This window comes from Streptomyces sp. NPDC058470, assembly GCF_042721055.1.
Classification (GTDB): Bacteria; Actinomycetota; Actinomycetes; order Streptomycetales; family Streptomycetaceae; genus Streptomyces.
On sequence record NZ_JBHXMF010000019.1, the window covers coordinates 1 to 83,023 of the forward strand.

The window sequence follows — 83,023 nt, forward strand, 5'->3', positions numbered from 1 at the left end:
TTCCGGGACCGGTCCCGGAAGGCGCCGCGCCAGCGTTGGCCCCGCAGCCGGTGCGGGACCGGTGCGGGGCCGGTCATCGGCCCGATGTGAACGGGCCTGGGCGGGCCCTGTCCGGCGGATCAAGTCCTGGGGCGCCCTTGGGTAGCCCAGGACCCCCCTGGATCTGTCCTAGTCCGCGCTCTCCAGCGTCTTCGACATGTTGACGAACCCCTTGCGTGCCGCCGCCAGTCGGCCCTTGCGTACGACCTGGAAGGTGACGTCGGCGTTGACGAGGCGGGGGAAGTCGACGGCCGCGATCATGTCCTCGAAGCGCCAGCTGAGGGTCGGGGTGAGCCCGCCGGTGGTCACCTTGAGGCCGTCGTCGAGGGCCCGCCGGACCGCGAGCGAGGACACCTCGCCGTCGCCGAGCGACTCGACGGCCTTCCTCAGCACCGTGTACGCGATCCAGGTGGTCTGCACTCCCGCGTCCGCGGGGTCGACCCGGTTGTCCCCGAAGGCGTACTTGGTGATCACCTTGCGCATCGCGTCCCAGTTCGGGTCGCTCGCGGGCGGGTACCAGCCGGTGACGGACGCGCCTTCGTACGGGCTCGACGCGCCGCCGGTGGAGTTGATGACCGACTGGTCGACGCTGCCGAGGACCGTGCCCACGCCCACCTTCGGGTAGTCCTCGCGGTCGCGCCGGAAGGAGTCCATGAAGGTGTCCGTACGGTCGCCGAGCGCGGGCACCACGCACCCGTTCCTGAGCGGGTCGGAGGTCGCGGTCTCCAGAGCCGTCCGCGTCTGCCGCGAGTACTCGGTCGCGTCGTCGGCGGCCCGCTGGTCGACGGCGGACACGTGGCCCGCCGCCTTCAGACCTGAGTCGAGCAGCACCGGAAGCTCGTCGCCCGCGATGGTGTCCGGACGTATGAGCGAGACCGGGCCACAGGCCTTGCCCAACTGCTCACCGAGGCCTGCCAGCAGCGCGGGCTCCCCGCCGTTGACGGGATAGGACAGCGGACTGGTGAACTCGTCGTCGGTGACGCCGTAGCCGCCGATGTACGGGATGCCCGCGCCCTCCAGCGGGGCGAGGAAGGAGCGGCCGTGCTGGCTGTAGGAGCCGACGACGGCGACGACGTTCTCCTTGACGGCGCGTCGGGCGCAGCCGGCGGCGTCCACGCTGTCGTTGTGGTCGTTGCAGGTCAGGATGGTGAGCTTGTGGCCGTTGATGCCGCCCTGGCTGTTGACCCAGCGGGCGTAGGTCTTGGCCATGGCGGGCATCCCGGGCTTGTTGGTCGCGGCGGTGTCCTCGGGCGCCCACGTCATGACGGTGATGGAGCCATCCCCGGAGCCTCCTATGGCGCCAGGGATGACCCCCCACACGACGGCGATCGACGCACACGCCGCCAGCGCGCCCGCGGACAGCAACGTGGCCTTGAGGGGCCGGGGGAGGACGGGGGAGGAGGTGCGCGTGCGTCGCCTGCCGGTCATGGACATGCACGATTCCGTCACACCAATAACCCGGGAGTGACCGGTGGTCGACACGAGGTGACTCAGAGGTGAATTACGGGGGCGGATGATCTGTTTTTCGCAGGGAACGTACGATCGGTGACCGTGCAAGGTTCGGAGAACTCTTCCCGTCGCGGCCGTCGCTCATCCACCATGGGCGACATGCCACTGAACGACATGCCGTGGTGGCGCTGGCGCAGCAATGTGCGCTCCGCGCTGCACATGCTTTCCGACACCGACTTCCAGCGAGGCGTCTGGCTCGCGGGCGTCGAAGGGTACGGCGACGTCACCGACGCCGTGTACCGCCTGGTCGAGGACACCTGGCTGGACAACTGGTCCGCCGAGAAATACGTCGGCACGATCTTCCGGGACTCCCAGGAGGCCGCGCTCGTCGACACCGCCGTGCTCCGCGTCCTGCGGATCATGCACCAGGTGGGACCCGACGCCCTCGTCGCCGCGTACCTCGAGCACCCGGGCTGGCCGGACGCGGTGCGCGCGGCGCGTGATGCGCACGTGCGCCTCGCGGTGAGCGACGGCGAGGACCCCGACATTCCACCGCGCACGCTCGAGGTGCTGAAGATCCTGACGCGGTCGGCGTAGGCCTGCCCGGTCCTGCGGTTGCATCGCCCTGCGGTCGCATCGGCCCTTCGGCCGTCGTCCGATCTTCGCGGTCGTCCGGCCCCGGCCCCCTGCCCCGGTCCGCCTGGCGGGACGACCGACCGTCCGAGGTGGCCGGTATGGGACGCTGTCCGGCATGAATGAGCCGTCCGTCCGCGGGGCAGCACCCGCCGCCGAGCAGTACGTCCTGACCCTCTCCTGCCCCGACAAGCAGGGAATCGTGCACGCCGTGTCGAGCTACCTCTTCATGACCGGCTGCAACATCGAGGACAGTCAGCAGTTCGGCGATCACGACACGGGACTGTTCTTCATGCGCGTCCACTTCTCGGCGGAGTCGCCGGTGACCGTGGAGAAGCTGCGCGCGAGCTTCGCGGCGATCGGCGACGCCTTCCACATGGAGTGGCAGATCCACCGGGCCGAGGACAAGATGCGGGTCGTGCTGATGGTCAGCAAGTTCGGGCACTGTCTGAACGACCTGCTCTTCCGGGCGCAGACCGGCGCGCTGCCCGTCGAGATCGCGGCCGTGGTCTCCAACCACACGGACTTCGCCGAGCTCGTGGGGTCGTACGACATTCCCTTCCACCACATCGCGGTGACGAAGGACACGAAGGCGGAGGCCGAGGCGCAGGTCCTGGAGCTGGTCCGGGCCGAGAACGTCGAACTCGTCGTCCTCGCCCGCTACATGCAGGTGCTCTCGGACGACCTGTGCAAGCAGCTCAGCGGGCGGATCATCAACATCCACCACTCCTTCCTGCCGAGCTTCAAGGGCGCGAAACCGTACCACCAGGCGCACGCCCGGGGTGTGAAGCTCATCGGTGCCACCGCGCACTACGTGACGGCCGACCTCGACGAGGGGCCGATCATCGAGCAGGAGGTCGAGCGCGTCGGCCATGGCGTGACACCGGACCAACTCGTCGCCATCGGACGCGATGTCGAATGCCAGGCGCTGGCGCGGGCGGTGAAGTGGCATGCGGAGCGCCGCATCCTGCTGAACGGGCGCCGCACGGTGGTGTTCGGGTAGGGGAGGGTCTTTCAGCCCGTCCGGCGTTTGAGGACGAGCGCGTTCGGCGCGATACGGGGGTCTGGGGGCGGAGCCCCCCAGGTACGGGACGGTAGGGGGGAGGGGGCGAGAACCCTCACGCTCACCCGGCCGCACCTACATCCGGCTCAACGACGCCGCCGCGAACAGCACATCCCTGATCGCCTCCCGGTCCCCGTCCTGCCCCGCAGCGGCCTCCTCCGGCGACACATGCCCCGCCGCCAGCCGGCAGAACTCCACACCGTCCAGCGCGACATGGGCGACCTCGCGCTCGGCGGACGCAACCGCGCCGGGAGAGTCGAGCGGGATGAGCCACTCGCCGCCACCGGAGCCCTCGATCTCCAGACGCAGGCTGCGCCCGGGCGCGCCCGCCGCGACGAGGTGGCGGGGCGCCGCCGCGGAGAGCCCCGCCCGGCGCCGCTCGGCCAGTGAGGCGGGCAGCATGCGGGCCGCCAGGTCGATCATGCCGTGCAGATGGCGCGGGGCCGGGGGGTCGTACGGATAGTCCACCGCCTCCGCGATGTCCCCCGCGTGCACCCAGCACTCGAAGGCCCGGTCCAGCATCGAGTCGCGCAACGGCAGCTCGAAGGCGCCGTACGGCACGGGCAGGCGCCCGGAGCCCCCGCCCGCGAAGGACACCGTACGGACGAGGTGGTGACTCTGCTCCCGCCAGGGCCCCCGCATGGAACGGGTGGGCGGGAAGTGCGAGGCACCCCAGTACGCCTCGGTGCGGGCCGCCGGGGTCGCCTCCTGCGGGGACTTGCCGAGCGGGTCCTCCAGGCCGAGCGCGACGGCGACAAGGCCGTCGACGGTGATCAGATGGGCGATGACCCCGGCGACGGTCGTACGACGGCTGGCGGGCTCGTCGCCCTCGAACCAGCGCAGCCGCACGGGCGCGTGCCACTCGGCGTCGGCTATGTCCTGGAGCAGCGCGTCGAGCCGCGCGGTCTCCGCGTCGTACGGAGCCGCCCAGTCGGGCACCGGAATCCGCGGCGGGCGTCGGCCGAGGCAGCCCTCCAGGACGCGGGTGCGCAGCGCAGGGTCGAGGTCGAGGCTCTCGGGCGGGTGCAACAGGCCGACGGCCTCGCGCAGTCGCAGCGCCTCGTCCGCGCAGGAGCCGCAGTCCCCGAGGTGCTCCTCGACGGCGGCCGTCTCCTGCGCCGAGCACGCGGCGAGCGCCCATGCGCCGAGCAGCGACTTCAGCACCCGGTGGTCAAGGACGAGGGGCGCGGGCGCGGGTGCGGGTACCGGCGTGGGCAGCGGCAGGCCGGTGTCCTCGACGGAGGAACGCGGCAGCGGTATGCGCGGTGGCCCTCCGGGCACGTCGTCCTGAGCGCCCTCCGGCCGGTCGGGACCTTGCGGGCCACCAGGGCCCACCGGACCGCGGAGGTCGCCTTGTCGGCCCGGCTCCCCGGGGCCGGAGGGACCGACGGCGCCACCCTCGACGCCCCTCTCCTCCGGCTTCTCGTCCCTGTCCCTGTCGCTGTCCCTGTTGTCCCTGTCCCGGTTCTGCTCGTCGAACGCCTCGAACCGGTCCGCCGCTCCGCTCACCGGGCACCCCCGTACTCGGGCGGTGCCCCGGAAGGGCCGCCGGTGTCGTGGGCGGTGGACAGGAGCTGGAGGCCGAGGCGGAGCCGGCGGCGGGCCTCGTCCTCGGTGACGCCGAGATCGGCGGCGGCCTGGCGGTAGTCACGGCGCTGGAAGTAGGCGAGCTCCAGGGCGGCCCGCAGCGGGGCGGGCATGGACGTGACGATGTAGTCGGCGCGGGCGGCCACGGAGGCGCTGCGCACCTTGCGCTCCAGCTCCTCGGTGGTGCCCCGGCCGCCTCGGGCGAGCGCGGCACTCTCCCTGGCGCGCAGCCGCTGGACCGCGAGGCGGTGGGTCAGTGTGGCGACCCAGGAACGCAGAGGACCCTGCTTGGGGTCGTATGCGTCGGGGTTCTCCCAGACGTGTGTGAACACCTCGCGCGTGATGCCGTCGGCGGCCCGCTCGTCCCCGAGCACGCGGTGGGCGAGGCCGTGCACCAGTGACGCGAAGCGGTCGTAGAGCTCACCGAGCGCGGCCGCCTCTCCGCGTGCGAGCCGCTGTTGCATCTTGCGGTCCCAGCGGGGCGGTGTGTCCTTCGTCGTCATGCGGCCCCTCACCCTGGTCGTGCCCGGCGCCTGTCCCTGTGTCCACCCTGTCTGCCCGCGTGCCTGTGCTGTGTCCAGCCTGCGCACACTCACTGTCTCGAATGTAGTCGGCACGTCGGACAGCGCACGCCCCTTTGCGGCAATGTGCGCCCCTGGGCGGTCCATGAATGGTAGGCGCCTGCCCTGGACTGCACACATTGGAACGAACGTGACCGAAATAGCTCGCTTATCGAGTGCTTTCTACCGTAGATCGACGCTTCTTCGAGCCCGGACCCGTGTTTCATGGAACGACGGCCGGGCAGTCGCGCTGAAAGGAAGCGTAGGAATCGCTTCCGTTTCCGGAGCGCGAAGCGTGCGGGCTGTGCGAGGTGTGCGGGGTGTGCGGGACGTACGAAGCGAGCGAGAGGCGTGGCGGTGACGGTGACGCTCAACGTGACTGACGGCGAAGAGGGCGAGTGGGCCGTGCTCCGGGCGTCCGGCGAGATGGACCTCGTGACGTCACCGGTGCTGCGTCAGCGGGTGCACGACGCGGTGGCCGACGGCCGTCGCAGTGTTGTCCTCGACCTTTCCGGAGTCCTCTTCTGCGACTCCAGCGGCGTCGGCGTCCTGATCGCCGCTCGCCGTCTCATCCGGTCCTGCCAGGGCCGCCTGCGCCTGATTCTGCCCGCCCAGGGGGCTGTTGACGGCTCCCACGTCAACCGGGTCCTCGCGGCCCTCGGTGTCCGCCGCCTCTTCGACGTGTATCCGGACGTCGCCGCGGCTGTCGGCGAGGAGTCGACCCCCCTGTCGGCGTGAGGTGACGCACCTGTCGGCGTGACCTGTTGTGACGCGCTCATGACCTGCCGTGAAGTGATCACGTGGTGTGAAGTCGCTTTCACTCGGCGGGAGCGCTCCGCCACACCGTTGTCCCGGAATTCTCGCAGTCTTGGTACAAGCGTCGTTTTCCCGCTCCCAGGGTGCCTCTGACGTCGTACGCTCCGTCTCAGATGCACCCTCACGTGACGTAAGGCGGCCCGAACGACATGGCCAACAGCGAGTACGAACGCAGGATCGCTGCCCGGTTCTCCGGCTTCGACCAGGACGGCAACGGCTACATCGACAGGGAGGACTTCAACGTAGCGACCAAGGCGGTCCTCGCCGAGTTCGGTACGGCGGCCCGGTCGGACAAGGGCCAGGCCCTGTACGTGGGCGCCGAGGCCTTCTGGCAGGGCATGGCAGGGATAGCGGACCGGGACGGCGACCAGCGGATCACCCGCCAGGAGTTCGTGACCGGCGCGGTCAAGCGGCTGCGCGACAACCCCGATCGCTTCGCCGAGATCGCCCGCCCCTTCCTGCACGCGGCCCTCGCCGTCGCGGACGCCGACGATGACGGCGCGGCCACCGTCGACGACACCGCGCGCGTGCTCAAGGCACTGGGCGTCCCCGAGGAGATCGCCGCCGCCGCGGCCGGCACCCTCGACACGGACGCCGACGGCCGGATCGGCGAGGTGGAGGTCGTGACCGCCTTCGCCCGCTACTTCACGGTGCCTGAGTGAATCCGTGCTTCACGGTGCCTGAGTGACCTCGTGCTTCACGGTGCCTGAGTGATTCCCTGTGAATAGCGCTCCCTGAGCTTGTACTTGAGCACTTTCCGCAAGGTCTCGTTGCGCGGAAGGGCGTCCACCACCTCCAGTTGCTCCGGCAGCTTGTGCACGGACAGCCCTTCCGTGCGCAGGTAGGACGTGATCCCGGTGAGGGTCAACTCGTCCGTCCGGGTCAACTCGTCCGCCCCCGGCGGCTGTTCGGCCATCTCGATGACGGCGCAGACCCGTTCCCCGCGTTCGGCGTCCGGCAGTCCGATCACGGCGGCGTCCCCGACGGCCGGATGCCGGTGCAGCAGATCCTCGATCTCCTTCGCGGAGATGTTCTCGCCCTTGCGGATGATGACGTCCTTCAGGCGCCCGGTGAGCACCAGGTGCCCGCTTCCGGTCAGATGCCCGACGTCGCCGGTGATCAGGAACCCGTCCGCATCGAAGGCCTCCGCCGTCTGCGTGGGGTCCAGATACCCCTGGCAGACGGCCTCCCCGCGCAGCCGCACCTCGCCGTCCACGATCCGTATCTCCATGCCCTGGGGCGGCCGTCCCTCCGTCGTCGCCAGGTTCTCCACCGAGTCGTCGGGCGACCCCATGGTGATCATCGGGACCTCGGTCATCCCGTACCCGTGGGTGAGCTGGACCTTCATCTCGCGTACGACGGTGTGGTAGACCTCGGGCGGCTTCGGCGCCCCTCCGCCCGCCAGGAGCCGCAGAGTGGGGATGAGCGGTTCCTCCGGCTGCTTGCGCTGTTCGGTGAGGAACATCGAGTAGAAGGCGGTCGATCCGCCGGCCACCGTCACGCCGTGCCTGCGGTAGTCCTCCAGGGCGGCGGGCAGCGCGAACTGCTCGAACAGCACGGCCGGGAAGCCGTACAGCAGCAGCATCACCGTGTAGTCGGGCCCGGCGATGTGCGCGTACGGGAAGGCCATCGAGCCGACGTCGTCGGCGGACAGGTGCAGGGCGTGTGCCAGGCAGGAGCCGCCCGCGATCAGTGAACGGTCGGTGTGCAGCACGCCTTTGGGGTCGGAGGTCGTGCCCGAGGTCCAGTAGATCCAGCGGACCGAGGTGCCGTCCGAGGGCGGGGCGGGGAGTACGGAGGGATCGCCGTCCGGCAGCCGGTCGTACGCCTCGAAGACGCCCTTCGCGCCGAGCCGCCGCGCCATCGCCGTGTGGTCGAAGCCGCGCCACTCGCCCGGTACGGCGAAGAACTCGGCCCTGGACTCCCGCAGTGCGAAGCCGACTTCGCGGTCCCGGTAGAACGGGATCACCGGGGACTGCACGGCGCCGAGCCGGGCCAGCGCGAAGGACAGCAGGGCGGTCTCGATCCGCGTGGGCAGCTGCCAGGCGACCACCGTGCCGGGGCGTACGCCCCTGTCGTACAGGCCCGCCGCCACCCGCTCGGCACGGTCGCGCAACTCGCCGAAGCTCAGGGCCCGGTCGCCCTGGAGGAGGACCGGCCGGTGGGGGGTGAGGTCGGCTCGGCGGGCGACCAGTTCCCAGAGGGTGCGGGAGGAACCCAGGGCGTGTGCGGTGTCGTTCACTTCGGCCCCCAGTCGATAGCTGACGGTCAGTCAGATAGCGTGCAGAGCGTATGACCCGCCGCCTTGTCGGTCCATAGGTGCGGAGCTAGCCTGCTGTCTGACGGTCCATCAGATCACCATCGGAGTGGGCAGGCATCGGAGTGGGCGGGTAATGGATCTCACGTACACGGACGAGGAGGACGACTTCCGCGCGCGGCTGCGCGAGTGGCTCGCCAAGGAGCTTCCCTCGCTGCCTCCGAAGCCGTCCCCCGACGACTGGCCGGGACGGCGCGCGTACGACCTCGGCTGGCAGCGGACGCTCTACGACGCCGGGTACGCGGGGCTGCACTGGCCCGCCGACGCGGGCGGGCGCGGGGCCACCCCGACGCAGCACCTCATCTACCTGGAGGAGACCGAAAAGGCGGGCGCACCCTACGTAGGGGCCAATTTCGTCGGGCTCCTGCACGCGGGTCCCACGATCGCGGCGGAAGGAACCCCCGAACAGCGGGCGCGCTGGTTGCCGCCCGTGCTGCGCGGTGAGGAGGTCTGGTGCCAGGGGTTCAGCGAGCCGGACGCCGGTTCGGACCTCGCGGCGCTGCGCACGCGCGCGTGGCGGGACGGCGACGACTACGTGGTGAGCGGTTCCAAGATCTGGACCTCCCATGCGGAGGTCGCCGACTGGTGCGAGCTGCTGGTCAGGACCGACCCGTCGGCGCCCAAGCACCGGGGGATCTCGTGGCTCGCGATGCCCATGGACGCGCCGGGGATCACGGTGCGCCCGCTGCGTACGCTCGCGGGCTCGACCGAGTTCGCCGAGGTCTTCCTCGACGACGTGCGGGTGCCGGTGGCGAACCGGGTCGGCGCGGAGAACGACGGCTGGCGCGTGACCATGGTGACGCTGTCGTACGAACGCGGCACCGCCTTCGTCGGCGAGGTCGTCGCCTGCCGCCGGGTGCTCGGCGAACTCGCCCGCGAGGCACACCGGAACGGCCGCTGGGACGACGACGTGCTGCGCCGCCGCCTCGGGCGGCTGAACGCCGAGTTCCGCGCGCTGTGGCGGCTCACGCAGTGGAACGTCGGCGAGTCGCAGCGAACCGGGGGAGTGCCCGGCGTCGGCGGGTCCGTCTTCAAGCTGCGGTACTCACACGCGCGGCAGGAGTTGTACGACGCCGCCGCCGAGGTGCTCGGACCCGAGTCGCTCGACCTCCGCCGCGAATGGACCCTCGACCGGCTCTCCTCCCTGTCGTACACCATCGCGGCCGGCACCTCGCAGATCCAGTCGAACATCGTGGCCGAGCGCATCCTGGGCCTTCCGAAGGGACGGTGACGTCGACCCGTGGACTTTCAACTCAGCGATGATCAACTGGCGTTGAAGGCGGGCGTACGCGAGCTGCTGACCGCGCGCTTCGGCCGCGAGGGCCTGCGGGCCGCCGTCGACGACGGGCCGGCGCTCGACCGTGCCCTGTGGCGCGAGCTCGGCGAGGCGGGTTTCTTCGCGCTGCGGCTGCCGGAGGCGGCCGGCGGCGTCGGACTGGGCCTCCCGGAGGCCGTGTTGGCCTTCGAGGAGGCCGGGCGGGTCCTGCTGCCCGGACCGCTGGTGGCCACCCATCTCGCGGCGGGCACGGTGGACGGGGCGGCCACCGGGGAGACCGTGGTGGCCGCCGTCGACGGGCAGCTGGTGGAGTGGCTGACGGAGGCCGATGTCGTACGAGGGGACGCGGCCGGCGCGGAGCCGCTGAGGTCGGTGGACCCGCTGACACCGCTGCACCGGGTGCCCGCGTCCGAGGGGGCCGACCCGGCCGACGTACTCCAAACCTCGCTCCTCACGTCCCTCCTCACCGCCGCCGAACAGCTCGGTACCGCCGCCCGTGTCGGTGAACTGGCGGTGCAACACGCCCGGACGCGTGAGCAGTTCGGGCAGCCGATCGGGGCCTTCCAGGCGGTGAAGCATCTGTGCGCACGGATGCTGGTGCGGGTGGAAGTGGCGCGCGCCGCCGTCTACGCGGCCGCCGTGACCGCCGACCCGCTGGATGTCGCGGCGGCGCGGCTGCTCGCCGACGAGGCCGCCGTGCGCGGCGCCCGGGACTGCCTACAGGTGCACGGCGGCATGGGCTTCACCTGGGAGGCAGACATTCATCTGTATCTGAAGAGGGCGTGGGTGCGGACACAACGTGCGGGTGGCGGTACGCAGAGTGAGGATGCGTTGGCGGGCGATCTGCTGGCCGGAACGGTCCGGTAGGGCCCTGCGCAGGAACGGTTCGGGAAGCGCCGGAAACGGGTGTCAAGGATCGTGGCATTTCGGAATCACGGAGCGTTGATATCGGGTTGTGTCCTAGGCGTGACTTGTCACGGCCTGGAGTCGGCGCCACGCTCCGGTACCTTGTGTGGGATGCGAGTGGTTCTGAGCTTGAGCCATGCCGGTGTTGCCCACGAGGCGGCTCCGGACCCGGCGATGCACGCCGCTCGCAGGGCAGGGCGAATCCTCGCGCCTGCCTGTTCGACTCCCCGTGGCGAGCGTCGCACAGTATCCCGCACGCGTACTCCTTCGCGCTGGAATATGCCCGAAGCGCTTGTTGGGGTGACTGTACGTCAACCATGCTGTCTCGCAAGGGAATCACGTTCCGTGATCCTTGTTCTGGTCATGCAGAAAATGGCTACGATCGTGGCCCTTGTGAGGCGCGAGGCGATGTGTCCGCCGGTTCGGATGGTGTGAGCGGTGCAGGTGCTTCAAGTGCAGTTGGAGATTCGGCCCGACCCCGCAGAGGTGGGGCGAGCCCGGAGGTGGGCGCGTTCGCGGCTTGCCGGATCCGGGATAGAGGCTGATGAGCCGCTCGCCGAGACGCTGATCCTGCTCGTCTCCGAACTCGTGACCAACGCCGTGGTGCACACGGGCTGCTCCGCCGTGCTGCGGCTGTCCCTGCCGGACGGGGCGGAGGTCACCACCGTCCGCCTGGAGGTGGCCGACTCCAGCACCCGGCCCCCGATCCCCCGGCATGCCGACGGCGAGGAGACCAACGGCCGCGGCCTGGAGCTCGTCGACGGCCTCGCGGACCGCTGGGGCTGGTGCCCCGAGGGCGCCGGCAAGCGCATCTGGGTCGAGGTGGACCGCTGTACGTCGGCTGAGGCGGCGGGGGCCACGTATCCGGGCTACGAGGACTTCGTGTACGAGGCGGTCTAGGGCGCCTGTCTGACAATTCCCGTCTGCCCCGCGACGCCATGCACGCACTCTCGCCGCACCGGGCGCAGATCCAAGTACGTCCAGTACGAGGCTCTACGCCCGGCACGCCGAGAGCACGCACCTGACGCCGCGAGGCCGCCCTCCGGGCGACGACGGGAATTGTCAGACAGGCCCTCGGGCGCAGGAGGCCGGGCCCCTCGGTGTGGGTTCGCGCGGGTATGCACAGGCGCTTTTTCCGTGGCATATGTGCATGGATGCTGCCGTCGTGGCTTCGGGGGTGGCCGAATGCGCCGGGCCGTGCTTCTGTGCGCGCCTTAATGAATAGGGCATAAGTGATAAATCACCGAACGGGTGTTGACGTGACGTGTCCGTTTGATCACGCTTGTTGTCAGCGACTCGCCGCGAGGGGACGGTAAGGGTTCCGGTGACGGGAGCCCTCGCCGAGTGCGGGTCGTGACTCGGCGCCAGCTCCTGCGGGGCAGCGGGAGCAGGGCGGGTGCGCCGGAGCCGGATGGCGGTGCGCGGTGCCGCGCTCGGGGCGAGCAGGAGCGCGCCGCCAGCCGGCGCTCGGGTGCGGTGCCGATGCGCTGCCATGGGCGCCGGCTACAGCACCGCCACGGGTGCCACCGGCGTCCCCGTGCCGCCGACGAACGGCTCGGGCATCGCGGACAGCAGGAACGCGTACCGCCCCTCTTCTCCACAGGCTGTGGACAACTCTTCGAGATTCCAGTTCTGGCCCTGCAGCATCCCCATCTCGACCAGGTCGAGCGCGTGCACGGGCAGCCACAGGTTCTCGATCTCGGGCGGGAAGATCTCGAAGGTGAGGGTGTCGTTGGCGACGGCGGCGACATCGCGCGTGTGGAACCACTCCGGGGTGCGGACGGAGAGACCGGGCGAGGGGTACCCGTAACCCTGCTTGTCGCCCGCGAGATACACCTGGACCTGGCCCGTCCGTACGAGGACGATGTCGCCCGCCCGTACCCGCGTACCCGCCAACTCCTCGGCCGCTTCCAGGTCTTCGGGTGTCACGGCATGGCCGCCGTCGAGCCGGCCCTGGCCCCGCGCACGCGCGACGTCGAGCAGTACACCCCGGGAGACGATGTGCCGCGGTTTGTCGATCCCACTGAACTCGGCGCCGCCGTGCGGGGTGATCGTGCCGGCCGGGCGGCCGTTGTAGAGCTTCCCGGAGTGCGAGACGTGGGTGAGGGCGTCCCAGTGGGTCGCCGCCTGGAGGCCCATCGTCACGACGTCGTCGCTGCACGCGACGGTGCCGGGGCCGAAGAGTTCCTGGTTGATCTGCACCATGACGTGCAGGGGGTTGACCCGACCGGGGATCAGGCCGGTCTGCACGCCGTCCTGCTGGAGGGGGAGCGCGAGGGGAACGCGCCGGCCGGTGCGGACGGTGGCGGCGGCCTCGCGTACGACCTCGTCGGTGATCAGATTGAGGGTCCCGATCTCGTCGTCGGCGCCCCAACGCCCCCAATTGTTGACGCGTTTGGCGATGTCATGGAACTCCGGGTGAAGCGTCGGCGGTGACATGAGTCCTCCCGGGGGCTTGTCTCCAGGTATCTGACGGGTCGTAGAATCCAGTTGAATCTAACGGACCGTCAGAAACCGCGGGAAGGGGCCGGGTGTGGGGAACTTCCTGGCAGGCAAGGTCATCGCCGTCACGGGGGCCGGGCGGGGCATCGGACGCGCGGTCGCGCTGGCCGCGGCGGCCGAGGGCTCGCGGGTCGTCGTCAACGACTACGGGGTGTCCGTAGAGGGGGGCCGGCCGACGAGTTCGATCGCCGAAGCCGTGGTCAAGGAGATCGAAGCGGCGGGCGGGGACGCGGTCGCGGTGGCCGACGACATCTCGACGATGACGGGCGGCAGGCGGGTCGTCGACGCGGCGCTGACGTCGTACGGACGGCTCGACGGTGTCGTGTGCGTCGCCGGGATCCTCCGCGAGCGGATGCTCTTCAACATGTCCGAGGAGGAGTGGGACCCGGTCATCGCGACCCATCTGAAGGGCACGTTCACGGTCTTCCGGGCCGCGTCGGCGGTGATGCGCAAACAGGGTTCGGGGACGCTGATCGGTTTCACCAGCGGCAACCACCAGGGGTCCGTCTCCCAGGCCAACTACAGCGCCGCCAAGGGCGGGATCATCTCCCTGGTCCGCAGCGCGGCGCTGGGGCTGTACAAGTACGGGGTGACGGCGAACGCGGTCGCGCCCGTCGCGCGTACCCGCATGTCGGCCGGCGTCCCCATGGAGCTGACCGAGATCGGCGAGCCGGAGGACGTGGCCGCGCTGGTGGTGTACCTGCTCTCCGAGCGGGCGCGCGAGGCACGCATCACCGGGCAGGTCTACACGGTCGCCGGGCCCAAGATCGCGGTGTGGGCGCAGCCCCGGGAGCTACGGGCGGCGTACGCGGAAGGCTCCTGGACTCCCGAGCGGATCGCGGAGCTGCTGCCGGGGACGGTGGGAGTGGATCCGATGCCGCTGCTGGAGCGGGTGGAGGCGATGGCCCGGGCTGCGGCGGAGAAGGGGCGGCCGAACCGGTGAGGGTGCCATCCGAGGTCAGGGGATTGCCTTGTGAGTCGGGCGGGAGGGGCGCGCGTGGAGTTCGGATTCGGGGCTGAGGACGAGGTCTTTCGTGGTGAGGCGCGGGGCTGGCTGGAGGCGCACATCGGTGGCGACCCGGCCCGCTCCGGCTGGGAGCGGGAACTTGGCCGGGACGGCTGGATCGGGCTCGGCTGGAGCGAGGGCGGGTACGGCAACCGGCGCGCGAGTCTCACCCAACAGGTCGTCTGGGCCGAGGAGTACGCCCGCGCCAAGGCGCCGCCCCGGTCGGGCCACATCGGCGAGAACCTGCTGGCGCCGACCCTCATCGCCCATGGCACGGACGAGCAGAAGGCCCGCTTCCTGCCGCCCGTCGCCCGCGGCGAGGAACTCTGGTGCCAGGGTTACAGCGAGCCCGGCGCGGGTTCGGACCTGGCGGGGATACGGACAACTGCCGTATGGGACACGGGGGGTGGCCGCGGCAAGAGGGATGGGCCCGGTGGGTCGTACCGCCTAACGGGTCAGAAGATCTGGACGTCCCTCGCCCACGAGGCGGACTGGTGTTTCGTCCTGGCTCGTACGCGGCCGGAGTCGACGCGTCACCACGGTCTGACCTTCCTCCTCGTGCCGATGGACCAGCCGGGCCGGATCGAGGTCCGCCCGATCCGGCAACTGACCGGTACCAGCGAGTTCAACGAGGTCTTCTTCGACGGAGCCGTCGCGCGGGCCGAGCATGTCGTGGGCGGTGAGGGCAACGGCTGGCGCGTGGCGATGAGCCTGCTCGGTTACGAGCGCGGTGTCTCCATGCTGGCCCAACAGATCGGTTTTGCCGAGGAGTTGGGGCGGGTGGTGGAGGCGGCGGTGGCGAACGGCACGGCCGCCGATCCGGTCGTACGCGATCTCCTCGTACGCCAGTGGGCGGAGCTGCGGACGATGCGGTGGAACGCGCTGCGGACGCTGGGGGGTTCGGGTGACGGGCAGGGCGCGGCGGGTGCCCCCAGCGTGGCCAAGCTGCTGTGGGGGCGGTGGCATCAGCGGCTCGGTGAGCTGGCGGTACGGGTGCGGGGTGCCGGAGCCGCGGTGGGTCCCGCGGACTGGTCGACGGCGTCGCCGTACGAACTGGACGCGTTCCAGCACCTGTTCCTGTTCAGCCGGGCCGACACGATCTACGGCGGCTCCGACGAGATCCAGCGCACGATCATCGCCGAGCGGGTGCTCGGACTGCCGAAGGAACCCAGGGGACAGGGAGGTTGAGCGATGCGGGGCGATACGCGGGGCGCGATGCGGGGCGTGATCTTCGACGGTAAGCAGACCGAGGTCGTGGACGATCTGGAGATTCGGGATCCAGGACCCGGTGAGGTGCTGGTCGCGATCTCCGCGGCCGGGCTGTGCCACAGCGACCTGTCCGTGGTGGACGGGACCATACCGTTCCCCGTTCCTGTGGTGCTGGGGCATGAGGGTGCGGGGATTGTGGCGGCGGTTGGTGTGGGAGTCACCCATGTCCAGCCCGGTGACCATGTGTCGCTGTCCACGCTCGCCAACTGCGGGACCTGCGCCGAGTGCGACCGGGGCAGACCGACGATGTGCCGCAAGGCGATCGGGAGGCCGCAGCAGCCGTTCACCCGGCGCGGCCGGCCCCTCTACCAGTTCGCGGCCAACTCGGCCTTCGCGGAACGGACGTTGGTGAAGGCGGTCCAGGCGGTCCGTATCCCCGACGAGATCCCCCTGCAGTCCGCCGCCCTCATCGGGTGCGGGGTCCTCACGGGGGTGGGCGCCGTGCTCAACCGCGCACGGGTGGACCGGGGCGACACCGTCCTGGTGATCGGCGCGGGCGGCATCGGACTCAACGTCATCCAGGGCGCGCGGATCGCGGGCGCCCTGAAGATCGTCGCGGTCGATTCCAATCCGGCGAAGGAAGCCCTGGCCCGCCAGTTCGGCGCGACCCACTTCCTGACCTCGACAGACGGCGTCAAGGACATCCTCCCCACCGGCGCGAACCACGCCTTCGAGTGCGTCGGCCGCGTCGAACTCATCCGCCACGCCATCGACCTACTGGACCGCCACGGCCAGGCGGTACTCCTCGGCGTCCCCCCTTCCGCCGCCGAGGCCTCCTTCCTCGTCTCCTCCATGTACCTCGACAAGTCCATCCTCGGCTGCCGCTACGGGTCTTCACGCCCACAACGCGACATCGCCCTGTACGCGAACCTCTACCGCGAGGGCCGCCTCCTCCTGGACGAGCTGGTGACGGCGACGTATCCGGTGGAGGACTTCGAGAAGGCGGCGGAGGACGCGCGCGGGGGGCGGGTGGCGCGGGCGGTACTGACGTTCTAGATGCTCAACCTCTGTTGTACAGAAGGTCGTTGTCGACGGCCGGTATGCCGGAGGCGATTGCGGACTGGAAGGTGCGCCGGTATGCGGTGGGGGTGACGCCGAGCGCTGCCTGTAGGTGCTGGCGCATCGACTGGGCCGTGCCGAAGCCGGCTTCGCGGGCCACCTGGTCGACGGACAGGGCGCTGGACTCCAGCAACTGGCGGGCCCGTTCGACGCGTTGCTGGGTGAGCCACTGGCCGGGGCTGACGCCGACCTCCTCGCGGAAGCGGCGGGTGAAGGTCCGTACGGACATCGACTCCTGCTCGGCCATGTCGCGCAGTTGGATCGGCTCGTCCAGGCGGCCGATGGCCCAGGCGCGGGCCGCCGTCGTGGTGGCCGCCTGCGCCTCCGGTACCGGGCGCTGGATGTACTGCGCCTGGCCGCCGTCGCGGTGCGGCGGTACGACGGTGCGGCGGGCCACGTCGTTGGCGACGGCGGTGCCGTGGTCGCGGCGTACGAGATGGAGGCACAGGTCGATGCCGGCCGCGACACCGGCGGAGGTGAGGACATCCCCGTCGTCGACGAAGAGCACGTCGGCGTCGACCCTGACCTTCGGGAAGAGCTCCTGGAAGTGCTCCGCGTGCATCCAGTGCGTGGTGGCCGGGCGGCCGTCGAGATAGCCCGCCGCGGCGAGCACGTATCCGCCCGTGCAGATGGAGACGAGGCGGGTACCGGGGCGGATGTGGGCGAGGGCGGCGGCCAGTTCGGGGGTGAGCACGCCCTCGTCGTGGACGGGGCCCAGCTCGTACGAGGCGGGGATGACGACCGTGTCGGCGGTGGCCAGCGCCTCGGGGCCCTTTCCGACCAGGACGGCGAAGTCGGCGTCGGTCTCGACGGGGCCCGGCGGGCGGATCGAGCAGGTGAGGATCTCGTACAGGTGGCGGCCGTCCGCGTCGCGCGCCTTGCCGAAGATGCGTTGCGGGATGCCGAGTTCAAAGGGCAGTAGGCCGTCGAGGGCGAGGACGACCACGCGGTGCCGGGTGGGTGCCTGCTGCCGGGACGTCTCGTACAGGGGTGTCTGCCGGTCTGCCATGGCTCGATCCTAGCGAATGCTGTCCTTCGGGCCACTCGTTCGCGGAGATCGCAGGCCCGAAGCTCTATGACGTGACCCAGACGACCGACTCCACCGACGCCGACCCGGCGGATGCCATCCACTCCACCGACGCCGCCGACTCGATGTCCTCGACGGATCCGACGGACTCGACGACGGACTCGATGGACGCGACCGACGGGGGCGACGTGACCGACGCCGCCGACTCGACCCACTCCGCTGACGCCACAGACTCCGCTGGCACCACCGAGACTGCTGACGCCATCGAGATCGGTGACCAGGCTCGTACCGCCAAGCAAGTTCGTACCGCCAAGGAAGCTCGTACCAGCAAACAGCACCGCATCCACCGTGCGTGGTTCGTCGCTGCCGTCACCTTCGTGACGATCATCGGCGCGGCGGCCTTCCGCTCGTTGCCGGGGCTGCTGATCGATCCACTGCACGAGGACTTCGAATGGTCGCGCGGCACGATCGGCGCGGCGGTGTCGATCAACCTCGCGCTGTACGGGCTGACGGCGCCGTTCGCCGCCGCGCTGATGGACCGCTTCGGGATACGGCGGGTGGTCGCGGTCGCCCTGACCGTCATCGCGCTCGGCTCGGGGCTGACGGTGTGGATGACGGCGGTCTGGCAGTTGCTGCTGTGCTGGGGACTGCTGGTGGGGCTCGGGTCCGGCTCGATGGCGCTCGCCTTCGCGGCGACGGTCACGAACCGCTGGTTCACGGAGAAGCGCGGCCTGGTGACGGGCATCCTCACGGCGGCCTCGGCCTCCGGCCAGTTGATCTTTCTGCCGCTGCTGTCGTGGATCGTGACGCATCACAACTGGCGGCCCGCGGCCGTGACGGTGTCCCTCGCGGCTCTCGCGGTGGTCCCCTTCGTCTGGCTGCTGCTGCGGGACCACCCGGCGGACGTGGGTCAGAAGCCCTACGGGGCAACGGAGTTCGTGGAGAAGCCCGCCCCCGTGCCGGGCGCCGCCCGCCGCGCGGTGACCGTCCTCCTCTCCGCCGTCCGCACCGGACCCTTCTGGCTGCTCGCCGGTACCTTCGCGATCTGCGGTGCCTCGACGAACGGCCTGATCCAGACGCACTTCGTACCCGCCGCCCACGACCACGGCATGCCGATCACCGCGGCGGCCTCGCTCCTCGCCGTCATCGGCGTCTTCGACGTCATCGGAACGGTGGCCTCCGGCTGGTTCGCCGACCGCTACGACCCGCGCCGCCTGCTGGCGGTCTACTACGCGCTGCGCGGCGTCTCGCTCCTCTTCCTGCCGATACTGCTGTACCCGACCGTGCACCCGCCGATGATCTTCTTCATCGTCTTCTACGGCCTCGACTGGGTCGCCACGGTCCCGCCCACTCTGGCCCTGTGCCGGGAGCAGTACGGCGAGGACAGCGCCATCGTCTTCGGCTGGGTCCTCGCCTCGCACCAGATCGGCGCCGCCCTCGTCGCCTTCCTCGGCGGCGTCGCGCGGGACGTGTTCGGCGAGTACGACGTGGTCTGGTACGCGTCGGGAGCACTGTGCGCGGTGGCGGCGCTGATGGCGCTGGTCATCCGGCGCCGGCCCGTGCGTGCGACGCCCCTGCTGGCGGCCTGACGGCGCCCGGTGCCTTCGGACGTGACGCCCTCAGACGAACCGCCCCTTGTGGAACAACAGCGGTGCCGCCTCGTCGTTGCCCGTGCCCAGCGCCTCCACCCGCCCCACCACGATCAGGTGGTCCCCACCCGTGTGCACCGCGTGGATCGTGCAGTCGATCCAGGCGGTGGCGTCCACGAGGCGGGGCGAGCCGGTGACAGGCGCCGCGTCGAACGCGACCCCGGCGAACTTGTCCCCGCCGCGCACCGCGAACCCGCGGCACAACTCGCCCTGGTGCGACCCCAGTACGTTGACGCAGAAGACGCCGGCACGGGCGATCCGCGGCCAGGTCGACGACGTACGGCCGACCATGAAGCAGATCAGCGGAGGGTCGAGCGAGAGGGAGGAGAACGACTGGCAGGCGAAGCCGGCCGGGCCCCTTCCTGCACCACGGCTGTTGGAGTCCTCGGTCGCGGGCGCCGTGACGACGGTCACCCCGGTCGCGAAGTTCCCCAGTACGCGGCGGAATTCGGCCTGGTCGACCGGTGCCCGCTCGTCGTCCGCGACCGCCCGGAGCTCCGGGCGCGGCAGCGCTTCGACGGGCTCCGCGACCGTGGGCGCCCCGACCGACCTGAGGTATCGGACAGCGGTGGCCGCCATCCCTGCGTGTCCCATCACGCCCCCCATTGAAGCTGACGGATCGTCAGAAGTGAATGCCGTGAGCAATACCGTGAGCGGTACTGAGCAATGCCGTGAGCAATACCGTGAGCGGTACTGTGAGCAATGCGGTGAGCAATGCCGTGAGCCGTCTCGGTCAACGCCCCCGGTAGTGCGGTTCCCGCCGCTCCACGAAACTCGCGACCCCCTCGTTCGCATCCGCCGTCGTCATGTTGATCTCCTGCGCGGCGGCCTCGGCGGCGAAAGCCGTCCCGCGGTCGCTGTCCAGGGATGCGTTGACCAGCTGTTTGGTGAGGGCGAGCGCGCGGGTCGGGCCGGTGGCGAGGCGCTCGGACCACTCTCGGGCAGTCTTCTCCAACTCCTGCGCCCGTACGACCTTGTTGACCAGGCCGAGCCGCTCCGCGTCCGTGGCGGTGAGCGCGTCGCCGAAGAACATCAGCTCCTTGGCGCGCTGCGGACCGATCAGACGGGGCAGGAGATACGCACCACCGCCGTCCGGGACGAGGCCGCGCCGTACGAACACCTCGATGAACCGGGCCGAATCCGCGGCGAGTACGAGATCACACGCGAACGCCAGGTGCGCGCCGATCCCGGCCGCCGTGCCGTTCACCGCCGCGATCACCGGCTTCTCGCAGTCGAAAACGGCGGCGATGAGCCGCTGGGCGCCGAGGCGGATCGTACGGGCGATGTCGCCCGGCACCCGTTCCCCGGCCGGCGCGCCCCCGCGCAGGTCCGCGCCCGCGCAGAATCCGCGGCCCGTCCCCCTGATGACGACAGCCCGCACGTCCGGGTCGGCGGAGGCTTCCGCGAGCAGTGCGATCACCCGTTCCCGCTGGTCCCAGGTGAGAGCGTTCATCGCCTCGGGCCGGTTGAGGGTGATCCACGCGACGGCATTGTCAGTGGCGTGAAGTATCAATGAGTCGAGGGACTTTTCGGGAGATACATGGGGGGAGTCGGACATGGGGGTACTCCGTTTCGTACGAGGAGTGGTGGGCTTTTTCGTACGAGGAGCGGTGGGGTTGTCGCGAGGAACAGGGGGGTTGTCGAGGTTGTCGAAAGGGGCAGTGGGTTCTGTACGAGGAGCAGTGGACCTCCGGCGCGGGAGGTGCGGGTCGCGCAGGAGGCCCACGGGTCCTGTACGAGGAACAGTGGGCCTCCGGCGCGGCAGGCGCCGGTCGCGCGGCAGGCCCGGCAACTCAGCGGCACATCACCAGCGCGTCCAATGCCACCGCCCCCTGCCCCCGAGGCAGCACCATCAGCGGATTGATGTCCAGCTCCGCGATGTCGTCACCGAGTTCGAGTGCCATGCGCTGGACGCGGACGACGACCTCCACCAGCGCGTCGATGTCGACGGGCGGAGCCCCGCGGACCCCGTCGAGAAGCGCCCGCCCCCGCAGCTCGGCGAGCATGCTGCGGGCCTGGTCCTCGCCGAAGGGCGGCACGCGGACGGCCGCGTCGTGGAGCACCTCGACGAGGACGCCGCCGAGGCCGACGGTCACGGTCGGTCCGAAGAGCTCGTCGTGCGTGACACCGACGACCATCTCGACACCCCGTTCGACCATCTGGCACACGAGCACCCCGTCGAGCGAGATCCCCTCGTAGCGCGCGATGTCGGTCAGCTCGCGATAGGCGTCGCGGACCTGGCTGGCGGAGGTCAGGGGAAGCTTCACCAGGCCGAGTTCCGTCTTGTGGGCGATCTGCGCGCCGGAGGCCTTCATCACGAGGGGATAGCCGATCAGGCTCGCCGCCCGCACGGCCGCCGCCGCGCTGGTCACCAACTGCTCGCGGGGCACGCGGATGCCGTACGTGCGCAGCAAGCTCTTCGCCGCGTGCTCGCTCAGCTGCTGCCCGGGCCGCATCAGGGCCTGCGCCTTGCGGAAGGAGGGCGACGGCGTGCGGGGTGCTTCGTCGAAGGGGGAGCGGTAGGCGGCGGCGAAGCGGTGGTGGTCCAGATAGGCGCGTACGGCGGTGATGCAGTTGGCGAAGGTACGGAAGGTGGCGACCCGGGACGACCCGAGCAGCGTCTCGCGGTACGCGGCCTCCGTGCCGACCGGCGACCCCCACACCACGCACACCAGCTTGTCCGTCTGCTCCGCCGCGTCCACCAGATCCTGCGCCAGCCTGTCGCTCATCGGCGGGAAGGGCCCGGTGATGGGGCAGATCAGCACGCCGACGGAGGGGTCGGCGAGGATCGCGTCGATGATCTTGCGGCCGCGCCAGTCGCCCACCGGGTGGCCGCCGTTGTCGACGGGGTTGGCGACGTTCAGGTAGTCGGGTATCCACTCGTGCAGCTCGGCCTGCTTGTCGGGCGGCAGCGTGGGCAGGGACAGTCCGGCCTCGCTCGCCAGGTCCGCGAAGTGCGCGCCCGTGCCGCCCGAGATCGAATAGACGGCGACCCCGTCGGCCTGCGGGGCGCGGGCGCGGGCCAACAGGGCCGCGGTGTCCTGGAGTTCGTCGAGTCCGTCGACGCGGATCACGCCGTACTGCCGCATCGCCGCGTCCACCACCGTGTCGGCGCCGGTCAGCTTTCCGGTGTGTGAGGCGGCCGTGCGGGCGCCGGTCTCGGTGCGGCCGACCTTGACCGCGACGACGGGTACCCCGCGCCGGGCGGCGCGGTCGGCGGCGAGCAGAAAGGAGCGGCCGTCCTTGAGTCCCTCGACATAGCAGGCGATGGCACCGACCTCGGGCCGCTCGGAGAAGTAGGAGATGAAGTCGGCGGTCTCCAGGTCGGCTTCGTTGCCGGTGGGTGCCCAGTGGGAGAGCCGCACACCCAGTTCCTGCATCGCGAACACCGGCCGTCCCTGGTGCCCGGACTGCGTGATGAGCGCGATCGCGGGACCGTCGAGGTCGTCGCGGAACTTCTCGAAGGCGTTGAGGTTGGTGTTGGGCCCGAGCATCCGCAGCCCCGAGCCGGCGACGGCGGTGGCGAGCCGGGCCTGTGCGAGGGCTCCCTCGGCTCCGGTCTCGGCGAAACCGGAGGCGAAGGCCACCGCGAACTTCACCTTGGCCTCGGCCAGTTTCTCGATCACGGGAAGGGGGTCGCCGACCAGCAGCACGGCCAGGTCGACCTGTTCGGGCAGATCCGAGACGGAAGGGAAGCACGGTATGCCGAAGACGGAGTGACGGGTGGGGTGCACCGGGTGCAGCCGCGCGCCGACTCGCTCGGTCCAGGCGATCAGCTGTCGCGTGATGCCGGTGTTCGGCCGCCCCTCGGCGTCCGAGGCGCCGATCACGGCCACGGACTCGGGACGGAAGAAACGGTCCAGATCGGGTACGCCCGCGTACAGGGGCCGGCCGCTGACGTCCAGGTCGTGGACCTCGGCCGGCCGGCCGTGCACGACGGGTGAGGGTTGCTCGCCGCAGGCGATGACCCGGGCCCGGCGGGAGTCGGTGGTGAGGGTGCCGTGGGTTGATCCAAGCATCGGTCCGCCCGCTCCTGTGTGACAGCCAATTAACTGACGCATAGTCAGATTACTTAACTGACGCCGTGTCAGGAACCGTTGTGCACGCAAAGACACGCGGCGAGCACCAGGTTGGTACCCGCCGCGCGGCGGAGAGGAACCCCTGAGGGCTCGTACGGGAGGGGCCGGGCAGGGGCCGGGCAGGGACCGGGCAGGGACCGGATGGAGGGTAGTTAGGGACCGGGTACGGGGTGGCGGGGTCCGCGGTCAGCGTGTGGCCGAGGACGGTTTCCGCGTCGCGGAGTGGCGGGCGACCGCCTTTGCGATCTTCTCGGCGTCGAGGGCGAGTTCGCGGAACATGCCGGAGATGGGGTTGGTGAAGCCGCTGAAGTAGAGGCCGGGGGCGTTCCTCGGGGTGCGGGCGCCGTGCACGACCGGGCGGCCGCGCGTGTCCAGTACGTCGAGGTGGCCGACGAGACCCTCCAGGGCGCGGACGTAACCGGTCGCGGCGATCACGACGTCCGGGCCGATCCGGTTCCCGTCGGCGAGGGCGACCTTGCCGTCCTCGAAACCGTCCACCGCGGCCACGATCTCGACCCGGCCCTTGCGGACGGCGTCGATGAGACCCACGTCCTGGACGGGGATGGAGCCTTCGTTGACGCGTGAGTAGAGGCCGGTGTCGGGGCGGGGCAGTCCCTGGGCGGAGAGGTCGGGGACGCTCAGCCTGGCCATCGGCCCGGCGAGGCGGTCGACGAGGCCGACCGGCAGCCGCCGTACGACGATGCCCGTGAACTGGGCGGCCCACCCGGCCGTGGAGCGGCGCACGATGTGCGGGGCGGTCCGGACGGAGAGACGGACGCGCGAGGCGCCGCCCTCGATGAGGTCCACGGCGATCTCGGCGCCCGTGTTGCCGACGCCGACGACGAGGACGTCGCGGCCGGTGTAGGGGGCGGGGTTGCGGTAGTCGCCGGCGTGCAGGAGTTCGCCGGTGTAGCTGTCGCGGCCGGGCCAGTCGGGGATGTGGGGCGTGTGGTTGTAGCCGGTGGCGATGACCACCGCGCTGCCGGTCAACTCCCGCCCGCCGGTGGCGTGCAGCAGCCAGCCGTCGCCGCCCGGGGCGGGTTCGGCGCGCGAGACCTCGACGCCCGTCACGATCTCCAGCTGGTGGTGTTCGGCGTACTTCTCCAGGTAGCGCACCACGTTGTCTCGTGACACCCAGCGTCCGAAGGCGCGCGGCATGGGCAGACCCGGGAGCGACGACAGCCGCCGTGTGGTGTGCAGGTGCAGTCGGTCGTAGTGGCGCCGCCAGGACGCTCCGACGTGCTCGGACTTCTCCAGCACGACGGCACGTACGCCCTGCGCGCGCAGCGCGTGGGCCGCGGCGAGCCCGCCGGGGCCGCCGCCGATCACGTACACGGGGCGGTCTTCGTGGGACGGCACCGGGTGCGGCGTCGAGGAAGCAGAGGAGTCGGCCATGTCCGCGAGCGTAATCACGTAGTTACTTGTTAGGTCTCGGTCAAGCCCCGGAATCGGTTGCGAACTGATCACGACTGCAGGAGGGGTGGGTGGGGCTGGTGGCGTAGGTCACTTGGTTGTGCTGGGGGTGTGGAGGGGGTGGTTGTGCTGGGGTCGGCGAAGGGGCTGGTGCCGGGCTGCTCGGGGAGGCGCCGCGCCGGGCTGCTGGGGGGAGGGGTCGCGCCGGGGCTGTACGCCTCTTGCGTGTGCGGTCCCGTGCGGTGAAACTGACGTACCGTCAGAAACCGAGGGAGTGGGGTCGCCCATGGACACGATCTGGCTCAGCGGGGCGGAATGGCTGGCCGTGCTCCGTATCGGGCTCGGGCTGTGGTGGCTGGAGAGCTGGCGGCACAAGGACAAGAAGGCGTGGTTCGAGCGGGGGAGCGGGATCGCGTGGGCGGCGGACATCGCGGCGAAGCACCGGTGGAACGCGGTCCGGAGCGGCTTCGACACGGTCGTCGCGCCGCGCCCGCGGACGATGGCGTACGTGGTCGCGTACGCGGAACTCGCGCTGGGCCTCGGGCTGATCCTCGGCTTCCTGACGCCGATCGCCCTGGTCGGAGGCCTTCTCCTCAACCTCCTCTACCTCGTCCTCATGATCCACGACTGGGCCGAGCAGGGCCAGAACTCGATGATGGCGCTGATCTCGGTCGTCGGGCTGTTCGGAATGTCGTGGCAGACGTGGTCGCTGGACGAGGCGATCGGGCTGTTCTCCTGAGCGCCGGCCTCGTGAGTGAGGGGCGGTTCTCGTGAGTGGCGCGCGCTTCGATCTGCCCGAGGTGGATGCCTTCACCCGGCCGTACTGGGACGCGGCGGCGGAGGGGCGGCTGCTGGTGCGTCGCTGCGCGGGATGCGGACGGGCCCATCACTACCCCCGGGAGTTCTGCCCGCACTGCTGGAGCGAGGACGTGCGGTGGGAGCCGGCGAGCGGGCACGCCACGCTCTACACCTGGTCCGTCGTCCACCGCAACGACCTCCCGCCGTTCGGCGAGCGCGTCCCGTACGTCGCCGCCGTCGTCGACCTCGCGGAGGGGCCGCGGATGATGACCGAGGTCGTGGAGTGCGCGGAGGGGGCACTGCGGGTCGGGATGGGGTTGGGGGTGACATTCCGGGGGGTGGGGGACGTGTGGGTGCCGGTGTTCCGGCCCTGGGGGTGAGGCGTGCGGGCGTGCGGTCCTGGGGGTGAGGCGTGCGGGCGTGCGGTCCTGGGGGTGAGGCGTGCGGGCATACGGACATACGGGCGTGCGGGCGGCCGGGGTGTGCGAGGTGGGCCCCGGGTGGGAGTCGTACGCGCCGAGGAGTTTCAATGGGTGGATGGCCGACGTCCATGAGCAGTACGCCATCCAACCCTTCCCCGAGCGGCGCGGGCACGGTCTGCGGCTGCGCCCCTGGAACGCCGAGTCCGACGTCGATGTGTCGGCGTGGCTGCGCGGTCTTTCCGACCCGGAGTTCCAGCGCTGGAACACCCCGCTGAAGATCGTCCGGGACATCGACGGCGCGCGTGAGTCGCTCCGCTCGCGTGCCGAGGCCGCGGTGGACGCGAGCGGTGTCTCCTTCTGCGTCACGGAGGCGGACACCGGAACGGTGCTCGGTCACATCGGCGTCAACGAGATCGACCACGTCATACGCAGCGCCCGCGTCGGCTACTGGGTCCTCCCCGAGGCCCGCGGCCGCCAGATCGCCACCCGCGCCCTGCTCGTCGCCACCCGCTTCGCCTTCACCGACCTCGGCCTGCACCGCCTGGAACTGGGCCACGCCCTGGGTCACGAAGCGTCCTGCCACATCGCCGAACGCTGCGGATTCCCCTACGAGGGGACACTGCGGGGAGCGATGTTCGAGGCGGGGCGACACGACGCCTTCCGTGATGTGCATCTGCACGGGCGGGTCGCGACGGATCCGGAGCCCGCTGCTCCGCCGTCACCGCAGAGGTGAGTCGGGCCGTGCCTGCCTCCGGTGTTGGTGAGGTGCCGCTCTTCGCCGTCCTTGCCAATTCGGCCGGCAACAGCCTGTACCAGCGCATCGGTTACCGGCCGGTGGGCGACTTCGCGATGTACGACTTCACCGCGTCCGGCATCAGGGCCACAACAGTTCCTTGAGCCAGCCGGAGTCTGTGCGGCGGTAGTTGAGGCGTACGTGGCGTCTTTGGGCGTCGCCCTGGAAGAACTCTGCCTCGTTCGGGTGGAGGTGGTAGAGGGTCCAGGTGGGGACCGGGGTGGTGGGCTCGTGGTGGGCCTGTGACCAGGCTGCGTCGGATGCCTGCTCCAACTCCTTGTGTGAGGGCAGGACTTCGCTCTGGTGGCCGACGAGGGCGGCGGCTAGCGCGCCGGTGGAGCGGGCGTGCAGGTCCGCCTGGCTCGCCTCGGGTGGGGCGACGGTGACGGGGCCGCGGAGGCGGATCTGGCGGCCCTGCGCGGGCCAGTAGAAGCCGAGGGCGGCGTACGGGCGGGCGGCCAGTTGCCGGCCCTTGCGGCTTGTCGCGTGCGACGCGAAGGACCAGCCCTCCGCGTCCGCCCCGTGCAGCATCACCGTACGGACGTCCGGCAGCCCGTCTTCGTCCACCGTGGCGAGGGACATGGTGTGCGGCTCGGTCTGCCCCGCGGCCACCGCCTCCGCGAGCCACCGCCAGAACAGCGGCAGTGGCTCGGCGGGCGTCTCCCCCGGATCGAAGGAGGGCAGCTCGGTGTCCCAGACCCGTTGGGACCGGAGGAGATGGACGAACTCGGCGGACGGGTCGGCATGGTCGGCACTCATGCCCTGATTGTCACGTGAGATCCACGTACCCCGCTCACACCGAGCCGAGGTCGGACGAGACCCAGTGTTCGGGTTGCATGCGGACGATCACGTTGGCGCCGTGTTCCTTCCAGGCGAAGTCGACGTAGGCGTCGACCTTGTCCGCCGGGAGGTAGCGGGCCGAGATCTCATGGAGCTGTTCGCGGGTGGCGGGAGTGGTGTCGAGCACCGGCCCCTCGACCGACACGTACCGGATGGTGGGTTCGAGCCGGTCGACCAGCAGTGTGAACCGGCCCGCGGCCTTGATCAGCTCGTTCTTGCGGGAGGCGAGCCCAGTCATGATCCACACAACGCCGCCGGGCTCGTACTGGTACCAGATCGGCACCGTGAGCGGTGCCCTTCCCGCCCCCGCGTCGACTGCGATCGCGGCGACGTGCGGCTCGGCGAGAAAGGCTTCGCGCTCTTCGCGGGTCAGGGCCATGTCGGTCTCCTCCATGCTGCGGGCAGGCTGCGAACGGTGGATGTCTGCGTCAGCGTGCCCGGTACCGCTCCGTATTCCGGGGGACCGACACACCCGTGGGCACCCGGCCCGTGGTGGGGCTAGCCGTACCCCCGGTCGGGTAGTGCACCTCCTCGTGCTGAGGCGCCCGGGACGACATCGTTGAACCCAGTTGATCGCAGGGGTTCACGGCCCCTGATCCCAGAGGTTCACGGCCCCGCCCGGAAGGAAACCCCTCCCATGAATTCGCTGCTGTTGTCGAAGCCGGAGACGGCGTTCGCGGCGCGGGGTTCCGAGCCGACGGTGCCCGGCATGGACGGCGTACGCCGGATCCGGGTCACCCCGGTCACTCCGGTGCCTCTGGCCGCCCCGGTGACCCCGGCGACCCCCGGCCCGCTCGCCTCCTTCGCCCGGTTCGTGCTGTGCGGCGGCGGTGTCGGGCTGCTCTCCAGTGCAGCCGTGGCGCTGCTCGCCGGGGCACTGCCCTGGGTCGTGGCGAACGCGCTGGTCACCGTCGCCTCCACCCTCCTCTGCACGGAGTTGCACGCACGCTTCACCTTCGGGTCCGGGCGGCGTGCCGGATGGCGCCGGCACTGGCAGTCGGCGGGATCGGCCGTGGGGGCCTACGCGGTGACCTCCGCCGCGATGCTCGTACTGCACCTGATGCAGTCGTCGCCCGGCATGCTGACGGAGCAGATCGTCTACCTCAGCGCCTCCGGGCTCGCCGGAGTCGGACGTTTCCTGGTGCTGCGGCTGTTCGTCTTCGCCGCCGGTAGCGGTAGCGGTAGTGGTAGTGGTGAGAGTGGCCGGAACCGGATATCGGTGTCGGCGACGGTGTCGCGGTCGGTCCCGGCGCCGCGCAGGGCGACCGAGCAGCGGATCGGCGCCCGCCGGTCGGGGCCGAACCTGCTGTCCCTCTCGGCGAGTTGAGGCCGCGGGTCGGTCGCCGACTCACCCCCTCCCCAGCACCACCGTCCCCGAAGAGCAGAACCACCCGCCCGTCCCCGAGGCGACCGCCAGCTCCGGCAGGTGCCCGCCGGCCTTTCTCACCTGGCGTTCCCCGGCCTCGCCGCGCAACTGCCGTACGGCCTCCACCAGCAGGAACAGCCCCCGCATCCCGGGGTGTTGGGCCGACAGTCCACCGCCGTCCGTGTTGACGGGCAGTTCCCCGCCCACCAGCAGCCGGCCCTTCGCGGCGTCCACGAAGGAACCCCCCTCCCCCTTCGCGCAGAAGCCGAGGTCCTCCAGCGTCACGAGCGTCATGTAGGTGAAGGCGTCGTAGATCTCGGCCAGGTCGATCTCGTCCGGGCGGACCCCGGCGCGGGAGAAGGCGAGGCGACCGCTCACCGCCGCCGGGGAGACGGTGAAGTCCGCCCACTCGGACATGGTGGTGTGCGAGACGTGCTCGCCGGTGCCGAGGACCCAGACAGGAGCGGTACGGCAGTCCCGTACGTACTCCTCGGCCGCCAGCAGGACCGCCGCGCCGCCGTCGGAGCGGATGCAGCAGTGCAGCTTGGTGAAGGGGTCCGCGATCATCGGGCCCGACAGGACGTCGTCGACGGTGATCGGGTCGCGGAACATCGCCTCCGGGTTCGCCGCCGCGTTCGCGCGGGCCTGGACGGCGACCGAGGCGAGCTGTTCCAGGGTCGTGCCGTACTCGTGCATGTGGCGGCGGGCGGCCATCGCGTACTTGGCGATGAGGGTGTGGCCGTACGGGACCTCGAACTGGAGGGGGCCCCGGGCGCCGAAGGACAGGTTGCCGGTGCGGCGGCCCGCCTTGATGTCGGCGCGGGCGGTGGAACCGTAGACCAGCAGGACGGCGTTCGCGTGGCCGGCCGCGATCGCGTCGGCGGCGTGGGCCGCCATGACCTCCCAGGTGGAGCCGCCGACGGAGGTCGAGTCGACCCAACTGGGCCGCAGCCCCAGGTACTCGGCCACCTCGACGGGCGCCAGCGTGCCGAGGCCCGCCGACGCGAAACCGTCGACCACCTCACGTCCGAGCCCCGAGTCGGCCAGCGCGCGGCGGGCGGCCTGGGCGTGCAGGGCGTACGGGGTCGCCTCGTCGACGCGGCCGCAGTCGGAGAGGGATACGCCGACGACGGCGACCTTGCGCCTACCGGAAGCCCTGGCCTCGGGGGGAGTTCCTGGCGTCATGAATCTGACGGTACATCAGGTGGTGGTGGGTAGGGGAGGGTGTCACGGGCCTGTGCGCTCCGGCGTTGCGGGGGCGTGCGTTCATGTGGTGCAGGCCTGTGTGTTTCCACACCGCGGGCCTTGCGTTCCATGGTGCGTGGCCGTGCATGCGCGTGCTGCAGGCCTGTGTATTCACGTGGTGCAGGCCTGTGCATTCCTCTGGCGCAGGCCTAATATGACGGTCCGTCAGATCTGGGGAGGAGTCCGCCATGGACGCCCGTTTCACCGCCGAGCAGGAGGAGATCCGGCGCACGCTGAGGGAGTTGCTGGTCAAGCGGTGCGGGCCGGAGGAGGTGCGGGCCGCCGTGCGGAGCCCCGACGGATACGACCCCGCGCTCTGGGACGCGCTCGCGCAACAGCTCGGGCTGCCCGGTCTCGCCCTTCCCGAGGCGTACGGCGGCGTCGGCTGCTCCGTCACCGAACTCGCCCTCGCCTGCGAGGAGTCGGGTCGCGCGCTCGCCCCCTCCCCCCTCCTGTCCACGGCCGTCCTCGCGGCCCCGCTGATCCTGGCCCTGGGCACCGAGGCCCAACGCGCTGAACTGCTGCCGTGCCTTGCCTCCGGCGAGCTGACCGCCGCCCTCGCGGTGCCGGGCGCGCGGCTCGCGACCGTGCTCGGGCTGGTGGGTGACAACCGCGGGGACTGGGCGGGCGGCGGCCGCGCCGGTGGCATACAGGCTCGGCAGGCCGATGGTGTGTGGCGGCTCTATGGGCAGGCGGCACAGGTGCTCGACGGACATAGCGCGGGGCTGCTTGTGGTGGCTGCGCACACAGGGGGCTTCGTACGGGCCCGGACGCTGCTGTTCCTCGTACGGGCGGGGGAGACCCGAGTGGGGGACGGGGATGTCGACGGGCTCGTGCGGGTCCGGCAGACGTCCCTCGACGGGACGCGACCCCAGGCCCGGATCGAACTCCGGGATGTGGAAGCCGAGTTGCTCGGGGACGAGGGCGCAGATGTGACCGGAGCGCTCGCCGCTGTCGGGGACGTGGCCGCCGCCGTACTCGCCGCCGAGGCCGTGGGTGCCGCCGACCGGGCGCTGGAGCGGACGGTCGAGTACGTGCGGCAGCGGGAGCAGTTCGGGCGGGCGATCGGGTCGTTCCAGGCGGTGAAGCACCGGCTGGCGGATGTGTACGTGGGCGTGCAGGCGGCACGGTCGGCGGCGTATTACGCGGCTTGGGCGGTCGGTGCCGGTGCCGGTGCCGGTGCCGATGGAGAGCGGGTGGGCGGGCTGGCGCTCGCTCAGGCGCTGGAGGCGCTGCGGGTCGCCGCGTCCGAGGGGATCCAGCTGCACGGCGGTATCGGGTTCACCTGGGAGCACGAGGCCCATCTGTACTTCAAGCGGTCGGCCGGTGACGAGCTGCTCTTCGGGCCGGTGCATCGGCTACGGGGGTACGCCGCCGATATGGCGCACTTGTTCGATAGTGGGAGTGGTAGCAGTGGCAGTAATAGCAGCAGCAGCAGTAGCAGTCGTGGAGAGGTGGCTGTGTGATGCCCAAGGTGACGGCCAGGGCCGGCGGCCGGGTTCCGGGGGCCCGGCTGGTGCAGAAGGTCTCCTCGACCCGGACGTTCGCGCGGGTCGCCCCGCATGTCGTTCCCGCGCTGGACCGCGCGGTGCACCGGCTGACGCGCGGCAAGGTGCTGCTCAGTGCGCAGATGCTGCCGGGGGTCATCCTCACCGTGCGTGGCGCCAGGAGTGGGGTGGAGCGCCGTACGCCGTTGGCCTGTATGCCCGAGCCTGCGGCAGCAGGTGCCACAGGTGCCGCCGTTCCGGGGAGCTGGATCCTCATCGGCTCCAACTTCGGCCGCCCGGATCACCCTGCCTGGACCGCCAACCTCCTCGCGCATCCGGACGCCGGGATCAGCTGGAAGGGCGAGGACATCGCCGTAACCGCTCATCTCCTGGAAGGGGACGAGAGGGCCGCGGCCTGGAAAGCGGTGGTGGCGTTCTGGCCGCCGTACGTCACTTATCAGGAGCGGATCGACCGGGAGATCCGGTTGTTCCGGATCGCACGGCGCTGAGCCCGTCAGCCGCAGTGGTGGGCCCGGGCCGGCCCGGGCCTGTGCCGCGCGCACAGCGCAGCAGGCGGCAGTCCACATGGATGGATGGACTGCCGCCCGCATGACAGGAGTTGGACTACTGGACGGGAAGGGATAGCGACGGGACGAGAAGCGACCGGAAGGGTGGCTACTTCGTGGGCTTCTTCCCCGTCACGCCCAGGTGCACCAACAGCGCCAGATTAGGCTTGAGTTCAGCCTGCTTGACGCCCCACGACTGGAATCCCCTCTGGTGCGAGGCCACCGCCGCGAGCATGGCGACGAGGGAACCGGCCATCGCCGCCGGGTTCACGTCCTTGTCGACCTTGCCCTTGGACTGGAGCTCGGTGACCGTGTCCGTAAGGGAGTTGTTCACGGAGTTGAGGATCTTCATTCGGATCTTGTAGAACCGTTTGTCGCCCTCGGCGGCACCCAGATCGACGACCCTGAGGATCGCGTCGTTGCGCCGCCAGAACTCCAGGAATCCGTCGACGAGTTCCTGCGAGGTCTGCCAGCCGGCCTTGCCGACCCAGGAACGCCCGTCGAGCAGCTGGGTCAACCCGGCGCCCTCCGTGGCCATTTGCTCGGCGATCTCCAGGACGGCGCCTTCGACGTCCGGGAAGTACTGGTAGAAGGTCGCGGGTGAAGTGCCCGCCTTCCGGGCGACATCAATGACTTTGACGTCCCGGTAAGGGGAGGAGCTGAGCATCTCGCTGAGGCAGTCGAGCAGCTTCTGCCGGGTCGCCTGCCCACGCCGCCCGGCCACTCGGCCGTCGACGGTACGCACTTGTCCTGTCATGCCGTCAGCTTACCGAGGGGTGATCGGAGCGCGATTCGGCCGACTGCAAATGGGGTGCGGGTGCTCACCACAGGGGTGTGTGTGCCTGTTCACACAGGGTGTGGGTGCCTGTTCGCGCGGGGGTGCGGGTGCCCGTGCACAAAGGGATGCGCATGCTCTGCGGGATGCGTGAAGGCCCGTTAGCTTGGCCGCATGGCCGAATCCGCCCCTTTGCCCGCGGGCACCGCCGCCTTCCCTGAAGGCGTCCCCTGCTGGATCGACGTACAGCTCGCCGATGTCGCGGCGGGCAGGCGCTTCTACGGCGAGCTCTTCGGGTGGACCTTCGAGGAGGGGCACCACCCGGACGAACCCGGGGCTCCGGCACGAGGGGCTGTGCGGGCGCACCACCACGGCGAGCCCGTCGCCGCCCTCGTGCCCAAGCGGGACGGCCGGATGCCCACCGTATGGACGGTGTACTTCGCGACGCCGGACGTCACCGTGCTCGCCGACCGGATCGAGGCGGAGGGCGGCCGGCTGATCACCGCGCCGACGCCGGTGGGCGACTTCGGTACGCGGGCCCTCGCGGCCGACCCGGAGGGCGCCGTCTTCGGCCTCTGGCAGGCCGGCGCCCACCCCGGATTCGGCAGGCGCTACGAGCCGGGCACCTTCTGCTGGGCCGAGCTGTACGCCCGGGACATGGCGACGGTCGACCAGTTCTACGGCACCGTCTTCCTGGACGCCCTCTTCGGCCCCGACGCCTCCCCCGACTTCGGCCGGGCCCCCGTGTCCGACGTCTTCCCGTCCGAGATGCCGCCCCACTTCCTGGTGCACTTCGGCGTCGAGGACTGTGAGGCCGTGATCGGGACGGTGAACCGGCTCGGCGGACGCGTCCAGGCGGCCCCCTTCGACACGTCGTACGGGCGGGTGGCGGTGGTCACGGACAATCAGGGCGCGTCGTTCGCCGTGCTTCAGCGGTCTTAGCCGGTCTTGGCCGCAGGACCGCAGTGGTCTCAGCGGTAGGTGCCGCGGCAGAGTTGTAATAGACATGGCGTATCGGCCGTAAAAAACCTTGTCCGGCCCGTATACGGGGGTGGTGTCTCGGCCGCGCTCGAAAGTGCGGCCATTTTGCCCCAGGACACCCCGTTCCGCCCCCGGGTTCGCAACCATCGGCTCGGACAGGAAGAATCGGGGTGCGTGCCGCCATGGCGGTGCGGTGGTGAGACGCTGCACGGGGCCGCGTTCATACGTGGATGACGTGGCCCGTACGGGGAGGTGGCAGGCAAGTGGTGGATCAGCTGACGCAGCACGATCCGCGTCGGATCGGGCCGTTCGAGGTGCTGGGGCGGCTGGGTGCCGGCGGCATGGGGCTGGTCTATCTCGCGCGCTCGGCTTCCGGCCGGCGCGTGGCAATCAAGACGGTCAGGACGGAGCTCGCCGAGGACCAGTTGTTCCGGGTCCGTTTCTCGCGCGAGGTCGAGGCGGCCCGGGCTGTGTCCGGCTTCTACACGGCGGCCGTGGTCGACGCCGACGCGCGCGCGGCCGTGCCGTGGCTGGCCACCGCCTACGTGCCCGCGCCCTCGCTGGAAGAAATGGTGAATGAGTGCGGGCCGATGCCGGCCCAGGCGGTGCGCTGGCTGGCGGCCGGTGTCGCGGAGGCGCTGCAGTCCATCCACGGCGCGGGCCTCGTCCACCGCGACCTCAAGCCCTCGAACGTCCTCGTCGTCGAGGACGGCCCGCGAGTGATCGACTTCGGTATCGCCTCCGGTGTTTCGAACACCCGTCTGACCATGACGAACGTCGCTGTCGGCACGCCCGCGTACATGTCGCCCGAGCAGGCGAAGGACTCGCGCAGCGTGACCGGCGCGAGTGACGTCTTCTCGCTCGGCTCGATGCTCGTCTTCGCGGCCACCGGCCACGCCCCCTTCCATGGCGCGAACCCCGTCGAGACCGTCTTCATGCTGCTCAGGGAGGGCCCGGACCTCGAAGGCCTGCCCGAGGAACTGCGCCCCCTCATCGAGTCCTGTATGAAGATGGAGGCGGCCGGCCGCCCCAACCCCGCCGACCTCCAGGCCCAGCTGGCACCGCACCTCTACGGCTCCGGATCCGACGACAGCGGTACGGCGTCCGCGTGGCTGCCCGAGCGTGCGGTGACCCTGATCGAGCAGCGCCGAGGGGGCCGCCCGCCCGCGAAGCCCGCGCCGTCGGTGGGCCGCAGCGGCGGCGGGCGGGTACCGCCCCCGCCCGCGCACGCCCCCCTGCCCGTCGGGGCGCCCGACACGGGACCCGTGCGTCTCGCGGGCGGCCAGGTGCCCATCGGCCCAGGTCCGCGCGTCGCCGACGCCCGCGCCGCCGCCGTCAAGGCACCCCCTCCGGAGGCGGGCCTCGCCGCATCCTGGTCCCGGCCGCGCGCCGGCGTGAACGGCGCCGACCCCGCACCCGTCGCCGCGCCCCCCGCGCCGGACTCCCCGGCCGGCTGGCGGCCGTGGCGCTTCCGTATGTCCAACGACGTATGGGGTACGCCCGCGGTCGCCGACGACCTCGTCTACGTCACCTCCTTCGAGGTGCACGCCCTGGACGTCGCGACCGGCCGGCGCCGCTTCAAGACGCGCGACGTGGCCTGGTCCATGTCGGTGGCGGACGGTCGTATCCACGCCTCCGACGGCCCCACGCTCTTCGCGCTGGACGCCCGGGAGGGCGGCGACCTGTGGCGTCTGTCGACGGACGCCTGGGTGTACTCGCTCAAGGCCGACAGGGGCACCGTCGTCACCGGCACGCGCGGCGGCGGCGTACAGGCCTGGGAGGCGGCCAACGGCCACAAGCTGTGGCAGATCTCCGGCGCCCAGACCGACTTCGAGTCCCCGGAGGCCGGGCCCGCCGTCCACGACGGCACCGTGTACGTCTGGCAGGACGCCCGGCTCCGCGCCCTGGAGGCCCGTACCGGCGAGGAGCGCTGGTCCTACCCGATCGGTGACGCGGCCTCCTGCGGCGGAGTGCCGGTACGGATCGTGGCGGCGCCCGACGGGTACGTGTACGTCTCCGCCGGCACCCGCGTCCTTGCCGTCGACGCGGCGAAGGGCCACGTCCGCTGGCACTTCGAGGCCCCGGCGGTCTTCCTCTGCCCGCCGGCCTTCGTGCCGGGTCCCGCCGTCACCGGCGGCGGTGTCTACCTCGCCGACTACCTCGGCACCGTGTACGCCCTCGATGCCGCCGACGGCCGCGACCGCTGGCGCATCGCGACGGAGTCGCGTTCCTCGATCGAACCGGTCCTCGTCGCCGCCGGTCACGTCCACGTCGGAAGCGGCAAGGGCCTCTACACCCTCGACGCCGTCACCGGCACCCCCAAGTGGCGCTTCCAGGCGGGCGGCGACCTGGTCGGCGCCCCTGCCGTCGCCGAGGGCCGTATCCACTTCGGTTCCACCGACCATCTGCTGTACACCCTGAAGGCGGACGACGGTCGGCTGCGCTGGAAGCTCGCCACCGGGGGTGAGATCACCGGTGCCCCGGTGGTCAAGGACGGCGTCGTGTACGCCTGCAGCAAGGACCGGTGCGTGTACGCGCTGGACGCGGAGAAGGGGACGGGGACGGCTCGGACGGTGTGAGGGTTTTGTTCGCCCCGCCGCCTCTTCCCGTCCCATCCTTCCGGGGCTACGCCCCGTTTCAGCCTGTCCGGCGTTTGAGGACGAGGCCGTCCAGGCCGACAGCGGGGGTCTGGGGGCGGCAGCCCCCAGGTACGGGACGGGTAGGGGCGGAGGGGGCGAAAAACACCCCACCGCCGCCCCCTGACGTCAACGGGTCCTGAACGCCGAGCGCCGGGCGCTGAACAGGTCCGCCTGGCGCTCGCTCGGCAGGTTGCCGAGGGAGACGAGATGGGGCGCGTGGGCGAGTGCTTGCGTGCGCGCCGCCTCCTTCGCCGACCACAGCGCACGCACGGTCCCCTGGACGGCCTCGGCCGGATAAGACGCGATGACGGTGGCGCAGGCCACGGCCGCCGCCAACGCGCCGCCGGGCGCGGCGAGTTCGGACACCAGACCCACCTCATACGCCCGCCGTGCCGAAATCCGCTCGGCGTTCCCCATCAACGCCATCCGCGCCACCTCCCCGAACGGCATCCGCTGGGCCATGTAGATGGACTCGTAGGCGCTGACCATCCCGTACGTGGTGTGCGGATCGAAGAAGGTGGCCGTCTCGTCCGCGACGACGAACTCCGATTCCCCCAGCAGGTAGAAGGCACCCCCGCAGGCCATGCCGTTGACGGCCGCGATGACCGGCTTCCACAGGTCGTTCGCCTTCGGCCCGATGGAGAGGAGCGGATCGTCCACCATGTAGGGGGAGTTGGGCTGCGGAACGTCGATGCCCCGGTCGATCCCCGTACAGAAGGCCCGCTCGCCCGCCCCGGTGACGACGAGGGCCCGTACGGAGTCGTCGTACCGGAACTCCCGCCATGCCGAGGCCAGTTCCGCGGCCGTCTCGACATCGATGGCGTTGAGTTTCTCCGGCCGGTCGAGGGTGAGGACGGCGACCCCGGTGTCCTTGTCGGTGGTGACGCGCAAACCGCTGCTGCCGCTCATGACCGCTCCAGAACCCAGCGGGGCACGGACGTCCCGGCGGCATCGGAACCGGCCTCGGTGAAGACCACCTGTACCCGCGCGCCGATCCGAATCCGTTCCACCGCGACGGAGTTGAGCGGCGCACCCGGCCCGCTCACCAGATTCCCCACGAGCCGGATCCGCGGAGCCTCCGCGAGCTCGACGACGATCGCGTTGTACGGGGCCTGCGCGGCGTACGCAGGAAGGAGCGGTGGATGCGGGACGACGTACGACCAGACGCGCCCCCGGCCGCTCATCCTCCGCCACTCGCTCGCGAAGGAGTGGCAGTGGGGGCAGCAGGGGCGGGGCGGGAAGCGGAGTTCGCCGCAGTCGGCGCAGGCCTGGATCCGGAGTTCGCCGCGGGCGGCGTACTGCCAGAAGGGGGCGCCGTCGTCGTCGGGGACGGGGGAGAGCAGGGCGGCGTGGTCGTCGTCGCTCATGGTCAACTCCTCAGGAGGAGGGCGGAGGTCGGGACGCCTTCGCCGGCCGTGACCAGACAGGTGGCGGCGCCCGGCACCTGGGCGGTACTCGTGCCCCGCAACTGCTTCACCCCTTCGTTGATGAGGTTGAAGCCGTGCACATACGCCTCGGAGAGACCGCCACCCCCGGTGTTCAGAGGCAGCCGTCCGCCGATCTCCAGCGCACCGCCCTCTGTGAACCCCGCGCCCTCGCCCTTCGCGCAGAAGCCGTACCCCTCAAGGGAGAGCGGGATGAGGGGCGTGAACGCGTCGTAGATCTGCGCGACATCCACGTCATCCGGCGTGAAGTCGGCGTGTTTCCAGAGGTGTCGGGCGGCGGTCCAGGCGGGGCCGGTGAGCGGGTCGTCGTTCCAGTAGTTGACCATGCCGTGGTGCTGGGCGGGCAGGCCCTGGGCGGTGGAGTGGACGTACACGGGCCGACGTCGGCAGTCGCGCGCCCGCTCGGCCGATACGACCACGCACGCCAACGCGCCATCCGTCTCAAGGCAGTTGTCGAAGAGGCAGAGGGGCTCGCTGATCCAGCGGGAGGTCATGTACATCTCGCGGGTGAGCGGGCGGTCGTACATGATCGCGGCCGGGTTCTGGTTGGCGCGGTTGCGGCAGGCGAGGGCTACGTTGAAGAGGTGGTCGCGGGTCGCGCCGTACTCGTGCATGTAGCGGCGTGCCAGCATGCCGATCTCGTCGGCGGGTCTGAGCAGCCCGAAGGGGCGTGTCCACTGGGCGGGGATGGGGAGTTGGGCCGTGGTGTTCTTCCAGGGCCGGGGCCCGCTGCCCCGCTTCCGTGATCGCCAGGCCACGCCCACGGTCGCCTGCCCGGTGGCGATGGCGGCGGCGAGATGCGCGACGGTGGCGCACGAACCCCCGCCCCCGTACCCCACCTTGCTGAAGAAGGTGAGGTCACCGAAGCCGACGGCCTTCGCCACCTCCACCTCGTCGGTCTCCTCCATGGTGTAAGAGGCGAGTCCGTCGACCTCGGCGGGCTCGATCCCGGCGTCGTCGAGGGCGGCGAGGACCGCACGGCAGGCCAAGGCCTTCTCGGACTCGGGTAGTTGGCGGGCGAACGCGGTCTGCCCGATCCCGACGATGGCGGTGGCGTCCTTGATCCCCGGCATGGTCCTGGGAGTGGCCCTTTTCGCGGTCCTTGCCATGTGCGCGCACCTCCGCACGGAGTCCCGACTGCTGACAGGGCGTCAGGCTACAGCTAATCTGACGGTCAGTCAGCAGTTGCGTTTCGGGTGCAGGGAGGCGTGAGATGCGCGGAGACCTGGAGTGGGGCAGCATCCCGGGACTGGTCCGGTCGGCGGCGACCCGCTTCGCGGACCGGGAGGCGGTGGCCGACGGCCGTACGCGCATCTCGTACGAGGAGTTGGGCGCCCGCGTCGAACGCGCGGCGGCGGCCTGTCTCGCGAGCGGGGTCCGGCCGGGCGACCGGGTCGCCATCTGGGCCCCGAACACCCTCGACTGGATCGTCGCCGCGCTCGGCGCGGTGTCGGCGGGGGCCGTCCTGGTCCCGCTGAACACGCGCTTCAAGGGAACGGAGGCGGCGTACGTACTGGCCCGCAGCCGGGCCCGCCTGCTCTTCGTGACGGGCACGTTCCTGGGTACGTCGTACGTGGCGTCGCTGCGGCGGGCCGCGGGGGAGGGCGATGGCGCGGGCCCGCTCCCCGGCCTCCCGCACCTGGAACAGGTGGTCGTGCTCTCGGACGACGCCCCCGCCGACTTCCGTACCTGGAAGGACTTCCTGGCCTCCGGGGAGGGCGTGGGCGCGGCGGACGTACGCGAACGGGAGGCCGGCCTCTCCGGATCCTCGCCCTCCGACATCGTCTTCACCTCCGGCACGACGGGCCGCCCCAAGGGCGCCGTGATCACCCACGCGCAGACTCTGCGCGGCTACGCGATCTGGAGCGAACTCGCGGGCCTGCGCGAAGGTGACCGCTACCTCATCGTGAACCCCTTCTTCCACACCTTCGGCTACAAGGCCGGCATCGTGGCCTGCCTGATGCGCGGCGCGACGATGGTCCCGCAACCGGTGTTCAACGTGGACACGGTCCTCGCGAACGTGGCCTCGGAACGGATATCGGTCCTCCCGGGCCCACCGACTCTGCACCAGTCGCTGCTGGACCACCCGTCCCGGGACGCCCACGACCTCTCGGCGCTGCGTCTGGTCGTGACGGGCGCGGCGGTGGTTCCTCTGCGGCTCGTGGAACGGCTGCGGGCCGAGCTGAAGATCGACACGGTCCTGACGGCGTACGGGCTTTCGGAGGCGAGCGGAATCGTCACGATGTGCCGCCGTGGAGACGCCCCGCCCGTGATCGCCTCGACGTCCGGCCGGGCCATCCCGGACACGGAGGTACGGGTGGTGGGTCCGAAGGGGGAGCCCCTCGCGCCGGGCACCCCCGGCGAGGTCCTCGTCCGCGGCTTCACCGTCATGCAGGGCTACTTCGAGGACGCGGAGGCGACGGCCGCCGTTCTGGGAGCGGACGGCTGGCTGCGGACGGGCGATGTCGGGGTCCTCGATGTCTCCGGCAACCTCCGCATCACCGACCGTCTCAAGGACATGTTCATCGTGGGCGGCTTCAACGCCTACCCCGCCGAGATCGAACAGCTCCTCGGCCTCCACCCGGACGTCGCCGACGTCGCGGTGATCGGGGTCCCGGACGGGCGCCTTGGAGAGGTCGGCAAGGCATATGTCGTACGGCGTCCCGGGGCCGTGGTGACGGGGGACGACCTGATCGCCTGGTCCCGGCGCGAGATGGCGAACTACAAGGTGCCGCGGGGGGTGGAGTTCGTGGGGGAGCTGCCGCGGAACGCGAGTGGGAAGGTGGTGAAGGGGGAGTTGCGGGGGCGGTGAGGGGTCATGCGGGCCAGGGGGGTGACCTGGGGATGAGATTTTTCAGCATGCCTCGCAGGGTGTGGATCGCGTAATACGGTCGTGGTCATGGGCAGTCACAGGGAAATCCCGCTCCGGGATCTCAGTCGGCAGACCTCGCGGATCATGGCCAGGGTTGAGGTGGGGGAGACCGTCACCATCACCAAGGATGGCGTGCCGATTGGGGACATCGTTCCCCCCCCGGTGTGCGTGACGGGGTTCGTACGGGGCGGCCCGTGTACGCCTTCAGGACCGACCCGATGGGGCTGCTGGACATCCCCGACCTCGGTGGACCGGCTCTTGGTGACGACGCGATCAATGACACGTTGCGAGGGATGGGCGCAGGCGATGACTGAGCCCATGTCGATCAAGGGGATGCTATGTTTCCGTGCTTCGTGAGCCGCGGAACGTACGGATCTCGGGGAGCGTGCCGAGCTTGGTGAGGGCGGTGTGGATCTCCTCGATGATTTGGGCGGGGCGTCCGAAGACGTCCGCCGCGGTGTACCGGAGGAGGAGGCGGACCTCCGGGCACTGGAGGACCTGGTTGTAGCGGGTGATGTCCCGGTGGTGGGACGCGCGGGTGCCGTGGTAGGCGTAACCCTCGATCTCGACGGCCAGTCCCTCGGCCCGGAAGAGGAAGTCCAGGCGGCAACGGCGGCCGCCGGGCGTGAGGAGTTCGGCCTGGGACTCCGGACGGAGGCCCGCGTCGTGCATGCGCAGACGGGCGATTGTCTCCGCGGGTGAGCCGGCGAACGGGTCGGCGTGCTTCAGCCGGTGGCGGCCTCTGGCTGCCCCGAGCAGAGGAGCTTCCAACGCGGCTGCGATCGCGTCGCGAGTCGTGAGCGGTGCGCGGCGGATTCCGCCGACCCTGCGCCAGGTCAGGGCCGACTCCACGGCGACCAGCGCGTCGTCCCTGGGCCCGGCTCGCAGCAGATCCGCGAGTGTGCGGCTGACACCGGTGATCCGCAGGCCTCCCCGCTCGACCACATCACCCTGCGCGAGGGGTAGCCGGTATACACGCACCCCGTTGCCCTCCCGACGGACGGACAGAGTCGGGTCACAGAACTCCAGGGCCGTTTCTTGCGCCGTCTCCTGTGACGTCGCTCCCTGTGCCGTCGTCCCCTGTGCCGTCGTCCTCGGCACCGCTCCTCGCGCCGCTCCCTGGGGCAGATTCAGCACCTCGATCCGCCACAGTGCGGCCGCCGAACGATGGCTGATCACGAGCTGCGGTTTGTGCAGCTGCACGGCGCGGAGGCGGGTGGAAAGATCCACACTTCGCCCCGGCTCGACCCAGGCCCCGGCCCGAACCCGGGTCCATCCCTCCGCCCCAAGCTTCCGGAAGAGTGTCTGCCTGGGCCACCCACCCTCAAGAGCACGCGAAACAAGCAAAACCCCGTCATCAACCATTCCCCTCAACGCCACCCGCTCCACACCCCCACGTTCCCGCACAGCCCCCAACCTTCATTCGCCCTGTGGATAACTAAGGCCGGCCGGGGTGTTGAGGGGGATTGGCAGATGTGTACCAGGGGTGGGATGCGCCACCAGGCGTTTTCGTGACGGTAGGCGGGACGAATCTGCCAATCGCTACTCGTGGCTGATGGGTTGGTGTTTCAGGGTTGAGAGGAAAGAGGTCCAGGCTGTGGGGGGGAAGAGGAGTACGGGGCCGGTCTGGGACTTGGAGTCGCGGACCGGGATTACTCCGGGGACGCCGGGGGCTACCTCGACGCAGTTTCCGCCGTCGCCGTTGCTGACCCCCCAGCCTCACCGCCGCCGCCGACGACGTGGATCGCCGCGTGGACGAACTCCGCGCAGCCCTCGCCGTCCACGGCATCACGCTCCCCTCCCTGCGCGTGGATCTGCCGAGCTTCGCGGGCACGTATCCGCCTCCGGCGGGGCTGGTCGCACTCGGCAACTGCAACACCGCCACCGCGCGCAAGCTCACCGCCGTGCTCCGGAAGGCGGCCGGACAGTGAACGCGCCGCCGCACCTCGAGCTCGATCTGCTTGCCCTCCCCAAGGCGGTGCCGGACTTGCGACGTGCCGTGCGTCAGCACCTCGGCGCACCCTGCGCGGACGTTCAGATCTGTGCCACCGAACTGGTCGCCAACGTCATCCGGCACATCGGCGAGGGCACTCCCGTCCGCGTACGGGTGATCCGCGCGGACGGTGCCCGGATCCGGGTCGAGGTGACCGACCCCGATCCGCGCGCCCTGCCTGTCCTCCTGTGTGCCACGGGCGACGACGAGTCGGGGCGGGGGCTGGCCCTGCTCGATGCGCTGACGCTGCGGTGGGGCGTGGAGCGGGGGGCGGTTGGCAAGACGGTTTGGTGGGAGCTGGGGCAACCATGATGATTCGGGCGTGGGTGTCGATGAGGCAGCTGTAGCCCGGGCGCCTGCCGAGCATGCCGATGAGGGCCGAGCCTGGTGGGCTCGGCCCTCATCGGGGAGTGGCTGAGTTACGGGGAGTGCGAGTCCAGCGAGGCCAGGGGCTCGGACGGTTCCCGCCATGGATTGGCGTGGAGCGGGCACTCGACATGCCTCGGCCGCGGTGGCTCCCCCTCCGCGCCACCGCGGCCGATCCCCGTCGAGATGGAGGTCTTTACTTGTTGTCCAGGCCCAGGACGGGCGGCGCCGGGGCGTGGCTGTCCAACGTCGTGATGGTGGGCTTGGGCGGTGCCGGGGCGTGGCTGTCCAACGTGATGATGGCGTCCTCGCCGGGCACGGGCGCGTGGCTGTCGTCCGTGGTTTCGGTGGTATCCGTGCCGGGCGGGACCGGCGCGTGGCTGTCCAGGGTGGTGATGTCCTCGTTCTTCTTGTCATCGCTCATGGCTGAGAACTCCCATGGAATTGAAGGTCTGCGGTGAAGAACGCCCGTTCGGCAACTCCCCCGAGGGTTGCCGAACGGGCGTTCCAGGGCCGTTCACCCTATGTGTGAGGCCCACGCCGATCCGTCTGCCCCCCGACGCGACGGGTCGATGAACTGAGATTGGCAGCAGCCCATAAACGTTCGATGAACGCGCCACTCCGCGCGAGGTCAGGCCGCCGCGACGGGCGTGAGCAGGACGCGGAGCTCAGCAGCTTCGGGCGCCCCGGCCTGCTCGTGGATGGTGAGCGCCTCGTTCCAGCAGACGCGTGCGCGACCCGCCTGCCCCAGGCCTTCGAGAGACCTGCCGAGGAGAGTCAGCACATTCGCTCGCATCCAGTCACCACCGATGCAGCCGGTGCTGAGCGCCTGCTCGGCGTGCTGCGCCGCTTGGGCGGCCCTGCGGGAAGAGAGGTGTACCTGAGCGATACGGAAGTGCGTGGTCCCTTCCCACAGGCGTTGCCGGTTCTCGACGAATATCTTGAGCGCCTCCGTCAGCTGCTCCAACGCCTCGGGCCCACGTCCTGCGTGACCGAAGGCGATGCCCAGCGCGTACCTCGCGTTGGCAAGTCGGAGGGTGAGTCCCAACTCGTCGTAGATGGCGATGCCTTGTTGGACGAGCTCTATCCCCGCCGAGGTGCGGTCCATGGAGACGAGTACCCGTGAGAGGTTGCACAGGGCGCTTGCCTCGCCGGGACGGTTGTCGTCGGCGCGAAAGGCGTCGATCGCCCTGAGGAGGTGCGCTTCGCCGGCTGCGTGCTCGTTCTTGCAGATGGCGATGATGCCGAGCTCGTTGGGCGCGTTCCCGCTGGTCCACGGGTCGTTGGCCGTCCGGCCGAGTGTGGTGGCGCGATCGGCCTCCTCGGTGGCCTCATCGAAACGGCCTGCGGTGCTGAGTACCTGCGTGAGTGTGACGCGCGCACGGCCCGCCGCGTGAGCGTCGCCCAGGCTGTCCGCGGCGTCCCGCGCGGCTCTGGTCGCCGCTTCGTAGATCAGGGAGCTGGCGCCCGACTCCGCCAAGTCCTTCGAGACCAAAAGGAGATCGACCCCGCGCCGCAGTGTTCCCGGCCCGAGTGACTGCTGGGCACACGCCAGGATGCAGGCCGCCTCCGAGTGCAGCCAGTCCAGCGCGTTTCCGTCGTCGCTGAACTCCTGCCCCTTCTGACGGGTCATCTCAAGGTGGTCCACGGTCCGGTCGCCGGGGCGCTCGATCGCGTAGACCCGTGCCGCCGTGGCCAGGTAAAAGTCCAACAACCGAGACATAGCCGCATCCCGCTCGCCAGGCGGCTGCTCGTCCCGCTCCGCGCAAGAACGCGCATAGAGCCGTACCAGGTCGTGGTAGCGATACCGACCAGGCGCCGCCGACTCCAGCAGCGACGTGTCGACGAGGGACTCCAGGAGGTCCTCCGTGGCCTCGACCTGCAGGTCGAGTACCGCGGCTGCTGCCGCCAGCGACATGTCCGGCCCGTCCGCCAGCCCCAGCAACCGAAACGCGCGGGCCTGGGCCGGCTCCAACTGCCCATACCCCAGCTCGAACGTGGCCTTGACCGCGAGGTCGCCCGCCTGCAGTTCATCCAGCCGCCGCCGCTCGTCCCCGAGCTTCGCCGCCAGTACGGACACCGTCCACGTACGCCGAGCAGCCAGCCGAGACGCCGCGATCCGGATGGCCAGCGGCAGGAACCCGCAGGCCGCCACCACATCCAGCGCGGCCTCCCGCTCGGAGGCTACCCGCTCCCGCCCCACGATCTTCGTGAAGAGCTGGAGGGCCTCCTCGGGGGACATCACGTCAAGGTCGACCAGGTGCGCCCCGGCCAGGTCCACCATGCGCACGCGTGAGGTGACCAGGGCCGCGCACCCTTCCGTCCCCGGGAGCAGCGGGCGTACCTGCGCGGCATCCCGCGCGTTGTCCAGCAGGACCAGCACACGGCGGCCGTCGAGCACCGACCGGTAGAGCGCCGAGCGCTCCTCCAGCGAGTCGGGGATGGACGAGTCGGCCGTACCCAGGGCCCGCAGGAACGCGCCGAGTACCGTCTCCGGCTCGGCCGCCCGCGCCCCCGCCCCCTGTAGGTCCACGTACAACTGCCCGTCCGGGAAGGCGCCCCGCGACTGGTGGGCGACGTGCACGGCGAGTGTCGTCTTGCCCACGCCTCCGATGCCCGCAAGTGCGGAGACGGCCATGACGCGGCCCTCGCCCGCGTCGGAGGAGGCGGCGGCAAGGACGTCGCTCAGTTCCTGGACGAAGGAGACGCGGCCGGTGAAGTCCGTGACCGTGGCGGGGAGTTGGGCCGGGCGGACCGGTGCCGCCGCGGGCTCCGCCGCCGGAGCCGATGGTTCCGCGAGCGCCGGGTCTGCCTGGAGGATCCGGGCCTGGAGTTCCTTCAGGCCCGCTCGCGGGTCCACGCCCAGTTCGTCGGCCAGCAGGCGCCGGGTGTCCGCGTAGACGGCGAGGGCCTCGGCCTGGCGGCCGGAGCGGTACAGCGCGAGCATCAGCAGTTCGCGCAGCCGCTCGCGGAGCGGATGCGCCGCCGTGAGTGCGGTCAGCTCCGACACGGCCTCCGCGTGGCAGCCCTGCTCCAGGTCCATGTCCAGGCAGGATTCGAGGAGTTGAAGCCGGAACTCCTCCAGCCGTGCACGCTGCGTATCCGCGGAGGGGCCCGGCATGTTCGCCAGAGGCTCGCCCTCCCACAGGCTCAGCGCGCGCCTCAGTACGTCGCGGGCGTGGCAGAGGTCGCCGGTGCCGCGCGCCTTCTCGGCGTCGGCGGCGAGTTCCTGGGCGAGGTCGAGGTCGAGCGTTCCGTCGCCGCCGGACAGCCGGATCGCGTAACCGCCGGACTCGCTGACCAGGATCTCGGGGCCCAGCGTCTTCCTGAGCCGTGACGCGTACGTACGGACGGTGGCCAGTGCCTGGGCCGGGGGATCGTCACCCCACAGGGCGTCGATCAGCTCGGCGGCGGTGACCGTACGGCCTTCGCGGAGCAGCAGGACCGCCAGCAGGGCGCGTTGCTGCGGAGACCCCGCGGACAGGAGCTCCTCCCCGCGCCAGGCGCGCACCGGGCCGAGCACACAGAAGCGCAACGCCGCCGATTCCTCGCGACCCCGCTGCTTCGGTACTCGCGGCACACCGTCCATCGCTGTCCCCCTGCCCGACCGTTGGTACCAGGACGCCAGTTTGCCTTGTTCATGGCGGATGCGTCAGCAGTGGGAGACAGCGATCACAGGCCGCCGTGCCAAGCCTCCGGACTCTCACAGGGTCCACACGCGGTCCGCGCAATCGAGCGGGCACCGACCAGAGAGCTGACGGCCCGTCAGTTCGGCGCTACCGTACAGAGCATGGAGACCTTCCCGAAGATCATCTCGGTGGACGACCACACGGTGGAGCCCCCCAACGTCTGGCGGGACCGGCTCCCGTCGAAGTACCAGGACCGAGGCCCGCGGATCCTCCGCGCGCCACTGAGGGAAATGACCTTCCTCGGCGGCAAGTTCGCGCCCGTCATGGGCAACCCGGGCGACGACGGGCCGATAGGGGACTGGTGGGTGTACGAGGACCTCCACCGGCCCCTCACCCGCCTCGACACCGCGGTCGGATACGACAGGGACGAGATCAAGCTCGAGGTCATCACGTACGAGCAGATGCGGCCCGGTTCGTACGACGTACCGCAGCGCCTCGCCGACATGGACGTCAACCATGTCCAGTCCGCCCTCTGTTTCCCGACCTTCCCCCGCTTCTGCGGCCAGACCTTCACCGAGGCCAAGGACCATGAGCTGGGTCTGCTGTGCGTGCGGGCCTACAACGACTGGATGGTGGAGGAGTGGTGCGGGCCGGACGCCCAGGGGCGGTTGATACCGCTCACCCTCATTCCCCTCTGGGATCCGCAGCTCGCGGCGGAGGAGGTGCGCCGCAACGCCGCCCGTGGCGTACGCGCCGTGGCCTTCTCCGAGATCCCGCCCCACCTCGGACTGCCGTCCGTCCACACCGACGACTGGGACCCCTTCCTCGCCGCCTGCGACGAGACCGGCACGGTCATCGCCATGCATATCGGGTCCAGCAGCAGGATGCCGTCCACCTCCGCCGACGCCCCGCCGGCCGTCGGCTCCACCATCACCTTCGCCAACTGCTGCTTCTCGATGGTGGACTGGCTGATGAGCGGGAAGTTCGAACGCTTCCCGAGGCTCAAGGTCATGTACGCGGAAGGGCAGATCGGCTGGATCCCGTACATCCTCGAACGCGCCGACGTGGTCTGGGAGGAGAACCGCGGGTGGGGCGGCGTCGCCGACAAGGTCCACCGGCCGCCGTCCGAACTCTTCACCGAGCACGTCTACGGCTGCTTCTTCGACGACGCCTTCGGCCTCAAGAACCTCGACGCCATCGGAGTCGGCAACGTCCTCTACGAGACCGACTACCCGCACTCCGACTCCACCTGGCCGAAGTCCAGGGAGGTCGGCGAGGCGCAGATGGGGCACCTCGACGCGGACGTCGTCGACCGGATCGTACGAGGGAACGCGATCGAGCTGTTGGGGCTGGCAGAGGGCGGCCTCTGGGTGCCGTAATGGGGCTGGCGGAGGACGGCCTCTGGAGGCCGTAAGAGGATGCACGCCCCTTGTCTGACGGCCCGTCAGCTACGACTATGGGCCCTGATACGACGGCCCGTCAGCCAAGGGGTGCCGATGCACATACCGCCGCAAGACCGACTCGCCTACGGGATGCAGCTCCCGATCCAGTCGCAGAGCACCATCTACGCCGAGCCGTGGGAGGCGGACGCGAAACCGGCCGACCTCGTCGAGATCGCCCGCGCCGCCGACCGCTCCGGCTTCGCGTATCTCGCGAGTTGCGACCACGTCGCCATCCCGCGCCGCCTCGCGAGCGCGATGAGCACCGTCTGGTACGACCCCGTCGCCACTCTCGCCCTCCTCGCGGGCGTGACCGAGCGCGTACGGCTGCTCAGTTACGTCGCGATCGTCGGGCTGCGCCATCCGCTGGTCACCGCGAAGCAGTACGCGACGCTCGACCACCTGAGCGGCGGGCGGCTGATTCTCGGGGTCGGGGCCGGGCACGTACAGGAGGAGTTCGAGGTGCTCGGGGTGGACTTCGAGCGGCGGGGGGCGGTCCTCGACGAGTCGATCGACGCGCTCAGGGCCGCGCTGGGGCCGGATGAATTCCCCGTGCACCACGGCAAGTTGTACGACTTCGAGGGGCTCGGCCAGCTGCCCAGGCCCGCGCAGGAACACGTGCCGATCTGGGTCGGCGGGTCCTCACCCCCCGCCGTGCGCCGGGCCGCGCTGCGCGGGGACGGGTGGCTGCCGCAGGGCGATCCGCGCGACCGGCTGCCGGAGCAGATCGCCAGGCTCCGCAGGATCAGGCAGGACGCGGGGATCGAGGACCCCGTCGCCATCGGCGCCATCACCGAGCCGCTGTACGTCGGCGAACCCGGCTGGGACGTCGGGCGGCGCACCCTGCACGGGGCGCCCGAGGTGCTCGCCGAGTCGCTGCGGGCATACCGCGCGATGGGTGTGCACCAGATACAGGTGCGGTTCCGCAGCCGGAGCCGCGCCGAACTCACCGACCAGATCACGGCGTTCGGCGCCGAAGTCGCTCCGCACCTCGGCTGAAGGAGCTATAAGCCGCACCTCGGCTGAAGGGGCTATAAGCCGCACCTCGGCTGAAGGAGTCACAGGCCGCACCTCGGCTGAAGGAGTCATGAGCCACATCCGGCCCTCCCGGGCCGCCCGACAACTTACGGAGAGCCATGGGCAAGCTGGACGGACGCGTCGTCCTCATCACGGGTGCGGCGCGCGGGCAGGGTGAGCAGGAGGCGCGGCTCTTCGTCGCGGAGGGGGCGCGGGTCCTTCTCGCGGATGTGCTGGACGACCAGGGGGAGACCCTGGCCAAGGAGATCGGTGCGCGGTACGTGCACCTCGACGTGAGCCAGCAGGCCGACTGGCAGGCGGCCGTCGCTGTGGCCAGGGACGCGTACGGGAGGATCGACGGGCTCGTCAACAACGCCGGCATCCTGCGCTTCAACGAGCTGGTCAACACCCCTCTCGACGAGTTCCAGCAGATCGTGCAGGTCAACCAGGTCGGCGTCTTCCTCGGGATCAAGACCGTCGCGCCCGAGATCGCGGCGGCGGGCGGGGGCACCATCGTGAACACCGCCTCGTACGCAGGGCTCACGGGGATGGCCTGGGTGGGCGCCTACTCCGCCACCAAGCACGCCATCGTGGGGCTGACCCGGGTGGCCGCCCTGGAGCTCGCCGCCAAGGGGATCCGGGTCAACGCCGTCTGCCCGGGGGCCATCGACACCGCCATGAGCAACCCGGCGCTGCTCGACCCGGACGGCGACCCCGCCGACGGTACGGCGTCCGCGGAGGCGGTCGACGCGCTGTACCGCAGGCTCGTGCCGCTCGGCCGGATCGGGAGGCCGGAGGAGGTGGCCCGGCTCGTCCTCTTCCTCACCGGCGAGGACTCCTCGTACATCACCGGGCAGCCGTTCGTGATCGACGGGGGGTGGCTGGCAGGGGTGAGCGTCATCTGACCTCCCACACCCGCAGCTGACGCGACGTCAGCTATTGACGCCTCAAGGGCGCGGTGGAACAGTCGGCGACAGGTGAATCTGACGGTACGTCAGATAGATGGACAGAGACGTGGGGACGGTGAACCTCCTTGGAATTCGGGCTCTTTGTACAGGGATACGTGGGCAAGCGGGCCGAGACCGATCCGCTCGCGGAGCACAAGGCGCTGATGGAGGAGACCGAGTACGTCATCCAGGCGGACAAGTCCGGCTTCAAGTACGCCTGGGCGTCCGAGCACCACTTCCTGGAGGAGTACTCGCACCTCTCGGCCAATGACGTCTTCCTCGGCTATCTCGCGCACGCCACCGAGCGCATCCACCTCGGCTCCGGGATCTTCAACCCGCTCGCCCAGGTCAACCACCCGGTGAAGGTCGCCGAGAAGGTCGCCATGCTCGACCATCTCAGCGAAGGCCGCTTCGAGTTCGGCAGCGGCCGGGGCGCAGGATCGCACGAGATCCTCGGCTTCATACCCGGCGTCACCGACATGAACTACACCAAGGAGATCTGGGAAGAGACCATCGCCGAGTTCCCCAAGATGTGGCTTCAGGAGGAGTACCCCGGGTTCCAGGGCAAGCACTGGCAGCTCCCACCGCGCAAGATCTTCCCCAAGCCGTACGGGAAGTCGCACCCCGCCATGTGGTACGCCGCCGGGTCGCCCCCCTCGTACGCCATGGCCGCCCGCAAGGGGCTCGGGGTCCTCGGCTTCAGTGTGCAGAAGGTCTCCGACATGGAGTGGGTCCTTGAGCAGTACAAGACGGCGATCGTGGACGCCCAGCCGGTCGGGGACTTCGTCAACGACAACGTGATGGTGACCTCGACGGCCATCTGCGCGCCGACGCACGCGGAGGCCGTACGGATCGCCGCCGGTGGCGGGCTGCACTACCTCCAGTCGCTCGTCTTCCGTTACCACGACACCTTCCCGCGGCCCGAGGGCTTCCCCGTCTGGCCGGAGACGCTCCCCGAGTTCAACGAGGAGATCATCGAACTCCTCATCTCTGAGGAGCTGTTGATCTGCGGCGACCCGGCCGAGGTGCTCACCCAGTGCAAGCGGTGGGAGCAGGCGGGCGCGGACCAGCTCAGCTTCGGGATGCCGATCGGGATCTCCCCGGAAGACACCCTCCAGTCGATCAGGCTGATCGGCGAGCACGTGATTCCGAAGATCGACACGGATCCGGTGCATCGGACGACCCGGTTCCGTAACGCCGTCTAGGGGGTTCCCGCGCGATGCTCGACCATCTGATCAGGGGCGCGACCGTCGTGGACGGGAGCGGTGCACCCGCGTACACCGCCGATGTGGGGATACGGAACGGCCGTATCGCGGTCATCGGGGCGGTGACGGAGGACGCGAGGACGAACGAGGACGCTCACGGGCTCGTCCTCGCCCCGGGCTTCGTCGACCCGCACACGCACTACGACGCCCAGCTCTTCTGGGATCCGTACGCCACCCCGTCCCTGAACCACGGGGTGACGACCGTCGCGGGCGGCAACTGCGGCTTCACGCTTGCCCCGTTGAACCCCGACCGACCCGAGGACGCCGACTACACGCGCCGCATGCTGTCCAGGGTCGAGGGCATGTCCCTGGTCGCCCTGGAGGAGGGTGCGCCCTGGAGCTGGCACGGCTTCGGGGAGTACCTGGACGCCCTGGAGGGGCGGATCGCCGTCAACGCGGGCTTCATGGTGGGGCATTGTGCGCTGCGGCGGTATGTGATGGGGGCGGATGCGGTGGGCGGGCAGCCGACCGAGGAGCAACTCCAGGAGATGCTGCGGCTCTTCCACCAGGCGATGGCCGCCGGAGCCTGGGGGCTGTCCACCACCCAGTCCTCCACGCACTCCGACGGAGACGGGAAGCCGGTCGCCTCGCGGCACGCGAAACCCGCCGAACTGCTGGCCCTCTCCCGGGCGGTCGGCGAGCACGAGGGCACGCAGATCGAGGCGATCGTCGCGGGCTGCCTCGACCAGTTCAGCGACGACGAGATCGATCTGTTCGTGGAGATGAGCGCGGCGGCGGGCCGTCCGCTGAACTGGAACGTGCTGACCATCGACGCCGCCGTCCCCGAGCGCGTCCCGCGGCAGCTGGAGGCAAGTGAGCGTGCCCGCAAGTCCGGTGGCCGCATCGTCGCGCTCACCATGCCGATCCTCACCCCCATGAACATGTCGCTCGGCACCTTCTGCGCGCTGAACCTCATCCCCGGCTGGGGCGAGGTGCTGGCCCTCCCCGTACCCGAGCGGATCGCCCGCCTGCGCGACCCGGACGTGCGCGCCGAGATGCTGCGCCGGGCCGCCGGCAAGGAAGCGGGCGTCTTCCGGCGGCTCGCCAACTTCGGGCGGTACGTCATCGGGGACACCTACAGCGCCGCGAACGAGGGCCTCATGGGACGGGTCGTCGACGACATCGCCGCCGAGCGCGGCCAGGAGCCCTTCGAGTGCCTCGTGGAGATCTGCGCCGCCGACGACATGCGTACGGTGCTGTGGCCGATGCCGACCGACAACGACCCCGACTCGTGGGCGCTGCGCCAGGAGACCTGGCGGCACGAGGACGTCATGCTCGGCGGCTCCGACGCGGGCGCCCATCTGGACCGCATGTGCGGAGCCCCGTACACGACCCGTTTCATCGGTGACTGTCTGCGCGGGCGGAAGCTCGTCACGCTGGAGCAGGCCGTGAAGATGCTGACGGACGACCCGGCGCGGCTCTTCGGCCTGCGGCAGCGGGGGCGCCTGGAGGTGGGCTGGCATGCGGATCTCGTCCTCTTCGACCCGGAACGGATCGACGCCGGCAAGGCCACCCTGGTGCACGACCTGCCGGGTGACAGTCCGCGCCTCGACTCGAAGGCGATCGGCATAACGGCCGTCTGGGTCAACGGCATTGAGGCGATCCGGGGTGACGAGGTGACGGGTGCGGTGCCGGGGAAGGTGCTCAGGTCCGGGCGGGACACGCAGACGGTGAGCACCAAGTGACCTACGAAGAGCAGCGGTTGTTCATCGGTGGCTCGTGGGTGGAGCCCGACAACGGGTTCTACGAGGTGACCGACCCGGCGACCGAGGGCGTCGTCGGGCGGGCGCCGGAGGCCTCGCGGGCGCAGGTGTACGCGGCCGCCGCCGCGGCCCGCGAGGCCTTCGGGACGTGGTCGCGCACGCCGGCCGAGGAGCGCGCCGCCGTCCTCGACCGGGCCGCCGGGATCATCCGCCGCAACCTCCTCCCGTACGCCGAACTCGCCCAGGCCGAGAGCGGTGCCACCACCGGGACCGCCCGCGCGATGCAGGTGGGCGTCGGCATGGCCCGTTTCCGCCGGTACGCGAAGGTCGAACCCGTCGAGCAGCCGCTGCCGCCGCAGATCAACGAGGCCGGGCCGTTCGGCGGGGCGGCCGTCATGGGCGCCCTGGCCGTCCGCCAGCCCGTCGGCGTCGTCACCTGTATCACTTCGTACAACAACCCCTGGGCCAACCCGGCGGGCAAGATCGCCCCCGCCCTCGCCATGGGCAACACGGTGCTCGTGAAGCCCGCCCCGCAGGACCCCCTCTCCGTGTACCGGATGGCGGAGGCCCTGGAGTCGGCGGGCGTCCCGCCGGGCGTCGTGAACGTGGTCAGCGGCACAGGGGTGGAGGTCGGTGAGGCGGCGGTCGACTCTCGGGACGTCGACATGGTCAGCTTCACCGGCTCGACCGCCGTCGGGCAGCGCATCGCCGAGGTGTGCGGGCGCGGTATGAAGCGGCAGTTGATGGAGCTGGGCGGCAAGGGCGCGGCGGTCGTCTTCGACGACGCGGACCTGAAGTCGGCCGTGTCGGGGATCGGGACGACGTTCTCCTTCTACAGCGGGCAGATCTGCACGGCGCCGACGCGGGTACTGGTGCAGCGGGGTGTACATGACCGGCTCGTGGAGCAACTGGCCGCGTACGCCGGTCACTTGAAGGTCGGCGATCCACGGTCCCCCGGCACGGTGGTCGGCCCGGTCATCTCCGCGGCCCATCGCGACCGGGTCGAGTCCTACGTCGAACTCGGCCGCAAGGAAGGCGCGCAGGTGGTCGCGGGCGGCGTACGGCCCCCGCTCGACCGCGGCTTCTACGTGGCCCCCACCCTTCTCGCCGACTGCACCCCGGACATGCGGGTGGTCCGCGAGGAGATCTTCGGCCCCGTCGTCGTGGTCGTCCCCTTCGATGACGAGGAGGAGGCCATCACCCTCGCCAACGACAGCGACTACGGCCTCATCGACTACGTCTGGTCCGGCGACATCGCCCGCGCCTTCCGCGTGGCCCGCCGCCTCCGCGCGGGCGGCGTCGGCGTCAACACCGTCGGCCGGAACATGGAGGCCCCGTTCGGCGGGTTCAAGAAGAGCGGGGTGGGCCGGGACGTGGGGTCGTACGCACTGCACGCGTACAGCGAGGTGCAGGCGATCGTTTGGCAGGGGTGAGCAGGTCGAGCCCTGCATGGCTACAGGTCGAAGACTGCTCGGAGCCGAGGTCGCCGCCGTGGCATCCGAACTCGGCGCCACCCCCACCCAGCTCTCCCTCGCCTGGCTGCTGGCCCACTCACCGGTCATCCTCCCGATCCCGGGCACCGCCCGTATCGACCACCTGGAGGAGAACCTCGCCGCCGCACAGCTCCAGCTGACGCCGGCACACCTGGACCGGCTCGACGGGTTGTACGAGCAGGGTCAGGGCGTGTGATGAAAGTGCCAGCCGCGGCCACTTGTTGATGGCTACGACCAGCAAGGCGGCTTCCTAGAGAGCGGCGGGCCTGTCCGCATCGGTGGCACTGGTCCTCCTGGTCGCCAATGCTTGAACCAGTCGGCGATTTGCTTCCTGTGCGGTCATTCCCCAGTCCCACTCGGCCTTGTGGAGCCGAAGGGAGACGACACCGTGCCATGCCGACCACAACAGGAGCGCGGAGGCGAAGGGCGCGTCCGGGTCGACGAGCCGCGCGAGTTCGACGATGCGCGCCTGGAGGCGGGGGCCGTGCGCGGCTCTGGTCTCCGGCAGTGCGTCATTGCTCTCGAACAGGAGCTGGTACGCGCCCGGGTGGGCGGCGCCCCAGGCGATGTAGGCGTCGCCGGCCACGACCAGCTGGTTGTCGGCCTCGTCCGTGGCGTCGAGGGCCGACTCGACCGCTTCGACCAGCGAGGTGTATTCGGCGTCGAGCACCGCGGAGCGCAGGTCCGCCTCGGAGGGGAAGTGCCAGTACACGGCCGAGGGGGCCACCCCGCAGGCCCGGGCGATCGAGCGCAGCGACGGAACGGCCACCGCCTGAGGCTCCGCCAGCATGCCGATCGCGGCGGCAACGAGCTCGGAGCGCAGGTCGCGGTTGTCTGCCTTGGCCACTGATTCATTGAACACTCGTTCATGGTAGCGTGCAATGAACAGGTGTTCAGGAAGGTGGTGGCGGCATGCTCAGGCTGATGACGGTGATCAGGAAGCGCCCGGAGATTTCCACGGAGGACTTCCGCCGGTTCATGGAACTGGAGTACGGACCGACCTATGTGGCACTTCCCCAGGTCAAGGAGTACGTGCAGTACTACCTGACGGACCTCGGGGCGGAGGGGGAGGAGGAGCCGATCGACGCGATCGTGCGGATCGGCTTCGAGTCGGAGAAGGAGATGCGCGAGGCCCTCGCGACCGAGGAATACCGGAAAGCGCACGAACTGCGGACGGCGTACATGCGGGAGACGTCCGTCGGTATTCATTCGGCCGTTCTGGACCGCAGGGTGCAGTTGGTCTAGGGAGCGTCCGGCCTACTTCGATTCGATGCGTCCGAGCGGGTCGGGGTCGGCCGTCAGTGCGTCACGCGCCGTCTGCCAGGCGGTGTCCCCGGGGTTGAGCTCGCTGCGGAGGTAGGCCCAGGTGAGCCGCTGGACCGCGGCCACTCGCGCCGGGTTCTCGTCCGTGGTCTCGGCGACGTCGTATCCGGAGACCCCGCCGAGCCCGTGCTCCGCGTCGAAGAGGGTGAGCAGGGACTTGGGGCCGGGGGAGAGGACGTACGGATCGGCGTGCCAGTCCGGGCCCGCGACCGTCAGGTGGGCGGAGGTGTCCTTGTCGCCGGCGACCACGAGTGCGGGCGTCGCCATCTTGGAGAAGTCCATGGTCAGGAAGAAGGAGTAGTTCTCGGCCACGAACTCGCTGACGGCATCGCCGCCCCTGCCGGGCGCCGCAAGCAGTACGCCCGCCTTGACCCGGGAGTCGGCCAGGTCCACCACCGTTCCGTCCTCCGGGTCGGTGAGCCGGGCGCCAAGCAGCAGGCTCGCGGTGTGCCCGCCCATCGAGTGCCCGGCCACGGCGACCTTGCTCCGGTCCAGACGCCCGGCGAGCTGCGGTACGGCGGCCTCGATCACGTCGAGCTGGTCGAGGATGCGCTTCATGTCCTCGGCCCGTGAACGCCAGAACAGCGGCGCCCCCGGGGTCTCGGGATCCAGGCTCAGCGTCCTGGAGCTCAGATGGGTGGGCTGGATCACGACGAAGCCGTGGGCCGCCCAGAAGTCGGCGAGGGGGGCGTAGCCGTTCAGGGAGGAGAGGTGGTTCGAGTAGCCCTGCCCGTGCGAGAGGAGGATGACCGGCAGGTCGTTCCCGGTCACGGGGGCGGAGACCCGTACCTCCAGGTCCACGGCTCGGGCGGGAGCCGGCAGCACCACCGGACCGACCGAGAGGACGGGAGTGGGCGAGCTGAAGGGGTCGGTGGGGTGAGTCGATTCGGTCATGTTGCTGGGTCCATTCAGAGGCCGGCCGTGCGATGGCAGCTGCCTGCCGCCGTTGACGGAGCAGGCGGTCAGGAGCGTCCGGCTTCAGGAACTTGGGTACGCTGAAGCGGAACGCTGTTCCGATTACGATACGGAACAGCGTTCCGCTTTGTCAACGGTCGCCGAGAGGAGAGCGTGGGGCCACAGTGCGGATCAGCCGTCCGTCAGATCCACCCGCACCGTCAGCAGGTTCGTACCGACCGCGCGGACCGCGGCGCTGTTCAGCCGGGGCAGGGACCTGAGCCGTTCGCGGGCGTCGTCCCGGGCAAGCAGGTGGGCCGTCCCCTCGTGCCAACGCCCCTTGACGCGCACCCGGACCCTCGGATCGGTCTTGATGTTCCGCACGTACTGCGACTTCTCGCCGTACTCCGACACGATCCAGAACTCGTGCCCGACGCGCCGCCCGCCGACCGGGGTCCGGCGCGGCAGCCCCGACTTGCGCCCGGTCGTTTCCAGGAGCGTCTGGAACGGCAGCAGCTTCATGACGGGGTTCCCGATCCGCCGCTGGAGCGAGGTGACGATCCGGAACTTGAGCTCGTGGTGGCGGGGCATGTGGGGCTCTTTCGTCGGTGGACCCGGTGGTGGACCCGGGTGGCGGTTCAGTCGTCGTTCTTCTTGAGGGCTCGGAGGAGGGTGGCGAAGGTGTCGGGGTGGGTCGAGAGTATGGCTCGGGTGAGGTCGCTGCTTTCGGTCAGATGGACCGTTTCTGCGGTGGCGGCGACGTGGACGCAGGCGTCGCCCTCCTGGCAGTAGGACGACTTCTGCCAGTCATGCGTGGACATGGGGCTCCTTCACAGGTCGTGGGCGATGGCGTGGATCAGGTCCCGGGACTTCTCGGGGCTCAGGGCGGTGGCCTCCACGATGTCGAGCAGGTTCCGGTACTTCTCCAAGAGCGCTTCGGCGTCCAGGAGTACGGGGCCGTGGAACTGGTCGAGTTGTGCGGTGTCGAGCTGCGGGACGGGACCGTGAAGGTAGTTGATGGACTGGCCCGACCCGGGAAACGCACCGACGTCGAACGGGACCACTCGTACGGTGATGTGTTCACGCTCGCTCATGTCGAGCAGGTGCTGGAGCTGGGCACGGGCAACGTCCCGGCCGCCGACGCGCATGCGCAGGGCCGCTTCGTGGATGACTGTCCGGTACGGGATCGGGTCTGCCCGGTAGATGACGTCCTGCCGCTTGATGCGGTGTGAGACGCGGTGCTCGACCTCCGGTGGCGTGGGCGCCGGGATCACGTGGCGGAAGATCTCGCGGGCGTGGTCGTGAGTTTGGAGCAGCCCTGAGATGTGGGTGGTGTACGCCGTGCGCACGGCGGTGGCGTTGTGCTCCAGTTCAGCGAGGTCGAGCAGGCCCGACGGCAGGACCTCCCGGTAAGCCTCCCACCAGCCACGCGTCTTGTCGGTCGCGATGTCGACCAGGGCTTCGACGAAAGCCTGGTCCGAGCATGTGTACGTGCGGGCCATCGCCCTGAGGCGGTCGGGGCTGACGCCGAACCGTGCCGACTCGATGTTACTGAGTTGCCCCTGGCTGACCCCGAGCGTGCGGGCTGCCTCGGTTGCCGTCATGCCTGCTCGTTCGCGCATCTTGCGCAGCTCGACGGCAAGCCGGATGCGGCGGGCCGACGCCGAGGGCTTTGGGGGCATGTGAACTCCTCTGGCTCTGCGCCGAGTTGGTGTGTCACTCACACGAGCGAAGTCTCTCGAAATTTTCCCGGATTCGCCAAAAGTTATTTGTGCGTGCCCTATCTTCGTTCCCAGGCGCCCCGCCCGGGAGTACCCCGCTCGACGGAGCGGCATCGTCACTGGGCTCCGCAGACCAACGACCCCAACTCCCTCTCGTGATCGGAAACTTCCATGGCAACCGTATCGCCGCCCTGGTCCTACACCCTGCAACTTCCGCACGATCCACGGGCTCCGGGCATCGCCCGGGGAACCCTCAGGCTGATTCTGGCCGCCCATGAAATGTCCGAACTCTCCACCACGGCAGAACTGTTGGCGGCAGAGTTGCTGACGAATTCGCACCGTCACACCAGTGGCCCGTACGCCCTCCGGGTCCTCTCGACCGAGTCGGACCGGGTACGGGTCGCCGTATGGGACTCCGACCCGAGAGTCCCGTCCGGCTTCGGCGACGTACCCCCACCTGCCGCGGAAACCGCCGAGCACGGCCGCGGCCTGCACCTCGTACGGGCCTGCGCCGACGCGTGGGGCGCGTCCGTGCTGCGCGAACTGGGCGCGTCGAAGGGCGGCAAGCTGCTGTGGGCCGAGTGCGGGCGCGGGGTGGCGACGTGGTGAGCGGGGCTGTGCGGGCTACGGAGCGATGTCCGTCCCGCCTGGGCGGCGCCATACTGGGAGGTGGAGCGATGCCCGTTCGTCAGGAGCAGACCATGAACGCGAGCGCACAGCCGGAGCACGGCTGGGGAGCGATGCCCCTCCCCGAGATCCGGACCGTGGACGACCTGCGCGGCGCGCTCAGCCGTTACGGGTTTCCCGGCGACCGGGAGCGGTTCGAGGACGAGCTGGCGGCGGCCATAGGAGCCGCCCCCACCAACGATTTCGAGGGCGCCGCGGCCGTGGTACGGGCCTATCGGCACCGCGTCCACATCAGGAACTCGCCCGAGATCATGGCAGCCCTCGAAGAGGAACGCGCCGGAGGCTCCGGCACATGAGCGATATCCCGCTGGAGGAGGCCGAGCCCGCCAAGAAGGCGTTCGGAGACCTCACGGTGGGGGAGCGGGAAGTGGTCCGGGACGCACTCATGGTCATCGGACGGGACCCGACGGCGGGGCGCGAGATCCCAGACTGGCGCCCGCCCTCCGTGGAGTACACGTACACCACACCGCTTGCTCACGACTCCGCCGAAGCGATCACCGTCGTCTACACGCACACCCCTGGCATGGGCGTGACGGTCGTGTACTACTTCCGTGATCCACAGGTCGTGGATCAGTAACGCCCCGGGGAGGTGAACCCGGCGGCCGACGTCGGCGCGTTCGGGCAGGCCCTACGAGATCCGTGCGGTAAACCCCAGGAGGCATAGGGGGGTTGGCGGGATGTGACGGTGGGGGGCGGGCGGCGAAGCTCTTCGGTATGACGAAGACCACGCGAAATGTCGCCCTGATCGTGGCCGCGTCCGTCGTGCTCGGCGTCACCGCGCCGCTCACCGCGACGGCTGCCGTGGCCACCTCTACTCCTGAGCCCCTCGACTGGGCGAAGTGTGAGGGGAGCGGGCTCGATCCCCGGCAGGAGTGCGCGACCGTGCACGTACCGATCGACTACGCCGATCCCGGTGGCAAGAAGATCGGAATCACCGTCTCCCGTATCCCCAGCGAGAAGCCGGCCGTACGCCGCGGGGCCTTGCTGCTGATCGCCGGCGGGCCCGGCGGCGGCAGCCTCGACGAACTCTCCGGGAAGGGACAGAAGCTGCCACAGGAGGTGCGGGACGCGTACGACCTGATCGGGTTCGATCCCCGGGGGGTCGGCCGTTCCGCGCCGGTCAGCTGTGGTCTCGAAGCCGACGACCTTGCGAGGTCCACGTTCTTCCCCTGGCCCGCCCCGGACGGGTCGGTCACCGAGAACATGGTCACCGCCCGGCGGATGGCCGACGCCTGCGCACGCGACGGCGGCGAGCTGATTCGGCACATCAGCAGTGCCGACAACGCCCGTGACATCGACCGTATCCGGGCGGCGCTGGGCGAGCGGAAGCTGTCCGCGTGGGGTGACTCGTACGGCTCGTATGTCGGCGCTGTCTACAGCCAGTTGTTCCCGCACCGCACCGACCGCTTCGTGCTGGACAGCAACCTGGACGGCAATGGCGACCCCGAACACGGCCAGGTTTCCCGTGCCTTGTGGGCGGGGTTCGAGACCGGTGTCGAGGACGTCTTTCCTGAGTTCGCCAAGTGGGCGTCTGCGCCCGGGAATCCGTACCGGCTGGCCGATACGGCGACCGGGGTGCGGACGCTGTTCCTGCGGCTCGCCGCACGGCTGGATCGTGAGCCGATCCCATGGCCCGGGGCCAATCCGGCGGAGCTGAACGGGAATGTGCTCCGGCAGACCATGGTCGACACGTTCTACGACCCCGACGACGGGTTTCCGGCTCTGGCCCAGCTGATCCTGGCCGCGCAGAAAGGCACCGTCCCGCCCGCGCCCGAGGCGCCCCCCGAGCCGCTGCTGCAGAACGGCCTCGCCGTCGCCATCGCCACCTTCTGTAACGACGAAGAGTGGCCCAGGTCAACATCCGCGTACCAGAAGGGAGTTGACGAGAGCCGGGCCAAGTATCCACTGACCGCCGGGATGCCGAGGAACGCGACGGCCTGTGCCGCCTGGCCGTATCCGCTGAAGGAGAATCCCGTACGGATCACCGATCGCGGTCCGTCCACCGTCCTGCTCGTCCAGAACCAGCGCGACGTGGCCACCCCGCTCAGCGGCGCCCTGAAGCTCCGCGCCGCCCTCGGCAAACGCGCCGTCATGGTGACCGTGAACTCCACCGGCCACGACGCCTACCTCGCCAACGGCAACGAGTGCGGCGACCGGATCGTCTCCCGTTACCTGGCGACGGGGGAACGGCCTCGCCGGGACACCTACTGCGGCTAGGCCCTGTCTGATAAATGATCAAACTGTGGGCGAGTGAAGTCGTCAGCTGCGCGGCTACAACGGCAGCCGCAGCCGGTCAGGCCCTTCAAACGGACGACATCGGCGCGTGAAAGGCTGAGCCGCATGACCAGTGGAGCCGATGAACCACGTCGAGACCTGTTCCTCCGAGACGGCCTGGAGGCGGCAGACGTGGTACGCGTTCACCGCGAGGCGCTTCGTGTCCTGCGAGACAGCATCGAGACGGCTCACGTCGATGCCTACAGCGATATCGCATGGCCACCGGAAGTGGCGCCCGCGTACGAGCAGGTGTTGTCGATGGCCGCCAACGAGGTGGCCGAGGGCGTCCGGTCTGCGAAAGGTGATCCTGGCATGGGGATTGACGTCGATGTCTGCGACGACACGCAGTTCGACGTGCTTCTCGCCTTGGCTCCCTACACGATTCATGCCGAGGCGTGGCGACAGGGTCGAGCGATCTTCAGCGCCGGCGACACGGGTACAGCCCTGTGGATCGCTGTCACGTCAGAGCAAGAGGTTCGGCTCATGTCACGGCTCGATGCGCTGGGTGTTCCGCAAACGGCGTTCACGACTCAACCTCCCAGGCGGCGAAGCCTGTTCGCCCGGTGGTCACGGCACCAGATCGCGTAGCCACCAGATGAGCGAACTCAGCTGCAGTCCCGGCTCGTTGCGGGTGGCGAGCTTGTCGAACCGTGTGGCGACGGCCCGGAACTGTTTGCACGTTGCGTTCGACAGCGATACCTAGGACCTGTCCGGTGCGGATCAGGCAACAGACGCGTCGGATCGGGCATACGCCACGCACTTGAGCGCGGCACCTGCTCCGTCGGTGAGGCAGACGGTGGTGAAGGCGGCCCCGCCGGGGACATCCGCAGGGACGCTGAAGGAGAGCGGTGCGATGCCGTTGCACACCGCGGTGCTGCTCCTGACGTCCAGTTCGTTCACGCCTGAGTCGTAGGTGAAGACGTACGTCTTACGGCACCCGCTGGCCGTGAGGGCTCGCTGGTTCCCGGAGACGCCGACCGAGCGGTTCTGCCAGGTCAGGGTGCCACGGGCGTAGGTGGCTCCGTAGGTCGCGTCGAAGGGGTTGGTGGGGTAGGCGGCGGCCGCCCTGGCCGCGGCGGCGGCAGACTCGGCGAGTCCGGAGGGAGTCGCGGTGGCCGCCGGAGCCGTAAGCCCCACGAGGGCGAACGTCGATGCGGTGATGGCTACGAGGACGCCGTGACGCGGTGAAGACACAGAACTCTCCTGTCACACAGAGGAATACACCGGACACTCTGGGTACTCCGTGCAGTGTGCAGCAACACGGTGCCGAGCGGATACCCTCCTGCATCAGGCGGCACCCCACGCCTCCGACGTCAACGCCCCAGAAAGATCGGATTCGTGAACGCCGCCAGCGCCCCCGGCAACGGCGCGAGCACCACCTCGTGGCGGAGTTCGGCCCGTACGTACGCCGCGTACGAAGCCGTCGTACGCCACTCGACCGTGCCGGCGCCGTCGACGGGCAGTGGGTCGCTGGTGAACAGGACGCCCTGGTCGGTGACGAAGCGGACCGTGCAGCGGGGGGCGCCGGTGGCCTCAAGGCGGAGCGTGACCGGGGTGTCCTTGTCCACCTTCAGCCGCTCGCCGATGCCCGCGTGCTCGCCCTTCGACCCGCTGGCGGAGAAGGTGAGTGACACGGCCCGGGACTCGGCCACGTAGGAGCGGCCCGCCCGGATGCCGTCCTGGATGGCCTCGCGGGTCAGATCGTCGGCGAGGACGACGGTCTGCGGGCGGCCGACCGGGTCGGGGTCGCGGTGGGCGTCGCTGTTGCCCATGGCCGGGATCCAGCCGCGGCCCTCCCGCACCGCTGCCACCAGCATGCCGTCCCAGTCCGCGAGGGCCACCTCGTCGTCGGGGCCGTACGCGCCGTTCCACACCTCGACGGCGTCCGCCTCCCCGAAGCCGAACTTCCAGTTGCAGCCGATGCAGGTGGCGTGCGGGTGGGCGGGCACGACCAGGCCGCCGGAGCGGCGGATCTCCCGGGCGTACTTGCCGAAGCGGTTGTCGCGGGCACGGTAGCGCCAGTCGACGAAGGTGCCGGGGTCGGTGCCGAGGGCGAGGACGTGACCGTTGCGTGTGGTGACCTCCTCGCCGACCATGATGAGCAGGTCGTCACCCGCCTGGTCCGCCCAATGGGCGTGCGCGGACGTGGTGTTGTGCTCGGAGGAGTTGATGAAGTCCAGGCCCGCAGCGCGCGCGAGGGCCGCGATCTCGGCCGGGGTGCGGCGGCCGTCCGAGTACCACGAGTGCAGGTGGCAGTCGCCGCGGTACCAGGCGCGGCCCCTGCCCTTCGCCCGCGCGGGCGGGTACACCGGCTTCACGGCCGGACTCGGGTCCCCGTAGGTGAGCGTGATCGTGATCTCGTACGGCAGTCCCTGCGGCGAAACCGTGTACGGGGCGAGGGCGATGTGCCAGGTGCCCTCGCGGACCGGTCCCGGGAGGTAGCCCGGCGTCGCGTCGTCCGCGCGGATGAAGAACTCCGTGCGGGCCCCGCCCGACCAGCCGCGGAAGCCCTTGCCGCCGAGTTCGGTGCCGTGCTCGTCGAAGACGCCGATGTCGAGGGCGTTGCCCTGCGTGCCGGCCGGGACGGACGGCCGTTCGTAGGTGTACGAGACCTTGATCTCCCGTACGCCCGCCGGGACTTCGACGGGGAGGTACACGAAGTCCGGCGAGCCGGTGGGCAGCGTGCCGCGCACCGTCCTCGTCTCCAGCTCGCTCGCTGCTTCCGCGTCATAGCCAGGTGAGAAGGTCACGCTCCCCAACGTAAGCGCGACAGCCCCTCCCGTCACGATCAGGGCGCGTCTGCCCATGCCGTTGATTCCGTCAGCGCTGTCGGTGCTGTCGGTGCCCTGATCGTCCTCACACATGCTGCTGCTCCCAAGACGTCGTGACTGACATGGGCGGGCGGTGCAGGCCAACTTGTACAAGGCTTGTATGCGGTCGTGAACTGCGGTGCAAGAGAAAGGGATGCACAGCTTTCGCTTGGACGCAGACGGCGTGCCGGGCAGGCCCGACGCGTGGCTGGTGCGCCTGTAGTGGAGTGTGTGGCCGACGCCGGGCGGAGGCTCCCGTACCGGTGCCAGTCCGTGACGGCCTGTCGCACGGGAGGAAGGCGACCTGTCGCACGGGAGGAAGACGGCCTGTCGCACGGGAGGAAGGCGACCCGTCGCACCGGGGGAATACGCCTGCGCCCTGTGGTCCCTGATCACCACGATCGTATGCTCGAAGGATGACGACTTCCGCGACCTCTGGAACCGGCCCCACCGAGAACTCCATGCGTCGCGCCCTCAAACGTGCACGTGAGGGCGTTGCCCTCGACGTCACCGAGGCCGCGGTGCTGCTCCAGGCCCGCGGCGCCGACCTCGACGACCTCACCGCCTCCGCCGCCCGGGTGCGCGACGCGGGCCTGGCGGCGGCGGGCCGCCCCGGCGTCATCACGTACTCCAAGAGCGTCTTCATCCCGCTCACCCGCCTGTGCCGGGACAAATGCCACTACTGCACCTTCGTCACCGTCCCCGGCAAGCTGCGCCGGGCCGGCCACGGGATGTTCATGTCCCCGGACGAGGTCCTCGACATCGCCCGCCGCGGCGCCGAACTCGGCTGCAAGGAAGCGCTGATCACCCTCGGCGACAAGCCCGAGGACCGCTGGCCCGAGGCACGCGAGTGGCTGGACGCGCACGGGTACGACGACACGATCGCGTACGTACGGGCCATCTCGATCCGCATCCTGGAGGAGACGGGGCTTCTCCCGCACCTCAACCCCGGGGTGATGTCGTGGACGGACTTCCAGCGGCTGAAGCCGGTGGCCCCGTCGATGGGCATGATGCTGGAGACCACCGCGACCCGTCTGTGGTCCGAGCCCGGCGGGCCGCACCACGGCTCACCGGACAAGGAGCCCGCCGTACGGTTGCGGGTGCTGGAGGACGCCGGCCGTTCCTCCGTCCCCTTCACCAGCGGGATCCTGATCGGGATCGGGGAGTCGTACGAGGAGCGCGCGGACTCGCTGTTCGCGCTGCGGCGCATCTCCCGCGCCTATCACGGCATCCAGGAGCTGATCATCCAGAACTTCCGCGCCAAGCCGGACACGGCGATGCGCGGCATGCCGGACGCCGAGCTGGACGAGCTGGTCGCCACGGTCGCGGTGGCCCGGCACATCATGGGCCCCGCGGCCTGCCTCCAGGCGCCGCCGAACCTGGTGGACTCCGAGTACGGGCGGCTGATCGGCGCGGGGATCGACGACTGGGGCGGCGTCTCGCCCCTGACCATCGACCACGTCAACCCGGAGCGTCCGTGGCCGCAGATCGACCTGCTGACCGCGGAATCCGCGGCCGTCGGTTTCGAACTGCGCGAACGCCTCTGCGTCTACCCGGAGTTCGTGCAGCGGGGCGAGCCGTGGCTGGACCCGCGGCTGCTGCCGCACGTACGGGCGCTCGCGGACCCGGAGTCGGGGCTGGCGCGTGCGGATGCCGTCGTCGAGGGGCACCCGTGGCAGGAGCCCGAGGAGGCGTTCACGTCGTCGGGGCGTACGGATCTGCACGCGTCGATCGACACCGAGGGCCGTACCGGCGACCGCCGCGAGGACTTCGACCACGTCTACGGCGACTGGGATGCGCTGCGGGAGGCGGCGGCACCGGGAATGGTGCCCTCCCGTATCGACACCGACGTACGGGCGGCCCTCGCGACGGCCGCCGACGACCCGACCCGCCTCACCGACGACGAGGCACTGGCGCTGCTGCACGCGGACGGCGCCGCGCTTGACGCCCTCTGCCGTATCGCCGACGACGTCCGCAAGTCGGCGGTCGGCGACGATGTCACCTACATCGTCACCCGGAACATCAACTTCACCAACGTCTGCTACACGGGCTGCCGTTTCTGCGCCTTCGCGCAACGCCGTACGGACGCGGACGCGTACACGTTGTCGTTGGACCAGGTGGCGGACCGAGCCCAACAGGCCTGGGAAGTCGGGGCTGTTGAGGTCTGCATGCAGGGCGGGATCCACCCCGATCTGCCGGGCACCGCCTACTTCGACATCGCCCGTGCGGTGAAGGAGCGCGTCCCCGGCATGCACGTGCACGCCTTCTCCCCGATGGAGGTGGTGAACGGCGCGACCCGCACCGGCATGTCCATCCGCGAATGGCTCTCGGCCGCCAAGGAGGCGGGCCTCGACTCCATCCCCGGCACCGCCGCGGAGATCCTCGACGACGAGGTCCGCTGGGTCCTGACCAAGGGCAAGCTCCCCACGGCCACCTGGATCGAGGTCGTCACCACGGCCCACGAACTAGGCATCCGCTCCTCCTCCACGATGATGTACGGCCACGTGGACCAGCCCCGCCACTGGCTCGGCCACTTCCGCACGCTCGCCCGCATCCAGCAACAGACCGGCGGCTTCACCGAGTTCGTCACCCTCCCCTTCATCCACACCAACGCGCCCGTCTACCTGGCGGGGATCGCCCGCCCCGGCCCCACCATGCGGGACAACCGCGCGGTCATCGCCATGGCCCGCCTCCTCCTCCACCCGCACATCCCCAACATCCAGACCAGCTGGGTGAAACTGGGCACCGAGGGCGCGGCGGAAATGCTCCGCTCCGGCGCGAACGACCTCGGCGGCACCTTGATGGAAGAGACCATCTCCCGCATGGCGGGCTCGTCGTACGGCTCGTACAAGTCCGTCAAGGAACTGGTCGCGGTGGCGGAAGCGGCGGGGCGTCCGGCGAAGCCGCGTACGACGTTCTACGGGACGGTGTCCGAGGAGCGGCAGGAGGCGGCGGCGGCTTCGGACGGTCATCTGCCGGAGCTGTTGCCGGTGTTGGACTGACGGCGGACGGGGTGACCCCTGGCCGCCGTAGGCGCGAAGGGAGTCGGGGGCGCCCCCGGGTGGGAAGACAGCTCGGACGCCCGGAACCGGCCGTCGGTCCAGAGCAGGCGTCGCGCTGCGTCCCGAGGCCCGGCGCCCGAAGGCGGCAGCCCACGCTCTCGTCGGGCCTCCCCGAGTCCGGCCGCCGGGTGTAGCCAGAGTTCTGACAGGGCGACGTTCGGCCGGGCCCGTCGGGCACTGCCTGCCGGGGGCAGTGGTCTCCGGGCCGCCACGAGGGTTGTTCACCCGTCGGCCCGCACCACGGCTGGTGAGCAGCCCGGCGGGTCGGGTAACCGGCACGTGGACGCCTGCGGGTCGGGCCCCGGTACGTCGGGCTCCGCGGGTCCGCATTCGGCCCAAAGATTCGCATTACGGTCAAGCGGCGGCAAAACTGGTAGGAGTGCATGTCCCGCTGCTCCTCTCTCTCGCACGTAGCTCATGTGATGAGAACGGTCGTGATCGTGGATCGAGTCGTTGATCGAATCGTGTCCGAGTCGACGTCAGTTCCGGGATGGCCGGAAAGGGCGGGCGGACGGTGCCGACCGGTCCGGAATCGCCTGCCGCAGGCCCCGCGAGGTGATTCGCCCGTGCGGAGAATCGGGCTGGGAGGTGAGTCGGGTGACTGGGCCGCAAGGAGGCGCTAGGACCGGCGTCTTCGCCGCTCTTCTCGTCTACATCGGGCTGCTCGCGCTCGCGCAGATCCCCACATCACAGGGTGGGGTGACCAGGCTCGGCGGCTTCTCCATCCTGGCCCCGCTCGTGGCGAGCGCTCTCCTGTCCTACCGGCGGACTCTGATCGTCTGCGGTGTGACCATGGCGGTGCTCCTGCTCCTGTACGGCGGCATCGTCCCGGGGCTTCCGGTCGTCCAGCGTGTGGTCACCATCACCCTGGTCTCGTTGGGCACGGCAGCAAGCCTGCTGGTGTGCCGGGTCCGCCTACAGCGTGAGGAACGCATCAGACGGCTCATGATCGCCCGGGACCGGCTCACCCTCCTCACGGAGGCAGGAGAGCGGGTGGGCTCGACGCTCGACATCTCCCGCACCTCCCATGAGCTGGCCGACATCGCCGTTCCGCGATTCGCCGACCTCGCTGTCGTCGACCTCTTCGACACCATGCTCTCCGGCAACGAACCGCCCACGCTCCCCACCGAGGAATCGGTCACTCTGCGGCGGATGGCCTGCAACACCTTGAAGGCGCAGGTCACCGCGGATCCCGGACCGCGCCCCGGCGACCTGCACGCCTATCCGCTCGATTCCGTGCCCGGCCGTGCCCTGGTGTCGGGGCGACCGGTCCGCGCCTCGATCACGGATACGGCCGCCGCAGCGGCCTGGCTCGGTGCGGTGGGCCCACGAGCGAACGCCCGAAACGACGGTTCTGGCCCCGGTCCTGGTCCTGGTCCCGGTCCCGGTCCTGGTCCCGGTCCTGGTCCTGGTCCCGGTCCCGGTCCTGGTCCTGGTCCTGGTCCCGGTCCTGGTCCCGGTCCCGGTCCTGGTCCCGGCCCCGGTCCCGGTCCCGGTCCCGGCCCTGGTCCCAGTCCGGAACCCAGCACCGGCCTGGTCTCCGGCTCGGGTCTGGTCCCCGGTTCCGGTCCGGCGCCGGGTCCGGGTCTGGTCCCCGGTTCCGGTTCGGCGCCGGGTCCGGGTGTGGTCCCTGGTTCCGGTCCGGCGCCGGGCTCGGGTCTGGTCCCCGGCTCTGGTCCGGCCCCCGGTCCGGTCCCCGATCCGGGACCCGAATTCGGTCCGGACCCCAGTCCTGCCTATGGCTCCTGCGTCGCCGTTCCCCTGCGCGCCCGGGGCGCCACCCTTGGAGTGGCGGTCTTCGTCAGGGAGACGCACAGGGAGCCGTTCGACGCCGACGACCTGCTGCTCGCGGAGCAGATCGGGGCACGCTCCGCCGTGTGCGTGGACAACGCTCGCCGCTACACCCGGGAACACCTCATGGCCCTGACCCTCCAGCACAGTCTGCTGCCGCACGGCCTGCCCGAACAGAGCGCCGTCGAGGCCGCGTACCGCTACCGGCCGGCACAGCTGGGAGCCGGCGGTGACTGGTACGACGTCATCCCGCTGTCCGGTGCCCGCGTGGCGCTGGTCGTGGGAGACGTCATGGGCCATGGCCTGCATGCCGCCGCCACCATGGGGCGACTGCGCACCGCTGTGGACAACTACGCAGCCCTCGACCTTCCGCCCGAGGACCTGCTCACGAACCTCGACGATCTCGTGGGCCGTCTCGGCGACGAGGACTACCTCGCCACCTGCCTGTACGGGGTGTACGACCCGGTCTCCCGCCTCTGCACCTTCGCCAGGGCCGGCCATCCGCCGCCCGCCCTGGTGCTTCCCGACGGCACGGTGAAATACCTCGACATCCCGGCCGGGCCGCCGCTCGGCGTGGGCGGCACGCCCTTCGAGTCGGCAGAGGTGACGGTGCCCGAAGGCACCCAGCTGGCCCTCTACACCGACGGTCTCATCGAGCTGCGCGACCGCAACATCGACATCGGGATGGACATGCTCCGCGGCGCGCTGACCGACCGGCCGGACCGTTCCCCGGACGAGACCTGCGAGGCGGTGATGGAGTCGATGCTGGACGGCCACTCCCGGGACGACGTGGCTCTGCTCGTCGTCCGTACCCAGGGTCTCGACGCCGACTTGTGGATGGACTGGGAGGTGCCCGACGACCCGGAGGCCGTCTCCGGTGCGCGTGACATGGCACTCAGGAAGCTGGACGAGTGGGGTCTGACGGAGCAGGCGTTCAGCACCGAGCTGATTGTCAGCGAACTGGTGACCAACGCCATCAGGCACGCCGGTCCGCCCATCTCCCTGCGGTTGCTGCGCGACGACCGTGCCTTGATCTGCGAAGTCTCGGACGGCAGCAGCACCTCACCCCGCCTGCGCCGGGCCGACGCGGCCGACGAGGGAGGCCGCGGCCTGTTCCTGGTCGCCCAGCTGGCCCAGCGCTGGGGCACCCGCTACACGCCGAAGGGCAAGATCATCTGGGCCGAGCAGCAACTGACGTAGAACCCGACGCGCGAACAGCACGGTGAACACCTGCTCCCGAGTGCCGTCGGTAGCCCATCCACAGCCGGGGCCGGTGCGGTTCAGCGTTCGATACGGATCTGGGCGGGCGGATAGGGGTAGGAGGACGTGGTGCCGACGGCCCAGTAGTCGGTGGCCGTTCCCGGCACCCGGACAAGGGAGTTCATCACGACAGGAGAAGAGGAAACGGGCCCCCGCTCACTCACCCAGGCCGTGCCGTCCCACCGCAGGTAGTGCGCCCGGGTCTGATCCCAGAAGTCCCAGCCAGCGATGCGGTCGGGCCCGCCCAGGTCGTCGGCGGTGATGCCGGTGAGCATGCCGACGGTGAACGGCGGGGTGACGGACTGCCAGGACGTACCGTCGCCGTGCAGAAGCGTGGCGCCGGGCGGTTTGCCCGGCGGGCCGCCGACGCCGTACGCGTGGCCGGTGAGCCAGATGTCGTGGTCGGTGACGGGGAGCAGGTCGCTGATGGTGGCGCGGATGCCGCCGGGGGCAGGGAGCTCGGTCCATCGGACGCCGTCCCACCGCCCCACGAACTCGACGGCGAAGACCCAGACGTCCCCGGCGGGCCCGACACGGACGCCGGTCGGGGTGGCGGCCGTGGTACTGGGCGGTGCGGAGATCCACTGCCAGCCGCTGTAGTCACCGCTGCCGTCGCCGTACAGGAGCACGGACCCGTCGCTGTTCCGGCCGGAGAGCCAGATGCCGCCGACGGGGTCGGACGCGATGCCGGTGAGCGAGGTGCCGGACTGGCCACGGCCGGGGAAGTCGACCTCCTGCCAGGTGGTGCCGTCCCAGCGGAGCAGGTGAGTGCCGCCGGAGGTGGCTATGGCGTAGGCGGATCCGGCGGAAGTGGCGGCGACGGAGTGGAGGTAGCCGCCGGCGAACGGCAGATGACCGAGGTCGACCCGGCTCCAGGAACTCCCGTCCCACATGAGGCCGAGCGGCACACCTCCCGTACTCCCGTTCCGGCCTTCTTCCCCAACGGCCCAGGCGAGGTCGGCCCCGGCGGCGGCGACGTCGATCAGGTGGGCGGCGGGTGTCCCGTCGGGCGCGGGAACGGCCTGCCAGTCACGGGGCGGGCCGGCGAACTCCCTTGGTCCCGCCGCGGGGCGATGGGCCTGCCCGGCCGCTGCCGCACTCCCGCTCACGGATCCCAGCCCCACCCCGGCGACCCCGACAAGCCCACTGATGAACGAACGTCTCCGCACGACGGACCCCTCCCTCTACGACAGCACGATGGCCGCGAACTCCGGTCCAGCCTGCCGAAGAAGGCAACGCGAAGGGACGGGCGATTCCGGCCAGTCACAAGACGGGCGCAACCCACCGCGCAATAGGCACATGACGATCTTGACAACCGCTTGACCACGCGGCGCGGACGGCAACGAAGTTCGCCTGGAGGGCTGGACCAACACGGAGGCCACCGTGCCCCTCCCGAACGGCTGGCGCAGCTCCGGTCCGCTCCACGTCGGCGACGGCTGGGGCGAGTACCTCCACGGCGATGTCGACGAAGTCCACGTGTTCAGTGGGGTCATGACGGACTCCAGCATCCGCCAACTGGGCGGGGGTGCCGTGCGCCCTGCCTGTGCTGAACTCGGGCCGGTCGCCCGCCGTTTCGTATGACGGCGGGCGACCTGGGCCGCACTCGAATGGGAGGCGGCCCGGGAAGTCCCGCTCGGCGAAGCCGGATCACACGCAGGTGACCTCGGCGTCCGCCCAGTCCGCGAGGTCGCCGATATTGGCATCACCGGCGTCGGTGACCACGAGCTTCAGCAGGCTTGCCCCCGTGACGTCGGCGGTGAGTTGCTGGGGCGGCTCGCCGCGCGTGATCACGGGGGTCTCCTTCACCAGTTTGCCGTCGGCCCACACCTGGAAGGTGACCGAGCCACTGAGCGACGTCGTCAGATCGTCCAGGCCGACGGTGCTTTCCAGGGTCGAGCACTTGCCGCCCAGGTAGTAGCTGACCTCGCTGGGTGCGAGCGTGCCCAGCCCCTTGGCGAACGTCTGCCCGTTCAGGGTGATCGGCTGCCCGTCGACCGCGGCGTTACCGCCGTTGCCGGTGTTGCGTTCCACCGGTCCGGAGCCGTTGGACGTGGCGACCCACTGGTCGTCACCGAGTGAGCTGACGCCCGCGGGTTGCTCGGCGACCACGGAGACGGTCAGGTCGTAGCCCACCGTGGTCGGACCGGGCTCGTATCCTGCGCCGACGTGCAGTGTGTCGTTGCCCGTTGGCGTTCCCTCCGGCACGGTCACCGACCACCGGGTGCTCAGTTCGTGGCCGTCATCGAGCCGTCCGAACCCGGTCGGTGAGGTGGCCCTGACGGTCCGGCCCGCGGGGCCGGTCAGCTCGACGCTTCCGTCACGCGCGGGCTGGGCGCCGTCGTTGCCGGTGACGGTGGTCACACTGGCCTCGACCAGCGGCGGCGCGTCTGCGAAGAGGGCCGGGTACTCGATGCTGGTGTGCACGGCGGATGGCAGGCTCTGTCAGTCGCCGCCCGCCCGGACGCGCACCATCGTGGTCCCGTGCGGCGGTACGACGGCGCTGATCCCACCCGCGGACTCGGCACTCGTGCCTGCCCACAGGTCCTTGACCGTGTACCCGGAGGCCTTGGGCAGGCCTACGGCCGTGGCGGTGGTGCTGATCGTGGCCGCCGCGTCGGTCTCGTTGAACAGCGCGACGGCCCGGTCGCCGTTCTCCAGCGGCTTGGTGATCACGTGCAAGCCGTTCGCCGAACTGATCTCGGTGCCCTGCACGCCGAGTGGGTCCTGATCGACGGCTATGACATCGGAGTCGCTCAGAATCTCCATCGTGGCCGGAGTCGCCTCCCGGATGTCGGTGCCGATGATCAGTGGCGCCGCCATCATCGACCAGAGGCTGAACTGGGAGCGGTATTCGAGGTCGGTCATTCCCCCGTTGCCGATCTCCAGCATGTCGGGGTCGTTCCAGTGACCGGGCCCCGCGTACTGGCCGAGCTGGATGTTCGCTTCGTAGTTCGACACCATGCTGCTGTAGGTGTCGGTGATGTCGAGGGTGGTGCGCCAGGAGTTGCCGACCGGCGCGGCCCAGGTCCAGGGCTCACTCTCGCCCCATTCGCAGATGGCGTACAGGATCGGCCGTCCGGTGGCCAGCAGGGCGTCGCGCATCGTGGTGTAGCGCTGTTTGGCGCTTCGTCCGTCGTTGTTGCAGTTGTCGTACTTCAGGTAGTCCACGCCCCAGGAAGCCCACAGGTCGGCGTCCTGCTGCTCATGGCCGAGCGAACCAGGGAACCCGGCGTCGTCGCTGCAGGTCTTGGTCCCGGCGCTGGAGTAGAGGCCGAACTTCAGGCCCTTGGAGTGCACATAATCGGCGACGGCCTTTATGCCGTTCGGGAACCGCACCGGATCGGCCACCAGGTTGCCGTTGGCGTCGCGTGTGGGAAGCGCCCAGCAGTCGTCAAGATTCACGTACTCGTAGCCGGCGTCTTTGAGACCGGAGGATACGAAAAGGTCTGCTATGCCCTCGATCATCTTCTCGTTGAATGTCGAGGAGCATTGGGTGGAATTCCAGTTGTTGAACCCCATTTGCGGAGTAAGCGCCAGACCGTTGTCCAGTGCGTTGTCGGCGGGAGCCGTGGCCAATCCCGCAACGCACGCTCCCACGACGAGCACCGCGGCGGCCGCCGTGGCCACCAGTGAACGGGTGGACATCGAACCCCTCTTTCACAGAATTCGCAAAGGTCGGGGACCGGAAGCGAAAAGATTCGAGACCGGGCAGGGGTTCCAGGACGGTCATATTCAGGTACCGGAACTTTAGCGATCGAAGATATGGGCACCCTGAGGTTCAGGTAAGAGACTGAGCGGCACTTCAACGCGCGTGCGCGCGCCCGGTCCGCCCGTTTCCACCTCACTCGTGGGCCGTTCTCGTCGCGATCGAAAGGCACCCGCAGGGCGCCGCCCGACTCCACGAACCTGGGCGGATCGTGGACGCGGGCGAACAGGAACCGGCTGACGTCATCGCCGAGATCTGCGCGCTGCGGGCGGCGGCCGAGGTGGAGGCGGGCCTCTGTATCTGCAACGTCACCTGGTGCGACTGACTGTCAGCCGGAGCTCCCCGCCCTGCTTCCCCGCGTGTCTGTCGCGAGCGGCAGTAGATGAATGACCACCAGCACGACCCCGCTCAGCAGAAACACCCGCATCGCCGCGTCCAGCCCGTTCCAGTCGCCCGACTGCCACATGGAGAACCACTCGCCGCCGATGCCGATGAAGCCGGCGCCGAAGAGGAGCAGGAGCATCAGGAGGCCGAGGGTGGAGACGGAGCGGGCGCGGGTGTCGTCGCGGCGGGCCCAGAGGTACGTGCCGGCGATGAGGACGAGGGCCGCGATGGTCTCCCAGGCGATGATCGCGACGTACGCGGCGTCCTGTAGGGCGTGTGACGTGATGGCCCGCCACATCAGGTCGTCGTCCTTGAACGTCGTGTCCATCGCGAGGACATGGCGGACGAACTGCTGGTTGGTGCCGAAGTCCGTGATGTTGCCGAAGGCGACGAGGGTGATGTAGAGCGCGACCGTGGCGGTGAGGAGGGTGGAGGTGAGGCGGAGGACGGTGGAGTGGGGGGTTCTGGAGAGCGGCATGTTCCCACTATGGCCGACACGTCGAACAGCCAACACCCAGTCGTTTTCGGGCGAGTTGGGTCAGACTGGAGACCGGTCCGGACGGGCGATGCGGAGGAGTCGGGCTAATGGTACGGGCGCGTCCGTCGATGCGGGAGCTGATCAGGGACCGCACGCGGCGCGGGTTCGTCGGGCGGCTGGCGGAGCGTGCCGCGTTCCGGGAGAACCTGGAGCTGGCGCCCGAGGACGAGCGGCACCGGTTCCTGTTTCATGTGCACGGGAACGCGGGGGTCGGAAAGAGCTTTCTCGTACGGGAGTTGGAACAGCTCGCGCGGGAGCGCGGGAGCGCGGGAGCGCGGGGCGCTGACGTCGTACGTCGACGAGTCGGTCGGCAGTCTGCCGGAGGCGATGGCGGCCATCGCGGAGCATTTCGCGCGCCAGGGCCACCGCTTCAAGGAACTGGAGCGGCTGTTGACCAGCCACCGGGAGCGGCGGCACGAGGCGGCGGCAGTCGGGGATGCCGGTCCCGAGGGCGGGGAGCCGTCGGCCGCGAGCATGGCGGCGGCCCGTGCCGGTGTGGTGGGACTGGCTCTTGTGCCGGTGGTCGGTGCCTTCGCGGGTGCCCTGGACCCCGCCCAACTCGCCCAGGGCGCCGACCGACTGAGGGCCGGCCTCAGCGCCCGTTTTCGCACGCAGGAGGACGTACAACTGGTTCTGTCCCCCGAGCGTGTCCTGACCCCCGTGCTCCTGAAGGAACTGGCTGAGACCGCGGACCAAGTTCCCTGGCTGGTCCTGGCCTTCGACACGTACGAACGGACCGGTTCCTTCCTCGACGCCTGGCTCCACGACGTGCGGCAGACACAGAGCCTCGCGCCGCTGCGGGCCTTCGTCCACTCCTGGGCCGTGTTCGTCGCCATTGAACGGCACCCCGAACGCGCTGCCCGGCTGCGGGAGCTGGAGCGGCTCGTGGACGTCGGGGAGGACGAGCCCACCGAGGCCATCGCCGAGATCCGTACGATCCGGGCGGCTGTCGAGGCCGAGGCGGGTCTGTGACCGAATGGTCCTGCTCTCAGGCGGGCGAGGCTTCATCAGCTTCCTCGCCGTGCCCCGCCATGAGTGTGTATACGTCTGCGATGTCACCTGGTACGGCTGACCGCTGAGGCGCCCGGGCTGCCGAGCGCCCGGAAAGCCCACCGAACGTCTGCCAAAAGGTCGCCAATGGTGATCAGTCGGGCGACATTTCGCATACCGTTCCGGCCCTGAACCGACCGTTCCCGTTCGATTACAGTGCTGGCAGTCGGACGTGCGGACGGTGGCTGGGAGGTCTCGGTGGGTGCGACAGCCGGTGCCGTCTGGGGCCGTGCCGAACAGCAGGACTTCCGTAGCCGGGTGCGCGGAACACTGCTGGGTACGGCCGTCGGCGACGCGCTCGGCGCCCCCCTCGACGGGCTCGGTCTGGAGGAGATCCGGGAGTCGTACGGCGCCGAGGGCCTCACTGACCTGGCCTTCGGGCACGGCAGGCGGGGCGCCGTCACACACCTCACCCAGCTCACGCTCTTCACCCTCGACGGGCTGGTCCGCGCCCAGGTACGCCGTGACACCGGCGCCTGGCACCCGCCCACCGACCTCCACCGGGCCTACCGCCGCTGGGCCGCGACCCAGAGCGACTGGGGCCCCGACGAGCGCCGCAAGGACGACGGCTGGCTGGCCCGCGAGGAATGGCTGTACGCCCGCCGCGACCCCGCCCGCTCCTGCCTCCTCGGCTTCGGCGACGACACCATGGGCACACTGGACGCCCCCAAGAACCCGGGGGAGCCCGGCCCCGAGGCCGCCGCACGCTCCGCGCCCTTCGGGCTCCTCGTCGGCTGGGAGCCGCAGCTCGTGATGCAGCTCGCCGTCGAGTGCGCCGCGCAGACCCACGGACACGTCACGGCGTACCTGTCGGCGGGGGCGTACGCCGTCATCGTGCACGGGCTGGCCCGTGGCGAGAGCCTCGACGGGGCCGTCCAGCGGGCCCAGGGGATGCTGGCCGCGCGCCCGGGGCACCAGCCCGTCACGGAGGCCCTCCAGCGCGCCCTGGGCGCCGTACGGCAGGGCATGCCCACACCGGCCCGGGTCGAGGAACTCGCGGGGGAGGGTACGGCGGAGCGGTTGCTGTCCGTCGCCGTGTACTGCGCGCTGGTCGGTGAGGACATCCGGCACGGGTTGTGTCTCGCGGTGAACCACGGTGGGGCCTCGGGGGCGGCGGGTTCGCTCACCGGGGGGCTGCTGGGGGCGCTGCATGGCGAAACGGCCCTCCCGCCGGCCTGGTTGGCCGAGCTGGAGGGCCGTCCTACGATGCTCGTCCTTGCGGACGACTTCGCGATGGAGATGACGCAGGGGCCGGCGTTGCACGGGCCCGGGGGGTCCTCCCCGGGGTGGCTGATCCGGTATCCGCGGGCGTGAGGCGGAGGGGTTTTCGCCCCCTCCGCCCCTACCCGTCCCTTGACCCTGGGGGCTGCCGCCCCCAGACCCCCGCTTCGGCCTGAACGGCCTCGTCCTCAAGCGCCGGACGGGCTGAAAGGGCCGCCCCCGTGGGTGGGTGGGGGATCGGGATGGTGCTCTTCGTCCTCAAGCGCCGGACGGGCTGGAGACCGGCGCCGGACGGGCTGGAGACCGGCGCCGGACGGGCTGGAGACCGGCGCCCGACGGGCTAGAGACCGGCGCCCGACGGGCTGGCCGTGCCCGCCTGCTTCGGGATCGCCGCCGCTGCCGAACCCGAACCGCCGTCGTCGCTGTTGATCTTCGCGATGAGGGCGTCCCGCTCCGGGGTGTCCTCCGGCTTGATGTAGCCGATGAGGATGTAGAGGACGAGGGAGACCGCCAGCGGAACCGATATCTGGTACTGCAGCGGCACGCCGCCGTCGACGTTCCAGCTGATCGGGTAGTTGATCAGCCAGAAGGTGAGCAGGCCGACGCCCCAGCTGATCAGGGCGGCGGTGGGACCGCTCTTGCGGAACCAGGGCAGCAGGCCGAGCATCAGCGGGATCGCGATCGGGCCCATCAGCCCGGCGACCCACTTGATGACCACCGTGATGATGTCGCCGAAGAAGGCGGAGTTGACCTGCGTCGCGATGGACATCGAGAGACCGAGGAAGAGCAGCGTGGTCAGGCGGGCGGCCAGCAGCCCCGCCCGGGTGTCCCACTCGCGTGCCTTCTTCGAGACCGCGGGCATGATGTCGCGCGTGACGACGGCGGAGATCGCGTTGGCGTCGGAGGAGCACATCGCCATCGTGTGGGAGAAGAAGCCGACGATGACCAGCCCCAGCAGGCCGTGCGGCAGCAGCTTCTCGGCCATCAGCGCGTACGAGTCCGCCGGCACGTCCGTCTTGATGACCAGCGGCGCGACCCACATGGGGAAGAACAGCACCAGCGGCCAGACCAGCCAGAGCGAGGCGGACAGGATGCCCGAGCGGGTGGCGGACTTCGCGGAGTCGGTGGCCATGTAGCGCTGGGCCTGGTTCCACATGCCGCCGTTGTACTCGAAGGTCTTGATGAAGAGATAGGCGATCAGGAAGACCATCATGTACGGGCCGGCCAGCGGCTTGGTGTGGCCCTCGAGCGCGGGGGCGTCCCAGACGTTCCACAGCTGGCTGAAGCCGCCCAGCTCGGACAGGACCGCGACGAGCATCGCGATACCGGCGATGAACTGGATGACGAACTGGCCGAGTTCGGTGAGCGCGTCGGCCCAGAGCCCGCCGACCGTGCAGTAGACGGCCGTCACCGCGCCGGTGATGAGGATGCCCATGTTCAGCGAGACGCCCGTGAACACGGAGAGCAGGGTCGCGATGGCGGCCCACTTGGCGCCGACGTCCACGATCTTCAGCAGCACACCGGACCAGGCGAGGGCCTGCTGGGTGGGCAGGTTGTACCGGTTCTTCAGGTACTCCAGCGGCGAGGCCACGTGCAGCCGTGAGCGCACCCGGTTGAGCCGCGGGGCGAAGAGTTTCGCGCCGATCGCGATGCCGATGGCGATGGGGAAGGACCAGGTGACGTACGACGTCACGCCGTAGGTGTAGGCGATCGCCGCGTACCCGGTGAACATCACCGCGCTGTAGCCGGACATGTGGTGCGAGATGCCGGACAGCCACCACGGCATCTTTCCTCCGGCCGTGAAGAAGTCGCTGACGTCGTCCACCCGTTTGTGGGACCAGACGCCGATCGCGACCATCACACCGAAGTAGCCGACGAGCACGGCCCAGTCGAGACTGTTCATATGCCCCCTCCCAGGGTCCGCCTTGTGAACTGCGATGACATGCGCGGCACTTCGCCGGTGCAGCCCGAAGAGGCCACGAAGTGCCCGCTCATCGTGAGTTCGGCGGCATGGTGGCGACAACAGCCCGTATGGTCAAGAGGGAGTAAAAATGTTCTGGTTGCTGACCTCGGTTCACATCAATGAACAGATGGAGGGTGTCACATCGGCTGCTACCGCATCAATTCGCCCGCGTTGACCAGCAGTGACTGTCCCGTGATCGCGCGAGCCCGGTCAGACGCCAGGAACACCACCGCGTCCGCGACGTCCCCGTCCGTGGCCAGCTCGGGCAGCGCCATCCGCTCGGTGAGCCGCCCCAGCACCTCCGCCTCCGGTACGCCCTCGGTGTGCGCGGTGAACTGGACGTACGCCTGGACCGGCGGGCCCCACATCCAGCCGGGCAGCACCGTGTTGACCCGGATCCGGTGCGGGCCGAGCTCCCGGGCGAGCGAGTACATCGCACTCGTCAGCGCACCCTTGGACGCCGCGTAGGCCGCCTGCCACACCTGCGAGGGCGCGGCCACCGCCGACTGGGTCCCGATGACGACGACCGAGCCGCCGCCCGCCTTCAGCGCGGGGAGGCAGGCGCGGGTCATCCGCAGCGTCCCCAGCAGGTTCACGTCGATGATCGACTGCCAGGTGGCGAAGTCGGCGTCCTCAAGGCCGCCGAAGTAGCTGTCCCAGGCGGCCACATGGACGACACCGTCGATCCGCCCGAACCGCTCCACCGCAAGCGCGGCCAGGTCCTCACACTGCCCCTCGTCCGTGATGTCCGTCGCCCGGTACGCCGAGTGCGCGCCGTCCGGATCGAGTTCGGCCGCGCACTTGGCGAGATTCGTCTCCGTGCGCGCCCCGAGGACCGCGTTGCCCCCGTCCCGCACCACGGCCGCCGCGACCTGATGCCCCAGCCCGGCTCCGACCCCCGACACGACGATGGTCCTGCCCGCGAGCAGTGCTGACATCGGACGCCTCCCCGGCTATGGCACATTTCCTGACGGGGCGTCAGAGTATGGGCGTCCACCGGAGGAAGGAAGGGGAGCGACGTGAGCGAGGAGACCCGCAGCGAGGTGTACGCGGAGCTGGCCGCCGTCGGCCCGTACGGCGTCCACCCGGGCCACGCCCTGATCACCATGGTCGAACCGGACCCGGGCCACGAGTACGCCTACAACCGCTGGTACGAGGACGACCACTTCATCGCGGGAGCGATGGCCATGCCCTGGATGTACGCGGGGCGCCGCTGGGTGGCCACGCGCGACCTCCAACTCCTGCGCTGTCCAAGCGAGTCGGCGGTCGCCCAGCCCGTCACCGCCGGCTGCTACCTCTCCACGTACTGGGTCACCGACGGCCGCTATGACGACCACATGAAGTGGACCGTCGGCATCAACAAACGGCTCAACCGCGACGGGCGCGTCTACCAGGACCGCACGCACGTCTTCACGGCCTTCCAGGACCACGAGGCCACCGTCTACCGCGACGGAGCCGCCGGCCCCCGTGACTTCCACGCCCTGGATCACCCGTACGCGGGCCTGGTGTTGCAGGTCATCGACGCAGAATCGGCCGAGCAGCGCGTCGAGTTGCTGGAGTGGCTGCGCTCCCGGCACCTCCCGAAACGGCTTGCGGGGTCCCCGTCCGCGCTGGTCACGATCTTCCGCCCGACCCCGCTCCCCGGCGACCGGATGACGTACGTCAAGCAGGTCGAGGGGGTGGATACGCGGCTGACGCTGCTCTGGTTCCTGGAGGCGGATCCGCGGGACTGCTGGGAGGGGTACTTCGCCGGGATGGACGCGTCGGTCGCGGAAGTGGGCCTGGGGAAGGTGGAGTTGGTGGCGCCGTTCATTCCGACGGTGCCGGGGACGGACAAGTACGTGGACCGGCTCCGGTAGAGGGTCGGGTAGAAGATCGTGGAGCGGGTCGGCCGGAAAAAGCCGAGCCCCCTCGGCCAGGACGGCGGGCCAGTCGAGAGGGCTCTGTCAGTGGTGCGTATGCGGTTGGTCGGTGCAGTTGTGGTGCATAGCGGGCGGTCTATGTGCATCAGGCGAGGTCGGAAGTACCCCGGCTCACCTCTGCCACGAAGGCGTTCCACGAACTCGCGGGAAACGCCAGCGTGGGGCCCTGGGGGACCTTTGAGTCCCGAACCGCCATCGCCGCGAGAACGGGGGACTTGACCTCGACACATGCGCCGTTGCCGGTGGAATACGAGGACTTGGTCCAGGTGTTCAGCGCGCCTTGCTGGATTGCCATGATCACTCCGGTAGCCAGTTGTTGAGTAGCTGTCACCGCACAACGAGTTCCTTCTGGAACCCGCGGTTCGGTTTGCGCCAACGTTGTTGCTTGATGGCGTGATCGACGCTACTCGCCAACATCGGCAGGCGAATGAAGTATTCACTCGACCGGATGGCATATTCCAATGGGGCTTCCGCTCAGCTGTGACGAAGGTGTACAGTCCGGCACCTTCGCGACGAGGGTGCCCCTGTGAGCCTCGCGAGCCTCAGCGTGCGTAGTCTTTCGCGATGTCCGCGATGAACTGCCGCGACTGCTCCACGTTCAGAGCCTGCGCCCGCAGATGCTCGTACATCACGCTGTATTTCTGGACGTCGTTCGCCTTCTCCAGATACAGGTCGCTGGTGACACCCTCGATGTAGACGACGCTCGAGTCCGCCGCGTCGGGGAACTCCAGGATCGCGTACTGCCCGTTCAGTCCCGGATGCGCGCCCATCTCGAACGGGATCACCTGCACGGTGACATGCGGAAGCTGCGACTGCTCGACGAGGTGTTCCAGCTGCTCACGCATCAGGGAACGGTTGCCGACGACCCGGCGCAGGGCGGCCTCGTCGAGGACGGTCCACAGGCGGAGCGGATTCTCCGGGGCGGAGATACGTTCCTGTCGGCGCAGTCTGACCTGGACCCGCTTCTCGATCTCGCCGGTCGCGGTCTCCGGCAGCGCACCGGCGATCAGGGCCTCCGCGTACGGCCGGGTCTGCAACAGCCCGGGGACGACCTGGGGGTCGTACACACGCAGGCTCGCCGCGTCCGTCTCCAGGCCGATGTAGACGCTGTACGGGATGTCGCCGAAGGAGTGCCACCAGCCCTGCTGGCGTGAGTCCTTGGCCATCTGCATCAGCGAGTCGACGATACGGACGTCCTCGACCTCGTAGACCCCGCAGAGATCACGGACATCGCGCTGGCTGATGCTGCGCCGCCCGTTCTCCAGGCGGCTGATTTTCGACTGGGAGACCAGCAGTCGCTCGGCGACCTCTTCGGCCGTCATGCCCTTGAGCTCACGGAGCCGACGCAGCTCCTGGCCCAGCCGGCGCCGCCGGACGGTGGGATTGACACTTGACGCCACGGGAACGTGCACCTCCGGCTGCGAACCTCTACTTTGCGTATCTGCTGTTGAGCAGACTGCCACCAAGGTGCTTTCTACCGCTGGGAAACACTGGATATGCGCTGGGTAGCCGCCAGTTCGGGGATCTGGCCGGTATCCGCACGTACGGGAGCACGGGTATCAGCACGCCCGAGCACGCACGAGGGGGTGCGGCGAGCGCGTGCATGTGCGGCCGGCCGCGGCGGGTCCGGTCGGGGTTCCTGGCCGCGGACGAGTGCGCATGAACGTGCGTGAATGAACGCGTCCG

At 70.0% G+C, this 83,023-nt stretch carries 77 protein-coding genes and 3 pseudogenes; 43 read left to right on the forward strand and 37 right to left on the reverse strand.

The genetic code is table 11. The annotated features are described in order from the left end of the window. Positions 1-168 precede the first annotated feature (168 nt). Positions 169-1,467 carry an ABC transporter substrate-binding protein gene (locus tag ACFWP7_RS15940; RefSeq protein WP_384382011.1) on the reverse strand — a complete coding sequence of 433 codons (1,299 nt, stop codon included), beginning with the start codon at positions 1,465-1,467 and terminating at the stop codon, positions 169-171. A gap of 117 nt (positions 1,468-1,584) precedes the next feature. Here ACFWP7_RS15940 and ACFWP7_RS15945 point away from each other — a divergent pair, with 117 nt between their 5' ends. Both ACFWP7_RS15945 and purU read left to right on the forward strand, forming a co-directional pair. Further along, the gene (locus ACFWP7_RS15945) at positions 1,585-2,085 is read left to right on the forward strand and encodes a hypothetical protein (protein WP_384381785.1); all 501 of its coding nucleotides are present in this window, start codon (positions 1,585-1,587) and stop codon (positions 2,083-2,085) included. A gap of 154 nt (positions 2,086-2,239) precedes the next feature. Then, the gene (gene purU, locus ACFWP7_RS15950) at positions 2,240-3,124 is read left to right on the forward strand and encodes a formyltetrahydrofolate deformylase (protein WP_384381787.1); all 885 of its coding nucleotides are present in this window, start codon (positions 2,240-2,242) and stop codon (positions 3,122-3,124) included. Positions 3,125-3,259: 135 nt separating this feature from the next. Here the strand turns inward: purU and ACFWP7_RS15955 are convergent, their stop codons facing one another. Both ACFWP7_RS15955 and ACFWP7_RS15960 read right to left on the reverse strand, forming a co-directional pair. Continuing rightward, entirely contained in the window at positions 3,260-4,519 is a 1,260-nt protein-coding gene (locus ACFWP7_RS15955; protein WP_384382013.1) for a maleylpyruvate isomerase N-terminal domain-containing protein, read from the reverse strand. A 170-nt stretch (positions 4,520-4,689) separates the two neighbouring features. Further along, positions 4,690-5,274 (reverse strand): sigma-70 family RNA polymerase sigma factor, encoded by a 585-nt coding sequence (locus tag ACFWP7_RS15960; RefSeq protein WP_384381789.1) that lies wholly within the window; start codon positions 5,272-5,274, stop codon positions 4,690-4,692. 414 nt (positions 5,275-5,688) lie between these two features. On the opposite strand from ACFWP7_RS15960, the gene ACFWP7_RS15965 reads away from it, so the two are divergent. Together ACFWP7_RS15965 and ACFWP7_RS15970 are read left to right on the forward strand one after the other, a co-directional pair. Further along, positions 5,689-6,069, forward strand: coding sequence for an STAS domain-containing protein (locus ACFWP7_RS15965; RefSeq protein ID WP_384381791.1), 381 nt, complete (start codon positions 5,689-5,691; stop codon positions 6,067-6,069). A 227-nt stretch (positions 6,070-6,296) separates the two neighbouring features. Next, positions 6,297-6,809, forward strand: coding sequence for an EF-hand domain-containing protein (locus tag ACFWP7_RS15970; protein ID WP_384381793.1), 513 nt, complete (start codon positions 6,297-6,299; stop codon positions 6,807-6,809). 35 nt (positions 6,810-6,844) lie between these two features. Here ACFWP7_RS15970 and ACFWP7_RS15975 read toward each other — a convergent pair whose 3' ends face one another. Beyond that, complete coding sequence (locus ACFWP7_RS15975; protein ID WP_384381795.1) at positions 6,845-8,389, reverse strand: class I adenylate-forming enzyme family protein; 1,545 nt, start codon at positions 8,387-8,389, stop codon at positions 6,845-6,847. A gap of 151 nt (positions 8,390-8,540) precedes the next feature. Here ACFWP7_RS15975 and ACFWP7_RS15980 point away from each other — a divergent pair, with 151 nt between their 5' ends. The 3 genes from ACFWP7_RS15980 to ACFWP7_RS15990 all read left to right on the forward strand — a co-directional run bounded on the left by ACFWP7_RS15980 (position 8,541) and on the right by ACFWP7_RS15990 (position 11,546). Then, entirely contained in the window at positions 8,541-9,695 is a 1,155-nt protein-coding gene (locus tag ACFWP7_RS15980) for an acyl-CoA dehydrogenase (RefSeq protein WP_384381797.1), read from the forward strand. 9 nt (positions 9,696-9,704) lie between these two features. Beyond that, positions 9,705-10,607 (forward strand): acyl-CoA dehydrogenase family protein, encoded by a 903-nt coding sequence (locus ACFWP7_RS15985; RefSeq protein WP_384381799.1) that lies wholly within the window; start codon positions 9,705-9,707, stop codon positions 10,605-10,607. Between the two features lie 492 nt (positions 10,608-11,099). Further along, the gene (locus ACFWP7_RS15990) at positions 11,100-11,546 is read left to right on the forward strand and encodes an ATP-binding protein (RefSeq protein ID WP_384381801.1); all 447 of its coding nucleotides are present in this window, start codon (positions 11,100-11,102) and stop codon (positions 11,544-11,546) included. 603 nt (positions 11,547-12,149) lie between these two features. On the opposite strand, the gene ACFWP7_RS15995 is transcribed toward ACFWP7_RS15990, so the two are convergent. Then, entirely contained in the window at positions 12,150-13,085 is a 936-nt protein-coding gene (locus tag ACFWP7_RS15995; RefSeq protein WP_384381803.1) for a cyclase family protein, read from the reverse strand. A gap of 94 nt (positions 13,086-13,179) precedes the next feature. On the opposite strand from ACFWP7_RS15995, the gene ACFWP7_RS16000 reads away from it, so the two are divergent. From ACFWP7_RS16000 to ACFWP7_RS16010, 3 genes are read left to right on the forward strand one after another with little or no spacing between them, the layout of a single operon-like run. Beyond that, positions 13,180-14,091 (forward strand): SDR family NAD(P)-dependent oxidoreductase, encoded by a 912-nt coding sequence (locus ACFWP7_RS16000; RefSeq protein ID WP_384381805.1) that lies wholly within the window; start codon positions 13,180-13,182, stop codon positions 14,089-14,091. Positions 14,092-14,145: 54 nt separating this feature from the next. Further along, positions 14,146-15,342 (forward strand): acyl-CoA dehydrogenase family protein, encoded by a 1,197-nt coding sequence (locus ACFWP7_RS16005; RefSeq protein ID WP_384381807.1) that lies wholly within the window; start codon positions 14,146-14,148, stop codon positions 15,340-15,342. Positions 15,343-15,369: 27 nt separating this feature from the next. Beyond that, a complete protein-coding gene (locus ACFWP7_RS16010) occupies positions 15,370-16,419 on the forward strand; it encodes a Zn-dependent alcohol dehydrogenase (protein ID WP_384382015.1) in 1,050 nt (349 codons plus the stop codon). 4 nt (positions 16,420-16,423) lie between these two features. Here ACFWP7_RS16010 and ACFWP7_RS16015 read toward each other — a convergent pair whose 3' ends face one another. Next, the gene (locus ACFWP7_RS16015; protein ID WP_384381809.1) at positions 16,424-17,491 is read right to left on the reverse strand and encodes a GlxA family transcriptional regulator; all 1,068 of its coding nucleotides are present in this window, start codon (positions 17,489-17,491) and stop codon (positions 16,424-16,426) included. A gap of 71 nt (positions 17,492-17,562) precedes the next feature. Between ACFWP7_RS16015 and ACFWP7_RS16020 the strand changes: the two genes are divergently transcribed. Beyond that, entirely contained in the window at positions 17,563-19,098 is a 1,536-nt protein-coding gene (locus tag ACFWP7_RS16020) for an MFS transporter (protein WP_384381811.1), read from the forward strand. A gap of 30 nt (positions 19,099-19,128) precedes the next feature. Here the strand turns inward: ACFWP7_RS16020 and ACFWP7_RS16025 are convergent, their stop codons facing one another. The 4 genes from ACFWP7_RS16025 to ACFWP7_RS16040 all read right to left on the reverse strand — a co-directional run bounded on the left by ACFWP7_RS16025 (position 19,129) and on the right by ACFWP7_RS16040 (position 24,632). After that, positions 19,129-19,752, reverse strand: a complete 624-nt coding sequence (locus ACFWP7_RS16025; protein WP_384382017.1) for a flavin reductase family protein — start codon at positions 19,750-19,752, stop codon at positions 19,129-19,131. Between the two features lie 139 nt (positions 19,753-19,891). Then, positions 19,892-20,716, reverse strand: a complete 825-nt coding sequence (locus ACFWP7_RS16030; RefSeq protein ID WP_384381813.1) for an enoyl-CoA hydratase/isomerase family protein — start codon at positions 20,714-20,716, stop codon at positions 19,892-19,894. 235 nt (positions 20,717-20,951) lie between these two features. Continuing rightward, on the reverse strand, positions 20,952-23,177 hold the full coding sequence (locus ACFWP7_RS16035) for an acetate--CoA ligase family protein (protein ID WP_384381815.1): 2,226 nt from the start codon (positions 23,175-23,177) through the stop codon (positions 20,952-20,954). 246 nt (positions 23,178-23,423) lie between these two features. After that, positions 23,424-24,632, reverse strand: coding sequence for a flavin-containing monooxygenase (locus ACFWP7_RS16040; RefSeq protein ID WP_384381817.1), 1,209 nt, complete (start codon positions 24,630-24,632; stop codon positions 23,424-23,426). A gap of 304 nt (positions 24,633-24,936) precedes the next feature. On the opposite strand from ACFWP7_RS16040, the gene ACFWP7_RS16045 reads away from it, so the two are divergent. From ACFWP7_RS16045 to ACFWP7_RS16060, 4 genes are all read left to right on the forward strand, one after another. After that, on the forward strand, positions 24,937-25,389 hold the full coding sequence (locus ACFWP7_RS16045) for a DoxX family membrane protein (protein ID WP_384381819.1): 453 nt from the start codon (positions 24,937-24,939) through the stop codon (positions 25,387-25,389). 31 nt (positions 25,390-25,420) lie between these two features. Continuing rightward, positions 25,421-25,828, forward strand: coding sequence for a Zn-ribbon domain-containing OB-fold protein (locus tag ACFWP7_RS16050; protein ID WP_384381821.1), 408 nt, complete (start codon positions 25,421-25,423; stop codon positions 25,826-25,828). Positions 25,829-25,985: 157 nt separating this feature from the next. Continuing rightward, positions 25,986-26,603, forward strand: coding sequence for a GNAT family N-acetyltransferase (locus ACFWP7_RS16055; protein WP_384381823.1), 618 nt, complete (start codon positions 25,986-25,988; stop codon positions 26,601-26,603). An 8-nt stretch (positions 26,604-26,611) separates the two neighbouring features. Next, positions 26,612-26,767 carry a GNAT family N-acetyltransferase gene (locus ACFWP7_RS16060; RefSeq protein ID WP_384381825.1) on the forward strand — a complete coding sequence of 52 codons (156 nt, stop codon included), beginning with the start codon at positions 26,612-26,614 and terminating at the stop codon, positions 26,765-26,767. Here ACFWP7_RS16060 and ACFWP7_RS16065 read toward each other — a convergent pair. Further along, entirely contained in the window at positions 26,745-27,422 is a 678-nt protein-coding gene (locus ACFWP7_RS16065) for a pyridoxal 5'-phosphate synthase (RefSeq protein ID WP_384381827.1), read from the reverse strand. The two genes, ACFWP7_RS16060 and ACFWP7_RS16065, sit on opposite strands and share 23 nt — an antisense overlap. A 34-nt stretch (positions 27,423-27,456) precedes the next feature. Next, a complete protein-coding gene (locus tag ACFWP7_RS16070; RefSeq protein ID WP_384381829.1) occupies positions 27,457-27,882 on the reverse strand; it encodes a pyridoxamine 5'-phosphate oxidase family protein in 426 nt (141 codons plus the stop codon). Between the two features lie 258 nt (positions 27,883-28,140). Between ACFWP7_RS16070 and ACFWP7_RS16075 the strand changes: the two genes are divergently transcribed. Continuing rightward, positions 28,141-28,830, forward strand: coding sequence for a GtrA family protein (locus tag ACFWP7_RS16075; protein WP_384381831.1), 690 nt, complete (start codon positions 28,141-28,143; stop codon positions 28,828-28,830). A 21-nt stretch (positions 28,831-28,851) separates the two neighbouring features. On the opposite strand, the gene ACFWP7_RS16080 is transcribed toward ACFWP7_RS16075, so the two are convergent. Then, positions 28,852-30,054, reverse strand: a complete 1,203-nt coding sequence (locus ACFWP7_RS16080; RefSeq protein WP_384381833.1) for an acetyl-CoA acetyltransferase — start codon at positions 30,052-30,054, stop codon at positions 28,852-28,854. A 248-nt stretch (positions 30,055-30,302) separates the two neighbouring features. Here ACFWP7_RS16080 and ACFWP7_RS16085 point away from each other — a divergent pair, with 248 nt between their 5' ends. Further along, positions 30,303-31,580: an acyl-CoA dehydrogenase family protein gene (locus ACFWP7_RS16085; RefSeq protein ID WP_384381835.1), complete on the forward strand. Its 1,278-nt coding sequence runs from the start codon at positions 30,303-30,305 to the stop codon at positions 31,578-31,580. Then, positions 31,580-32,110 carry a nitroreductase family deazaflavin-dependent oxidoreductase gene (locus ACFWP7_RS16090; protein ID WP_384381837.1) on the forward strand — a complete coding sequence of 177 codons (531 nt, stop codon included), beginning with the start codon at positions 31,580-31,582 and terminating at the stop codon, positions 32,108-32,110. Before ACFWP7_RS16085 ends, ACFWP7_RS16090 begins: the two co-directional genes overlap by 1 nt. A gap of 166 nt (positions 32,111-32,276) precedes the next feature. Here the strand turns inward: ACFWP7_RS16090 and ACFWP7_RS16095 are convergent, their stop codons facing one another. Then, positions 32,277-32,912, reverse strand: coding sequence for a TetR family transcriptional regulator (locus ACFWP7_RS16095; RefSeq protein WP_384382019.1), 636 nt, complete (start codon positions 32,910-32,912; stop codon positions 32,277-32,279). Between the two features lie 204 nt (positions 32,913-33,116). Between ACFWP7_RS16095 and ACFWP7_RS16100 the strand changes: the two genes are divergently transcribed. Both ACFWP7_RS16100 and ACFWP7_RS16105 read left to right on the forward strand, forming a co-directional pair. Further along, positions 33,117-33,884 carry a VOC family protein gene (locus ACFWP7_RS16100; protein ID WP_384381839.1) on the forward strand — a complete coding sequence of 256 codons (768 nt, stop codon included), beginning with the start codon at positions 33,117-33,119 and terminating at the stop codon, positions 33,882-33,884. A 302-nt stretch (positions 33,885-34,186) separates the two neighbouring features. Next, a complete protein-coding gene (locus ACFWP7_RS16105) occupies positions 34,187-36,502 on the forward strand; it encodes a PQQ-binding-like beta-propeller repeat protein (protein WP_384381841.1) in 2,316 nt (771 codons plus the stop codon). Between the two features lie 186 nt (positions 36,503-36,688). Here ACFWP7_RS16105 and ACFWP7_RS16110 read toward each other — a convergent pair whose 3' ends face one another. The 3 genes from ACFWP7_RS16110 to ACFWP7_RS16120 are packed head-to-tail and all read right to left on the reverse strand — an operon-like array spanning position 36,689 to position 39,080. Then, positions 36,689-37,471, reverse strand: coding sequence for an enoyl-CoA hydratase/isomerase family protein (locus tag ACFWP7_RS16110; protein ID WP_384381843.1), 783 nt, complete (start codon positions 37,469-37,471; stop codon positions 36,689-36,691). Beyond that, entirely contained in the window at positions 37,468-37,905 is a 438-nt protein-coding gene (locus ACFWP7_RS16115) for a Zn-ribbon domain-containing OB-fold protein (protein WP_384382021.1), read from the reverse strand. Before ACFWP7_RS16115 ends, ACFWP7_RS16110 begins: the two co-directional genes overlap by 4 nt. A gap of 26 nt (positions 37,906-37,931) precedes the next feature. After that, on the reverse strand, positions 37,932-39,080 hold the full coding sequence (locus ACFWP7_RS16120; protein WP_384382023.1) for a lipid-transfer protein: 1,149 nt from the start codon (positions 39,078-39,080) through the stop codon (positions 37,932-37,934). Between the two features lie 140 nt (positions 39,081-39,220). On the opposite strand from ACFWP7_RS16120, the gene ACFWP7_RS16125 reads away from it, so the two are divergent. Both ACFWP7_RS16125 and ACFWP7_RS16130 read left to right on the forward strand, forming a co-directional pair. Further along, a complete protein-coding gene (locus ACFWP7_RS16125; protein ID WP_384381845.1) occupies positions 39,221-40,819 on the forward strand; it encodes a FadD3 family acyl-CoA ligase in 1,599 nt (532 codons plus the stop codon). A 144-nt stretch (positions 40,820-40,963) separates the two neighbouring features. Next, entirely contained in the window at positions 40,964-41,236 is a 273-nt protein-coding gene (locus ACFWP7_RS16130) for a type II toxin-antitoxin system Phd/YefM family antitoxin (protein WP_384382025.1), read from the forward strand. Here ACFWP7_RS16130 and ACFWP7_RS16135 read toward each other — a convergent pair. Both ACFWP7_RS16135 and ACFWP7_RS16140 read right to left on the reverse strand, forming a co-directional pair. Further along, the gene (locus ACFWP7_RS16135; RefSeq protein WP_384381847.1) at positions 41,216-42,109 is read right to left on the reverse strand and encodes a hypothetical protein; all 894 of its coding nucleotides are present in this window, start codon (positions 42,107-42,109) and stop codon (positions 41,216-41,218) included. The two genes, ACFWP7_RS16130 and ACFWP7_RS16135, sit on opposite strands and share 21 nt — an antisense overlap. Before the next feature lie 312 nt (positions 42,110-42,421). Continuing rightward, positions 42,422-42,574 (reverse strand): annotated as a pseudogene (locus ACFWP7_RS16140) (DUF397 domain-containing protein); the annotation flags it as partial. Between the two features lie 44 nt (positions 42,575-42,618). Between ACFWP7_RS16140 and ACFWP7_RS16145 the strand changes: the two are divergent. Together ACFWP7_RS16145 and ACFWP7_RS16150 are read left to right on the forward strand one after the other, a co-directional pair. Continuing rightward, on the forward strand, positions 42,619-42,810 hold the full coding sequence (locus ACFWP7_RS16145) for a hypothetical protein (protein WP_384381849.1): 192 nt from the start codon (positions 42,619-42,621) through the stop codon (positions 42,808-42,810). Beyond that, positions 42,807-43,184 (forward strand): ATP-binding protein, encoded by a 378-nt coding sequence (locus ACFWP7_RS16150; protein WP_384381851.1) that lies wholly within the window; start codon positions 42,807-42,809, stop codon positions 43,182-43,184. Before ACFWP7_RS16145 ends, ACFWP7_RS16150 begins: the two co-directional genes overlap by 4 nt. A 250-nt stretch (positions 43,185-43,434) precedes the next feature. Here the strand turns inward: ACFWP7_RS16150 and ACFWP7_RS16155 are convergent, their stop codons facing one another. After that, the gene (locus ACFWP7_RS16155) at positions 43,435-43,662 is read right to left on the reverse strand and encodes a sigma-like protein (RefSeq protein WP_384381853.1); all 228 of its coding nucleotides are present in this window, start codon (positions 43,660-43,662) and stop codon (positions 43,435-43,437) included. Between the two features lie 207 nt (positions 43,663-43,869). After that, the gene (locus tag ACFWP7_RS16160) at positions 43,870-46,827 is read right to left on the reverse strand and encodes a BTAD domain-containing putative transcriptional regulator (protein ID WP_384381855.1); all 2,958 of its coding nucleotides are present in this window, start codon (positions 46,825-46,827) and stop codon (positions 43,870-43,872) included. A 201-nt stretch (positions 46,828-47,028) separates the two neighbouring features. On the opposite strand from ACFWP7_RS16160, the gene ACFWP7_RS16165 reads away from it, so the two are divergent. The 7 genes and pseudogenes from ACFWP7_RS16165 to ACFWP7_RS16195 form a co-directional block, all read left to right on the forward strand. After that, positions 47,029-48,246 (forward strand): amidohydrolase family protein, encoded by a 1,218-nt coding sequence (locus tag ACFWP7_RS16165; protein WP_384381857.1) that lies wholly within the window; start codon positions 47,029-47,031, stop codon positions 48,244-48,246. A gap of 117 nt (positions 48,247-48,363) precedes the next feature. Then, positions 48,364-49,305 (forward strand): LLM class F420-dependent oxidoreductase, encoded by a 942-nt coding sequence (locus ACFWP7_RS16170; protein WP_384381859.1) that lies wholly within the window; start codon positions 48,364-48,366, stop codon positions 49,303-49,305. 137 nt (positions 49,306-49,442) lie between these two features. Next, positions 49,443-50,228, forward strand: coding sequence for an SDR family NAD(P)-dependent oxidoreductase (locus ACFWP7_RS16175; RefSeq protein ID WP_384381861.1), 786 nt, complete (start codon positions 49,443-49,445; stop codon positions 50,226-50,228). Between the two features lie 128 nt (positions 50,229-50,356). Beyond that, complete coding sequence (locus ACFWP7_RS16180) at positions 50,357-51,475, forward strand: LLM class flavin-dependent oxidoreductase (protein WP_384381863.1); 1,119 nt, start codon at positions 50,357-50,359, stop codon at positions 51,473-51,475. Positions 51,476-51,489: 14 nt separating this feature from the next. Further along, positions 51,490-53,220, forward strand: a complete 1,731-nt coding sequence (locus ACFWP7_RS16185; RefSeq protein WP_384381865.1) for an amidohydrolase family protein — start codon at positions 51,490-51,492, stop codon at positions 53,218-53,220. Then, on the forward strand, positions 53,217-54,671 hold the full coding sequence (locus tag ACFWP7_RS16190) for an aldehyde dehydrogenase family protein (RefSeq protein ID WP_384381867.1): 1,455 nt from the start codon (positions 53,217-53,219) through the stop codon (positions 54,669-54,671). Before ACFWP7_RS16185 ends, ACFWP7_RS16190 begins: the two co-directional genes overlap by 4 nt. Before the next feature lie 43 nt (positions 54,672-54,714). Then, positions 54,715-54,927, forward strand: a pseudogene (locus ACFWP7_RS16195) (aldo/keto reductase); the annotation flags it as partial. 54 nt (positions 54,928-54,981) lie between these two features. Here the strand turns inward: ACFWP7_RS16195 and ACFWP7_RS16200 are convergent. Further along, on the reverse strand, positions 54,982-55,593 hold the full coding sequence (locus tag ACFWP7_RS16200; protein ID WP_384381869.1) for a TetR/AcrR family transcriptional regulator: 612 nt from the start codon (positions 55,591-55,593) through the stop codon (positions 54,982-54,984). Positions 55,594-55,643: 50 nt separating this feature from the next. Here ACFWP7_RS16200 and ACFWP7_RS16205 point away from each other — a divergent pair, with 50 nt between their 5' ends. Then, positions 55,644-55,976, forward strand: coding sequence for an EthD domain-containing protein (locus ACFWP7_RS16205; protein WP_384381871.1), 333 nt, complete (start codon positions 55,644-55,646; stop codon positions 55,974-55,976). A 12-nt stretch (positions 55,977-55,988) separates the two neighbouring features. On the opposite strand, the gene ACFWP7_RS16210 is transcribed toward ACFWP7_RS16205, so the two are convergent. The 4 genes from ACFWP7_RS16210 to ACFWP7_RS16225 form a co-directional block, all read right to left on the reverse strand. Then, positions 55,989-56,948, reverse strand: a complete 960-nt coding sequence (locus ACFWP7_RS16210; protein WP_384381873.1) for an alpha/beta hydrolase family protein — start codon at positions 56,946-56,948, stop codon at positions 55,989-55,991. A gap of 192 nt (positions 56,949-57,140) precedes the next feature. Next, a complete protein-coding gene (locus tag ACFWP7_RS16215) occupies positions 57,141-57,539 on the reverse strand; it encodes a nitroreductase/quinone reductase family protein (RefSeq protein ID WP_384381875.1) in 399 nt (132 codons plus the stop codon). A gap of 47 nt (positions 57,540-57,586) precedes the next feature. Beyond that, complete coding sequence (locus ACFWP7_RS16220; RefSeq protein ID WP_384381877.1) at positions 57,587-57,769, reverse strand: DUF397 domain-containing protein; 183 nt, start codon at positions 57,767-57,769, stop codon at positions 57,587-57,589. Positions 57,770-57,778: 9 nt separating this feature from the next. Beyond that, positions 57,779-58,630, reverse strand: a complete 852-nt coding sequence (locus ACFWP7_RS16225; protein WP_384381879.1) for a helix-turn-helix transcriptional regulator — start codon at positions 58,628-58,630, stop codon at positions 57,779-57,781. A gap of 210 nt (positions 58,631-58,840) precedes the next feature. On the opposite strand from ACFWP7_RS16225, the gene ACFWP7_RS16230 reads away from it, so the two are divergent. From ACFWP7_RS16230 to ACFWP7_RS16250, 5 genes are all read left to right on the forward strand, one after another. Next, complete coding sequence (locus ACFWP7_RS16230) at positions 58,841-59,278, forward strand: ATP-binding protein (RefSeq protein WP_384381881.1); 438 nt, start codon at positions 58,841-58,843, stop codon at positions 59,276-59,278. A gap of 68 nt (positions 59,279-59,346) precedes the next feature. Next, positions 59,347-59,652 (forward strand): hypothetical protein, encoded by a 306-nt coding sequence (locus ACFWP7_RS16235; RefSeq protein ID WP_384381883.1) that lies wholly within the window; start codon positions 59,347-59,349, stop codon positions 59,650-59,652. Further along, positions 59,649-59,933: a hypothetical protein gene (locus ACFWP7_RS16240; RefSeq protein WP_384381885.1), complete on the forward strand. Its 285-nt coding sequence runs from the start codon at positions 59,649-59,651 to the stop codon at positions 59,931-59,933. The genes ACFWP7_RS16235 and ACFWP7_RS16240 overlap by 4 nt, the downstream gene beginning before the upstream one ends. Before the next feature lie 137 nt (positions 59,934-60,070). Further along, positions 60,071-61,573 carry an alpha/beta hydrolase gene (locus ACFWP7_RS16245; protein ID WP_384381887.1) on the forward strand — a complete coding sequence of 501 codons (1,503 nt, stop codon included), beginning with the start codon at positions 60,071-60,073 and terminating at the stop codon, positions 61,571-61,573. 123 nt (positions 61,574-61,696) lie between these two features. Continuing rightward, positions 61,697-62,218 (forward strand): hypothetical protein, encoded by a 522-nt coding sequence (locus ACFWP7_RS16250; protein ID WP_384381889.1) that lies wholly within the window; start codon positions 61,697-61,699, stop codon positions 62,216-62,218. Here ACFWP7_RS16250 and ACFWP7_RS16255 read toward each other — a convergent pair. The 3 genes and pseudogenes from ACFWP7_RS16255 to ACFWP7_RS16265 form a co-directional block, all read right to left on the reverse strand. Continuing rightward, a pseudogene (locus ACFWP7_RS16255) lies at positions 62,198-62,305 on the reverse strand (IS5/IS1182 family transposase); the annotation flags it as partial. The gene ACFWP7_RS16250 and the pseudogene ACFWP7_RS16255 overlap by 21 nt on opposite strands. A gap of 45 nt (positions 62,306-62,350) precedes the next feature. Further along, positions 62,351-62,824, reverse strand: coding sequence for a hypothetical protein (locus tag ACFWP7_RS16260; protein WP_384381891.1), 474 nt, complete (start codon positions 62,822-62,824; stop codon positions 62,351-62,353). 119 nt (positions 62,825-62,943) lie between these two features. Beyond that, on the reverse strand, positions 62,944-64,494 hold the full coding sequence (locus ACFWP7_RS16265; RefSeq protein ID WP_384381893.1) for a CehA/McbA family metallohydrolase: 1,551 nt from the start codon (positions 64,492-64,494) through the stop codon (positions 62,944-62,946). Between the two features lie 362 nt (positions 64,495-64,856). Here ACFWP7_RS16265 and ACFWP7_RS16270 point away from each other — a divergent pair, with 362 nt between their 5' ends. Both ACFWP7_RS16270 and ACFWP7_RS16275 read left to right on the forward strand, forming a co-directional pair. Next, entirely contained in the window at positions 64,857-67,442 is a 2,586-nt protein-coding gene (locus ACFWP7_RS16270) for a bifunctional FO biosynthesis protein CofGH (RefSeq protein WP_384381895.1), read from the forward strand. A gap of 657 nt (positions 67,443-68,099) precedes the next feature. Beyond that, positions 68,100-70,493 carry a SpoIIE family protein phosphatase gene (locus ACFWP7_RS16275; RefSeq protein WP_384381897.1) on the forward strand — a complete coding sequence of 798 codons (2,394 nt, stop codon included), beginning with the start codon at positions 68,100-68,102 and terminating at the stop codon, positions 70,491-70,493. 80 nt (positions 70,494-70,573) lie between these two features. Here ACFWP7_RS16275 and ACFWP7_RS16280 read toward each other — a convergent pair whose 3' ends face one another. Then, positions 70,574-71,722 carry a hypothetical protein gene (locus ACFWP7_RS16280; RefSeq protein ID WP_384381899.1) on the reverse strand — a complete coding sequence of 383 codons (1,149 nt, stop codon included), beginning with the start codon at positions 71,720-71,722 and terminating at the stop codon, positions 70,574-70,576. Between the two features lie 214 nt (positions 71,723-71,936). Here ACFWP7_RS16280 and ACFWP7_RS16285 point away from each other — a divergent pair, with 214 nt between their 5' ends. After that, a complete protein-coding gene (locus ACFWP7_RS16285) occupies positions 71,937-72,134 on the forward strand; it encodes a hypothetical protein (RefSeq protein WP_384381901.1) in 198 nt (65 codons plus the stop codon). 66 nt (positions 72,135-72,200) lie between these two features. Here the strand turns inward: ACFWP7_RS16285 and ACFWP7_RS16290 are convergent, their stop codons facing one another. The 3 genes from ACFWP7_RS16290 to ACFWP7_RS16300 all read right to left on the reverse strand — a co-directional run bounded on the left by ACFWP7_RS16290 (position 72,201) and on the right by ACFWP7_RS16300 (position 75,121). Then, positions 72,201-72,977 (reverse strand): NPCBM/NEW2 domain-containing protein, encoded by a 777-nt coding sequence (locus ACFWP7_RS16290; RefSeq protein WP_384381903.1) that lies wholly within the window; start codon positions 72,975-72,977, stop codon positions 72,201-72,203. An 18-nt stretch (positions 72,978-72,995) separates the two neighbouring features. Continuing rightward, positions 72,996-74,198, reverse strand: coding sequence for a glycoside hydrolase family 27 protein (locus ACFWP7_RS16295; protein WP_384381905.1), 1,203 nt, complete (start codon positions 74,196-74,198; stop codon positions 72,996-72,998). A 389-nt stretch (positions 74,199-74,587) separates the two neighbouring features. Beyond that, positions 74,588-75,121, reverse strand: coding sequence for a DUF2165 domain-containing protein (locus tag ACFWP7_RS16300; RefSeq protein ID WP_384381907.1), 534 nt, complete (start codon positions 75,119-75,121; stop codon positions 74,588-74,590). Between the two features lie 249 nt (positions 75,122-75,370). On the opposite strand from ACFWP7_RS16300, the gene ACFWP7_RS16305 reads away from it, so the two are divergent. After that, complete coding sequence (locus ACFWP7_RS16305) at positions 75,371-76,153, forward strand: hypothetical protein (protein ID WP_384381909.1); 783 nt, start codon at positions 75,371-75,373, stop codon at positions 76,151-76,153. A 276-nt stretch (positions 76,154-76,429) separates the two neighbouring features. Continuing rightward, the gene (locus ACFWP7_RS16310) at positions 76,430-77,545 is read left to right on the forward strand and encodes an ADP-ribosylglycohydrolase family protein (protein ID WP_384381911.1); all 1,116 of its coding nucleotides are present in this window, start codon (positions 76,430-76,432) and stop codon (positions 77,543-77,545) included. Positions 77,546-77,792: 247 nt separating this feature from the next. On the opposite strand, the gene ACFWP7_RS16315 is transcribed toward ACFWP7_RS16310, so the two are convergent. Both ACFWP7_RS16315 and ACFWP7_RS16320 read right to left on the reverse strand, forming a co-directional pair. Continuing rightward, positions 77,793-79,355 (reverse strand): sodium:solute symporter family protein, encoded by a 1,563-nt coding sequence (locus ACFWP7_RS16315; RefSeq protein WP_384381913.1) that lies wholly within the window; start codon positions 79,353-79,355, stop codon positions 77,793-77,795. A 209-nt stretch (positions 79,356-79,564) separates the two neighbouring features. Beyond that, a complete protein-coding gene (locus ACFWP7_RS16320) occupies positions 79,565-80,353 on the reverse strand; it encodes an SDR family oxidoreductase (RefSeq protein ID WP_384381915.1) in 789 nt (262 codons plus the stop codon). 81 nt (positions 80,354-80,434) lie between these two features. Between ACFWP7_RS16320 and ACFWP7_RS16325 the strand changes: the two genes are divergently transcribed. Then, positions 80,435-81,274 carry a hypothetical protein gene (locus ACFWP7_RS16325; RefSeq protein WP_384381917.1) on the forward strand — a complete coding sequence of 280 codons (840 nt, stop codon included), beginning with the start codon at positions 80,435-80,437 and terminating at the stop codon, positions 81,272-81,274. A 148-nt stretch (positions 81,275-81,422) separates the two neighbouring features. Here the strand turns inward: ACFWP7_RS16325 and ACFWP7_RS16330 are convergent, their stop codons facing one another. After that, entirely contained in the window at positions 81,423-81,632 is a 210-nt protein-coding gene (locus ACFWP7_RS16330) for a DUF397 domain-containing protein (protein WP_384381918.1), read from the reverse strand. 247 nt (positions 81,633-81,879) lie between these two features. After that, on the reverse strand, positions 81,880-82,737 hold the full coding sequence (locus tag ACFWP7_RS16335) for a helix-turn-helix domain-containing protein (protein WP_384381920.1): 858 nt from the start codon (positions 82,735-82,737) through the stop codon (positions 81,880-81,882). Positions 82,738-83,023: the final 286 nt, after the last annotated feature.

Bases quoted from the DNA above. Each gene is read 5' to 3' on its own strand.
- ACFWP7_RS16240 (WP_384381885.1), top strand. From the start codon at position 59,649: ATGAGCGATATCCCGCTGGAGGAGGCCGAGCCCGCCAAGAAGGCGTTC.
- purU (WP_384381787.1), top strand. From the start codon at position 2,240: ATGAATGAGCCGTCCGTCCGCGGGGCAGCACCCGCCGCCGAGCAGTAC.
- ACFWP7_RS16055 (WP_384381823.1), top strand. From the start codon at position 25,986: ATGGCCGACGTCCATGAGCAGTACGCCATCCAACCCTTCCCCGAGCGG.
- ACFWP7_RS16090 (WP_384381837.1), top strand. From the start codon at position 31,580: ATGCCCAAGGTGACGGCCAGGGCCGGCGGCCGGGTTCCGGGGGCCCGG.
- ACFWP7_RS16010 (WP_384382015.1), top strand. From the start codon at position 15,370: ATGCGGGGCGTGATCTTCGACGGTAAGCAGACCGAGGTCGTGGACGAT.
- ACFWP7_RS16025 (WP_384382017.1), bottom strand. From the start codon at position 19,752: ATGGGACACGCAGGGATGGCGGCCACCGCTGTCCGATACCTCAGGTCG.
- ACFWP7_RS16220 (WP_384381877.1), bottom strand. From the start codon at position 57,769: ATGTCCACGCATGACTGGCAGAAGTCGTCCTACTGCCAGGAGGGCGAC.
- ACFWP7_RS16075 (WP_384381831.1), top strand. From the start codon at position 28,141: ATGAATTCGCTGCTGTTGTCGAAGCCGGAGACGGCGTTCGCGGCGCGG.
- ACFWP7_RS16080 (WP_384381833.1), bottom strand. From the start codon at position 30,054: ATGACGCCAGGAACTCCCCCCGAGGCCAGGGCTTCCGGTAGGCGCAAG.
- ACFWP7_RS16030 (WP_384381813.1), bottom strand. From the start codon at position 20,716: ATGTCCGACTCCCCCCATGTATCTCCCGAAAAGTCCCTCGACTCATTG.
- ACFWP7_RS16165 (WP_384381857.1), top strand. From the start codon at position 47,029: ATGGAGACCTTCCCGAAGATCATCTCGGTGGACGACCACACGGTGGAG.
- ACFWP7_RS16015 (WP_384381809.1), bottom strand. From the start codon at position 17,491: ATGGCAGACCGGCAGACACCCCTGTACGAGACGTCCCGGCAGCAGGCA.
- ACFWP7_RS16160 (WP_384381855.1), bottom strand. From the start codon at position 46,827: ATGGACGGTGTGCCGCGAGTACCGAAGCAGCGGGGTCGCGAGGAATCG.
- ACFWP7_RS16040 (WP_384381817.1), bottom strand. From the start codon at position 24,632: ATGGCCGACTCCTCTGCTTCCTCGACGCCGCACCCGGTGCCGTCCCAC.
- ACFWP7_RS16330 (WP_384381918.1), bottom strand. From the start codon at position 81,632: ATGGCAATCCAGCAAGGCGCGCTGAACACCTGGACCAAGTCCTCGTAT.
- ACFWP7_RS16270 (WP_384381895.1), top strand. From the start codon at position 64,857: ATGACGACTTCCGCGACCTCTGGAACCGGCCCCACCGAGAACTCCATG.
- ACFWP7_RS16065 (WP_384381827.1), bottom strand. From the start codon at position 27,422: ATGAGTGCCGACCATGCCGACCCGTCCGCCGAGTTCGTCCATCTCCTC.
- ACFWP7_RS15980 (WP_384381797.1), top strand. From the start codon at position 8,541: ATGGATCTCACGTACACGGACGAGGAGGACGACTTCCGCGCGCGGCTG.
- ACFWP7_RS16245 (WP_384381887.1), top strand. From the start codon at position 60,071: ATGACGAAGACCACGCGAAATGTCGCCCTGATCGTGGCCGCGTCCGTC.
- ACFWP7_RS15960 (WP_384381789.1), bottom strand. From the start codon at position 5,274: ATGACGACGAAGGACACACCGCCCCGCTGGGACCGCAAGATGCAACAG.
- ACFWP7_RS15995 (WP_384381803.1), bottom strand. From the start codon at position 13,085: ATGTCACCGCCGACGCTTCACCCGGAGTTCCATGACATCGCCAAACGC.
- ACFWP7_RS16110 (WP_384381843.1), bottom strand. From the start codon at position 37,471: ATGAGCGGCAGCAGCGGTTTGCGCGTCACCACCGACAAGGACACCGGG.
- ACFWP7_RS16125 (WP_384381845.1), top strand. From the start codon at position 39,221: ATGCGCGGAGACCTGGAGTGGGGCAGCATCCCGGGACTGGTCCGGTCG.
- ACFWP7_RS16170 (WP_384381859.1), top strand. From the start codon at position 48,364: ATGCACATACCGCCGCAAGACCGACTCGCCTACGGGATGCAGCTCCCG.
- ACFWP7_RS16215 (WP_384381875.1), bottom strand. From the start codon at position 57,539: ATGCCCCGCCACCACGAGCTCAAGTTCCGGATCGTCACCTCGCTCCAG.
- ACFWP7_RS16295 (WP_384381905.1), bottom strand. From the start codon at position 74,198: ATGTCCACCCGTTCACTGGTGGCCACGGCGGCCGCCGCGGTGCTCGTC.
- ACFWP7_RS16085 (WP_384381835.1), top strand. From the start codon at position 30,303: ATGGACGCCCGTTTCACCGCCGAGCAGGAGGAGATCCGGCGCACGCTG.
- ACFWP7_RS16100 (WP_384381839.1), top strand. From the start codon at position 33,117: ATGGCCGAATCCGCCCCTTTGCCCGCGGGCACCGCCGCCTTCCCTGAA.
- ACFWP7_RS16185 (WP_384381865.1), top strand. From the start codon at position 51,490: ATGCTCGACCATCTGATCAGGGGCGCGACCGTCGTGGACGGGAGCGGT.
- ACFWP7_RS15940 (WP_384382011.1), bottom strand. From the start codon at position 1,467: ATGACCGGCAGGCGACGCACGCGCACCTCCTCCCCCGTCCTCCCCCGG.
- ACFWP7_RS16035 (WP_384381815.1), bottom strand. From the start codon at position 23,177: ATGCTTGGATCAACCCACGGCACCCTCACCACCGACTCCCGCCGGGCC.
- ACFWP7_RS16230 (WP_384381881.1), top strand. From the start codon at position 58,841: ATGGCAACCGTATCGCCGCCCTGGTCCTACACCCTGCAACTTCCGCAC.
- ACFWP7_RS16300 (WP_384381907.1), bottom strand. From the start codon at position 75,121: ATGCCGCTCTCCAGAACCCCCCACTCCACCGTCCTCCGCCTCACCTCC.
- ACFWP7_RS16070 (WP_384381829.1), bottom strand. From the start codon at position 27,882: ATGGCCCTGACCCGCGAAGAGCGCGAAGCCTTTCTCGCCGAGCCGCAC.
- ACFWP7_RS16225 (WP_384381879.1), bottom strand. From the start codon at position 58,630: ATGCCCCCAAAGCCCTCGGCGTCGGCCCGCCGCATCCGGCTTGCCGTC.
- ACFWP7_RS16265 (WP_384381893.1), bottom strand. From the start codon at position 64,494: ATGTGTGAGGACGATCAGGGCACCGACAGCACCGACAGCGCTGACGGA.
- ACFWP7_RS16250 (WP_384381889.1), top strand. From the start codon at position 61,697: ATGACCAGTGGAGCCGATGAACCACGTCGAGACCTGTTCCTCCGAGAC.
- ACFWP7_RS16155 (WP_384381853.1), bottom strand. From the start codon at position 43,662: ATGAGCGATGACAAGAAGAACGAGGACATCACCACCCTGGACAGCCAC.
- ACFWP7_RS16235 (WP_384381883.1), top strand. From the start codon at position 59,347: ATGCCCGTTCGTCAGGAGCAGACCATGAACGCGAGCGCACAGCCGGAG.
- ACFWP7_RS16175 (WP_384381861.1), top strand. From the start codon at position 49,443: ATGGGCAAGCTGGACGGACGCGTCGTCCTCATCACGGGTGCGGCGCGC.
- ACFWP7_RS16120 (WP_384382023.1), bottom strand. From the start codon at position 39,080: ATGCCGGGGATCAAGGACGCCACCGCCATCGTCGGGATCGGGCAGACC.
- ACFWP7_RS16130 (WP_384382025.1), top strand. From the start codon at position 40,964: ATGGCCAGGGTTGAGGTGGGGGAGACCGTCACCATCACCAAGGATGGC.
- ACFWP7_RS16045 (WP_384381819.1), top strand. From the start codon at position 24,937: ATGGACACGATCTGGCTCAGCGGGGCGGAATGGCTGGCCGTGCTCCGT.
- ACFWP7_RS16315 (WP_384381913.1), bottom strand. From the start codon at position 79,355: ATGAACAGTCTCGACTGGGCCGTGCTCGTCGGCTACTTCGGTGTGATG.
- ACFWP7_RS16305 (WP_384381909.1), top strand. From the start codon at position 75,371: ATGTGCACGGGAACGCGGGGGTCGGAAAGAGCTTTCTCGTACGGGAGT.
- ACFWP7_RS16320 (WP_384381915.1), bottom strand. From the start codon at position 80,353: ATGTCAGCACTGCTCGCGGGCAGGACCATCGTCGTGTCGGGGGTCGGA.
- ACFWP7_RS16210 (WP_384381873.1), bottom strand. From the start codon at position 56,948: ATGACCGAATCGACTCACCCCACCGACCCCTTCAGCTCGCCCACTCCC.
- ACFWP7_RS15970 (WP_384381793.1), top strand. From the start codon at position 6,297: ATGGCCAACAGCGAGTACGAACGCAGGATCGCTGCCCGGTTCTCCGGC.
- ACFWP7_RS16205 (WP_384381871.1), top strand. From the start codon at position 55,644: ATGCTCAGGCTGATGACGGTGATCAGGAAGCGCCCGGAGATTTCCACG.